The organism is Halovibrio salipaludis (assembly GCF_002286965.1).
GTDB lineage: Bacteria > Pseudomonadota > Gammaproteobacteria > Pseudomonadales > Oleiphilaceae > Halospina > Halospina salipaludis.
On record NZ_NSKD01000003.1, the window covers coordinates 287,146 to 399,494 of the forward strand.

General features: G+C 62.6%; 109 protein-coding genes, 8 tRNA genes and 1 pseudogene (2 of these 118 only partly in view). 33 read left to right on the forward strand and 85 right to left on the reverse strand.

What is annotated here, in order from left to right; translation table 11 throughout:
- The 5 genes in view from CK501_RS09015 to putP are tightly spaced (at most 30 nt apart) and all read right to left on the reverse strand, a layout consistent with a single transcriptional unit that may run on beyond the window.
- Positions 1–278, reverse strand: partial view of a 5-oxoprolinase subunit C family protein gene (locus tag CK501_RS09015; RefSeq protein ID WP_095617398.1) — the 5' portion only. Its footprint begins 697 nt before the window's first position; the window shows 278 of its 975 coding nt (coding positions 1–278); the start codon lies at positions 276–278; its stop codon lies off the left edge, out of view.
- Positions 275–985, reverse strand: a complete 711-nt coding sequence (gene pxpB / locus CK501_RS09020; protein WP_095617399.1) for a 5-oxoprolinase subunit PxpB — start codon at positions 983–985, stop codon at positions 275–277. Before pxpB ends, CK501_RS09015 begins: the two co-directional genes overlap by 4 nt.
- Entirely contained in the window at positions 982–1,743 is a 762-nt protein-coding gene (locus CK501_RS09025; protein WP_095617400.1) for a 5-oxoprolinase subunit PxpA, read from the reverse strand. The genes pxpB and CK501_RS09025 overlap by 4 nt, the downstream gene beginning before the upstream one ends.
- A gap of 16 nt (positions 1,744–1,759) precedes the next feature.
- Complete coding sequence (locus tag CK501_RS09030; protein ID WP_095617401.1) at positions 1,760–2,632, reverse strand: urea carboxylase-associated family protein; 873 nt, start codon at positions 2,630–2,632, stop codon at positions 1,760–1,762.
- 30 nt (positions 2,633–2,662) lie between these two features.
- Positions 2,663–4,129, reverse strand: a complete 1,467-nt coding sequence (gene putP, locus CK501_RS09035) for a sodium/proline symporter PutP (RefSeq protein ID WP_095617402.1) — start codon at positions 4,127–4,129, stop codon at positions 2,663–2,665.
- On the opposite strand from putP, the gene CK501_RS09040 reads away from it, so the two are divergent.
- Complete coding sequence (locus tag CK501_RS09040) at positions 4,105–5,187, forward strand: LysR substrate-binding domain-containing protein (RefSeq protein WP_095617403.1); 1,083 nt, start codon at positions 4,105–4,107, stop codon at positions 5,185–5,187. The two genes, putP and CK501_RS09040, sit on opposite strands and share 25 nt — an antisense overlap.
- Positions 5,188–5,221: 34 nt before the next feature.
- On the opposite strand, the gene CK501_RS09045 is transcribed toward CK501_RS09040, so the two are convergent.
- From CK501_RS09045 to CK501_RS09060, 4 genes and pseudogenes are all read right to left on the reverse strand, one after another.
- Positions 5,222–5,767, reverse strand: a complete 546-nt coding sequence (locus tag CK501_RS09045) for a DUF2058 domain-containing protein (protein ID WP_095617404.1) — start codon at positions 5,765–5,767, stop codon at positions 5,222–5,224.
- A gap of 71 nt (positions 5,768–5,838) precedes the next feature.
- Positions 5,839–6,930: pseudogene (locus CK501_RS16965) on the reverse strand (flavin monoamine oxidase family protein).
- A gap of 203 nt (positions 6,931–7,133) precedes the next feature.
- Positions 7,134–7,955 carry a DODA-type extradiol aromatic ring-opening family dioxygenase gene (locus tag CK501_RS09055; RefSeq protein ID WP_233128878.1) on the reverse strand — a complete coding sequence of 274 codons (822 nt, stop codon included), beginning with the start codon at positions 7,953–7,955 and terminating at the stop codon, positions 7,134–7,136.
- Positions 7,956–7,965: 10 nt separating this feature from the next.
- Positions 7,966–8,409, reverse strand: a complete 444-nt coding sequence (locus CK501_RS09060; protein WP_095617405.1) for a DoxX family protein — start codon at positions 8,407–8,409, stop codon at positions 7,966–7,968.
- Between the two features lie 162 nt (positions 8,410–8,571).
- Here CK501_RS09060 and CK501_RS09065 point away from each other — a divergent pair, with 162 nt between their 5' ends.
- Positions 8,572–9,471 carry a LysR family transcriptional regulator gene (locus CK501_RS09065; RefSeq protein ID WP_095617406.1) on the forward strand — a complete coding sequence of 300 codons (900 nt, stop codon included), beginning with the start codon at positions 8,572–8,574 and terminating at the stop codon, positions 9,469–9,471.
- A 385-nt stretch (positions 9,472–9,856) separates the two neighbouring features.
- Here the strand turns inward: CK501_RS09065 and CK501_RS09070 are convergent.
- Positions 9,857–9,933: transfer RNA gene (locus CK501_RS09070), tRNA-Val, on the reverse strand.
- 86 nt (positions 9,934–10,019) lie between these two features.
- Here CK501_RS09070 and CK501_RS09075 point away from each other — a divergent pair.
- Positions 10,020–11,555: an SLC13 family permease gene (locus CK501_RS09075; protein ID WP_233128879.1), complete on the forward strand. Its 1,536-nt coding sequence runs from the start codon at positions 10,020–10,022 to the stop codon at positions 11,553–11,555.
- Positions 11,556–11,560: 5 nt separating this feature from the next.
- On the opposite strand, the gene CK501_RS09080 is transcribed toward CK501_RS09075, so the two are convergent.
- Genes CK501_RS09080 through purC form a run of 3 tightly spaced genes read right to left on the reverse strand, consistent with a single transcriptional unit; the run spans position 11,561 to position 14,111 of the window.
- Positions 11,561–12,568: an NAD-dependent epimerase gene (locus CK501_RS09080; protein ID WP_095617407.1), complete on the reverse strand. Its 1,008-nt coding sequence runs from the start codon at positions 12,566–12,568 to the stop codon at positions 11,561–11,563.
- Positions 12,569–12,583: 15 nt separating this feature from the next.
- Positions 12,584–13,333: a TIGR04219 family outer membrane beta-barrel protein gene (locus CK501_RS09085; RefSeq protein ID WP_158223083.1), complete on the reverse strand. Its 750-nt coding sequence runs from the start codon at positions 13,331–13,333 to the stop codon at positions 12,584–12,586.
- Between the two features lie 58 nt (positions 13,334–13,391).
- Positions 13,392–14,111: a phosphoribosylaminoimidazolesuccinocarboxamide synthase gene (gene purC, locus CK501_RS09090; RefSeq protein ID WP_095617409.1), complete on the reverse strand. Its 720-nt coding sequence runs from the start codon at positions 14,109–14,111 to the stop codon at positions 13,392–13,394.
- 143 nt (positions 14,112–14,254) lie between these two features.
- Here purC and CK501_RS09095 point away from each other — a divergent pair, with 143 nt between their 5' ends.
- Positions 14,255–15,550 (forward strand): MgtC/SapB family protein, encoded by a 1,296-nt coding sequence (locus CK501_RS09095; protein WP_095617410.1) that lies wholly within the window; start codon positions 14,255–14,257, stop codon positions 15,548–15,550.
- A gap of 12 nt (positions 15,551–15,562) precedes the next feature.
- Here CK501_RS09095 and bamC read toward each other — a convergent pair whose 3' ends face one another.
- The 4 genes from bamC to CK501_RS09115 form a co-directional block, all read right to left on the reverse strand.
- Positions 15,563–16,624, reverse strand: coding sequence for an outer membrane protein assembly factor BamC (bamC, locus tag CK501_RS09100; protein WP_095617411.1), 1,062 nt, complete (start codon positions 16,622–16,624; stop codon positions 15,563–15,565).
- Entirely contained in the window at positions 16,615–17,490 is an 876-nt protein-coding gene (dapA, locus tag CK501_RS09105) for a 4-hydroxy-tetrahydrodipicolinate synthase (RefSeq protein ID WP_095617412.1), read from the reverse strand. The genes bamC and dapA overlap by 10 nt, the downstream gene beginning before the upstream one ends.
- A gap of 72 nt (positions 17,491–17,562) precedes the next feature.
- Positions 17,563–18,633: an AI-2E family transporter gene (locus tag CK501_RS09110; protein ID WP_095617413.1), complete on the reverse strand. Its 1,071-nt coding sequence runs from the start codon at positions 18,631–18,633 to the stop codon at positions 17,563–17,565.
- Positions 18,633–18,890 (reverse strand): sulfurtransferase TusA family protein, encoded by a 258-nt coding sequence (locus CK501_RS09115; RefSeq protein ID WP_095617414.1) that lies wholly within the window; start codon positions 18,888–18,890, stop codon positions 18,633–18,635. Before CK501_RS09115 ends, CK501_RS09110 begins: the two co-directional genes overlap by 1 nt.
- 109 nt (positions 18,891–18,999) lie before the next feature.
- Here CK501_RS09115 and CK501_RS09120 point away from each other — a divergent pair, with 109 nt between their 5' ends.
- Complete coding sequence (locus tag CK501_RS09120; RefSeq protein ID WP_095617415.1) at positions 19,000–20,439, forward strand: M48 family metalloprotease; 1,440 nt, start codon at positions 19,000–19,002, stop codon at positions 20,437–20,439.
- An 8-nt stretch (positions 20,440–20,447) separates the two neighbouring features.
- Here the strand turns inward: CK501_RS09120 and nadA are convergent, their stop codons facing one another.
- From nadA to aspS, 15 genes are all read right to left on the reverse strand, one after another.
- Positions 20,448–21,509, reverse strand: coding sequence for a quinolinate synthase NadA (gene nadA / locus CK501_RS09125; RefSeq protein ID WP_095617416.1), 1,062 nt, complete (start codon positions 21,507–21,509; stop codon positions 20,448–20,450).
- 128 nt (positions 21,510–21,637) lie between these two features.
- A tRNA-Lys gene (locus CK501_RS09130) sits at positions 21,638–21,713 on the reverse strand.
- A gap of 28 nt (positions 21,714–21,741) precedes the next feature.
- Positions 21,742–21,817: transfer RNA gene (locus CK501_RS09135), tRNA-Lys, on the reverse strand.
- A gap of 51 nt (positions 21,818–21,868) precedes the next feature.
- Complete coding sequence (ybgF, locus tag CK501_RS09140) at positions 21,869–22,639, reverse strand: tol-pal system protein YbgF (protein ID WP_158223084.1); 771 nt, start codon at positions 22,637–22,639, stop codon at positions 21,869–21,871.
- Positions 22,640–22,655: 16 nt separating this feature from the next.
- Positions 22,656–23,246, reverse strand: coding sequence for a peptidoglycan-associated lipoprotein Pal (gene pal, locus CK501_RS09145; RefSeq protein ID WP_233128880.1), 591 nt, complete (start codon positions 23,244–23,246; stop codon positions 22,656–22,658).
- A gap of 78 nt (positions 23,247–23,324) precedes the next feature.
- A complete protein-coding gene (gene tolB, locus CK501_RS09150) occupies positions 23,325–24,635 on the reverse strand; it encodes a Tol-Pal system beta propeller repeat protein TolB (RefSeq protein ID WP_095617418.1) in 1,311 nt (436 codons plus the stop codon).
- 6 nt (positions 24,636–24,641) lie between these two features.
- On the reverse strand, positions 24,642–25,562 hold the full coding sequence (locus tag CK501_RS16825; RefSeq protein ID WP_158223085.1) for a cell envelope integrity protein TolA: 921 nt from the start codon (positions 25,560–25,562) through the stop codon (positions 24,642–24,644).
- Positions 25,563–25,596: 34 nt separating this feature from the next.
- Positions 25,597–26,034: a protein TolR gene (gene tolR / locus CK501_RS09165; protein ID WP_225741634.1), complete on the reverse strand. Its 438-nt coding sequence runs from the start codon at positions 26,032–26,034 to the stop codon at positions 25,597–25,599.
- Positions 26,035–26,052: 18 nt separating this feature from the next.
- The gene (tolQ, locus tag CK501_RS09170; RefSeq protein WP_095617420.1) at positions 26,053–26,739 is read right to left on the reverse strand and encodes a protein TolQ; all 687 of its coding nucleotides are present in this window, start codon (positions 26,737–26,739) and stop codon (positions 26,053–26,055) included.
- 9 nt (positions 26,740–26,748) lie between these two features.
- Positions 26,749–27,174 (reverse strand): tol-pal system-associated acyl-CoA thioesterase, encoded by a 426-nt coding sequence (gene ybgC, locus CK501_RS09175; RefSeq protein ID WP_095617421.1) that lies wholly within the window; start codon positions 27,172–27,174, stop codon positions 26,749–26,751.
- Complete coding sequence (gene ruvB, locus CK501_RS09180) at positions 27,171–28,190, reverse strand: Holliday junction branch migration DNA helicase RuvB (RefSeq protein WP_095617422.1); 1,020 nt, start codon at positions 28,188–28,190, stop codon at positions 27,171–27,173. The genes ybgC and ruvB overlap by 4 nt, the downstream gene beginning before the upstream one ends.
- 110 nt (positions 28,191–28,300) lie before the next feature.
- Entirely contained in the window at positions 28,301–28,924 is a 624-nt protein-coding gene (gene ruvA / locus CK501_RS09185) for a Holliday junction branch migration protein RuvA (protein ID WP_095617423.1), read from the reverse strand.
- A 12-nt stretch (positions 28,925–28,936) separates the two neighbouring features.
- Positions 28,937–29,452, reverse strand: coding sequence for a crossover junction endodeoxyribonuclease RuvC (ruvC, locus tag CK501_RS09190; protein WP_095617424.1), 516 nt, complete (start codon positions 29,450–29,452; stop codon positions 28,937–28,939).
- Positions 29,449–30,201, reverse strand: coding sequence for a YebC/PmpR family DNA-binding transcriptional regulator (locus tag CK501_RS09195; protein WP_095617425.1), 753 nt, complete (start codon positions 30,199–30,201; stop codon positions 29,449–29,451). Before CK501_RS09195 ends, ruvC begins: the two co-directional genes overlap by 4 nt.
- Positions 30,202–30,213: 12 nt before the next feature.
- Entirely contained in the window at positions 30,214–31,998 is a 1,785-nt protein-coding gene (gene aspS, locus CK501_RS09200; protein WP_095617426.1) for an aspartate--tRNA ligase, read from the reverse strand.
- Positions 31,999–32,198: 200 nt separating this feature from the next.
- On the opposite strand from aspS, the gene fabR reads away from it, so the two are divergent.
- The gene (gene fabR / locus CK501_RS09205; RefSeq protein WP_095617427.1) at positions 32,199–32,810 is read left to right on the forward strand and encodes an HTH-type transcriptional repressor FabR; all 612 of its coding nucleotides are present in this window, start codon (positions 32,199–32,201) and stop codon (positions 32,808–32,810) included.
- Between the two features lie 21 nt (positions 32,811–32,831).
- Here fabR and CK501_RS09210 read toward each other — a convergent pair whose 3' ends face one another.
- From CK501_RS09210 to guaB, 5 genes are read right to left on the reverse strand one after another with little or no spacing between them, the layout of a single operon-like run.
- A complete protein-coding gene (locus CK501_RS09210; RefSeq protein ID WP_095617428.1) occupies positions 32,832–34,175 on the reverse strand; it encodes a UDP-glucose dehydrogenase family protein in 1,344 nt (447 codons plus the stop codon).
- A gap of 11 nt (positions 34,176–34,186) precedes the next feature.
- Complete coding sequence (galE, locus tag CK501_RS09215; RefSeq protein WP_095617429.1) at positions 34,187–35,191, reverse strand: UDP-glucose 4-epimerase GalE; 1,005 nt, start codon at positions 35,189–35,191, stop codon at positions 34,187–34,189.
- Positions 35,188–35,691, reverse strand: coding sequence for a tRNA adenosine(34) deaminase TadA (gene tadA, locus CK501_RS09220; RefSeq protein WP_095617430.1), 504 nt, complete (start codon positions 35,689–35,691; stop codon positions 35,188–35,190). Before tadA ends, galE begins: the two co-directional genes overlap by 4 nt.
- 12 nt (positions 35,692–35,703) lie before the next feature.
- Positions 35,704–37,281 carry a glutamine-hydrolyzing GMP synthase gene (guaA, locus tag CK501_RS09225; RefSeq protein WP_095617431.1) on the reverse strand — a complete coding sequence of 526 codons (1,578 nt, stop codon included), beginning with the start codon at positions 37,279–37,281 and terminating at the stop codon, positions 35,704–35,706.
- 23 nt (positions 37,282–37,304) lie between these two features.
- The gene (gene guaB, locus CK501_RS09230; protein WP_095617432.1) at positions 37,305–38,768 is read right to left on the reverse strand and encodes an IMP dehydrogenase; all 1,464 of its coding nucleotides are present in this window, start codon (positions 38,766–38,768) and stop codon (positions 37,305–37,307) included.
- A 148-nt stretch (positions 38,769–38,916) separates the two neighbouring features.
- Between guaB and xseA the strand changes: the two genes are divergently transcribed.
- The 3 genes from xseA (at position 38,917) to CK501_RS09245 (ending at position 43,062) form a co-directional block, all read left to right on the forward strand.
- Positions 38,917–40,284 carry an exodeoxyribonuclease VII large subunit gene (gene xseA, locus CK501_RS09235; protein ID WP_095617433.1) on the forward strand — a complete coding sequence of 456 codons (1,368 nt, stop codon included), beginning with the start codon at positions 38,917–38,919 and terminating at the stop codon, positions 40,282–40,284.
- Positions 40,285–40,477: 193 nt separating this feature from the next.
- Positions 40,478–40,687, forward strand: coding sequence for a cold-shock protein (locus CK501_RS09240; protein WP_077530880.1), 210 nt, complete (start codon positions 40,478–40,480; stop codon positions 40,685–40,687).
- A gap of 290 nt (positions 40,688–40,977) precedes the next feature.
- Positions 40,978–43,062 (forward strand): dehydrogenase, encoded by a 2,085-nt coding sequence (locus CK501_RS09245; protein WP_095617434.1) that lies wholly within the window; start codon positions 40,978–40,980, stop codon positions 43,060–43,062.
- 59 nt (positions 43,063–43,121) lie between these two features.
- On the opposite strand, the gene CK501_RS09250 is transcribed toward CK501_RS09245, so the two are convergent.
- Entirely contained in the window at positions 43,122–43,367 is a 246-nt protein-coding gene (locus tag CK501_RS09250) for a ClpX C4-type zinc finger protein (RefSeq protein ID WP_095617435.1), read from the reverse strand.
- A 2-nt stretch (positions 43,368–43,369) separates the two neighbouring features.
- Positions 43,370–43,762, reverse strand: coding sequence for a thiol-disulfide oxidoreductase DCC family protein (locus tag CK501_RS09255; protein WP_095617436.1), 393 nt, complete (start codon positions 43,760–43,762; stop codon positions 43,370–43,372).
- Between the two features lie 97 nt (positions 43,763–43,859).
- Here CK501_RS09255 and CK501_RS09260 point away from each other — a divergent pair, with 97 nt between their 5' ends.
- Positions 43,860–44,591 carry a DsbA family protein gene (locus CK501_RS09260; protein WP_095617618.1) on the forward strand — a complete coding sequence of 244 codons (732 nt, stop codon included), beginning with the start codon at positions 43,860–43,862 and terminating at the stop codon, positions 44,589–44,591.
- Here CK501_RS09260 and CK501_RS09265 read toward each other — a convergent pair.
- The 4 genes from CK501_RS09265 to cysQ form a co-directional block, all read right to left on the reverse strand.
- Complete coding sequence (locus CK501_RS09265) at positions 44,585–45,118, reverse strand: DUF192 domain-containing protein (protein ID WP_095617437.1); 534 nt, start codon at positions 45,116–45,118, stop codon at positions 44,585–44,587. The genes CK501_RS09260 and CK501_RS09265 overlap by 7 nt on opposite strands.
- The gene (locus CK501_RS09270) at positions 45,115–45,381 is read right to left on the reverse strand and encodes a Smr/MutS family protein (RefSeq protein ID WP_095617438.1); all 267 of its coding nucleotides are present in this window, start codon (positions 45,379–45,381) and stop codon (positions 45,115–45,117) included. The genes CK501_RS09265 and CK501_RS09270 overlap by 4 nt, the downstream gene beginning before the upstream one ends.
- Positions 45,382–45,385: 4 nt before the next feature.
- Positions 45,386–46,771 (reverse strand): sodium-dependent transporter, encoded by a 1,386-nt coding sequence (locus tag CK501_RS09275; RefSeq protein ID WP_095617439.1) that lies wholly within the window; start codon positions 46,769–46,771, stop codon positions 45,386–45,388.
- Positions 46,772–46,867: 96 nt separating this feature from the next.
- Positions 46,868–47,635: a 3'(2'),5'-bisphosphate nucleotidase CysQ gene (gene cysQ, locus CK501_RS09280; protein WP_095617440.1), complete on the reverse strand. Its 768-nt coding sequence runs from the start codon at positions 47,633–47,635 to the stop codon at positions 46,868–46,870.
- A 306-nt stretch (positions 47,636–47,941) separates the two neighbouring features.
- Here cysQ and lipA point away from each other — a divergent pair, with 306 nt between their 5' ends.
- The gene (gene lipA / locus CK501_RS09285) at positions 47,942–48,982 is read left to right on the forward strand and encodes a lipoyl synthase (protein WP_095617441.1); all 1,041 of its coding nucleotides are present in this window, start codon (positions 47,942–47,944) and stop codon (positions 48,980–48,982) included.
- A 112-nt stretch (positions 48,983–49,094) separates the two neighbouring features.
- On the opposite strand, the gene CK501_RS09290 is transcribed toward lipA, so the two are convergent.
- The gene (locus CK501_RS09290; RefSeq protein WP_095617442.1) at positions 49,095–50,771 is read right to left on the reverse strand and encodes a 2-isopropylmalate synthase; all 1,677 of its coding nucleotides are present in this window, start codon (positions 50,769–50,771) and stop codon (positions 49,095–49,097) included.
- A gap of 460 nt (positions 50,772–51,231) precedes the next feature.
- On the opposite strand from CK501_RS09290, the gene CK501_RS09295 reads away from it, so the two are divergent.
- Positions 51,232–51,726 (forward strand): Lrp/AsnC family transcriptional regulator, encoded by a 495-nt coding sequence (locus CK501_RS09295; RefSeq protein WP_095617443.1) that lies wholly within the window; start codon positions 51,232–51,234, stop codon positions 51,724–51,726.
- A gap of 8 nt (positions 51,727–51,734) precedes the next feature.
- Here the strand turns inward: CK501_RS09295 and CK501_RS09300 are convergent, their stop codons facing one another.
- Entirely contained in the window at positions 51,735–51,953 is a 219-nt protein-coding gene (locus tag CK501_RS09300; protein ID WP_095617444.1) for a DUF3565 domain-containing protein, read from the reverse strand.
- Complete coding sequence (locus CK501_RS09305) at positions 51,950–52,357, reverse strand: PaaI family thioesterase (RefSeq protein ID WP_095617445.1); 408 nt, start codon at positions 52,355–52,357, stop codon at positions 51,950–51,952. The genes CK501_RS09300 and CK501_RS09305 overlap by 4 nt, the downstream gene beginning before the upstream one ends.
- 126 nt (positions 52,358–52,483) lie before the next feature.
- On the opposite strand from CK501_RS09305, the gene CK501_RS09310 reads away from it, so the two are divergent.
- Positions 52,484–54,214 (forward strand): proline--tRNA ligase, encoded by a 1,731-nt coding sequence (locus CK501_RS09310; protein WP_095617446.1) that lies wholly within the window; start codon positions 52,484–52,486, stop codon positions 54,212–54,214.
- 10 nt (positions 54,215–54,224) lie between these two features.
- A complete protein-coding gene (locus CK501_RS09315) occupies positions 54,225–54,803 on the forward strand; it encodes a lytic transglycosylase domain-containing protein (RefSeq protein WP_095617447.1) in 579 nt (192 codons plus the stop codon).
- Positions 54,804–54,821: 18 nt separating this feature from the next.
- On the opposite strand, the gene CK501_RS09320 is transcribed toward CK501_RS09315, so the two are convergent.
- The 4 genes from CK501_RS09320 to CK501_RS09335 all read right to left on the reverse strand — a co-directional run bounded on the left by CK501_RS09320 (position 54,822) and on the right by CK501_RS09335 (position 58,002).
- Positions 54,822–55,085 (reverse strand): DUF2835 family protein, encoded by a 264-nt coding sequence (locus CK501_RS09320; RefSeq protein ID WP_095617448.1) that lies wholly within the window; start codon positions 55,083–55,085, stop codon positions 54,822–54,824.
- A gap of 12 nt (positions 55,086–55,097) precedes the next feature.
- Positions 55,098–57,005 carry a molecular chaperone HtpG gene (htpG, locus tag CK501_RS09325; protein WP_095617449.1) on the reverse strand — a complete coding sequence of 636 codons (1,908 nt, stop codon included), beginning with the start codon at positions 57,003–57,005 and terminating at the stop codon, positions 55,098–55,100.
- 92 nt (positions 57,006–57,097) lie between these two features.
- Complete coding sequence (locus tag CK501_RS09330) at positions 57,098–57,529, reverse strand: PaaI family thioesterase (RefSeq protein WP_077530863.1); 432 nt, start codon at positions 57,527–57,529, stop codon at positions 57,098–57,100.
- Entirely contained in the window at positions 57,526–58,002 is a 477-nt protein-coding gene (locus tag CK501_RS09335) for a PaaI family thioesterase (RefSeq protein WP_095617450.1), read from the reverse strand. Before CK501_RS09335 ends, CK501_RS09330 begins: the two co-directional genes overlap by 4 nt.
- Before the next feature lie 79 nt (positions 58,003–58,081).
- Between CK501_RS09335 and CK501_RS09340 the strand changes: the two genes are divergently transcribed.
- Positions 58,082–59,371 carry a M48 family metallopeptidase gene (locus tag CK501_RS09340; RefSeq protein ID WP_095617451.1) on the forward strand — a complete coding sequence of 430 codons (1,290 nt, stop codon included), beginning with the start codon at positions 58,082–58,084 and terminating at the stop codon, positions 59,369–59,371.
- Here CK501_RS09340 and CK501_RS09345 read toward each other — a convergent pair.
- Positions 59,354–60,265, reverse strand: coding sequence for an alpha/beta hydrolase (locus tag CK501_RS09345; RefSeq protein ID WP_095617452.1), 912 nt, complete (start codon positions 60,263–60,265; stop codon positions 59,354–59,356). The two genes, CK501_RS09340 and CK501_RS09345, sit on opposite strands and share 18 nt — an antisense overlap.
- A gap of 149 nt (positions 60,266–60,414) precedes the next feature.
- Here CK501_RS09345 and CK501_RS09350 point away from each other — a divergent pair, with 149 nt between their 5' ends.
- On the forward strand, positions 60,415–60,963 hold the full coding sequence (locus CK501_RS09350; protein WP_095617453.1) for a hypothetical protein: 549 nt from the start codon (positions 60,415–60,417) through the stop codon (positions 60,961–60,963).
- Positions 60,960–62,141, forward strand: coding sequence for an iron-containing alcohol dehydrogenase (locus tag CK501_RS09355; RefSeq protein WP_095617454.1), 1,182 nt, complete (start codon positions 60,960–60,962; stop codon positions 62,139–62,141). The genes CK501_RS09350 and CK501_RS09355 overlap by 4 nt, the downstream gene beginning before the upstream one ends.
- Here the strand turns inward: CK501_RS09355 and CK501_RS09360 are convergent.
- Genes CK501_RS09360 through CK501_RS09370 form a run of 3 tightly spaced genes read right to left on the reverse strand, consistent with a single transcriptional unit; the run spans position 62,138 to position 65,041 of the window.
- Positions 62,138–63,103, reverse strand: a complete 966-nt coding sequence (locus CK501_RS09360) for an ArsA family ATPase (protein WP_158223086.1) — start codon at positions 63,101–63,103, stop codon at positions 62,138–62,140. The genes CK501_RS09355 and CK501_RS09360 overlap by 4 nt on opposite strands.
- On the reverse strand, positions 63,094–63,354 hold the full coding sequence (locus CK501_RS09365; RefSeq protein WP_095617456.1) for a cory-CC-star protein: 261 nt from the start codon (positions 63,352–63,354) through the stop codon (positions 63,094–63,096). The genes CK501_RS09360 and CK501_RS09365 overlap by 10 nt, the downstream gene beginning before the upstream one ends.
- Positions 63,347–65,041, reverse strand: a complete 1,695-nt coding sequence (locus CK501_RS09370; RefSeq protein WP_332888972.1) for a carbon starvation CstA family protein — start codon at positions 65,039–65,041, stop codon at positions 63,347–63,349. Before CK501_RS09370 ends, CK501_RS09365 begins: the two co-directional genes overlap by 8 nt.
- Positions 65,042–65,206: 165 nt before the next feature.
- Here CK501_RS09370 and CK501_RS09375 point away from each other — a divergent pair, with 165 nt between their 5' ends.
- Complete coding sequence (locus tag CK501_RS09375; protein ID WP_095617457.1) at positions 65,207–65,767, forward strand: Hsp20/alpha crystallin family protein; 561 nt, start codon at positions 65,207–65,209, stop codon at positions 65,765–65,767.
- A gap of 72 nt (positions 65,768–65,839) precedes the next feature.
- On the opposite strand, the gene gabT is transcribed toward CK501_RS09375, so the two are convergent.
- The 3 genes from gabT to CK501_RS09390 form a co-directional block, all read right to left on the reverse strand.
- Positions 65,840–67,117, reverse strand: a complete 1,278-nt coding sequence (gene gabT / locus CK501_RS09380; RefSeq protein ID WP_095617458.1) for a 4-aminobutyrate--2-oxoglutarate transaminase — start codon at positions 67,115–67,117, stop codon at positions 65,840–65,842.
- Between the two features lie 75 nt (positions 67,118–67,192).
- Entirely contained in the window at positions 67,193–69,679 is a 2,487-nt protein-coding gene (locus CK501_RS09385) for an ABC transporter permease (RefSeq protein ID WP_095617459.1), read from the reverse strand.
- On the reverse strand, positions 69,676–70,377 hold the full coding sequence (locus CK501_RS09390) for an ABC transporter ATP-binding protein (protein ID WP_095617460.1): 702 nt from the start codon (positions 70,375–70,377) through the stop codon (positions 69,676–69,678). The genes CK501_RS09385 and CK501_RS09390 overlap by 4 nt, the downstream gene beginning before the upstream one ends.
- 125 nt (positions 70,378–70,502) lie before the next feature.
- Here CK501_RS09390 and CK501_RS09395 point away from each other — a divergent pair, with 125 nt between their 5' ends.
- A complete protein-coding gene (locus tag CK501_RS09395; RefSeq protein ID WP_198949457.1) occupies positions 70,503–71,090 on the forward strand; it encodes an arylesterase in 588 nt (195 codons plus the stop codon).
- Here CK501_RS09395 and CK501_RS09400 read toward each other — a convergent pair.
- Entirely contained in the window at positions 71,087–72,064 is a 978-nt protein-coding gene (locus CK501_RS09400; RefSeq protein ID WP_095617461.1) for a YheT family hydrolase, read from the reverse strand. The genes CK501_RS09395 and CK501_RS09400 overlap by 4 nt on opposite strands.
- 211 nt (positions 72,065–72,275) lie before the next feature.
- On the opposite strand from CK501_RS09400, the gene CK501_RS09405 reads away from it, so the two are divergent.
- From CK501_RS09405 to CK501_RS09415, 3 genes are all read left to right on the forward strand, one after another.
- A complete protein-coding gene (locus CK501_RS09405; protein ID WP_095617462.1) occupies positions 72,276–73,226 on the forward strand; it encodes an esterase/lipase family protein in 951 nt (316 codons plus the stop codon).
- Between the two features lie 60 nt (positions 73,227–73,286).
- Complete coding sequence (locus CK501_RS09410; RefSeq protein ID WP_095617463.1) at positions 73,287–74,321, forward strand: lipase secretion chaperone; 1,035 nt, start codon at positions 73,287–73,289, stop codon at positions 74,319–74,321.
- A 20-nt stretch (positions 74,322–74,341) separates the two neighbouring features.
- Positions 74,342–74,417 (forward strand) — tRNA-Asn (locus CK501_RS09415).
- Positions 74,418–74,428: 11 nt separating this feature from the next.
- On the opposite strand, the gene CK501_RS09420 is transcribed toward CK501_RS09415, so the two are convergent.
- Positions 74,429–75,727 carry a M18 family aminopeptidase gene (locus CK501_RS09420; protein ID WP_095617464.1) on the reverse strand — a complete coding sequence of 433 codons (1,299 nt, stop codon included), beginning with the start codon at positions 75,725–75,727 and terminating at the stop codon, positions 74,429–74,431.
- 83 nt (positions 75,728–75,810) lie between these two features.
- Between CK501_RS09420 and CK501_RS09425 the strand changes: the two genes are divergently transcribed.
- Both CK501_RS09425 and CK501_RS09430 read left to right on the forward strand, forming a co-directional pair.
- Entirely contained in the window at positions 75,811–76,305 is a 495-nt protein-coding gene (locus tag CK501_RS09425; protein ID WP_095617465.1) for a hypothetical protein, read from the forward strand.
- Positions 76,306–76,392: 87 nt separating this feature from the next.
- Complete coding sequence (locus tag CK501_RS09430; protein WP_095617466.1) at positions 76,393–77,010, forward strand: outer membrane beta-barrel protein; 618 nt, start codon at positions 76,393–76,395, stop codon at positions 77,008–77,010.
- Between the two features lie 9 nt (positions 77,011–77,019).
- Here the strand turns inward: CK501_RS09430 and CK501_RS09435 are convergent, their stop codons facing one another.
- A complete protein-coding gene (locus CK501_RS09435; protein ID WP_095617467.1) occupies positions 77,020–78,537 on the reverse strand; it encodes a THUMP domain-containing protein in 1,518 nt (505 codons plus the stop codon).
- Between the two features lie 311 nt (positions 78,538–78,848).
- Between CK501_RS09435 and rmf the strand changes: the two genes are divergently transcribed.
- Positions 78,849–79,061, forward strand: coding sequence for a ribosome modulation factor (rmf, locus tag CK501_RS09440; protein ID WP_095617468.1), 213 nt, complete (start codon positions 78,849–78,851; stop codon positions 79,059–79,061).
- 179 nt (positions 79,062–79,240) lie between these two features.
- On the opposite strand, the gene CK501_RS09445 is transcribed toward rmf, so the two are convergent.
- Positions 79,241–80,266: a quinone-dependent dihydroorotate dehydrogenase gene (locus CK501_RS09445; protein WP_095617469.1), complete on the reverse strand. Its 1,026-nt coding sequence runs from the start codon at positions 80,264–80,266 to the stop codon at positions 79,241–79,243.
- A 435-nt stretch (positions 80,267–80,701) separates the two neighbouring features.
- On the opposite strand from CK501_RS09445, the gene CK501_RS09450 reads away from it, so the two are divergent.
- A complete protein-coding gene (locus tag CK501_RS09450; RefSeq protein WP_095617470.1) occupies positions 80,702–81,907 on the forward strand; it encodes a cation diffusion facilitator family transporter in 1,206 nt (401 codons plus the stop codon).
- A 208-nt stretch (positions 81,908–82,115) separates the two neighbouring features.
- Here CK501_RS09450 and uvrB read toward each other — a convergent pair whose 3' ends face one another.
- Positions 82,116–84,143 carry an excinuclease ABC subunit UvrB gene (uvrB, locus tag CK501_RS09455; protein WP_095617471.1) on the reverse strand — a complete coding sequence of 676 codons (2,028 nt, stop codon included), beginning with the start codon at positions 84,141–84,143 and terminating at the stop codon, positions 82,116–82,118.
- Positions 84,144–84,251: 108 nt separating this feature from the next.
- On the opposite strand from uvrB, the gene CK501_RS09460 reads away from it, so the two are divergent.
- The 4 genes from CK501_RS09460 to CK501_RS09475 all read left to right on the forward strand — a co-directional run bounded on the left by CK501_RS09460 (position 84,252) and on the right by CK501_RS09475 (position 86,693).
- Entirely contained in the window at positions 84,252–85,436 is a 1,185-nt protein-coding gene (locus CK501_RS09460; protein ID WP_095617472.1) for a pyridoxal phosphate-dependent aminotransferase, read from the forward strand.
- Positions 85,437–85,473: 37 nt separating this feature from the next.
- A tRNA-Asn gene (locus tag CK501_RS09465) sits at positions 85,474–85,549 on the forward strand.
- A 52-nt stretch (positions 85,550–85,601) separates the two neighbouring features.
- Positions 85,602–86,162 (forward strand): nucleoside 2-deoxyribosyltransferase, encoded by a 561-nt coding sequence (locus CK501_RS09470; RefSeq protein ID WP_095617473.1) that lies wholly within the window; start codon positions 85,602–85,604, stop codon positions 86,160–86,162.
- Between the two features lie 168 nt (positions 86,163–86,330).
- On the forward strand, positions 86,331–86,693 hold the full coding sequence (locus CK501_RS09475) for a translation initiation factor Sui1 (protein WP_095617474.1): 363 nt from the start codon (positions 86,331–86,333) through the stop codon (positions 86,691–86,693).
- On the opposite strand, the gene pyrF is transcribed toward CK501_RS09475, so the two are convergent.
- The 12 genes from pyrF to CK501_RS09535 all read right to left on the reverse strand — a co-directional run bounded on the left by pyrF (position 86,690) and on the right by CK501_RS09535 (position 100,388).
- Complete coding sequence (pyrF, locus tag CK501_RS09480; protein ID WP_095617475.1) at positions 86,690–87,394, reverse strand: orotidine-5'-phosphate decarboxylase; 705 nt, start codon at positions 87,392–87,394, stop codon at positions 86,690–86,692. The two genes, CK501_RS09475 and pyrF, sit on opposite strands and share 4 nt — an antisense overlap.
- Before the next feature lie 15 nt (positions 87,395–87,409).
- A complete protein-coding gene (lapB, locus tag CK501_RS09485) occupies positions 87,410–88,579 on the reverse strand; it encodes a lipopolysaccharide assembly protein LapB (protein ID WP_095617476.1) in 1,170 nt (389 codons plus the stop codon).
- Positions 88,576–88,881, reverse strand: coding sequence for a lipopolysaccharide assembly protein LapA domain-containing protein (locus CK501_RS09490; protein WP_095617477.1), 306 nt, complete (start codon positions 88,879–88,881; stop codon positions 88,576–88,578). Before CK501_RS09490 ends, lapB begins: the two co-directional genes overlap by 4 nt.
- 18 nt (positions 88,882–88,899) lie before the next feature.
- Entirely contained in the window at positions 88,900–89,196 is a 297-nt protein-coding gene (locus CK501_RS09495; protein WP_077530832.1) for an integration host factor subunit beta, read from the reverse strand.
- Positions 89,197–89,313: 117 nt separating this feature from the next.
- Positions 89,314–90,999, reverse strand: a complete 1,686-nt coding sequence (gene rpsA, locus CK501_RS09500; RefSeq protein ID WP_095617478.1) for a 30S ribosomal protein S1 — start codon at positions 90,997–90,999, stop codon at positions 89,314–89,316.
- A 131-nt stretch (positions 91,000–91,130) separates the two neighbouring features.
- Positions 91,131–91,814: a (d)CMP kinase gene (cmk, locus tag CK501_RS09505; RefSeq protein ID WP_095617479.1), complete on the reverse strand. Its 684-nt coding sequence runs from the start codon at positions 91,812–91,814 to the stop codon at positions 91,131–91,133.
- Positions 91,811–94,042 (reverse strand): bifunctional prephenate dehydrogenase/3-phosphoshikimate 1-carboxyvinyltransferase, encoded by a 2,232-nt coding sequence (locus CK501_RS09510; RefSeq protein WP_095617480.1) that lies wholly within the window; start codon positions 94,040–94,042, stop codon positions 91,811–91,813. The genes cmk and CK501_RS09510 overlap by 4 nt, the downstream gene beginning before the upstream one ends.
- Positions 94,042–95,148: a histidinol-phosphate transaminase gene (gene hisC, locus CK501_RS09515; protein WP_095617481.1), complete on the reverse strand. Its 1,107-nt coding sequence runs from the start codon at positions 95,146–95,148 to the stop codon at positions 94,042–94,044. Before hisC ends, CK501_RS09510 begins: the two co-directional genes overlap by 1 nt.
- A complete protein-coding gene (gene pheA, locus CK501_RS09520; RefSeq protein WP_095617482.1) occupies positions 95,148–96,245 on the reverse strand; it encodes a prephenate dehydratase in 1,098 nt (365 codons plus the stop codon). Before pheA ends, hisC begins: the two co-directional genes overlap by 1 nt.
- 2 nt (positions 96,246–96,247) lie before the next feature.
- Positions 96,248–97,330 carry a 3-phosphoserine/phosphohydroxythreonine transaminase gene (gene serC, locus CK501_RS09525; RefSeq protein WP_095617483.1) on the reverse strand — a complete coding sequence of 361 codons (1,083 nt, stop codon included), beginning with the start codon at positions 97,328–97,330 and terminating at the stop codon, positions 96,248–96,250.
- A 3-nt stretch (positions 97,331–97,333) separates the two neighbouring features.
- Positions 97,334–99,898: a DNA gyrase subunit A gene (gene gyrA, locus CK501_RS09530; RefSeq protein ID WP_095617484.1), complete on the reverse strand. Its 2,565-nt coding sequence runs from the start codon at positions 99,896–99,898 to the stop codon at positions 97,334–97,336.
- Between the two features lie 148 nt (positions 99,899–100,046).
- The gene (locus CK501_RS09535; RefSeq protein WP_095617621.1) at positions 100,047–100,388 is read right to left on the reverse strand and encodes a 4a-hydroxytetrahydrobiopterin dehydratase; all 342 of its coding nucleotides are present in this window, start codon (positions 100,386–100,388) and stop codon (positions 100,047–100,049) included.
- Positions 100,389–100,555: 167 nt separating this feature from the next.
- On the opposite strand from CK501_RS09535, the gene CK501_RS09540 reads away from it, so the two are divergent.
- A complete protein-coding gene (locus CK501_RS09540; RefSeq protein WP_095617485.1) occupies positions 100,556–101,017 on the forward strand; it encodes a VLRF1 family aeRF1-type release factor in 462 nt (153 codons plus the stop codon).
- 13 nt (positions 101,018–101,030) lie between these two features.
- Here CK501_RS09540 and CK501_RS09545 read toward each other — a convergent pair whose 3' ends face one another.
- Together CK501_RS09545 and CK501_RS09550 are read right to left on the reverse strand one after the other, a co-directional pair.
- Entirely contained in the window at positions 101,031–102,242 is a 1,212-nt protein-coding gene (locus CK501_RS09545) for an argininosuccinate synthase (protein ID WP_095617486.1), read from the reverse strand.
- Between the two features lie 114 nt (positions 102,243–102,356).
- Positions 102,357–103,280 (reverse strand): flagellar protein MotY, encoded by a 924-nt coding sequence (locus CK501_RS09550; protein WP_158223087.1) that lies wholly within the window; start codon positions 103,278–103,280, stop codon positions 102,357–102,359.
- 93 nt (positions 103,281–103,373) lie between these two features.
- Between CK501_RS09550 and pyrC the strand changes: the two genes are divergently transcribed.
- Positions 103,374–104,423, forward strand: coding sequence for a dihydroorotase (gene pyrC, locus CK501_RS09555; RefSeq protein ID WP_095617488.1), 1,050 nt, complete (start codon positions 103,374–103,376; stop codon positions 104,421–104,423).
- A gap of 26 nt (positions 104,424–104,449) precedes the next feature.
- A complete protein-coding gene (gene rnt, locus CK501_RS09560) occupies positions 104,450–105,070 on the forward strand; it encodes a ribonuclease T (protein ID WP_095617489.1) in 621 nt (206 codons plus the stop codon).
- A gap of 48 nt (positions 105,071–105,118) precedes the next feature.
- Here rnt and CK501_RS09565 read toward each other — a convergent pair whose 3' ends face one another.
- From CK501_RS09565 to alaS, 9 genes are all read right to left on the reverse strand, one after another.
- Positions 105,119–106,444: a sodium ion-translocating decarboxylase subunit beta gene (locus tag CK501_RS09565; RefSeq protein WP_198949459.1), complete on the reverse strand. Its 1,326-nt coding sequence runs from the start codon at positions 106,442–106,444 to the stop codon at positions 105,119–105,121.
- A gap of 15 nt (positions 106,445–106,459) precedes the next feature.
- Entirely contained in the window at positions 106,460–108,253 is a 1,794-nt protein-coding gene (gene oadA / locus CK501_RS09570; protein WP_095617490.1) for a sodium-extruding oxaloacetate decarboxylase subunit alpha, read from the reverse strand.
- A gap of 57 nt (positions 108,254–108,310) precedes the next feature.
- Positions 108,311–108,556 carry an OadG family protein gene (locus CK501_RS09575; RefSeq protein ID WP_095617491.1) on the reverse strand — a complete coding sequence of 82 codons (246 nt, stop codon included), beginning with the start codon at positions 108,554–108,556 and terminating at the stop codon, positions 108,311–108,313.
- 327 nt (positions 108,557–108,883) lie between these two features.
- A tRNA-Arg gene (locus tag CK501_RS09580) sits at positions 108,884–108,960 on the reverse strand.
- A 57-nt stretch (positions 108,961–109,017) separates the two neighbouring features.
- A tRNA-Arg gene (locus tag CK501_RS09585) sits at positions 109,018–109,094 on the reverse strand.
- A 6-nt stretch (positions 109,095–109,100) separates the two neighbouring features.
- Positions 109,101–109,191, reverse strand: a tRNA-Ser gene (locus CK501_RS09590).
- Positions 109,192–109,278: 87 nt separating this feature from the next.
- Entirely contained in the window at positions 109,279–109,470 is a 192-nt protein-coding gene (gene csrA / locus CK501_RS09595) for a carbon storage regulator CsrA (RefSeq protein ID WP_077530810.1), read from the reverse strand.
- A gap of 159 nt (positions 109,471–109,629) precedes the next feature.
- The gene (locus tag CK501_RS09600; RefSeq protein WP_095617492.1) at positions 109,630–110,868 is read right to left on the reverse strand and encodes an aspartate kinase; all 1,239 of its coding nucleotides are present in this window, start codon (positions 110,866–110,868) and stop codon (positions 109,630–109,632) included.
- A 112-nt stretch (positions 110,869–110,980) separates the two neighbouring features.
- Positions 110,981–112,349 carry the 3' portion of an alanine--tRNA ligase gene (alaS, locus tag CK501_RS09605; protein WP_095617493.1) on the reverse strand. The gene runs 1,262 nt beyond the window's last position, so 1,369 of the gene's 2,631 nt are visible here — the last part of the coding sequence; its start codon lies beyond the right edge, outside the window — the gene reads right to left on this strand; it ends in the stop codon at positions 110,981–110,983.

Consider the following 112,349-nt stretch of genomic DNA (forward strand, 5'->3'; position numbering starts at 1 on the left):
GGGCGCAGCTGCTGGCCATTAACACTGGCGCTGAGGTCCGCGCCACACAGCGACAGGGTCAGCTCCGCCTCCGCGACAAGCCTCAGGCCTCCGATGGCCACTTCAAGAACCGCCGCACCGGGATCGTTACCCAACAGGGCATTGGCCCAACCAGCGGCATGCCAATCCATGGGCCCGCCCTGAGTAATGCCGAGGTGACGCACTCCGAATCGCCCCCCATCCTGCAACAGTGCCAGGGGCCCCGCCTTTTCGACGCGAAGTGTTGCAACAACGCTCATGGGGCTACCTCTTCCACTGGGCTGGCATCACCACCAAGCTTGATGAAGGTTTCACGACTGATGGAGATAAACCGGACCCGATCCCCGGGCTCCAGTGTGGTCATCGGGGTTCGGTTGGCATCAAAAAGCACGACGGGGGTGCGCCCAATCAGGTTCCAACCGCCAGGTGTCTGCTGGGGGTAGGCCGACGTCTGGCGTTCGGCGATGGCGATACTTCCTCGGGGGACTTTTTTCCGGGGAGTCGCCAGCCGTGGCATGGCCAGTTCGGGTGAGAGCATGCCCATGAACGCGAATCCCGGAACAAACCCCAGCGCGAATACCTGATACTCGCTGGCGGCATGGGCCGCAGCCACCTGCTGGGGTGTCCAGCCGTGGCGGGCAGCGATGAGCTCAAGCTCCGGCCCCACGCTGGGGTCATACCAGACGGGGATCTCCACCAGACGCCCGCCGCCCCCACTGCTATCAGGCACCATCTGGTCAAGAACCCGCTCAATCACCCGTCGGGCGCCCGTATCATCCAGTTGCCAGGGATCGTACTGCACCAGGACCGTGGTGTAGGACGGCACCAGTTCCACCAGCAGTCCGCCAAAGGCGGTTCGACAGTCCTGGCAGAAGGCGTTGATCCACGGCTGAACCGCCGGATCGATCCCGTCTGAGAACCTGACAAGCCAGGCGTCTATGCCCGCGTTCTGCAGCTCTGGGGTCATTGCACTCCCCTGTTCACTCCACCGTTGAGGATCCGGCGTATCCGCCTTACGGCAGCGATGGACTCGGGATTATCGCCATGCACGCACAGTACGTCTGCATCCAGAGTTACCGAAGACCCATCAAAAGCGCTCACTGGCTCCCCACGGGCAATCCGACTGGCCTGTTCCAGGATACGCTCTTCCCCGGAATGAACCGAACCGGGTTCACTGCGGCTGACCAGGTAACCCTTTGAGTCATAGGCACGATCGGCGAACGCCTCGAGCCAGATATCGACACCGTAGGCGCCGGCAAGCTGCTGAACCCGGCGGTTATCCCCTGTTGCCATGACCATAAGCCTGAGCTGGGGATCAAAGCTGCGGACAGCATCCAGCACCGCTTCCAGCACCTCCGGACGATGCATCATGTCATTATAGAGCGCCCCATGGGGCTTTACATACTGAAGGGCGACGCCCTCGGCCCGGCAGAAAGCGGCCAGCGCGCCTACCTGATACAGCACCAGGTTCTGGACCTCATCTGCTGAACACCTCAGGGAGCGCCGCCCGAAACCAACAAGGTCTGGATACCCTGGATGCGCTCCGACGGTAACGCCATGCTCGGCCGCAAGCCTGACGGTTTTCCGCATGTGATCCTGATCAGAAGCGTGAAAGCCACAAGCCACGTTCGCAAGATCCACCACGGCCATCAGTGCCTCGTCCCAGCCCATACGCCAGGGGCCGAAGCTTTCTCCCATATCCGCATTGAGAAGCAGTGGCGCCATGCCTGTACTGGCTTCCTTACTGCCCCATCTGTTCACGTTTACGCTGCTCCCAATCAATCCCGGGAGGACGACGCCCATGCTGTCCGCGGTATTTCGCGGTCTCCGGCTGTTGCCACCCTTTCAGGCGCTCCGGCTCAACGGCATAGACCTCAACACCCAGCGGGTTGCACGTCTCCAGAGGATCCCGGGCGTTTTCACCCCACAGATCCACCGACAGATCGCCACCGGGGCAGCAGGACAGCGCGCAAAGCAGGTCCGTTTCCGCAAAGAACTCCAGATAGTCCCCCTGGCGGGCTGGGCAGGCTTTCATGAAATATTGGTCGTCATCATTCAGCCCTGTGCACTGAAAGATGTTGAGAACATCGTGAACATCGCCTTCGTGCAGGCCCCAGGGCTCGACCGCCCGAACCAGGTTGGAGTGACAGTGGAAATCAAAGTCCTCACCGGTCAGCAGCCGATTCACGTAAGGATCGCAGCGGGTTCCAAGCAGGTCATGGACACGCCCACCTTCCGAATCCTCCCCATAGTCAGCGAGGGTATCGTCAATAATCGTCGCCATTGGACGCAGATACGGCAGAGTCGACCACAGGCGGTCGTAGTTGCTGACATGCGCCCTCTGAAGCTGTCTTGTGCGGGAAGCCCACATCCGTTCACGCGGGTTGTGCAGGTTCCACATGTTGAAGTCACCGACCTGGGGCCCTTCGGTTATCCGCACCCGGAACACATGCCCTGCCGGTACCTCCCAGGCGAGACCGCTGCGGATAGGAACCGTATGGGAGGCCACCAGAGTGCGCTCTCCGGCTGAGGCCCTGAGGCCATCGTAGAATTCCCGGTCAACCTCAAGCATTGAGCCTTTGGTTGCCTGATAAGCCGCTTTAACGTTCGACATTTCTCTCTCCTGTATTACTGGGCCCACGGCTCAGGGCCGATCCCAGACATTCATGAGCTCACCGAACCTGGAACGCTCACGCTGGCTGTCTCCCAGGCTGCTCACCAGAACAATTGCCAGCAGTGACAGGAAGAAGCCAGGGACCACCTCGAACATGTCAAAGATCCCCGCGGGCCCGCCACTCAGCGGCCGCCAGACGGCAACAGTCACAGCACCTGTAATCAGACCGGCAATGGCGCCATTGCGACTCATGTTGGCCCAGAACAGTGACAGCAGGATCACTGGTCCGAATGCGGCCCCAAAGCCACCCCAGGCGTAGGCGACCAGATCCAGAATAGTGCTGTCCTGATCCATGCCCAGAACTGCGGCTATAAGCGCTATGGCGACAACACTGCCCCGGCTCAGCCACACCAGTTCACTCTGGCTGGCATCGGGCTTTATAAAGCCTCGATAGATGTCCTCGGAGATGGCGCTGGAGCAGACCAGCAGCTGGGAGTCGATGGTGCTCATGATCGCCGCCAATACCCCCGCCAGTACGAACCCGGCAACCCAGGGATGGAACATAACGTTAACGAGTTCAATGAAAACCCGCTCGCTGTTTTCAAGCTCTCCCCCAAACCAGTAGTAACCCAGCGCCCCAACAGCCACGGCGGAGATCATCGTGATCGACGACCAGACCATGGCAATGCGGCGCGAGACCTTGACTGATTCACGATTGCGCACCGCCATGAACCGGACCACAACATGGGGCTGGCCGCAGTAACCGATCGCCCACCCGGCAACGGACAGCATGCCGACCACCGTCATCCCCTCCATGAAGCCGCCCAGTGAAGCCAGATCACTGCTGCTGGCAACAGCAGGTGCCCTGTCACCGGAGAGCAGAAACCAGGTCATCAGCGCCGCACTGGCCAGCGCAGCCGCCATCATCACCCCCTGGATAAGGTCAGACCATGAGGCCGCCAGGAATCCGCCCAGGAATGTGTAGCTCACGATGACAATGGCACTCACCCACAGCGCCAGGCTGTAGTTGACATCGAACACGCCTTCGAAAAGAACTGCGCTGCCCACAAGGCCGGCGGATACATAGAAAGTGAAGAACAGCAGCATCACTGCAGACGAGGCCGTTCGCAGAATCCGCTGGCTATCCACAAAGCGTGCCTCAAGGTAGTCCGGAACGGTCAGCGCGTTGCCGGCCGCTTCGGTGAACACCCGCAGCCGTTCGGCAATCACCTTCCAGTTGAAGTAGACGCCAACGAGCGTCCAAACCGCAATCCATGCCTCTGAGAGACCGCCGGAGAATACCGCTCCGGGCAGCCCCATCAAAGCCCACCCACTGAGGTCTGATGCCCCGGCACTGAGCGCGGCAACGCCCGAGGGAAGATTACGGCCACCAAGTATGTAGTCTGAGAGATCACTGGTGGTGCGGTAGAAATAGATGCCGATGATCAACATCAGCAGAAGATAGAGTCCAAATGAGACGAGGACAGGTGTACTCATGGTGCCTCCTCAAGCGCTTTTTGTGCTTGTTGTCCGAGGGATTCCGCCGCGAGTCGCCGACGCTATGCCTACACCTGAACTCTAGTTTGACATCAAACTCAAATAAATTGACGATTATTCCCCATTCACTTGAACTAAATTCAAATATGGCTCGCCCCTCTCTGACATCACTACAGACTTTTCTGGAGGTTGCCCGCCATGGCGGTCTCGGCGGTGCCGCCGAGACGCTTCACAAGACGCAGTCCGCCGTCAGCCACCAGCTCAGACAGCTGGAATCCAGTCTTGGCGTTACGCTGACGAACCGATCCGGAAGAAACCTGCAGTTGACAGCCGTTGGACAACAACTGGCGAAAGGACTGGAGGCGGGTTTTTCTGAAATTGATAAAGCGCTTGAGGAGACGGTGACTCACCAGAAACGGGAGGTTCTGCACATCAACTGCCTTCCTTCAGTAGCTGTGCGTTGGCTCATCCCAAGACTGGCCGGCTTCAGGGAACAGTTCCCGGATTACCGGATTGACTTCCGCTACACGGGGGTTCTGGATCCGGGGATCCCTACAGACGCTGATATCAAGATCACCTGGCACGATGGCGTTCCCACGACCGAGCAGCAGAAAGTCTGCCTGTTTTCTGGCGCCACCTGGCCAGTAGCAAGCCCGCTCTACCTGCAGCATTTCCCCGGCCCGATTGAACCCAGAACCCTGACCCGAATGGAAATCCTACATGATGAGTTTCTGGATCCCTGGTATCAGTGGTTCAGGGAACACGGGCTTAACCCACAGGGACTGGAGGACGGGGTGGTGTTTCAGGACTTCAACCTTCTCAGTGCAGCCGCGGTTTCCGGTCAGGGCGTTGCCCTTTGCCCGCCTCTGCTTATCGACCGGGAGCTTTCCATAGGAGCTCTTGTTACCCTGTTTGATAATCCGGTCAACACGGAACGTGGGTACTGGCTGTTCTATCGGGAGAACACCCGGCCTGCTGTTCGTGATTTCGTGGATTGGATAACACGTGAAGCCGCCACAACGGAGCGACAGGACGAGAGCCTGAACGAAAGCAAGTAACGCTCCGGGGCCGCCTTGCAGTCAGGCGCGGGAACTACCACATCAGGTCATCGGGGATCTCGAACCCCGCGTAGGGATCTTCCCCGTCATCGTCCTTTTCAGCACGCTGATGGAGGACAACGACCACTGACTCGTCACGCTCCTGGATCTTGCGGGCGATGTTTTCCGGAACCACATCGTAGGTGCCTTCAAGGCAGACGACCGCCAACTGCCCCCGGGCCAGGGCATCCACGGTCTGTTCGTCCACATACAGCCTCTTGATCTTGCTGTTATGCACGAACTGGTAAGGAGTCTCAGCGCCTTCCCGGCTCAAACGATTGGTTTCCACCAGCTCGCGGATCTGTGCCTGGACCGCCCGCCGTTGCGATTCCTCCTCGCGCTGGCGGTTCAGTTCCCGATCCCTGGCAGCCTGCTCTTCCCGTGCCTGCCGGGCCCGCTCACGCGTTTCGTTGACCGATTGCGTTCCCTTGGGCTGCTGCTTGCGCTGCTTCTGCTGCTGTTTCTTTTCCTTTTTAACAGCCTTGGCCTGTTTCTCATCGGCCAGTCCCTGTTTCAGCAATTGATCCTGCAGTGACGGCATTCCTGAAGATCTCCCGGTTGAGTGGATGGATTGGCGCGGCCTGACTGAACACCAGTTCCCACACTGATTTCTCAGGCGCGTTCCTGAGGCGTTCGTGAAGTCTTTCCCATTGTATCGCCGAGCAAGTCTTGAGCGACCCGCTCTGCCTGCTCCAGGGCGCCTTCCATGTAGCCGCCGAATTGGGGCGCCATCTCTGAGGCGCCGAAAAGAACCTTCCCGTGCCAGATGCTTTGAATGCTGCCTGTGATCTCGGCAGACGGGTGCTCCATGGCAAATGCCTGGTCGGCGTCGGTGGCGGTTTCAGGTTCCGTTGCCCAGTCTTTTATAACGGTTTTGACGGGCTCTTCCGCCCGATTGCCAAAAAGACGCCCCAGCTGTGCCAGCGAGGCCGAGACCAGCGCTTCCCGGTTGGCATTGCGGACCGATGCCGGCACACCTAAAAAGCCAAACAGTGCCCCTGGACGCCCGGCCGCCGGTGAGGCGTCATGGACTTCCACCAACGGGCCGCTCTGACTCATCGCATCCCCCGACAGACCATCCTGACGCCAGAAAGGCGCGTCGTAGATGGCAACGAGTTTCGCCTGTCCGGCCATCCAGGTTGGCGTCATCGTGAGCCGTCGTTGCTGGTCAGCGGTGAGTTCCGGGTCAAATCACAGCTGAGCCGCAATACGGGGCGGAATCGCCAGGACAATCCGTCGTGCCTGCCAGACGCTGCCGTTCATCAGCTGCAGGTAGCCCCGATCCGACACGGACTGCACCGCTGCGTCGAGATGCAGCCGGGCCCTCGGCAGGTCGCGGGCAAAGGCATCAATCAATGCGGAAGCGCCGCCCTCAATGCGAAGAGAACCGGCCATGCTGGCGAAACCGACACCACGATGGACCTGTCTTACACTATCCTCGAACAGCAGTTCGCCCTCGCTGAACTGCTCAAAGATGCCAGCGCCCAGTCGCTCGCAGGCGGCCATGAGCCGGGGCTGGACATGCCAGAACCAGGCAGGCCCCAGATCAAAACGGGCCCCATCATAGTCTGTGGACTCGATCCGGCCACCAAGCCGGTCGCGGGCTTCAAAGAGTTGATAATCCACGCCTTCGCGCTGAAGCTGTTCAGCAAGCGCGACGCCGGCCAGTCCGCCGCCGACGATGGCGATATCTGTCTGGTTCATCGGGCCTCGATATCAGAGGAAGGCGCTGTGTTGGTATCCACATGGCCTCCTACTCTACATTGACGGTGGCGCTATTATAGCATCCGAACAATGGTGACGGTCTTTACTAAAGACCCTTGCAGCACGCCCAATCACCAACTTGGCTACTGTATTTTACCACCAGCAGATCGTCTTTCCGGGCTCTGAACCTCTCACCTATCCCCTTACCCCCTACGTACTGGCAAGCCCCAGTAAAACATCCCCGATTTTTTCCCAAGAATCGTTGCCGAAAGGTGTGTATCACTAGCCCTGCCTGCCAGTCCATAACACACATGCAGCGGCAGAAGATGCTCCTCACGCGGATGACAGAATCGGGCATGGGGTGCTCTCTCCCAGTGAATCAAACGGTCGGCGCGCTCTGATTCCGCCATCTCGGGGTCACTGCAGGTCTGTTCCAGCCAGTCGTTGAAGGCCTCGTTGCGCGCCTGAATGTCCGGGCTGTTCGGCGCAAAGAATGCACGCATGTTGTGGAAGGAGAAGCCAGAGCCGATCACCAGCAGGTTGTCGTAGTCGAGTGCCTGTAACGCACGCCCCATCTCAAGATGCACACTGGCATCCAGGCTGTTCATCAATGACAGCTGCACACAGGGTATATCCGCGCTTGGATACATCAGCTTGAGCGGCACGAACAGGCCGTGGTCGAAGCCCCGTTGATTATCGAGCCGCGCGGCAATCCCGGCCTTATCCAGCTCCTGGAAGACCTGCTGGGCAAGCTCAGGCTCACCGGACGCGGGATACTGGATCTCGTAGGCCTCCGGCGGAAAGCCGGAATAATCGTAGATCAGCGGCGGGTTAGCACCCGACGTAACCGTCGGCACCGCTTCCTCCCAATGGGCACTGATGACCAATATGGCCGAGGGCTTACGCAGCGTCGCCGCGATTTCCGCAAGACGGTCCACCATTTCCTGGTGGTCTGGGTCGCCCAGCAATGGCATCGGGCCGCCACCATGGGAGATGAACAGAACATCTGTATGGTTGCTCATCATGAACGCTCCTTCAGAGACGCTTGAGCAGCTGGTTATCCAGTGCAAACCGCCCAGCTCCCTGAATCGCCAATGTCAGGGTGACCACAAACAGCGTCAGGGCATACTCATAACCGTTATTGGCCATGAACAGACCATTCCCAATGTGCACCGCGAAAATGGCCACCAGCATGGTAAAGGCCGCAACCACGGCTGCCGGGCGGGTCAGCAACCCAACCACCAGTGCCAAGCCACCGAAGAACTCCGCACTCCCCGCCATCAGCGCCATGAGGTAGCCCGGCTCCAGGCCAATACTGGCCAGCCACTGCGCGGTTCCGGTCAGCCCATAGCCGCCAAACCAGCCAAAGAGTTTCTGGGCGCCGTGGGCGGCCAGAATCAGCCCGACCGGGACCCGGAGAACCAGTGCGGCAACGCCGGCGCTGGAGTTGAACAATGTCTGCGCGAATCTGGAATTCATGAGTGTCACCTCGAATCGTTCTCTGTGAGTTTGCTTCCGGAGCCATCCCCAGAAGATATGAATACTGTACTATCGCCCTACCAGGAAACTAAGGTGACAAATTTTTGCTTATTATCAATAATATATTGATATTCAGAGGTGATCTCAGCGCCTGGAGGCCCCATGGACCGCATTGATGCCATGCGAGCGTTCATCACTGTTGTGAGTGAAGGCAGCTTCACTCATGCCGCCGACCGGCTGGCGATGTCCCCGCAACTGGTCAGCAAGTATGTATCCCAACTTGAACAACACCTGGGGGTGCGCCTTCTCAACCGCACCACCCGCAGGATCCATCTGACCGAGGCGGGAGCGAGCTATCACGACAAAGCCCGGCAGATACTCAACGACATTGATGATACGGAGAATCAGCTTGGTGACCTGCAAACCGAAGCCCGGGGGCTGCTGCGCATCAGTGCCCCAGTCTCCTTTGCCATCCGCCACATGGCGCCATTACTGAGTGAATTCCAAAAGGCCCATCCCGCGGTAGGCATCGATTTGCAGCTGAACGACCGCAAGGTCGACATCGTCGAGGAAGGGTTTGATATCGCGCTGCGGGTAGGTCACCTGAGAAGCTCGTCGCTGATCGCCAAACGGATCGCGCCGGCACGGCTGGTGATATGCGCCTCACCGTCTTACCTGGAACAGCATGGCACACCGCAATGCCCGGAAGATCTCAGGGACCATCGCTACCTGCGCTACAGCTATCTGGAACAGGAAGGCGGTCAGGCGATGCACCAGTGGCTGCAAAGCAGTGGTCGCGACCCCAGCAGCGACCTGATCTGTAACAACGGCGATGTGCTGGTTGAAGCGGCTATTGCCGGGGCGGGGATTGCCCTTCAGCCCACCTTTATTTCGGGTTCCGCCATCAAGGAAGGCAAGCTGCAGGTGATTCTTCCGGAGTATGAACCTGAACCAATGGCGCTTTATGCGGTGTATGCCCACCGACAGCTTCTGGCGAGCAAGGTCCGCAGCTTTATCGACTTTATCGATGGCTACTTTGGTGATCCCCCTTACTGGGATTGAGCTGCGCCCTTCCCACCTTTTTAGAAGGCGTGAAGTAATAGGACTGCGCCAGTACTTGCTCACCTGACCACCAGGCTGGCAAGGCGCCGGCAGACCGAGGAATTCCTATGTGGTAATGAAATTGAAAGGGTATAGCTGGCTGTTAAACCTGCCGACACTACTGACTACCGATCAGGTTCATGCGATGGCACCGGGTATATTCTGGGATAGGTTACCCGCCTCCAGTCCTTCGCGTCAGCGCTAGTAATCTGGCTGGCTTAGGTGTGGTGGTAGAGGTATTCCATAGGATTCGCTTCAAGGCTGGTTGAAGTCAGACTGGAAACGAGTTGCACTTTCAGAAATGAAAAAGAGGTCTCCGGAAAACCGAAACCCCTTCAGAATCAGGTGGTAGGACCGGGCGGATTCGAACCGCCGACCTCTGCCATGTCAAGGCAGCGCTCTAACCAACTGAGCTACGGTCCTGCTGTGCGCGACAGGGTGCGTAATATAGCGATCCGGGCCGGGCTGGTCAACCATGACGGCTGATTGCGCTGGCGTCCGGCGGTGTGATGCGCTTCAATGGCGCCATGAAACACTGGTTCTCACGCTCTGAAACGGCCCTCACCTCCACGGAACCCACGCTTCTGGCGCGGCTCAGTCACTGGCGATTGCAGCTGGGGTTTGTGCTCGGTCCGCTGGTGTTCGCGGGTCTGCTCATCGCGGGGCCGCCGGATTCAATGGATATGGCCAGCTGGCGCGTGCTCGCCCTGACCCTGCTCATGGCCATCTGGTGGGTGACCGAGGCGTTGCCCATTGCCGTTACCGCCCTGCTCCCTGTTGCCCTGATCCCCCTGATGAATGTGGCCCCCATTGATCAGGCGGCGGCTTCCTATGCCAACCCTCTGGTATTCCTCTTTCTCGGTGGCTTCCTGCTGGCGGAGGGCATCCAGCGCTGGAATCTCCACCGGCGTCTGGCACTGCTCGTACTCAGTCTCTCAGGAACCCGCCCGGATCGGGTTGTTGGCGGCTTCATGACGGCCACGGCCCTGCTGAGCATGTGGGTCAGCAATACCGCCACCGCCGCACTCATGTTGCCCATCGGGCTCTCTGTGCTGACCCTGGTGGAAGAAAGCGATCAGGAGCATAACCATCAGAGCCTGAACGTGGCGCTGCTGCTCGGCATCGCCATGGGGGCGAATATCGGGGGCATGGCAACGCTCATCGGTACGCCGCCCAATGCCCTGCTGGCGGGTTACCTGAGGGACAGCCATGATCTGGATATCACCTTCCTCTCCTGGATGGCCGTTGCCCTGCCTCTGGCGCTCACGCTGCTGGCGACCGCCTGGTGGCTTCTCACCCGGAAGCTCTACCAGCCGGGCCACACTCCCATTGACGGGCTTGAATCCCTGCTGGACCGGGAGCGCCACAGCCTCGGCCCAATGACGTTCCCGCAGGCCATGGTTGCGGTCGTGTTCCTTCTGGTGGCGCTGGCCTGGCTCACGCGCCCGCTTCTCGACAGTCTCTTCCAGTCGCTACAGCTCACGGATGCGGGCATCGCCATCACCGGCGCCCTGCTGCTGTTCCTGATACCGTCTGACTGGCGCCGCCCGAGCTTTCTGCTGAGCTGGGAACAGGCACGCAACCTGCCCTGGGGCGTATTGATTCTGGTGGGAGGCGGGCTTGCTCTGGGATCGGCCATTGAGTCCAGTGGGCTGGCAGCCGCGGCCGCGGAACTGCTCTCCGGGATGGCGGACTGGCCGCTTCTGCTGCTGATGCTCGCGGTGGCGGCATTAATCATGACGTTGAGCCATGTCACCAGCAACACCGCCACGGCCGCGACCATGCTGCCTCTGACCGCTTCATTTGCGCTTGCTCAGGATCTGTCGCTGATCCACCTGACAGTGCCTGTGGCTATGGCTGCCTCGTGTGCGTTCATGCTGCCGGTCGCCACGCCTCCCAACGCAATCATCTTCAGCAGCGAGCGCATCAGTGTCGGGCAGATGGCCCATGCGGGCGCCTGGCTGAGTGGCATCACACTGCTGCTGATCGCGCTCTGGGTATGGCTGGTGGCAGCGCCGGTGCTGGGATGGGTCACCGGCTACTGAGTGGCTCAGACCTGGTAGAAATCCCGGTACCAGTCCACGAAGTTGCGGATCCCGGTTTCCACCGGTGTTTCCGGGCGGTACCCCACATCATCGATCAGATCCTGCACATCGGCATAGGTGGCCGGTACATCCCCCGGCTGCATGGGCAGGTAGTTCTTTTCCGCCTTGCGACCCAGACACTCCTCCAGAACCTCGATAAACCTTGAGAGCTCCACGGGATTGTTGCTGCCGATGTTGTAGAGCCGATAGGGCGCATTGCTGGTGCCGGAGTCCGGGTCTGCTCCACTCCATTCCGGGTTCGGTGTGGCCACATGGTCCAGCGTGCGGATCACGCCCTCCACGATGTCATCAATGTAGGTGAAGTCCCGCTGGTGATGACCGTGGTTGAACACGTCGATGGGTTCGCCGTTCAGAATCCGCTTGGTGAAGATGAACAGCGCCATGTCCGGACGGCCCCAGGGGCCATAGACGGTGAAGAACCGCAGCCCGGTGGTAGGCAGCCGGTAGAGATGGCTGTAGGTGTGCGACATCAACTCGTTGGCCTTCTTGGAGGCCGCGTAGAGACTGAGCGGATGATCCACATTGTCGTGGACCGAAAAAGGCATGCTCTCGTTGGCCCCGTAGACCGAACTACTGGAGGCATAGACCAGATGCTCCACGCCATTGTGGCGGCACCCTTCCAGAATGTTCATGTGGCCCACCAGGTTGGCGTCCACGTAGGCGTTGGGGTTCTCAATGGAATAGCGGACACCGGCCTGGGCGGCAAGGTGCACCACCCGCTGTGGCTGGTACTCGCTGAACACCCGGGCCATGCCCTCACGGTCCGCGATGTCCAGCCGTATCTCCGTAAACCCTTCACGGGGCGTCAGCCGGGCCAGCCGGGCTTCCTTGAGGGACACATCGTAATAGTCGTTGACGTTGTCCACGCCAATAACCTCATCGCCGCGATCCAGCAGGCGATGGGCCACGTGTGAACCGATGAATCCAGCTGTTCCCGTTACCAGTATCCGCAATTCCGTTCTCCCTGATTAAAAGCCGACGCCGAGGCGCACGAAGGGGCCGCTCAGTTCGGTGTCCACATTGAGGTCACCGGATGCATCCACGTCGACATCAAACTGACGATAACCGCCCTGGATATAGACCGGATCGGCGTTGAAGCTGATGTAGCCTTCCACATCGGTTGCCGAGTCGCCGTCATAGGAAATGTAGTTCAGTTCCGCGCCCGCACCGAGGCCGGTCAGGGGGAGATCCACATCGGCTCGGACGTGCCCCATGGGGAGGAATTCATCAACTTCGACTGTTTCACTGTTACCGCCAGAACTCTGCTCCCTTACAGAGACTTCACCGTCAAAATGCTTGACGTTGAGACCCAGATCCAGCGTTACAACTGGGATCGGTGCCGTATAGAACGCGGTGTAGTCATAGTGCGTCAGGTCAGTCCGGCTGCTGACATCCCCAGCGTAAGTCTTACCTTCAAATTCTTTGAGGACAACAGTACCAGTACCCTTGTGCTCAATATCGTTATACCGCAGCCGCAGATTGGGAATCACCGGAATCGGATGGGCAAAGCGGATGGCAAAGTTGTTGTGCCCCTCGCTGTCGTAACCGAGGTCGTTCTCCACATCGATCGGATCACCACCGGACTGGATGGTCCCTGACGGATCGGCATTCCAGTAGCCCGCTGTCACGTCCACATCCACCAGCGGCACCACCGCATTGGCAGCACCGGCGCTGGTCATCAGAAGGGCTCCGAGAGCAGCCTTTGTTGTTGTCTTCATTGCGGAATCCTCTTGCTGTCGGCGTTTGAAGAAAGTCACACCCAGTATCGACCTGAAGTCAGACACTTTCAAAGTCGATCCCCAGGCGCCGCCCCACTTCCTCATAGGTCTCGATAACATCACCGAGGTCCTGGCGGAAGCGGTCCTTATCCATCTTGCGGCGTGTTTCGGCATCCCAGATGCGGCAACCGTCCGGGCTGAACTCGTCACCCAGCACCAGGCCCCCGCCAGCACGCCCGAACTCCAGCTTGTAATCAACCAGCAGCATGCCCGCATCCTGGAACAGCTGCTTGAGCACACGATTCACCGCGTAGGTGAGTTCCTTCATCTCCCTAAGCTCGTCCGCACCAGCCCAGCCGAAGGTCTCCGCGAGGGATTCATTGATCATGGGGTCGTGGAGGGCGTCGTCCTTGAGAAACAGCTCAAAGGTCGGCGGCAACAGTTCCTGGCCTTCCTGAACCCCAAGGCGCCGGCACAGGCTGCCCGCAGCGTAATTGCGTACCACGCACTCCACCGGCAGCATCTCAAGGTTGCGCACCAGGGATTCATTGGGTGCCAGGACACGCTCGAAATGGGTGGGGATGCCCGCGTCCTCCAGCTTCTGCATGATGAAGGCGTTGAACAGGTTATTGACCCTACCCTTGCGATCAAGCTGGGCGACCTTTCCACCGTCGAAGGCGGACGTATCATCCCGGAACGCCAGTATGAAACGCTCCGGATCGTCCGTCCGGTATACGGATTTCGCCTTGCCAGCGTAGAGTTCGCTGCCTTTTTCCATCACGCTCTCCCAGATTGCGGTTGCGGGGCCGGCACCCGGCCCTGAACGCGCGAATGATAGCCGATCAGCGCCAGTTGACGCCATGATTGCTCAATGCGCGTAACCGCTCAGGCCCCTATACTCTGCATGCAGGGAGGATCCGCATGCAGTCACTGTTCAACGAGTTTATCACGGCCAATGTTGATGCCCTCCACCTGGGGGTGGCGCTGCTGCTGGGCATGCTGGTGGGGCTTCAGCGCGGCTGGCAGGCTCGGGACCGGGACCCCGGCCAGCGTATCGCCGGCATCCGGACCCATGCGCTGACTGGCCTGCTCGGCGGCATCACCGCACTGCTTGCCCGGGAGGTTTCGCCCTGGCTTCTGCCCGCAGTTTTCCTGGGGCTGGTGGCACTGAATCTGCTGGCCTACTGGGTCCGGGCACCGCGCAGCGGCGATTACAGCATCACCGGTGCCATCGGTCTGATGCTGACCTTCAGCTTCGGGGTCATGGCCGTGAGCCTGGATATCACTCTGGCAGCCGCAGCAGCGGTGGTCACCACGCTCATTCTGGATAACAAGGCGGAAATCCACGGCCTTCTGGGCAAACTCCAGGCCGGTGAGCTGGATGCCGGGCTCAAGCTGCTGCTGATTTCCGTGGTGATGCTGCCGCTGTTGCCCAATGAGGGCTTCGGCCCGGGCGGCGTGCTCAACCCCTACGAAATCTGGTGGCTGGTGGTGATGATTGCCAGCATCTCTTTCGTGGGCTACTTCGCCATCCGGGTGGCCGGCACCGGTAAGGGGATTCTCTTTACCAGCCTTTTCGCAGGCCTGAGTTCATCCACGGCACTGACACTGCACTTCGCCCGCCAGGCGCGGGACGCACAGATGCTTGCCCCCCAGCTGGCCGCCGGCATCCTGATCGCCTGCGGGACCATGTTTCCGCGGATTCTGGTCTACTGCGCCGTGATCAACCCAGCCCTGCTGCCGAGCCTGGTCCAGCCCGTTCTGGCCATGGCCTTGCTGCTCTATGTTCCAGCTGTTGTTATCTGGCACCGCAACCGGGCCGCGCTGAACGTGGACCAGCCCATCCTCAACCGCAACCCGCTGGACCTCAAGCCGGCACTGCTGTTCGGCATCCTGCTCACACTGATCCTGCTGGTCGGGCAGTGGTTCAAGGAATGGTTCGGTGATGCGGGCGTCTATGCGCTGGCCGCCGTCTCGGGCATTGCGGATGTGGACGCCATCACCCTGTCACTGACGCGTATGTCCCAGTCGGCCATCACGGCGGAAACCGCTGTGATCGGCATCGTTCTGGCCTCGGCCGTGAACAATATCGTGAAATCCGGAATGGCGGGCGTCATCGGCCCAGCGGCCCTGGGCACCCGGGTAGCAGTCCCCATGGGCCTTTCCCTGGTGGCCGGCCTTGCGGTCGCCGGCCTCCAGGCAGGCCTCACAGGCTGAGGGGGCAGCTGCTCAGCGCAGGCTTTCGTACAGGCTGTCGAGCACCTGCGCGGGGCGATCCGCCTGTTCCAGGGTCTCACGGGGCTCGAGGGTGAGCCGGTAACCCCTTGTGCTCTGCTGTAGCCGCAGCTCCGCATTGATTTCGGCCTTCGCCTGATAACGCCAGAGCCACCAGCCACGACTGCGTTGTTCCTCGGTGCGCAGATCCAGATACCAGACGCCGTCGCTGCGGTTACGGTCCACCACGGTCAGCTCCATGCTGCCCAGAACCTGCTCCACTTCGGCCCAGCTGCGGTCAAAGGCCAGATCAAGCGCCAGCGCCTGTGTCTCCCCGCCGTCTCGCTCACGACTGACGCGTTCATCACGGGGCAGATCCAGCGCCACACGGGAATAGGTCTTGGTGTCAGCGTTGGCTTCCAGATAGTCCGCCAGGTCCTTGAGCACCCTCTGTTCACGCTCGGGGTACTCAACGTCTTCACGCCACTCGAGGCGTTCCCCGGGACCATCCTCCACGACCCGCAGCCGGGCCTGGACTTCGGTGCTGCGGCTCTGAACACCGTGCGCAACCCGCACCTGTAGGATCAGGGGGCGCTCCTGGTCCAGACGATCAATCCCGATCCACTCACGGACCCGGGCCGAGCGGTTGAGAACCCCGGTCTGCTGCACGCCCGCGCGCGGATCGCCATGGGCAACCTCAGCTCCGCGGTCGTTCAGGAAATCCGAAATGGCAGGCCAGACGCGGCCCGGTACATCATTGATGATCAACCAGCTCAGATCGCCGGAGCGGGAAACCTGGTAGTTGTTCTCCATGATCTGGCCGGTCAGATCCGGCGGGCGCGGGATCTCAAACTTCCCGTCCTGCTCCACGGTGGCATCACCACGGACCTCGGGGATCACGTACTCACTGTCGAAAGACGCCCTGGAAAGGTCTTCCGGCACCTTGAGAGGCTCGCCCAGCGGTTCCTCGCGGTAATCCAGCGACCGATCCGGAAACAGCCCGCAGCCACCCGCAAGTGGCAGAACGGCGATGGCGGCCGTCAGGCGCAGTCGGCGGTTTGTCTGATTCAGAGGCATCCTGAAGCCCTGAGTGCTTCGCGCACATCCTCGCGGTATTCCTCGCTCAGCGGCGTCAGGGGCAGGCGGATGCCCGGTCCGATCAGCCCCATCTCGCACATGGCCCACTTAACCGGAATCGGGTTGGCCTCCAGGAACAGCTTGCGGTTCAGGGGGGTCAGGATCTCGTCCAGCCGGCGGGCTTCCGCCTCATCGCCGCTGACCGCGGCGGCACAGGTCTGTGCCATCAGCTTTGGTGCGACATTGGCCGTTACCGAGACGTTGCCACTGCCACCGCGCAGCATCAGTTCCAGCGAGGTCCCGTCGTCCCCGGAGTAGACCGCGATGCGGTCACCCACCATCCGAACCAGCTCTTCGCCGCGGCTGACATTACCCGTCGCATCCTTGATGCCAACGATGTTGGGAATATCAGCCAGGCGGTTCGTGGTCTCGTTGAGCATGTCACAGGAGGTGCGGCCGGGCACGTTGTAAAGGATCTGGTTGACGTCGACTGCCTCGGCCACGGTACGGAAGTGCTGATAGAGCCCCTCCTGGGTAGGCTTGTTGTAATACGGCACCACCAGAAGGCAGGCATCCACACCGATCCGGGCCGCCTCACGGGTCAGATCCACCGCCTCATGGGTGGAGTTGCCACCCGTGCCGGCAATGACCGGAATCCGGCCATTGGCATGATTCACCACCCGGCGGATCACACAGATGTGCTCATCCGGATTCAGCGTTGAGGACTCACCGGTCGTACCCACGGCCACAATGGCACTCGTACCGGCATCGACGTGATAGTCCACCAGTTTATCCAGGCATTCCCAGTCGATACGCCCTTCGGCGTCCATTGGGGTTACCAGCGCAACCAGACTCCCAGTGATCATATCCGCTCCGAACCGGTTAAAAGGGCAATGGTAATCGCGGCATCAGGGCGAGACAAGAGCCGCGCCGCCCCATCAGGTTTCTGTTGTCCCGGGGCTTTCATGGACCGGCCAGGCTTTCATGATGGCATTGAGCACAATCGCCAGCGGGATGGCGAAGAACACGCCCCACATGCCCCAGATGCCCCCGAACACCAGAACCGCCAGCATGATGGTGACCGGGTGCAGGTCCACGACCTCGGAGAAAAGCAGCGGTACCAGCACATTGCCGTCAAGAGCCTGAATGATCAGGTAGACCAGCATGAGCCAGAAGAATTCGTCGCTCCAACCGAACTGGAACAGCCCCACCATGGCAATGGGGATGGTCACCACGGCGGCGCCCACATAGGGAATGACCACCGAAAAGCCAACCAGCAGACTCAGGAGGGCGGCGTATTCAAGCCCGATCACCTTGAGGGCGAAGTAGGTGACGCCCCCCACGATCAGTATCTCTATGGCCTTGCCCCGGACGAAATTGGCGAACTGCATGTTCACCTCCCGCCAGATGCGATCCATCATCGGCCGCTGCTGGGGCAGGAAGCTGCCGAGACGTTCCAGGATCAGCCGCCGGTCCTTGAGGAAGAAGAACACCAGTATCGGCACCAGCACCAGATACACCAGCAGCGTAATGAGCCCGGGAATGCTCTCAAGCGAGAGCGACACCAGCCATTGCGTGATCTGGCCCATTTCCGTCGTCACCTGCCGGAACAGCGTGTTGACCTCTTCCATGGAGACCAGCTGCGGGTATTCCTGCGGCAGGGTCTCAATGTACTGCTGGGCTGCCCGCATCATCCGGGGCAGTTCCGACGCCAGGCCGGACACCTGCCCCCAGACCAGGGGCAGAAGACCCAGGATGAAGGCGATGAACAGGCCGATGAAAAACACGAACACAAGGGTGACGGACAGCAGATGCGGCACCCCCAGACGACAGAGCTTGGCGACCAGTCCCTGCAGGATGTAGGCAATGATGATGCCGGCAATGAAGGGCGCCAGAACCCGCCCGAGGAATGCAACCACCAGGAAGGATGCTGCCAGGAGCAGAACAATGATGATGGCTTCTTCATTCGAGAAATAACGGGCCGTGAAATCACGCAGCATCCGGACCATCAGCCCTGCCCCCCTGTACTGGCGTGACCACACCGGATGAGGAAGACCCACTGACCGTCGCCCTCCTCCTGATGTTCAAGCTGATGGCTCGAAAGGGAAAGAAAGGCGGGGATATCCCGGGCTGACCCCGGATCCGTGGCAACAACCCGCAGGCACTGACCGGGACTCATGCCATTGAGACAGAGTTTGGTCTTGAGCAGAGGCATTGGGCACTGCAGACCGCTGGCATCAAGATGCTGGTCCACGCTGTCGCTCATGGGCTGGTTCCGTTCGGTTTGACGCTGGCCGCCATCCTAGCATGGATGGAGCGTGAAACCGGAGGGTGACCACCTGTACCCACCCCCTCCGATCTGGCATTGTTAAAGCATGCGACGCGCCATTGTCTTTTTCCTGATCCTCTGCCTGATCGCCCTGCCGGCTCTTCCGGCCGAGGACAACAGACTGCCGGCCATCGGCAGTGGCGGGCTGATTGCGGGCCAGCAGGAGCGCGCCATAGGGCAACAGGTGCTGACCCAGCTGCGTCGCAACGCCCCCCTGGTATCGGACCCCATGCTCCGGGAGTACTTCGAGGATACCCTGCACCGAATGATCCCCTATGCTCCCCTGCAGGACAGGGAAATCACGCCCTTAATCATTAACGAACCGTCACTCAACGCGTTCGCGGTCCCCGGCAACATCATCGGGATCCACACAGGATTGCTTCGCACCGCCGAGACGGAACATGAATTCGCAGGTGTGGTGGCCCACGAGATCGCCCACCTCAGCCAGCGCCATTACGCCCGTCGCCTGGAGCAGCAGGAACGCAGCACCCCCCTGACCATTGCCGGGATGCTGGCCGGGCTCATCCTCACCGCCGCGACGGGCTCGGAAGCCGGTATTGCCGCCATTGCCGGCACCCAGGCACTGGCCATCGACCAGATGCTGCGCCACAGCCGCGCCCACGAGCAGGAGGCCGACCGCCTGGGCATCGAGATCATGGCCCGGGCCGGCTACGACCCGGCGGGCATGCCGGCGATGTTCGAGCGCATGCTGCGCCAGGCCCGTCTGCAGGGAAACCGCCCACCGGAATACCTCTCCACCCACCCGCTGACCGAATCCCGGGTTGCGGATACGCGGGCACGGGTTTCCGAATTCCGGGACAGGGACCGTTACGACGAACGGCTCGCCTACCACCTGGTGCGCAACCGGGTCCGGCTGCACCACGGCGAGGATCCGGAAGCGTTCATATCCCGCTTCCGGGAAAAACAGGCGGCACAGACCGGACTTGAGGCGGATGCGGCACGCCACGGCCTGGCAGCCGCACTGATTGCCGCTGACCGGGCGGGCGAGGCCATTCCCCATCTCAGGGAACTGCTGGAGGACTACGAAGGCGACATCTTCCTGGTGGCGGAACTGGCAAGGGCCCTGCGCGGGAATGACCAGGCCGGTGACGCCGCGGAACTGCTTGAACGCCACCTCCGGCGCCACCCCGGCAACCTGACCCTGAGCCGGACGCTGGCGGATACCCGGATGGAGCTGAATGAGCCGGAAGCCGCGGCACGGCTCTACGAGAAACTCACCCGGGATTACGGTGCTGATGCAACACTCTGGAATGACCTTTCAGAGGCCGCCGGGCGGGCGGGGGACCTGATCGAGGTCCATCGTGCGCGGGGCGAACGCCTGCTGCTTCTGGGCGATGCGGAGGCGGCGGCACGCCAGTTCCGACAGGCACTGGAGCGGGCGCCGGCCAACCATAGCCGCAAGGCGCTGCTCAGGGACCGACTGGAAAAGGCCAACCGGCAGGTCAGCGCCAACCGTCAGCGCTGAAACAGTCCTCAGGCGTTGCCGGCCGCCTTAAGCTGGCGGTCAGCCGTAAAGTCCAGCATGCGCTGCAGCGGAATGAGCGCTTTCTCACGCGTGCTGGCATCCACATGGATTTCCTCATCCTGCTTACGCAGCACACGCAGCACGTTATCCAGCCCGTTCATCGCCATCCAGGGGCAGTGGGCACAGCTGCGACAGGTTGCCCCCTGCCCGGCGGTGGGGGCTTCGATGAGGTTCTTCCCCGGAGCCATTTCGTGCATCTTGTGGAAGATACCGCTGTCCGTGGCCACGATGAAGTCCTCAGCGTCCATGGTCCGTACCGCCTCAATCAGCCGGGACGTGGAGCCGACGACATCCGCCTGCTCAACCACGGCCGCCGGCGATTCCGGATGGGCCAGGACCACGGCTCCGGGCATGGTGGCCCGCAGATCCTCCACGCCCTGCCCCTTGAACTCCTCGTGCACGATGCAGGAGCCGTCCCAGAGCAGCATGTCCGCCTGGGTTGAGCGCTGGATGTAGGCCCCCAGATGTTTGTCCGGAGCCCACAGGATGGTCTCACCCTTAGAGTCCAGGTAGTCGACAATGGCCTCCGCGCAGCTGGAGGTCACAACCCAGTGGGCCCGAGCCTTGACCGCCGCTGATGTGTTGGCATAGACCACCACGGTTCTTTCCGGATGCTGGTCACAGAAGGCCGCGAATTCGTCGGCGGGGCACCCGATATCCAGTGAGCAGGTGGCTTCCAGGGTCGGCATCAGCACCCGCTTTTCCGGATTCAGGATCTTGGCGGTTTCACCCATGAAGCGGACCCCCGCGACCACCAGCGTGGAGGCGGGATGCTCGTTGCCGAAACGGGCCATTTCCAGCGAATCCGCGACACAGCCCCCGGTCTCCTCCGCCAGCGACTGGATCAGGGGATCGGTATAGTAATGGGCTACCAGGACCGCATCCTGCGCCTCGAGCTCACGCCGGATCGCGGCGCGCAGTTCCTCCGCCTCGGCACTGCCCAGCGTTGGCGCTTCCTGCTCGTGCGCCAGATGTTCCTGAACCAGAATGCGGTCCTGCCTGTACGTCATGGACTCTGACCACCCTTTGAGTAAGCCGTTTAAAGGTTGTCTCCTACCCGTTTATGCCTCTGTCACCCGCATTTTTCAATGGTCGGATACAAACGGCCGGGCTGCGGGGGTTAAAGCGGGGGTGGGAATGGTGGGTCGTGCAGGATTCGAACCTGCGACCAATTGGTTAAAAGCCAACTGCTCTACCAACTGAGCTAACGACCCCTGACAAAACCGGGAAGCGAAATAATAGTGGTGGGTCGTGCAGGATTCGAACCTGCGACCAATTGGTTAAAAGCCAACTGCTCTACCAACTGAGCTAACGACCCAAACGAGGCGCATATGGTACTTAAATTTTCGGTTTTCGCAACCCGTTCGAATCAACCCATTTCATTGCGGTATTCACGCCCGAGAGCAGCCGCTTCGGATTCCGGGTAACGTTCTCCGAGCCGATCCAGAATACTGCGTGCCTGTTCGCCGTCACCGGCACGATCATGGGCAACCGCCAGCTTGAACAGCGCGTCCGGTGCCTTACGATGGGATGCGTGTCTTGAGGTGACAATCGTGAACGCCTGCTGTGCCTGCTCATGCTTGCCTTGACTCAGGTAGACCTCCCCCAGCCAGTAATAGGCATTAACGCTCAGATCCCCTTCCGGGTATTCCTCCAGAAAACTGTAGATCTCGTCGATGGCGGCCTCATAGTCCTGCTCTTCCTGGATCAGGTACTGGATCGAGGCATAGGCTTCACGCTCAGCCTCATCAGGCTGGCGATAGGACGTGGATTCCCCACTGCTGCCACTGTTGCTGCTTTCCTCAGCGCTGTCGCTGGTGTTCTCACCGCTTCTGGTCTTCTCCGGGGATTCCTCCAGATCGGACAGGCGTGAATCGAGATCAACCAGTCGCTCATCGAGATCAATGTAGCGTTCACGGGCCTGCTGCCTGAGGCGTTTCACCTGATGGCTGGTTTCCTCGAGCTGGCCGCGCAGATGCTGCACTTCCGCTCTCAGCTCCTCGACCAGAAAAAACAGCTCGCCGGCAGAGTTCCCCCCTGAACGTTCCGGGTTATTCCCGGACACCAGTGGTGCCTCGCCCTCATTCTGGGCAATGGCCGGAGAGGCTCCGACCACTGCCAGAATCAGGCCTGCTTTCAACAGACTCCGCATGGGCTTATTCGTAGTTGATTTCAACCCGACGATTCTCAGCCCAGGCTTCTTCGCTGTTGCCTTCAACCGCGGGCTGCTCCTCGCCGTAGCTGACGGTCTCGATCTGGTCTTCGGAGACGTCGTTCACGCGCAGGAAGCGGGCCACGGATTCCGCACGGCGCTCACCCAGGGCCATGTTGTACTCACGGCTGCCACGCTGGTCGGTGTGGCCCTCGAGTACGACACTGGCATCGCCGTCTTCAGCCAGGTAAGCGGCGTGAGCTTCCAGGATGGACTGGGATTCGCGACGGATCTCGGAGCTGTCGAAATCGAAATAGATGGTGGAAGCAGCCTGCATGGCTTTTTCCTTCGCCTGCTCCAGAGACTTCCGCGCGCGCTCTTCCGAGGTCATGTCCTCTTCAGAGACACCGCTGCCGTCGCCAGCACCGTAGGCATCACTGGAGTCAGCATCGGAATCACTCTGCTGCTCCATATCCGTCTCGTCCATACCGTTGGACCCGGAGCCCTCCGGTTCGGTTGCCGTTGAACTGCAACCCGCTACGAAGAGAAGGGCAAAGCCCAGCATCAGTACACGGTTCTTGAGAAGATCGGTCATTGGCCTTCCTTTTTGGTTTTCCGGTTTTGGATTACGTTTAATGTATGATGTTCCTGATAATACTGCAAACATCAGGACCTACTCCGCCAGCGGCGACCAGGCGGGATCACGGATGCCATCGTGTCTGACAGGCAGCGTGAAACGCGCATTCCCGTCCACCGTGGTCATCTCCAATGCGCCCTGCCGTCCGCCGGCATTGGTGACGTAGAGCACCAGGCGCCCATTGGGCGCCATAGCCGGTGCCTCGTCAATTTCGGAGCCGGCAAGCACTCGCTCCTCGCCGGTCTCCAGATCCACCGAGCCGAGCAGGAAACGCCCGTCGGCCTGGTGAATGTAGAAGATTTCCTCGCCCTCCGGCCCATAGATCGGATGGGCGTTGTAGTTGCCCTCAAAGGTCAGGCGTTCGGGATCACCACCCAGGGACTGGATGTAGACCTGGGGATTGCCCGAGCGGTCGGAAGTGAAGGCAAAGCGTTCACCGTCCGGTGACCAGCTAGGCTCCGTGTTGATGGAATAGTGACGGGTGAGCCGGCGGGGCTCCAGTGTATCCAGCGGCATCTCGTAGATATCCGCGCTCCCGTCCTTCGACAGCGTCAGCAGCAGCGATTCCCCGTCCGGCGACCAGTCCGGCGCCGAATTGAGCCCCCTGAAGTGAGCGATCCGGCGCCGCTCACCACTGCTCACCACCTGCCGGTAGATGGCAGGGCGGCCACCCTCAAATGACGCGTAGACCAGCTCTTTACCATCGGGGGACCATTCCGGGGAAAGAATGGGTTCACTGGAACGCAGCAGGACCTGATCCCGGTACCCATCCACGTCACTGACCTTGAGACGGTATTCCACATCGTTGCCGCTGCCCGTACGCGTCACAAAGGCCAGTCGGGTGTTGAAGATACCGGGAATGCCCGTCACCCGCTCATAGATCCGGTTGCTCACGTGGTGGGCCAGCGTGCGCAGCTCCGAGGGCGCGGCGGACGCCCGCGAGCCCAGCAGCCGTTCCTGCTGACTGACATCGAAAAGCTCATAGCTGAGAATGTAACGGTTACGTTCCGCGTCAAAATCCACCTCCCCGACCAGTACGAACTGCTGGCCCAGGACCCGCCAGTCACGGAAATGGATGTCATCCCCGGACGTTGGCAGGCTGAGCATGCGGGACGGCTCCAGTGTCTTGAGATCACCGCTCATGGTCAGGTCATCCCGGATGATGCTGTCGAGATCCTCCGGGGCATCCCGGGAGTGATTGGTCCCGAAAGGCACCACCGCGATGGGCATGCGGCGATCGGCACCCTCGGTGACGCGCACCACCATGTCGGCCTGCGCGACGAGGGCCGCCAGCATCAGACCGATCAGCGTCAGCACCTGGCCGGCTCGGCAATGGATCCTGGTCATGCTCGCCTACTCCTCGGGGCTGAATTCAATCGTGATACCACCACGGAACAGTTCATCGAACAGCGCTGAGTCATCCGGTGTCGGGAAACTGTCCACCCGCCTGACTGCACTCATCGCTGATTCATCCAGTTGCTGACTGCCACTGCCTTCCACCAGTTCCACTGAGCGCAGCTCGCCCGTGGGCAGGATCTCAAGCCGCAGTCGGACCACCCGGTCTTCATTGCCCGGTGGTATATACCAGCTGTTCTGTACTTCCTGCTGGATCAGGGCGTTGAAGCGTTTACGTTCATCGGCAATGTTAACGCCCTCCATACTCGAGGCCTCAACGTCAGCCCCCTCTTCCGGCTTCTGATCCTTCTGGGCTTCAGCCTCCTCGGCCTGCTGCGCCAGTTGTTCCAGACGCTGTTCACGCTCAGCCCGCTGCTCGTCCGCCTGCTGTTCCTTTTCCGGCTCAGGCTCAGGCTCCGGTTCCGGCTCTGGTTCCGGCTCTGGCTCTGGTTCCGGCTCTGGCTCTGGTTCCGGCTCTGGCTCTGGTTCCGGTTCTGGCTCTGGTTCCGGTTCTGGCTCTGGTTCCGGTTCTGGCTCTGGTTCCGGTTCTGGCTTTGGTTCCGGTTCCGGCTCCGGCTCTGGTTCTGGCTCCGGCTCAGGCTCCGGTTGTGGCTCAGGCTCCGGTTCCTGCTGCTGGGCCTGCACAACCCTGGCCTGTACGGCCTGGGGCTGCTGAAATTCCGGCTCCTGGGTCCGCCAGTCCCAACCGGCCACGGCCAGGAGCACGATCAGCAGGTGCAGCCCAACGGACCCCATAAAGGGCCATTTCCACTCCCGGAGCTCGGCCTCGTTCATCCCCAGAAGCCGGCTCCACAGCGGAATCGCCCGGTCTCCCAGAGCGCCCGCGGCCTGGATGATGCGCTGCCAGTCCCGTTTCATCGCGCTGACGCACCGCCCTGACCGAATCCGACCATCACTCGTCCTCCGGTGGCTCGGTAATCAGCCCCACCTGGCTTGCCCCGGCACTCTGTAGGGACGACATCAGGCGGATCACCGTGCCATAGCGCACATGCTGGTCACCGCGCACAAAGACGTCCGCATCCGGGCGCTCAGCAAGAATGGCGGCCACCTCGTCCACAACCGTACTCAGGGACTTGGGCTTTCCCCGGTCATCCCCCACTTCCAGAAAATAACCACCGTTGGAATCCACCGAAATGATCACCGGCTCTTTTTCCGTATCCACCGGCAGTGGTTCCGCCTCAGTGCTCGGCAGATCCACGTCCACCCCCTGGGTCAGCATGGGCGCGGTGATCATGAAGATCACAAGCAGCACCAGCATGACGTCAATGTAGGGCACCACGTTCATTTCGGACATCGGCGCCTGGCGCGAACGGCGTGGACTCATATCCATGGCATCACCTCCCGGCGGTCAACCGCTGGCTCCGTGGCTGTGCACTCTCCGATGGAGGATGCTGGCGAATTCCTCGGCAAAGGTCTCATAGTTCTTGATCAGCGAATCCGTCTGGGCGGTGAAACGGTTATAGGCCACCACCGCCGGAATGGCTGCGAACAGGCCCATGGCCGTGGCGATCAGCGCCTCGGCGATACCCGGCGCCACCGTCTGCAGCGTGGGCTGCTGTACCTGCGCCAGCCCGATGAAACTGTTCATGATCCCCCAGACCGTGCCGAAAAGACCCACGTAGGGGCTGGTGGAGCCAACGGTGGCCAGGAATGGCAGATTGGCCTCCAGGCGCTCCAGCTCACGGGCCAGGGCCACCTTCATCGCCCTCTGGGTGCCATCCATCACCGCTTCGGCATCGTGGCTCTGCTGGCGCAGCCGGGTGAACTCCTTGAAACCCGCCCGGAAGACATTCTCCACGCCACCATGGGGCGCCGGACTTCCGGTCACCTCCTTGTAGAGCTGCCCCAGATCCATGCCGGACCAGAAGCGTTCCTCAAACGCCGCCTGCTCCTGCCGGGACTGGCGGTAGATCCGGATACGCTGGAAGATCAGCCCCCAGGATCCGATGGACGCCAGCAGCAACAGCAGCATGACCAGCTGCACAATGATCCCGGCATTGGCGATCAGCGACCAGACCGAAAGATCTCCCTCCACGGAATGCTCCTATTCGTTGTTGGGTTGCAGTGTCCTGTTCACCAGGGCCTGGATGTCCTCCGGCATGCGCCGCGGCCGCCCGGACGGCAGCTGGACACAGGCCACCTTGACCTCACCGTCGACCAGCAGTGCGTCATCCGCCTTCCGGTGCGCCTGCTGGCGGAATGTCATGGCCGTTCGAGTACCGGCAATGAGATCCGCTGATACCATCAGCTCATCATCCAGGAAGGCCGGCTGGTGGTACTGGACGTTCAGGCTGTGTACCACAAAGGCCACCCCTTCGCTCTCCAGTCGCCCACGCAGGGCCACACCTTCCGAGCGCACCCACTCAGTACGCGCTCGCTCAAAATACTTCAGATAATTGGCGTAGAAGACGATGCCCCCGGCATCCGTGTCCTCCACATAGATCCGCACCGGCCACCGGAAACCGCTCATCGGGCCGCCTCCCCTTCCGGGGCATCAAAGCCGAAATGGAGATAGGCGTGCTGGGTCGCCATGCGCCCCCGCGGTGTGCGCATCATGAACCCCTGCTGGATCAGGAAGGGTTCAAGCACGTCCTCGATGGTGCCCCGCTCCTCGCTGATGGCCGCCGAGAGGCTCTCCACTCCCACGGGCCCGCCGCCGAACTTCTCGATCAGTGCCAGCAGCAGGCGCCGGTCCATGTGATCAAAGCCCTGATAATCCACCTTGAGCATGTTCAGCGCCTGATCCGCAATGGCTTCCGTAACCCGGCCGTCCGCACGGACTTCCGCAAAGTCCCGCACACGGCGCAGGAGGCGGTTGGCGATGCGCGGCGTCCCCCGCGAGCGGCGCGCGATCTCGCGGGCACCGCCGTTTTCGATCTCGATGGACTGGAGCGCCGACGACCGTTCAATGATATGCGTCAGATCCTCGGTGCTGTAGAACTCCAGGCGCTGGACAATACCGAAACGGTCCCGCAGCGGTGAGGTCAGCAGCCCGGCCCTGGTGGTGGCCCCGACCAGGGTGAAGGGCGGCAGATCCAGCTTGATGGAACGCGCCGCCGGCCCCTCGCCGATGACGATGTCCAGCTGGTAGTCCTCCATGGCCGGATACAGCACCTCCTCAACGGCGGCGCTGAGCCGGTGGATCTCGTCGATGAACAGCACATCGCCTTCTTCCAGGTTGGTCAGCAGTGCTGCCAGATCCCCGGCCTTTTCGAGCACGGGCCCGGAGGACGCCTTGATGGTGCTGCCCATCTCATTGGCGATGATATTGGCCAGTGTGGTCTTGCCCAGGCCGGGCGGCCCGAAGATGAGGACATGATCCAGTGCCTCGCGCCGACCACGGGCGGCGCCGACGAAAATCTCCATCTGCTCGCTGACCGTGGGCTGACCCACGTATTCGCGCAGTGTGTTCGGACGGATCGCCCGGTCCTGGTTGTCCTCGCCCGGCCCAGACTGGCCGGAGATCAATCGATCGGATTCAATCATAACGCCTTTCAGCCCATCCAGGCCGCCCTGTTCAGCGCCTGCATTTTACAAACTTTGATCAGACGGTCACGTTACGTGAATGTCAGCTGTGGAGCCAGAATTAAAGGGGGTTAACGGTTCATCATATTCTTCAGCGCCAGACGGATCAGCTCCTGGCTGGTCATGCCCTCTTCGGCCACCGCCTGCAGCGCCCTGCCCGCCTCCTGCGGGCGATATCCCAGTGCGATCAGGGCCGCCTCCGCCTCTTCCATGGGGCTCGCGGACACCGGCTCGATACCGGGCAGCTCGCTGACCGCCTCCTCGCGCGTGGTGCCCGTCGGACTCTTCTCCAGCTGGCGTATACGGTCGCGCACCTCGATCAGCAGCCGTTCGGCGGTCTTCTTGCCCACGCCGGGCACCTTGACCAGGGCGGCCACGTCGTTGTCCTCCACCACCCGAATGAAGGCATCCGCCTCCAGCCCGGAGAGGATGGCCAGCGCCAGCTTGGGCCCGACGCCACTGGTACGGATCAGCAGACGGAACAGTTCCCGCTCGCCCTTATTGGCGAAGCCGTAGAGCTGCTGGGCGTCCTCGCGCACGGCCAGGTGGGTGTAGAGCACAGCCTCCTGGCCCGTATCCGGAAGGCGGAAAAAAGTGGTGTACGGAATGTCCACTTCGTAACCCACGCCCCCGGCTTCGATCAGGGCGTCACCGGGCTGTTTCTCGATCAGGATGCCGCGGATGCGACCGATCATGGCGAGTCTCCTTCAGCGTGCGCGCCCGCTGCGGCTGCTGGACGCGCCTGTCCGTGCCAGCCCCTGGCGCAGATGCGCATGGCACAGGGCGATGGCCAGGGCGTCAGCGGCATCCTCGCGGGGCTGGCGGGTGAGTTTGAAAATGGCCTGGACCATGTGCTGGATCTGGTGCTTATCGGCACTGCCCTTGCCCACCGCTGCCTGCTTGACCTGGCGGGCGGAGTATTCAGCCACGGGCAACCCCGCGTTGGCGCCACAGACAATGGCCACGCCCCGCGCCTGTCCAAGTTTTAAGGCGGAATCGACATTACGGGATAGAAAGACCTTTTCGATGGCCATTTCTTCCGGCCGGTAGGTCTGGATGATCTCGGCAAGTCCGGCATGGATTGTCTGCAGGCGCTCCGGCATGGCCTTCTCGCCCATGGTGATGCAGCCGCTGTCCAGGTATTCCAGATGGCGGCCGTTGCTGCGGATCACGCCGTAGCCGGTGATCCGCGAGCCGGGATCCACGCCCAGGATAATGGTCATGCGTACCCGAAGCGCTCCAGCGCCGCCTCGGGAAAGTCGGCGTTGGTGTAGACGTTCTGGACGTCATCCAGGTCCTCAAGCCAGTCGATCAGCTTGAGGTTGGTTTCGGCGCCTTCCTCTTCCAGCGCCACCGTGGTCATGGGCACCATGCTCACCTCGGCATGGTCGGGTTCCAGACCGCCCTGTTTCAGGGCGTCCTTCACGTCCATGTACTGCTCAGGCGTGGTAATGACGTCCTTGGAGCCGTCATCGTTGACCCGGACATCCTCGGCGCCGGCCTCAAGGGCCGCCTCCATGATGGTGTCCTCGTCGTACTCCGGGCTGAAGCTCAGTGTGCCCTGCCGGTTGAACAGGAAGCCCACGGAACCATCCGTTCCCAGATTGCCGCCGAATTTGCTGAAGGCATGACGGACATCCGAAACCGTGCGGTTCTTGTTGTCCGTCATGGCCTCCACATAGATGGCAACCCCGCCGGGCCCATAGCCCTCGTAGGTCAGTTCCTCGTAGTTCTCACCATCCGTGTTGCCGGCGCCCCGTTCAATGGCCCGGTCAATGCTGTCCTTCTTGACGTTGTTGCTCAGTGCCTTGTCGATGGCACTGCGCAGGCGCGGGTTGTCCTCGGGGACAGGCCCGCCTTCCTTGGCGGCCACATACAGCTCCTTGATGAGCTTGGTGAAAATCTTGCCCTTCTTCGCATCCTGCGCGGCTTTGCGGTGTCGGATGTTATGCCACTTGCTGTGTCCGGCCATGCCCTGCCTCGCTCAGTTGCTGTCGTCCTGATCACTCTTGGCGCTGCGGCGCAGGCGGATGTGCAGCTCACGCAGCTGCTTCTCGTCCACCTCGCCGGGCGCATCTGTCATCAGGCAGGTCGCATTCTGGGTTTTCGGGAACGGAATCACGTCACGGATGGATCCGGCACCGGTCATCAGCATCACCAGCCGATCCAACCCGAATGCCAGACCACCGTGGGGCGGCGCGCCGAAGCGCAGGGCGTCCAGGAGGAAGCCAAACTTCTCGCGTGCCTCTTCCTTGCCGATACCCAGGCTGTTGAAGACCACGTTCTGAGTGGCTTCGTCGTGGATACGGATGGAGCCGCCACCCAGCTCGGTGCCGTTGAGCACCATGTCATAGGCCCGCGACAATGCACCCGCCGGGTTGTTCTGCAGCTCCTCCGCGGAGACCGGTGCGGTGAACGGGTGGTGCAGCGCGTGCAGCTTGCCGTCGTCGTCTTCCTCGAACATGGGGAAGTCGACCACCCAGCACGGGGCCCACTCGCCTTCCACCATGCCCAGATCATGGCCCAGGCGGACACGCAGCGCGCCCAGGGCTTCGTCCACCACGCTGGCCTTGTCGGCGCCGAAGAAGACCAGGTCGCCGTCGGCGGCCTCGACCCGGTCCATGATGGCCATTGTCGCTTCTTCGCCCAGGAACTTGACGATGGGCGACTGCAGGCCTTCGATACCGGCGGAGCGGTCGTTGAGCTTGATGTAGGCCAGACCCTTGGCGCCGTAGATGCCGACGAACTCGGTGTAGTCGTCGATCTGCTTGCGGGTCAGCTCGCTGCCCCCCGGCACGCGCAGGGCGGCAACCCGACCTTTCCGGTCCTTCGCCGGGCCTGAGAAGACCTTGAAGTCCACGTTCTGGACCAGGTCCTCAACGTCCACCAGTTCCAGCGGAATCCGCAGGTCCGGCTTGTCGCTGCCGAAGCGGCGGATCGCCTCGGCATACGGCAGGCGCGGGAACTCGGGCAGGTTCACGCCCAGCAGGTCACTGAAGAGGTTGCGCACCATACGTTCCATGGCGTTCATGATGTCCTCTTCGGTGACAAAGGAGGCCTCGACGTCCACCTGGGTGAACTCGGGCTGGCGGTCCGCCCTCAGGTCCTCGTCGCGGAAGCACTTGGCGATCTGGTAATAGCGATCGATGCCGGAGACCATCAACAGCTGCTTGAACAGCTGGGGCGACTGCGGCAGCGCGAAGAAGCTGCCGGCGTGCGTGCGGCTCGGCACCAGGTAGTCGCGGGCGCCTTCCGGCGTGGCGCGGGTCAGAACGGGTGTCTCCACGTCCATGAAGCCCTCGCCGTCCAGGAAGTTGCGGAGGTAGCTGGTCACGCGGGAACGGAAGCGCAGCCGCTGGGCCATCTCCGGGCGCCGTAGATCCACGTAGCGGTGGCGCAGACGCACATCCTCACCCGCTTCCGTGTACTCATCAAGCGGGAACGGCGGTGTGGCGGACTCATTGAGAATCGTCAGCTCCTTGCCCAGCACCTCGATCTGGCCCGTGGCCATATGATCGTTCTCGGTGCCTTCCGGGCGCCGGCGCACACGGCCCGTGATCTGGATGACGTACTCGTTGCGCACCCGGTCGGCCTGGGCGAAGCTGTCCGGGGTATCCGGGTCAAACACCACCTGCGCGATGCCGTCCCGGTCCCGGAGGTCGAGGAAGATCACGCCACCGTGATCCCGGCGCCGGTGGACCCAGCCGCAGAGGGTCACTGTCTCGTCAATGTGGGATTCGTTGATTCCGCCGCAATAGTGACTGCGCATACCCAATGGTTCCTGTTTGCCTGGGGCTTCCGCCGATGTGGTTAAAAGGCCGGTATTATAACGGCATCAGGCCGTGAAGTCAGACCATGACAGCGTGATCCGGTGCACGCGCACAGCCAGCGCTCCTGTATCCGTGACGCAGGGCCCCGCAACGGCTACCATTACCGGCGATTCATCCCATTTGAAAGAGAGGTTCAAGGGTGTCCGTCCGCGCCGAACAGAAACTCAAGACCCGCCGTGCCCTGATGGACGCGTCGCTGCGCCAGCTCAGTGCCGACCGGGGTTTCGGCAGCCTGAGTCTGCGCGAGATCGCCCGCGAAGCCGGCATTGCGCCCACGTCGTTCTACCGCCACTTCACGGATCTGGATGAACTGGGGCTGGCACTGGTGGATGAGGCCGGCGTGGCCCTGCGCCAGCTCATGCGCCAGGCCCGCAAGCGCATCGAGCGCGAGGGCGGAGCCATCAATACGTCCGTGGAAACCTTCATGGAGTATCTCACGGACAACGCCAACCTCTTCCGCCTTCTGCTGCGCGAGCGCACCGGGGTATCACGCATCTTCCGCACGGCGGTTCAGGCCGAGATCGATCATTTCGTCACGGAGCTGGCGGAGGATCTGGAGAAGCTGGCCACGGGCAAGCAGCGCCCCCTGTCCGACCCTCACCTAGTTGCCGAATCCATGGTGGTGCTGGTCTTCCACCTGGGGGCGGAAGCGCTGGACGCGCCGGCGAAGCAGCGCGCCAACCTCAAGGAGAAGCTCAAGATCCAGCTCAGGATGGTGCTGGTTGGCGCCCAGACCATGGCTGAAACCTGAACGTCACCGCAAACGCGTTTTTCAGCGTGTCCCGAACTGGTTGAGCCCCCGCCCGATGGCGTAGTAACTCAGCCCGTGACGCCCCAGCATTTTCTCGTCGTACAGGTTGCGCCCGTCAAAGACCACCGGCGAGCGGATGGCGGCCGCGATCTGGGCGAAGTCCGGTGACCGGAACTCCTTCCACTCGGTACAGATCACCAGGCAGTCCGCGCCCTTGAGCGCCTGCTCCTTGGTCCCGCACAGCTGCAGGCCGGGCTGGTCCGGATAGATGCGCTGGGTCTCCTCCATGGCTTCCGGATCAAATGCCTGCACACTGGCACCGGCCGCCCAGAGCTTCTCCATCAGCACCCGACTGGGCGCCTCGCGCATGTCGTCAGTCTTGGGCTTGAACGACAGTCCCCAGAGCGCCACGGTTTTGCCGGCCAGATCGCCGCCGTAGTAATGGCTGACCTTGTCGAAGAGTACATGCTTCTGGGCACTGTTCACCGCCTCAACGGCATCCAGGAGGCGTGCTTCGTAGTCGTATTCCCGGGCGGTCCAGGCCAGCGCCTTCACATCCTTGGGAAAGCAGGAACCGCCGTAACCACAGCCCGGGTAGATGAAGTGGTAACCGATGCGCGGGTCCGAGCCCATGCCACGGCGAACATGCTCAATATCCGCCCCCAGGCGCTCGGCCAGGTTGGCCACCTCGTTCATGAAGCTGATCTTGGTCGCCAGCATGGCATTGGCGGCGTACTTGGTGAGCTCCGCCGAGCGCACATCCATGAAGATGACACGTTCATGGTTGCGGTTGAACGGATAATAGAGCTCACGCAGCAGCTCCTGCGGGCGGTCACTGTCGGTGCCCACGATGATGCGGTCCGGCTTCATGAAATCATCAACCGCCGCGCCCTCTTTCAGGAACTCGGGGTTGGAGACCACATCAAAGTCGATGTCGGCGCTCCGTTCCAGGAGCTTGCCACGCACGGCTTCCCGCACCTTGTCCGCGGTCCCCACCGGCACCGTGGATTTGTCGATCACAACCTTATAGTCGTTCATGTGCTCGCCGATGCTGCCCGCCACCGCCAGCACGTACTTCAGATCCGCGGAGCCATCCTCGTCCGAGGGAGTGCCCACGGCAATAAACTGCAGTTCGCCGTAATCGACAGCCTCAGCAACATCCGTGGTGAACTGCAGGCGGCCCGCGGCGGTATTGTGCGCGACTATCGGCTCCAGGCCGGGCTCGTAAATGGGGATGATGCCCTCGCGCAGGCGATCAATCTTGGCCTGGTCCACGTCCATGCACATGACGTGATGCCCCACCTCGGCCAGGCAGGCGCCGGTGACAAGGCCCACATAGCCGGTTCCGAAAATGGTGATGCGCATGCTGCTGTTCCTTACTGATCCGTTGGGTTGTTCTGGCGCGCCTGCCAGTGGCGTTCCCAGTCAAGCGCGGTCTGCACGATGGTGTCCAGGTCGTCGTAGGCCGGTACCCAGTCAAGGCGCCGGCGGATCCTCTGGTTATCCGCCATCAGCGCCTCCGGATCACCGGCACGGCGCTCCGCCTCCGTCACGGGGAAGTCGACGCCGGAGAGACGTTTTACCACATCAATGACCTCACGCACGGTGAACCCCCGCCCATAACCGCAGTTGAGGATCTCGGAGCCGTTCCCCTGCTGCATATGCTCCAGGGCCCGCACGTGGGCACTGGCCAGGTCCTCGACATGGATGTAGTCCCGGACACAGGTACCGTCCCGCGTGCCGTAATCCGTTCCGAAGATCTGCATGCCGCCCCGCGCGCCGGTGGCGCATTCACAGGCCACCTTGATCAGGTGCGTGGCTTCCGGCGTGGCCTGGCCGAGGCGGGTCTGGGGGTCCGCCCCGGCGACGTTGAAGTAGCGCAGGATCACATAGTCCAGATCACTGGCGCTCGCCAGATCCATGATCATGCGCTCGCTCATCATCTTGGAGGCGCCATAGGGGTTGATCGGCGCCAATGGCAGGTCCTCGGTCAGAACCTGCTGATCCGGCATGCCGTAGACAGCCGCGGTGGACGAGAAGACGATGCGGTTCACCCCATGGCGGCTCATCGCCCCCAGCAGGTTCAGCGTGTTACGGGTATTGTTGCGGTAGTACTTGAGCGGGTCCGCAACCGACTCGGGCACGATGATGTGAGCCGCAAAATGCAGCACGGCGTCGAACTCATTGGCCGCGAAGAGCGCCTCCAGGGCCTCCGGGTCCGCCAGGTCACCCACCACGAGTTCCCCGTGTGTAACGGCCCATTCATGACCGGTTGAGAGGTTGTCGAACACCACCACGTCGTAACCCGCTTCACCCAGCTGGCGTACCACATGGCTTCCGATGTAGCCGGCCCCGCCGGTCACCAACACCCTGTCTGTCACTCATCCTCTCCTTCTGAATCATTCCGGCGTTTTTTCTTCTCAGCCCGGCGGCGGGCAAAGAAGGCCGTAAGCTGGTCGCGACACTCCGGTTCCCGGATGCCCTCTCGCACCCCAACCTGCCAGTTCAGATGCTCCGCTTCCAGCATCCGGGCCCGGGAACGGATGACACCGGCCTTGGGTTCACGGGCGCCGAAAACCAGGGTGCCAATACGGGCGTGCACCAGAGCGCCCGCACACATGGTACAGGGTTCAAGGGTCACATAGAGGGTGGCATCGGTCAGCCGATAGTTACCGATCCGCTGCGCGGCATCCCTGAGCGCCCGAACCTCCGCGTGCGCAGTCGGGTCATGGCCGGAAATGGGCTGGTTGAACCCCTCGCCCACAACCTCCCCGTCGAGAACGATCACTGCCCCCACGGGCACCTCATCCAGCGCTTCCGCCTGTTCCGCGAGCGCCAGCGCGCGGGCCATCCAGGCTTCGTCAGCCCCTTCGGTGGTCATGGATGGACCCGGTTATTCCCACTCAATGGTCGCCGGTGGCTTGGAGGATACATCGTAGGTGACCCGGGAGATGCCCGGAATCTCGTTGATGATCCGGCTGGAGACCGTCTCGAGCAGCTCATAGGGCAGATGCGCCCAGCGGGCGGTCATGAAATCCAGCGTCTCCACGGCGCGCAGGGCGATCACGTATTCATAGCGGCGGGCATCGCCCACCACGCCCACGGACTTGACCGGCAGGAAAACAGCAAAGGCCTGGCTGGTGTGGTGATACCAGTCATAGCGGTGCAGTTCCTCAAGGAAGATCGCGTCCGCCTCGCGCAGCATATCCGCGTAATGCTTCTTCACCTCGCCCAGGATCCGGACGCCCAGCCCCGGCCCCGGGAACGGATGCCGGTAGACCATGTCATAGGGCAGCCCCAGCTCCAGCCCGATCTTCCGGACCTCGTCCTTGAACAGCTCGCGCAGGGGCTCCACCAGTTTGAGCTTCATGGTCTCGGGCAGCCCGCCCACATTGTGATGGGACTTGATGACCGTCGCCTTGCCGCTGCGGGACTGGGCGGATTCAACCACATCCGGGTAGATGGTGCCCTGGGCCAGCCAGTCCACATCCGTGATGGTCGCCGCCTCCTCGTCAAAGACCTCAATGAAGGTATTGCCGATGAGGCGCCGCTTCTCTTCCGGATCCTGAACGCCCTCGAGACGGGACAGGAACCGATCCTCGGCATTGTGGTGGATGACGTTGACGCCCATGTTGCGAGCGAACATATCCATCACCTGCTTGCCCTCGTTGAGCCGCAGCAGGCCGTTGTCCACGAACACGCAGGTCAGCTGGTCGCCGATGGCCCGGTGCAGCAGCGCCGCCGTCACGGAGGAATCCACGCCGCCCGAAAGGCCGAGCAGGACCTTGTCGCTGCCAACCTTATCGCGGATCTGCTGGATGGCGTCCTCAACAATCTCGGCCGGCGTCCAGAGCGCCTCGCAGCCGCAGATGTCCAGCACGAAATGGGAGAGAATGCGCTGCCCCTGGAGTGTATGGGTCACTTCCGGATGGAACTGCACGCCGTAGAGCCGATGCGACGGGTTCTGCATCGCGGCCACGGGGGCACTGCCGGTCGCTGCCAGGACCTCGAAGCCCTCCGGTGTCTCGACAACCTGGTCACCATGACTCATCCAGACATCCAGGAGGCGCTCACCGGCATCCGTTACGTGATCGGAGATGCCACGCAGAAGATCGCTCTCCGCTGTCACGCGGACCTGGGCATACCCGAACTCCCGCTTGTCGGAGCCGGCAACACGCCCCCCCAGTTCCTCGGCCATCGTCTGCATGCCATAGCAGATGCCCAGGACCGGCACGCCCAGTTCAAACAGCCCGGCGGGTGCCCGGGGGCTGCCCATCTCGGTGACGGACTCAGGTCCTCCGGCCAGGATGATCCCGCTCGGCGCGTACTCACGCACCTCCTCCGGGGTGGCATCAAAGGGCCGGATCTCACAGTAGACGCCGATCTCTCTGACCCGGCGGGCAATCAGCTGAGTGTACTGGGAACCAAAATCAAGGATCAGTATGCGGTGATCATGGATGTTCCGGGTCATGCGGGCCTCTGGTTGTGGCGGACTCAGCTGATGCGGTAGTTGGGTGCTTCCTTGGTGATGGTCACGTCATGGACGTGGCTTTCCCGGACACCGGCATTGGTAATGCGCGAGAACTGCGGCTTGGTGCGCATCTCCTGCATGTCGGCGCAGCCGGTATAGCCCATTGCCGCCTTCAGGCCGCCCATCAGCTGGTGCACGATCGACTTCATCGGGCCCTTGCAGTCCACGCGACCCTCGATGCCTTCCGGCACCAGCTTGTCGATGCCTTCGGCGGCATCCTGGAAGTAGCGGTCGCTGGAACCCTGACCCATGGCACCCAGTGACCCCATGCCACGGTAGGCTTTATAGGTACGGCCCTGGTAGAGCTCAACCTCGCCCGGTGCCTCATCGGTACCCGCCAGCAGGCTGCCCGCCATGACGGTATGGGCCCCCGCCGCAATGGCCTTGGCGATGTCCCCGGAAAAGCGGATGCCACCGTCGGCGATCACCGGAACATCCCGGTTACGCAGCGCCTCCGCCACATTGGATACAGCGCTGATCTGGGGCACGCCGATGCCCGCCACGATGCGGGTGGTGCAGATGGAACCCGGGCCGATACCGACCTTGACGCCGTCCACGCCGGCATCCGCCAGTGCGATCGCTGCCTCTGCGGTCGCGATGTTGCCGCCGATCACCTGCAGATCCGGGTAGCGTTCCTTGACCCAGCGGACGCGATTGATCACGCCCTGGGAATGACCGTGCGCGGTATCCACGACAACCACGTCCACGCCGGCCTCGACCAGCGCATCCAGCCGCGCCTCGGTGTCACCGCCGGTACTGACGGCCGCGCCCACGCGCAGATGCCCCTGGGCGTCCTTGCAGGCGTCCGGGTAATCCTCGGATTTCTGGATGTCCTTGACGGTGATCAGGCCACGCAGCTCAAAGTCATCGTTGACCACCAGAACCTTCTCAATGCGGTGGCGGTGCAGCAGATCCTTGATGTTCTGGACGTCCTCGCCCTCGCGCACGGTCACCAGCTTCTCGCGCGGGGTCATGATCTCCGACACCGGTGTATCCATGCCACTTTCAAACCGGATATCGCGGCCTGTGACAATGCCCACCAGGTCGCGGCCGTCCACGACCGGAAGCCCGGAGATCCGGTTGGCCGAGGTGATCTGAACCAGCTCGCGCACGGTGGTGTTCGGGGACACGGTCACCGGGTCCTTGACCACACCGCTTTCGTATTTCTTCACCTTGCGGACAGCGGCGGCCTGCTGCTCAATGGTCATGTTCTTGTGGATCATGCCGATGCCACCGACCTGCGCCATGGCAATGGCCAGATCCGCTTCGGTCACCGTATCCATGGCCGCCGAGACCAGCGGCACATTGAGCCGGATCCCCCGGGTCAGGGGCGTTCGCAGATCCACCTCATTCGGCATGACATCGGAATAGCCGGGGACGAGGAGTACATCGTCGAAGGTAAGCGCTTCTTCCGCGATTCGCAGCATTGGGTCCGCCTTATCAACTTGCCTTCCGGGATTCTCTCTGGTTCACTCCGGTGCTGCGCACACCTCGGCAGACACACTTCGGAAAACCCCTTCAGGGCGCCTGTGGCGCCGGTTTCAGTAAACGAACATTATACGTTGCGACGACTGAATGCGTAAAGACGACAGCCCCGCCGCGAGCGCCTCCGGCGCCCTCTCCGTCAGCCAGCTCACACGCCAGGTGAAAGGCCTGCTCGAAACCAGTTTCATGGAGGTTCAGGTCGAAGGTGAAATCTCCGGCCTGAGCCGCCCGGCGTCCGGTCACTGGTACTTCACGCTCAAGGATGAACGCGCCCAGATCCGCTGCGCCATGTTCCGCAACCGCAACCGGCTCCTGAAGCAGGCCCCGGCGGACGGCGAACAGGTTCTGATCCGGGCGAAAGTCAGCCTCTACGAAGCGCGGGGTGATTTCCAGCTGATTGTGGAGGCCATCGAGCCGGCCGGCAGAGGCGCCCTGCAGCGGGCCTTCGAGGAGCTCAAGGCCCGCCTGGAGCGCGAAGGCCTGTTCGCGATGGAACACAAGCAGCCGGTGCCGGTTCCGCCACAACACCTGGGCCTTGTCACGTCCGGGACCGGGGCCGCCATCAGGGACATCCTCACGGTACTGAACCGCCGCTTCCCGGGGCTTCCGATCACCCTCTACCCGACACCGGTACAGGGCGCCGATGCCACCGCCGGCATTGTCGCCGCCATCGAGCGCGCCCATCGACACGGCCGCTGTGATGCCCTGATCGTGGGCAGGGGCGGCGGCTCACTCGAGGATCTCTGGTGTTTCAACGAGGAGGCGGTGGCCCGGGCCATCTTCAGCAGCCGCATCCCCATCATCAGCGCGGTTGGCCACGAAGTGGATGTCACCATCGCTGACCTGGTGGCGGATCAGCGAGCGCCCACCCCATCCGCAGCTGCCGAAGCGATTTCGCCCAACCGCCAGGAATTCCTGGACCGGCTGAGCGGGCTCGAAGAGCGACTGATCCTTGGCGCCCGCCAGCTTCTCCAGCAGCGCGGGGACCGGCTCGGCGAACTGCACCAGCGGCTTCGCCACCCCCGCCAGCAGCTCCAGGAGCAGGCCCAGCGGCTGGATGAACTCGAGGCCCGACTGCACCAGCAGACCCGCCGCCACCTCAGCCAGCGCCAGGAGCAGCTGCGCCAGTACTGGCGGCGCCTGGCCGCTGTCCGCCCGGAACACCGCCTGCACCTGGCCCGCGAACGCGTCTCGGAAAGCCGGGAACGTCTTGAACGGGCCGTGCGCGGCCGCCTGGAACGGGACCAGGAGCGCACCCGCAGCCTGAGCGCGCAGCTTGATCTGGTCAGCCCGCTGGCCACCCTCAACCGGGGCTACGCCATTGCTGAGGACGACAGCGGCAGGATCCTGAGAAACGCCGGACAGCGCACCCCCGGAGACGCTGTCCACGTGCGGCTCGGAGAAGGGACTCTGGACTGCCGTGTCGAGAACGTGAACACAGATGATGAAAACGCTTGACGTGACTCCCCACAGCACCGATACTGCATCTGCTGCACACGTTAAGCGGCTCTTGTAAGTGAAAGCATTACGACGACCTGCATCAGGACTCCTCGTTCGTTCCTCACCGAAAGGCCTTCAAGCGTCCCAGCTCAAAGCATCCACAATACGGTGGGTGTGAAAGAAAATCGTGTTTTTTTAAGGAAAGTGCATCATGTCTGATCTCAATACTGGTCGCGTCAAGTGGTTCAACGAAGCAAAAGGCTTCGGTTTCATTGCTCGCGAAAACGGCTCTGACGTATTCGTACATTACAGTGCGATCAACGGAACCGGTTTCCGGACGCTGACCGAGGGGCAGGAAGTCCAGTTCGCTATTACGCAGGGCCCGAAAGGCCCGCAGGCGGAAAACGTAACCGCCGTGTAAAGCGACCGCAGGTCGAAAAGCCCGGCTCATCGAGCCGGGCTTTTTTTTGTTGTAAAAATCATATTCCACCCTGTACCGACCCCTTTCCTCCCCCTGTTATACTCTGCCCGACAATCGACCACATAGCCTGAGACGATTGCATTCATAATCACAATCCCGTCCGCCGGCGTATAACGCCAACCACAGAGTCCGCCGGCCATCAGAACGGAGTTCAGCAGCCTGACGGTTCCTTTGAAGGGAAACAGGTTCTGGACCATGCTGTAGAACGGGAATACCAAGGGGAGAAGTCCATGAAGACGGTTGTCAGTATCAGCCTGGGGCCCGCCAGGCTCGATTATGACCTTGAGACCGAGTTTCTTGGTCAGACCATACGCGTCATCCGGATCGGCACGGATGGCAGCATGGATCGCGCCGAAACCGCCATCCGTGAGTGGGAGCCGAAAGCCGACGTAGTCGGGCTCGGCATGGTGCAGGACCATTACCAGGTCGGCACCCATACCATTACTCACGAAGACACCAAGCGGCTGCAGGAGGCCGTTCAGTCAGTCCCTGTCACCACAGGGGCGACGCTGCGCAGCATCCTCCAGGACTGGGCGGTGCGCCATACCCAGCTGGAGCTGGAGGAATGCTTCAATAACGCCAAGGTGCTGTTCCTGAACGGTCAGGCCAACTACCGCCCGGCCCGTGTATTCAGCGAATACACCGAGAACCTGTTCTTCGCCGACCCGGTGACCCAGCTCGGCGTACCCAAGATGCTCACCTCGCTGAGCCAGCTTGAGAGTTACGCCGCCGGCACCGGTCCCATCCAATCATGGCACATCGGCGACACCGTTGGCCGGCTGCCGGTTGCCAAGAACGTGACCGACTACGTGCTGCGCAAGGGTGCCCAGAACGCGGACGTCATCGCGGCCCGCTACAACGAGCTCGAGGCCATGGGCCTGGAAGAGCTCGCTGGCAAGACCGTGCTTACCGCTTCCATCTCCGATGAACGCCTCAAGGAGCTGGGGGATCGTGGCGTCAACGTCGTCATCGACTACACCCCCCAGATCTTCAATGAGACCGTGGGCGTGAACGTGGTCGAGGCGATGATCCTGGCCGCGCTCGAGCGTTCGCCGGCCGAGATCACCCATGACGACTACCTGGAAATCATTACCAACGAGGGCATTGAGCCGCGCATCCTGTATCCCTCCGGGTACAAGCGCATCAGCCGCTTCGCCTTCGTGATCCACCCGTTGTCACAGCAGTATTTCCGCAACGCCAAACCGCTGGACACGGTGGCAAACTACGCGCCCAAGGCCTTCATGAATACGGTGGAAAAGGTGATGGCCTACTCGCCACCCTTCGTCTATTCACGGGTGACGGGGATCAAATCCCCCACCGGCGCAGAGGCCGAGGGCTGGCTGATCACCGTGGGGGGCACGCCCAAGGAGATCATGGCGCACAGTCCGGAATTCACCTACCGGCGCCTGCTGGCAGCGGCGCGGCTGGCCAAGCGCCTGGGCGCTCAGATCATGGGTCTCGGCGCCTTCACCAAGGTCGTCGGCGATGCTGGCCTGACGGTCTCCAAGCGCTCACCACTGCCGATCACCACCGGCAACAGCTACAGCGCCTCCGGTGCCCTCTGGGCCGCACACGAAGCGCTGAAAAAGCTGGGTCTGGTGGAGATTGGCGAGAACAACAAGGCCAAGGCAAAGGCCATGGTCGTTGGCGCCACCGGCTCCATCGGTGCGGTCTGCGCGCGCCTGCTGGCGAAGGCCGTGGACGAGGTCTACATCGTGGCCCGCGAGTCCGCTCGGCTTCTGGCGCTCAAGGAATCCATCATGAAGGAGACGCCGGAGGCTAAGATCCACGTCACGTCCAACCCCAACAAGTACCTGCGGGACATGGACATGATCGTGACCTCTACATCGGGGGCCGGCAAGCGCATCCTCGATATCATGGAGGTCAAACCGGGCTGCGTGATCACCGACGTGGCAAGGCCACTGGATATCCCGCCGGAGGACGTGGCCAAGCGCCCGGACGTACTGGTGATCGAATCCGGTGAGGTCGAGTTGCCTGGCGACGTGAAGATGAAGAACATTGGTCTGCCGCCCAAAGTGGCCTATGCCTGCCTGGCGGAAACCATTGTTCTGGCGCTGGAAGGGCGTTACGAGACCTTTACCGTGGGTCGTGAGATCGAGTGGGAAAAGGTCCGCGAGATCTACAAGCTGGGGCTCAAGCACGGCATGAAACTGGCGTCCATCTCCGGGGTCAACGGCGTGTACACGGACGAGGATTTCGACCGGGTACGCACCCTGGCCATGGAGAAGCGCGGTATCAAGCCGGCCGACTCCGGCAGCAAGGGCGGGAAGAAGAAGGCGGCCACCGCCTCCTGATCCCTGCCCAGCAATGAGGCAAAAACCGCGACTCCGGTCGCGGTTTTTTATGCCCCGGCTCAGGAGGAGCGGAAGCTCGCCAGGCACTCACCACAGATACGGGCCCCGGCGCCATTGCTCACCATCGCCCCCACTTCGGCCTGAGGGCGCCCGCAGAATGAGCACTGCCCATCCGCCTGCGTCCGGTGGACCTGTTCGTCATCCCGCAACCCCAGCCGGCGCGCGATGGCATCCATCTTGTCGTCATCGAGCTGACTCGCGAGCGATTCAATCTCGCGGTCCAGCTCCTGGTCATCATCACTCATGGTTACGGTTCCCGGTTGGATGTTGGAAGACGGCCCTCACGCGCCAGCCGACGCTGGACCCAGCGGTGATAGAGCGCGGACACAAGACGCTTGATCGGCCCCAGGGAAAGCAGCCAGGCCAGCGGCTTGAGCACCGGAACCCGCCCCATCAGGAGGATATAGGCTGCCATCTCGCTGTGGATACGCCCATCCGCATCCTCGACATGGAGTTCCTGCAGGGCCTGATCCGGGTCGATCCCCCGCTCACGCAGGGCGCCCTCCTGACCGGTGATGTCAAACCAGACCACATGCCGGCCCCCTTTGCCGGCCAGGCGCTCATAGAACTGCCGGTCCCGGATGCAGGCCGGGCAGGAGCCATCGTAGTAAACCACTAACCGGCTCTTCTGGCTGCCCATGATGACCTCCCGCCATGGTGTTGTCAGCCCAGAGGGACAGCGCTACTCTCTGGGAACTTTCAACCATCATAACGAACAGGGAACGGGGACGCCCATCATGGGAGAAGCAAAGAACCGCCAGAAGACCGGAAAACCCAGCCCGCTGAGCCGCAAACGCCGCCGCCAGCGCCTGATCGGCGGCAGCCTGTTCGCCGCAGCCCTGCTGGCCGTGATCGGCGGCGTTTTCTGGCTCACCAACCCATCCCTGTCCGGGCCGTCCTCACTGCCCACGGCGGAAGATCAGCCCCCCTTCCCCGAAGAGCGGGACCGCCTTGGTGTGCGCATCGGTGATCCCGACGCACCAGTGGTTGTGCGCGAATTCGCCGACTTCCAGTGCCCGGCCTGCGCTGACTTCGCCGGGAACCATGACCGGCTGATGGCGGAATACGTGGAGCCGGGCAAGGTCCGCTTTGTATTCTTCGACCTGCCCCTGCGCCAGCACCAGAATGCCGTTCCAGCGGCCAAAGCGGCGCGCTGCGCCGAGGATCAGGATGCCTGGAAGCCCATGCACGACCGCCTCTTCGAGCGCCAGGATGACTGGAGCAGCGCGGACAGCCCGCAGAGCCTGTTCAGCGACTATGCCGCCTCTCTCGGGCTGGAAAGACGGGCTTTCGAACGCTGCATGAGGCTGGACCGGATTGAGCGTGAAGTCCAGGAGAGCCGTAACCTGGCACAGGATCTGAGGGTGACCAGCACCCCCACGGTGATGGTGGACAACATCCCCCTGAGACGCGCCAACTGGGCCCAGTTGGAAGCCCTCATCGAGCGCCAGCTGGAAGCCGCTCAGTGAGCTTCCGGAAGTGTCCCGGGCGTCAGCTTCCCGGCGCTGTCACAGGTGGCCCTGTCACCAGCCCCTGAGCGCCGGATGCGGTCGCCTTCGCTGATGCCCAGCGCCGCCGGCAGCCCCTGGTTCACCTCCAGCGCCATCCAGTGATCCACCCCTGCCGGATAGCTGGCACACCCGGATCCAGACGCTTCCAGGCACGGATCCATATCCTGTACGGAACGCACTACACCCTGGTCATCCAGGAAGAGGATGGTCAGGGGAATGCGCGTCCGGTGCATCCAGAAGCTGTTATCCGGCCCCTGCTCACGGGGGTAGACAAACAGCATACCGGCACGACGCGAGAGCGTTTCCCGACCACTCAACCCCTCCTGCCGGGCAGAGGGCGTAACGGCAAGTTCCGCCTCCAACGGAATCAGGCGCTCATCAGCAGGCAGGCAGAGGGTAACGGAGCCGCCAGCGCCCTCCCCGGGAACGCTGCCGCAGCCAGCAATCACGGCCATGACAATGGGCACCAGCACGCGCACCGTCATTGTTTCCCCCTGAAACGGAAATACACGAACAGCCGCCCGTGATTATCGCGGTCCTTGTCCAGGCGATGGTAACGCTGCTTGATGTCCTTGCGATCCAGGAAGCGCAGGACGCGCTTCTTGAGCTGACCACTGCCCTTGCCGGGAATGATCTCGACGGTCGGAACGCGCTTGCGCTCCGCCTCGTCGATGATGTCCTCCAGCGCCTGCTCGATCCGATCCCCCTTGTTGAAGATGGGATGCAGATCGAGCGTCAGCTTGGCCATGGCATCACTCCCCGGTGATGAAGGAAAGCAGGCCAGTGGCGTTAAGGAAGATGAACAGCACCGCCGCCGGCGCCACAATGCGGGTCACCCACAACCACAGAAGGAAGAGGTTGTGGTGGTTGTGGGTATCGAGCTCCGCGGCCACTGTCGTGGTGCGCATCTTCCAGCCCACAAACAGCGCCACAAAGAGCCCGCCCAGCGGCAGCAGGATATTGCTGGAAATGAACTCGATGGTGTTGAAGATGGTCATGCCCGGCAGCAGGTGGAAGCCGGACCAGGCATTCATGGAAAGGCCGCAGGCGGCACCAAGCAGCCAGATCAGGGCGGAGATGATGGCCGCCGCCTTGACCCGGCCTCCGCCGAAGGATTCGGAGAGATAGGCGACAGCGGGCTCAAGCAGCGACATGCCGGAGGTGATGGCCGCCACCGACAACAGCACGAAGAAGACAACACCAAGCAGCGCACCGAAGGTGATCTCACCGAAGACAATCGGCAGGGTCTGGAACACCAGGCCCGGGCCCTCGCCCGGCTCAAGGCCCACCGTGAACACGATCGGGAAGATCGCGAAGCCGGCCAGCAGCGCCGTCAGGGTGTCCATGCCCACGATCCACCCGGTGCTGACCGGAATGGAGTTCTCCTGCGGCAGGTAAGCGCCGTAGACCATGATCGCGCCCATACCGAGGCTCAGCGTGAAGAACGCCTGCCCCAGGGCCGCGAGTACGGTGTCACCGTCCAGGGCGCCAAAATCGGGGGTGGCCAGGAAAGTCATGGCATCACTAAAGCCTTCGGTGGTCATCCCGTAGATCACCAGCCCCACCAGCAGAAGGAAAAGCAACGGCATCAGCAGCGTCACCGCCCGCTGCAGGCCCTTCTTGACACCGGAAGCCACGATGCCGAACACAATCAGCATGAAGAGCGTGTGCCACCCCAGTACGGCGGAAGGGCTGCTCACAAGGCCATTGAACATCCCTTCGGCGGAATCCGAGGTCATGCCGGCGAAACCACCGATCAGGGCCTCATAGCCGTAATAGAGGGACCAGCCGCCGACGACGCTGTAGAAGGACAGGATCAGGAAACCGGCGATCACGCCCATCCAACCGACCAGGGCCCATTTCTGGTTGAGCCCTTCCTCCCGGGCAATCAGCCGCAGGCTGTTGATGGGACTGCGCCGGCCCTTGCGACCGATGGTGACCTCACCGATGATGATCGGCAGGCCAACCAGCAGGATGCAGGCGAGATACAGTATGACAAAGGCGGAACCGCCGTTTTCGCCCACCAGATAGGGGAAACGCCACAGATTGCCCAGGCCAACGGCGGAACCGGTGGCAGCAAGGATGAAAATCAGACCACTGGACCACTCACCGTGGACCGAGCTTCGCTTCTCATTCATGGTTGAGCCCTTCCCGCTTCTTCTGTTGTTTCTGAAACCTTTGTATAACCGCGAAACCCTAGCCGCTATTAATCACCGGATCAATACTGAAGCGGCTCAGACCGGCGTAAACCAGGGCCCCGCCGCCACAAAATGCGGGTTGTACACACTTTCCTTACCATAGAGCAGCGGCTCGCCCTCAAAGGTCAGGACGCGACCACCGGCCGCCTCCAGCACCGCCTGGGCGGCACCGGTGTCCCATTCACAGGTCGGCCCCACCCGCGGGTAGATATCCGCCTCCCCCTCGGCAATCCGGCAGAACTTCAGCGACGACCCAGCCTGCACCAGACAATGCGGCCCCAGACTCTCAATGAACGCCTCCGTCTCCGCGTTCATATGGTTCTTGCTCGCCACCACCCGCTTCTCCTCCGGCGGCTCAGCCACCTGAAGGCGCACCGTCTCGCCCTCTTTCCGGCGGAAGGCACCACCACTGCACGTGCCCCAGTACTCAATGCCCAGCGCCGGCACCGTCACCACGCCCATCACGGGAACCCCGTTCTCGATCAGCGCAATGTTCACCGTGAACTCACCGCTCTGCTTGATGAAGTCCTTGGTGCCGTCGATCGGGTCCACCAGCCAGAACCGGTCCCAGTCACGGCGCTCCTCCCAGGCCACCTCTTCCTCCTCGGAAAGGATCGGCAGCTTCGGCGACAGTGACCGAAGGCCCTCGACGATACGGTGATGGGACGCCATATCCGCCTCCGTCAGCGGGCTGTCATCCTGCTTCTGCGTCACCTCATAGTCCTGGCGATAGAACGCCATGATCTTCTCACCAGCATCCGCCGCAATGGCCAGAACCTCGGGAACAAGCGCGTCGTAATCCATGCAGACAATCCATAACGGGTGGCTTTAATGGGCGGAATTGTGGCGCTGGCGAGGGGCTGAGTCCAGCGACCCACGATTTTTCGCGCCAGATCCGTTATAATCGGTGACCAATCGCTAACCGTACCGGCCTGCAACACGTTGGACCGGAAAGGGTCCGGCGGCCTCTGACGGGAAGCTCTGGAGCCATGGATGGCGGAAGAGCAGCCTACATGGACGTACTTGTGGCGATTCCCGGCAGAGGCCGCCGGACCCTTTCCAGGCTGCCATCTCACAGGCGGGTACCTGACCAGGGGACCGAACACCACAATGAGTGATCGCCAGAAACCCCGCAGCGGCGAAAAGTTCCGCAGCGAACACGGCATCGCCGCCATCAAAGACGGCCAGAAAGCCTCACGCGCCCAGGAAGCCGAGCGCACCCGCAAGCCCTCCTGGCTGCGTGCCCGCATGCCCGGCGGCGAGCGCTTCGAACAGGTCAAGCGCAACGTCCACGAGCACCGCCTCAGCACCGTCTGCGAGGAATCACACTGCCCCAACATGGGCGAATGCTGGAACAACGGCACCGCCACCATCATGGTCATGGGCTCCGTGTGCACCCGCGCCTGCCGCTTCTGCGCCGTCGACACCGGCAACCCCAAGGGCTGGCTCGACCAGGACGAACCCGAAAACACCGCGCACTCCGTGGAAATGATGGGCCTGCGCTACATCGTGCTCACCTCCGTCGACCGGGACGACCTCGACGACTTCGGCGCCGGCCACTATGCCGACTGCGTGCGCGCCATCAAGCGCCGTACGCCCCATGTGGCCGTGGAAGCGCTGACCCCGGATTTCGACAACATCAACGAACACGTTGAGACCGTCGTGGACTCCGGACTGGAAGTCTTCGCGCAGAACGTGGAAACCGTGGAGCGGCTGACCGAGCGTGTCCGTGACCCGCGCGCCGGTTATAAAAAGACGCTCGACGTGCTGGAACACGCCAAGAAGCACAACCCGAAGGTCATCACCAAGACCAGCCTGATGCTGGGCCTGGGCGAGACCGAGGAAGAGATCCTGGAAACCATGGACGACCTGCGTGCCATTGGCGTCGACATCGTCACCTTCGGCCAGTACCTGCAGCCCACACGTAACCACCTGCCGGTGGAACGCTGGGTGACGCCGGAAGAATTCGAATGGTACAGGGAGAAAGGACTGGAAAAAGGTTTCCTGGAAGTGCCCTCCGGCCCCATGGTGCGCTCAAGCTATCGCGCGGACCGGGTGTTCGAGAAAAACAACCTGGGGCTCTCGGAAGCACCGGAAGTACCGGGCGCCGAGCCGGACCCGAACATCATTCCGGTCAAGACGGTCGGCTGACCACACCATAATGGCGATCGAAAACCGCCATCTCTCCCCCTGTAGGAGCGAGCTTGCTCGCGATTGACCTTCTGACAGGTCTCGATCGCGAGCAAGCTCGCTCCTACATGTTCTACAGGACGGCTGCGGTATCCACCGCATTGGCGTTAACACACCGCGCAACAGACGACAGCAGCGCCTGGAGCGTGGCTGAGGTGGTGTCCTCGGCCAGCGCCGCCGCGCTGTAGACCTCGCCGTTCACCTGGATGCGGATGCACGCCAGTGCGTTGGCACTGGTGCCCTCTCCCAGCGCGAATTCGTCATACGCCTCGACGGCCACGCTCACATCATGGCGCCGCTGCAAGGCGTCAACCACGGCCTCAACCGCGCCCTGGCCGCCGCCCTTCAGCTCGGTACGCTCGCCATTGCCCACCACAACCGACGCCTGGACGCCGTCATCCGTGCGGTGCAGGTCGTAGGTGTGCAGCGTCCAACCCTTCGGCACCTGCAGATAGTCCCGTTCGAACAGCTTATGGATGGTGGATGAATCCACCTCGCCACCAGTGATTTCGGCTTCTTTCTGGACCACCTTGGCGAACTCAATCTGCAGCCAGCGCGGCAGGCTGATGCCATAGTCGCGCTCCAGCACCATGGCCACGCCGCCCTTGCCGGACTGGCTGTTGATGCGCACCACTTCCTCGTAGCGCCGGCCAATGTCCTGGGGATCAATGGGCAGGTAGGCCACGTTCCAGATGTCGTTCTCGCCGTGCTTGGCCATGCACTTGCGGATGGCGTCCTGGTGGCTGCCGGAGAACGCCGTGAACACCAGCTCGCCCGCCCAGGGATGGCGCGGGTGTGTGGCGATCTCGGTGCAGGCTTCCACCACGTCCACGATCTCGGCCATACCGGACAGATCCACTTCCGGGTCGATGCCCTGGGAGTAGAGGTTCATACCGAAGGTCACCAGGTCCATGTTGCCGGTACGCTCGCCGTTGCCCAGCAGCGTGCCCTCGACCCGGTCCGCGCCAGCCATCACCGCCAGTTCGGCAGCCGCAATGGCACAGCCCCGGTCGTTGTGGGTGTGCACGCTCAGGCTGAAGTGATCGCGATAGCGCACATGGTCGCAGAACCACTCGATCTGGTCCGCAAACACGTTGGGTGTGGCCATCTCCACCGTGGCCGGCAGGTTGATGATCACCTGCTGGCCCTGATCCGGGCGCCAGACGTCGTTGACCGCGTCCACCACCTCCACGGCGTAATCCACCTCGGTGGCGGAAAAGCTTTCCGGGGAATACTGGAAGATCCACTCAGTATCGGGATAGTTCTTCGCATGACGCTGGACTTCCTTGGCACCGTCCACCGCGATCTGTTTCACGCCTTCCATGTCCATCTCGAACACCTGCTCGCGCTGGGCGGTGGAGGTGGAGTTGTAGACATGCACGATCGCACTGTGGACGCCGTCCAGCGCCTCGAAGGAACGCTTGATCAGCTCCGGCCGTGCCTGGGTCAGGATCTGGATGCTCACGTCCTCAGGGATGCGGTTCTCCGTGATCAGCTTGCGGCAGAAGTCGAAATCCGGCTGGCTCGCCGCCGGGAAGCCGATCTCGATCTGCTTGTAGCCCAGCTTGACCAGCAGGTCGAAAAGCCGCTGCTTCTGGGCGATGTTCATGGGCTTGACCAGCGCCTGGTTGCCGTCACGCAGATCAACGGCGGAATAGGTCGGCGCCTTCTCGATGACCTGGTTCGGCCAGCGCCGGTCGGTCTTGTTGAGTGGCTTGAAGGGCCGGTATTTGCGATGGTCAAAGGCCATGATCTGCTCCCTGTTGCGTTGCCTGCTGTGCCTGAAATGGATCAAGGCATCGGGGAACCCGTCCGCGCGGCTTCCCGGATGCCTCTGTCTGTTATCAGAACTGGGGGCGAAGCCCCATCGGCACAAGCGTGGGGCAAGCCCCCGGGCCTGCCCTGCCGCCGCGCCTGCGCTGCGGAGGGTGGATCACACCGTCTGCTCCGCTTTCGGGTGCTTGTGACACCCGGTCCAGGGTGGCGTCGCGGACCGCCACCGACGGCCCCTGGTGCGGGGCCGTCTTTCCGGAAGCCTGGCCCGGCGCGGTAACGCCGGCTCACCTCCCGGGGACATGTCCAAGGTAACCAAAATACCGAGCAATGTGTTTGCGAATTTGTGGTTATTTCCGACTATTAGGCAATATTCTGCTACCATTAATCCATTAGTTGGCATTTAATAGCTCACCCACAAAAAACGGCGTTATTCCATGGCAAAAACAGACTCGGAACTGGTCCGGATCGACCGCATTGATCGCCAGATCCTGGAGCATCTCCAGAAGGATGGCGGCCTCACCAACCAGCAGCTGGCCGAGCGCGTCGGCCTCTCGCCCTCGCCCTGCTCTCGTCGCGTCAAGGCACTGGAGGAGGCCGGCATCATCCTGGGCCGCAAGACCCTGCTGGAACGGCGCAAGCTGGGGCTTTCCCTCACCGTCATCCTGCAGATCGGCATGGACCGCCATACCCCGGAGCGGTTCCAGGAATTCGAGGACCAGGTCGCCACCTACCCGGAAGTCCAGGAACTCTACCTGATCACCGGACAGCAGGCGGACTACATCCTCAAGGTGGTAGTGCCGGACATGGAGCACTACCAGCAGTTCCTGCTCAACAAGATCACCCGCATCACCGGCGTCAGCGGCGTGCACTCCAGCTTTGTGATGCGGCGTGTAATCGACAACACGGAGCTGCCACTGAAATACCTCTGAAGGCGGGCTCAGGTTTGCAGTGGCTGCTCGTCCGGCGGTGAGCCGTCATCGCATTTCTTGCATGCGAGCGCCGTGCCGAGCATTGAATCACGCCCCTCGGGGGTAACCACCCAGGGGCGATTGATGAATGGCGGATCATGGCGTACGTGCTGATTGTGACCACAGGCCAGCTGCGCCACCCAGTGACCCTCCTCATCCCGGTGATAACCAGTGATCGGCTGTCTCATGGCAGGGAATAGGTCCCGCTGACATGAGCCACCAGTTCATCACTGCCCTCGGAGAACAGCTGCACCTCGCAGAAGGCGTTGCGGCTGCCCAGTTTCAGAACCTCACCACGGGCGATCAGGTCGCAGCGACCCGGCTTGCGCAGGAAGTTGATGTTGAGGTTGCTGGTGACCGCCATCTGCACCTCACCGAGCGCCCCCAGGACCGCCGCATACATGGTGGCGTCCGCCAGCGCCATCTGCACCGGGCCGGAAAGCGTGCCGCCGGGCCGAACCATTCGCTCGCTGAACGGCACCCGGGCGGTGGCCGCGTGGTGCTCGATTGCCTCAACGCGGAAGTCGATATCCTCGGCCATGGGAACGCCTTCCCGGATCAGCTGCTGCACTTCCTCGGCACTCAATTTCATGCTGTCTCTGTCTCCCGATTACTGCTGGCGTGACCACCACCCTGTACCCTGGCGGACGGACTTCGTAGAATAACCCCTCTCTTACTGAACAGTCACATTCGCCACAGCCCTGACGGACCGACACCTATGCGTGCAAGCCAGTACCTGATCGCCACCCTCAAGGAAACCCCCGCGGACGCCGAGATCGTCAGCCACCAGCTGATGCTGCGCGCGGGCATGATCCGGCGCCTCGCCGGTGGCCTCTACACCTGGCTGCCACTGGGGCTGCGCGTGCTGCGCAAGGTGGAGCGGATTGTGCGCGAAGAGATGGACCGCTCCGGCGCCCAGGAAGTGCTGATGCCGGCCATTCAGCCGGCCGAGCTCTGGCAGGAGAGCGGCCGCTGGGAGGAATACGGGGACGAACTGCTGCGCCTGAAGGACCGTCACGAGCGTGACTTCTGCTACGGGCCTACCCACGAGGAAGTGATCACCGACATCGCCCGCAACGAGCTCAAGAGCTACCGCGACCTGCCGGCGAACTTCTACCAGATCCAGACCAAGTTCCGGGATGAACGCCGCCCGCGCTTCGGGGTGATGCGCTCGCGCGAGTTCCTGATGAAGGACGCCTACTCCTTCCACGCCAGCCCGGAATCGCTGAACGAGACCTACCAGCTCATGGTGGAAACCTACAGCGCCATCTTCCGGCGCCTGGGCCTGGACTTCCGGGCCGTGGAGGCGGACTCCGGCGCCATCGGCGGCAGCAAATCCCAGGAATTCCACGTGCTGGCCAGCTCCGGGGAAGACGCCATCGCCTTCAGCTCCGACAGCGACTACGCCGCCAACACCGAGCTGGCCGAAGCCCTGGCGCCGGAAGGTGAGCGCCCCACCGCCACCGAAACCATGCAGGAAGTGGCCACCCCGGACCAGAACACCATTGACCAGGTCGCCGGTTTCCTGAATACCACACCGGACCGGGTGCTCAAGACCCTGCTGGTCCATGCCCCGAAGGATGAGGACAGCAGCCACCAGCCGCTGGTAGCCCTGGTACTGCGTGGCGACCACACCCTGAACGACCTCAAGGCGGAGCGGCGTGCGGACGTCGCCGAGCCGCTTACCATGGCCAGTGACGAGGAGATCCGCAAGGCGCTGGGCGTGGACGCCGGCTCCATCGGCCCGGTCGGGCTGAAGGTGCCCATGATCGTGGATCATGCCGCCGCGCATCTCGCGGATTTTGTCTGCGGTGCCAACCGTACCGGCTATCACCTGACCGGCGTGAACTGGGAGCGTGATGTTGCCCTGGGCGAAACCGCCGACCTGCGTGAGGTTGAGGAAGGCGATCCCAGCCCGGACGGCCATGGCGTTCTTGGCATCCAGCGTGGCATCGAGGTAGGCCATGTGTTCAAACTGGGCCGCAAGTACAGCGAGGCCATGAACGCCACGGTGCTGGACGAGAACGGCAAGTCCGTACCCATGGACATGGGCTGCTACGGCATTGGCGTCTCGCGCCTGGTGGCCGCGGCCATCGAGCAGAACCATGACGACAGCGGCATCACCTGGCCCACCGCCATCGCCCCCTTCGAGATCGCCATTGTCACGCTCAATGGCCACAAATCTGAGAAGGTGGCCCAGACCGCGGAGAAACTCTACGACCAGCTGCGCCAGACCGGCTACGACGTACTGCTGGATGACCGCAAAGAGCGCCCGGGCGTGAAGTTCGCGGACCTGGAGCTGATCGGCATCCCCCACCGGGTGGTCATCAGTGACCGCGGCCTGGAAGCCGGCACCCTTGAATACAAGGGCCGCACCGATGCGGACAAACAGGATGTGGCGACCGATGACATCATCCGCTTCCTGGCGGCCAGGGTGATCGCGGACTAGACTCCGGGGTATGCGAACCGCCGTCAGCATCGCTGTACTCGGGCTTGCCCTGCTGCTGGCAGGCCCGGCCCATACCGCGACCACTACCCAACCGGATCCGGAACTGCGGTCCAAGCTCCGTGAGGCCGTCAGGGCCTCCGACAGCTTTGATGACCGTTACGATGCCGAGGTCTGGCTGGTGGACATGTCCGGGCGCACCAAACGCTGGCTCGACGACCACGACCGGCGCCTGGACATACTCCGCCTGGTGCACCGCGAGGCCACCCGCCGCGATCTTTCCCCCGAAGTCGTCCTGGCCGTCATCCAGGTGGAAAGCGGCTTTGACCGTTTCGCCATCTCCCCCGTAGGCGCCCAGGGCCTGATGCAGGTCATGCCCTTCTGGAAGAAGGAGATCGGCCGCCCGGACGACAACCTGACCAAGATCGAGACCAACCTGGTCTACGGCACCACCATTCTGGCGCACTACCTGGAAAGGGAAGACGGGGATCTCGCAAAAGCCCTTGCACGGTACAACGGAAGCGTCGGCAAAACCTGGTACGCCGAGCGGGTGTTCAATGCGCTCGAACAGTACTTCCATGTAAACCGTTAAAAAAGCCGAAAGGCTACACTACCCAATGGGAGAGGGTGGCGTATCGCGCGGCACATCGCCGATCTTTTCAACGGAATGGAATTTCCCCTCGCCATCGTAATGGATCATGAAGCTGCCAAAGACTCCCTCATGTTCCATCCACGGCTGGAGAATACGGGCGGGAAAAACAACGGACCGCCCGTCACGCGCCCTTACCCAGACGCGCCAGGCGGTCCCTTCATAGACCCGGAGCCAGTCATCCCGGTGGATCACCACATCCACGATCACTGACTCCCCGGCCATGGCACCTCCGGTTTACTCCGCCAGTTCCAGGAGGAGACGGTTCAGGCGGGAGACGTAGGTGCCCGGATCCTCGATCTCCTGACCACTGGCCAGCGTGGCCTGGTCAAAGATCACCTGGGCCAGATCCGAGAACCGCTCCTCGCCCTGCTCCTTCTCAAGCCGCTGCAGCAGCGGATGATCCACGTTGATCTCAAAGATCGGCTTGGCATCCGGAACCGGCTGGCCGGCGGCTTCCATGATCTTGCGCATCTGCTGGCCCATGTCGTAATCGCCAACCACCAGGCATGCCGGCGACTCGGTCAGGCGCTTGGTGACCTTCACCTCTTTCACCCGGTCCGACAGCACGCCCTGGATACGCTCGACCAGATCCTTGTGCTCCTCGGAGGCCTGCTCCTGTTCCTTCTTCTCTTCTTCGGACTCGACCTCGTCCAGGTCCAGGTCGCCCCGCGAGATGTCCTGCAGATGCTTGCCCTCGTACTCACTGAGGTAGCCCATCATCCATTCGTCGATGCGGTCGGACAGCAGCAGCACCTCGATGCCCTTCTTGCGGAAGATCTCCAGGTGCGGGCTGCTCTTGGCCGCCTGATGGGAGTCCGATGTCAGGAAGTAGATCTTCTCCTGGCCTTCCTTCATGCGGGCCACGTAGTCGTCCAGCGACACGTTCTGGGTGGTCTCGCCGGTGTGCGTGGAGGCGAACCGCAGCAGCGGCGCGATCTTCTCGCGGTTGCCGAAGTCCTCCGCAGGGCCTTCCTTCAGTACCTGACCGAACTGATCCCAGAACTGCTGGTACTTCTCCGGGTCGTTGTTGGCCAGCTTCTTGAGCATGTCCAGGACCCGTTTTGTAAGTGCGGTCCGGAGACTGTTAACCGTGCTGTCGTTCTGAAGAATTTCGCGCGAGACGTTCAGTGACAGGTCGCTGCTGTCGATAACGCCGCGCACGAAGCGCAGGTAAAGCGGCAGGAACTGCTCGGCGTCATCCATGATGAAGACGCGCTGCACGTAAAGCTTGAGGCCGCGCGAGGCATCCCGGTTGTAAAGATCAAAGGGCGCACGACCCGGGATGTAAAGCAGGCTGGTGTAGTTCAGCGTCCCTTCCACCTGATTATGGGACCAGGTCAGCGGGTCCTCGAAGTCATGGGCGATGTGCTTGTAGAACGCCTTGTACTCGTCCTCGGAAACCTCGTTACGCGGCCGGGTCCACAGCGCCGTTGCCTCGTTGACGGTTTCCTCGGCGGGCTGGTCCTCCTGGTTCTCCTCCTCTTCGCCGGTCGGCTCCGGGGGCATACGGACCGGGAAGGAAATATGATCGGAGTACTTCTTCACCAGATGGCGCAGACGGTGGCCATCCGCGAAATCCTTCGCATCCTCACGCAGGTGCAGGACCACGGTTGTCCCCCGCGGCGCGTTTTCAACAGGCTCAATGGTGAACTGACCGTCGCCACTGGAGACCCAGTGCACACCTTCAGAGGAGCCCGTCCCAGCCTTGCGGGTGGTCACTTCCACCTGGTCGGCAACGATGAAGGAGGAATAGAAGCCCACACCAAACTGACCAATGAGCTTGGCGTCCTTCTGCTGGTCACCGGTGAGCTGGTTGAGGAAGTCGGAGGTTCCGGACTTGGCGATGGTGCCCAGGTTCTCGATCACCTCGTCCCGGGTCATACCGATGCCGTTATCCCGGATGGTGATGGTGCCGGCCTCTGAATCGTAGCCCAGATGAATGGCCAGATCCGGATCCTCCTCCAGAAGCTGGTTATTGGACAGGGCCTCGAAACGAAGCTTGTCCTCAGCGTCGGAGGCGTTGGAGATCAGCTCCCGCAGGAAGACTTCCCGGTTGGAATACAGGGAGTTGATCACGATGTTGAGGAGCTGTTTGACCTCGGTCTGGAAGCCGAGGGTTTCTTTCTGTGCTTCGGCAGTCATGATGCGCCGCACTCCTTGATGGTTGTTGCCTGCTTGAACCTGTTGTCAGCTGGCAATCTTGGGGCAGTGCGCGGGATTTCAAGGGGGCAGTATCAGTCCATGATGAAGTGGGCGCGGGCTGTCGCTATGGGCTTGCGCCGGGACTGCTGCCACGCGGTCACGATCACGTTCGCCACCCGGTTGCCCTGGCGGGTCAGGTGGCACTCGCAGAAAGTATCCCGGTCCAGCCCGGCACGCAGGTAGTCGAGGGAAAAGTCCACAATCCGTGGCAGCCGGGGGGTCTCCTGGGACATCATGAGCGAGATCATGGCGGACATCTCAAGGAAGCCACCAATCACGCCACCATGGATGGCAGGCAGGATGGGATTGCCGAGGTTGTCGTCGCTGCGCGGCAGGCGGAACACCACCTCCTCCCCGAAGGTCTCGCATTCCATGCCCAGGGTTCGGGCGTAGGGCACGGCCCGGATCAGGGCCTGGTAATCCCCGGCCTGCAGGGCACTGCGCATTTCACCGGACAGGCTCATTCGTCATCCCCTCCCGTGATCAGGTCGCGGTAGGCCTTGGGCGTGGCTTCCGGGCCGATCCGCATGAAGGTCCCCACACAGTGGGCAATGGTCTGTTCCGGATCCTCCTGGAATGTCTCGCAGCGGGTAAAGATGATATTACTGGTTACCCGGTAGGCCCGCGCCCGTGCGTACACCGGATGCCCCGGCTCAGCCGCCCGCATGTAGTCCACCCGCAGATCGAGCGTGGGGCAGAGCTCGAACTCCGGCAGCGCGCAGATCACCACCGTGCCGGAGGCGGTATCCATCAGTGTGGTGATCGCCCCGCCGTGGATCACCCCGGTCTCCGGGTTGCCCACGATGGCATCGGAATAAGGCAGTTCAACGACCAGCTCATTCTCCGTGGCGGATACAGCCCGGATACCCAGATGCTGGCAGTGACGCAGGGTCCCGATGAAGCGCGAGACCCGTGCGAGCAGGGTTTCATCATTCATGGCGGCTTTGCAATCTGCGTGGAATCCGGCGCACTATAACGGAAACTGACTCCCTTTCACAGACGAGGTACCCTGACCCATGCGGCGCCTGAAACACCTTCACGCCCTTCCGGCCCTGATCCTCACAACCCTTCTCGTGAGCGGCTGCGGCGTCAACCCGGTCACCGGTGAGCGTGAGCTGCGCCTGATTTCCGAGTCCAACGAACTACAGATCGGCAAGGAGCAGTACCAGCCCACCATCCAGACCCAGGGCGGGCGCTATTACCGCGACGAGAAACTCAACAATTACATCTCCGAGGTGGGTCAGTCACTGGCGGACGTCAGCGACCGTACCGACCTCCCCTACGAGTTCACCGTGATCAACAGCGGCGTACCCAACGCCTGGGCCCTGCCCGGGGGCAAGATCGCGATCAACCGGGGCCTGCTCACGGAGCTTGAAAACGAAGCCCAGCTGGCAGCCGTTATGGGGCATGAGATCGTGCACGCAGCAGCCCGCCACAGTGCGCAGCGCATGCAGCGCGGCACCCTTATCAACCTGGGGGTGGCCGGTATAGGCCTGGGCCTGGCACTGAACGGCAATGAATACGCCGGACTGATCATGGGCGGCGCCGCCCTCGGCTCGCAGCTGATCATGGCGCAGTACAGCCGCAGCCATGAGCTGGAATCCGACCGCTACGGCATGCAGTACATGGCCGAGGCCGGCTACAACCCGGAAGCCGCTGTCCAGCTCCAGGAGGTTTTCGTGCGCCTGTCGGAAAACGAGCAGAGCAACTTCGTAACCGGGCTTTTCCGTTCCCACCCACCGTCCCAGGAACGTGTGGAAGCCAACCGCCGGATTGCGGATGAACTGGGGCGCAAAGGCACCTTCGGGGAAGAACGCTATCAGCGCATGATGGCCGGACTACGCAAGGATGCGGATGCCTACGAAGCCTACGACCGGGCCCGTAAGGCCGCGAGCGAAGGAGAGTCCGAAAAGGCGCTGGCACTTCTGGAACAGGCGATTGAACAGGTGCCTGACGAGGCCGCGTTCCGGGAGCTGCGTGCCGACATCCGGATGCAGGAAGGGAAGACCGAATCCGCACTGGCGGACTACAACCGGGCGGTGGAGCTCTACCCGGAGATGTTCAGTTACCGCATCGGACGGGGTCTGGCCCATGAGGAGCTGGAGAACTTTGATGCCGCGGAGCAGGACTTCAAGGCCTCGCTGGACGTCGTTCCCACCAGCATCGCCTATCTTGGGCTCGGCGATGCGGTTTCCGGGCAGGGACGTACCAGCGAAGCCCGCCAGTACTATCAGAAGGCGGCCCAGGGCGAAGGCAGGGTTGGCGACATTGCCCGCCAGCGGCTGGAGTCACTGAGCGGCGGCTAGCGCTGCCCGCACCCGTTCCACCGTGCTTACCGGGGCCTGCTGCATGAAGCAGTGCCCCCCGGGCAGCGTCTCCGCGCCCACATGCCCGTTGAAGGCAACCCATCGTGCCACGGAATCCCGTACGAAATCGTAGGTGGTGTCGCCGTGGATCACCTGGGTGGGGGTCTGCAGCCGCTTCATGGCGCGCCACAATCCACGTGGGTAGCCGGCAAAAATCGCCGCCTCCAGTTCCGGCGGGCACCGCAGCACCACCTGCCCGTCCTGCTCCTCAAGCGCGTGGTCCACATAGGCCTGGAGCGCTTCCGGGGTCCAGCCCCGGAACATGCCTCGCCCTTCCAGGCTTTCCAGAGCCGTGGCACGATCCGGCCACTCACGCCGGCGCTGCCGCGTCTTCTTCGAGAAGCCATTGTTCTGCCAGAGTCCAAGCCAGGTACCAATGCGCATCACCCACAGCATCCGCCTGGAGAAGATGATCGGGTCCAACAGAACGGCACGGTCAAACAGGTCCGGGTCCCGCTCCATCATCAACAGGCTCATGATGCCACCGAAGCTGTGGCCCATGGCGTAATGGCGCTGCCCTTCCCAGAGATGGGCGAATGCCCGCCAGGTTTCCTCGCACAGCTCGGAGGTCCGGTTCCAGCCGAGAAATTCGCCGTTCTCTTCACTGGCGCCATGGCCCTGGACATCACTCAGGAACAGGTCATAGTCCAAGGCAAGGCGCTCCAGGAGGGGCAGATAGACCAGGCTGTTGTAGCCGTTGCCATGGATGAAGTGCACCACCGGTCGGCCACTGGGTTGTGAGCGCCAGCCTGTGACGAGATGGCCCGCGGAGGTGCGACGCTCCCAGTACTGCAATCCGGGAATGGGCGCGGGTGCCGTTTGTGCCAATGCCATGTCCTCCCGTTCTGGATAACCTGCCACCCTGTCATCGGTTCCGGCGCTATGGTACAAAAGGCGTCGGACAATTCAGGTGGGTCTGCGCACGGTCGCGTAGCCTATCACGTTCAACCCGAAACCGCTCTCTACTCAGGGAATCGATCACGATGATTCGAGAACGTTTGAGACCCCTGGCTTCACAGGCCAAGCGCGCCTATGTCCAGCTGATGCTGGACGTGGTCGGTCGCTCCCTGGAAGCCATCAGCCAGGTGGACGATGAAGTCCGCGGCGAAGTGGCCGTCCTCCCGGATGGCTTCCTTTTCTCGATGCAGGTCATGCCGAAGGGCCCGGCCCTGTTCATCCGCAAGCAGCGCGACGGCAGCCTCCAGTATCTGGGCGGCGGCGTGGCCCAGAGGCCCGACCTGAGCATCCAGTTCAAGCACCTGCATCACGCTTTCCTGGTCCTGTCGTTCCAGGAGAAAACCGCCCAGTCCTTCGCCAATGACCGCATGCTGGTGGACGGCGACCTGGGCTATGCGGTGCGCATGACGCGCGTACTCAACCGCCTCGAGACCTTCATCCTGCCGCGGCTGGTTGCCTCCCGCGCGGTCAAGGAATACCCGGATAATCTGGGCCTGCCTGAGAAAGTCTTCAGCGCGGCCCGCATCTATCTGAAAGTGGCAATGAATTTTGTGGACACGGTGAGGTCATCATGAGCTATTACGAATTCTTCTGCCCGGTCAAGGTCATTGCCGGCCAGGCAGCACTGGAACACCTGCCCTACGAGTTCAGTTCCCGCGCGGTGGAACGGCCCATGGTGGTCACCGACAAGGGCGTACGTAACGCGGGCCTTCTGGACAAGGTCCTGTCGGCCTGCGAGGAAGGCGGCATGGACATCACCGTGGTCTATGACGACGTGCCCGCTGACTCCTCCAAGCAGACGGTCACGGCGATCGCGAAGGAATACCGCAAACAGAAGTGCGACGGTATTCTCGCCATCGGCGGCGGCTCGCCCATCGACACGGCCAAGGCGGTGAACATCCTGGTCTCCGAAGGCGGTGATGACATTGCCCAGTACGCCGGCTCCGGCGTGCTCAAGCGCCCGCTGAAGCCATTCTTCGTGATCCCGACCACGGCCGGCACGGGTTCCGAGGTCACCAACGTGGCCGTGATCGCGGATACCGAGAAAGAGGTCAAGCTGCCCTTCGCCTCTGGCTTCATGCTGCCGGACGCTGCTGTCATTGACCCACGCATGACGCTCACCCTGCCGCCACAGATCACCGCAGCCACGGCCATGGACGCCATGACCCATTCCGTGGAAGCCTTCACCTGCCTGGCCAAGAACCCGCTGAGTGACGCCTACGCGGCGGCAGCCATCAAGAAGATCAGCAACAACCTGCTCAAGGTGATGGAAAAGCCGGACGACGCCGAGCGCCGCCTCGAGCTGGCCCAGGCCTCCACTATGGCGGGGATCGCCTTCTCGAACTCCATGGTTGGCCTGGTACACGCCCTTGGCCACTCACTGGGCGCGGCCTGCCACCTGCCCCACGGGCTGTGCATGAGCCTGTTCCTGCCCTACGTGCTGGAATACAACCTGGAAGAGATCCGTGAGCCGCTGAGCGAGCTGCTGCTGCACCTGGCCGGCCCCGAGATCTACGCCATGACGCCCAGGAGCCAGCGTGCCGAGGAGTCCATTGCGACCATCCGCAAGCTGCGTGACGACCTCCATCGCCACTGTGGGCTGCCGCGCACCCTGCAGGAAACCGGCAAGGTCGAGAAGAGCCAGCTGGACCGGATCGCACAGATGACCATCGACGATGGCTCCATCATGTTCAATCCGAAGGAAGCCTCGCTCGAGGATGCCCGGGCGGTGCTGGAAAAGGCCTGGGCCTAAAGCGCCCCGGCCAGTTCCTCAAGCCCCTGGTCACGGCTCACGTCGGCCGCATTCAGGGGCAGCTGGATCAGGGTCATGCCGGGGAAGGCCTGACGTGTCGCCGCGATGTGATCCGCTTCGGACTCGCGGCGCTGGCGGGCAAAATCGCCGTCCGCGCTTTCAGGCAGGACGCGGTTGAGGATGAGCGTATCCACCCGGACGTTCACCTCTTCCAGGGTCGCCACCATGCGACGGGTTTCCTCCCGTGACAGGCGATCCGGATTAAGGACCGGAATGAACCGGGTCCGGTTCGGATCCCTCAGGCGATCCCGCATTGCCATGTAGCGATCCCGGCGCTCCGCCAGAATCCGCGCGGCCCGATCCTCAGGGCTTCCCTCCGACCCCTGCAGCGCACTGCTGGTATCCACCGCCTCCCGGCGTTTTTCCAGAAGCGCCTCCGTCCAGGTGCGCATGACCTCCGGCAACTGCAACAGTTGAAGCGTATGGCCCGTAGGCGCGGTATCGAACACGATCCGGTCGTACCGGTTCTCATTCCCAAGGGTCAGGCGCACCAGTTCATCCAGCAGGGCCGCCTCCTCGGCACCCGGCGCCCCGGCCGCAAGCGAAGCCTGGCGTTCCGCCGCCTCGCGCACCTCCGGGCTGGCCAGGTCGCGCAGGTTCTCACGCACCTGACTGATGTAATTCTCGAGGGCCCTGGCGGGATCCAGCTCCAGCGCTTCCACGCCTTCGGCGACCCGCTTGGGGGATGGTCCCAGGGAGACCAGCCATAGATCCCCCAGGGAGTGGGCCGGATCCGTGGAAATGACCAGCACCCTTTCCCCCTCACGCCCCCTGGCAAGGGCATAAGCGGACGCACAGGTGGTCTTGCCCACGCCTCCCTTGCCGCCGAAGAACACCAGCCGCGCGCCCCCGCCGGTATCCACCGGTGCGGCTTTACGGCCGAAGAGGCGCCCTAGCAGCAACGGAAGCCCTCCAGCGGGGAATGCTCCATGCCCATGCGCTGGTGCCATTCATGGAAGTCCTCCAGCATGAAGGGCACCAGTTCGAGGGTGTAGAAGGCCGCCGGATTGGGCACGCCCAGTGACTCGGACAGCACCATGAGCCGGAACAGATCGTCCCTGCGGCGCTGGGCACGGCGTTCAATCCGGCGATACGGCGCCTGGTACATCTCGTCGTAGAACGCGAACAGGCGCCGCAGCCCTTCCCTAATCATTGTCCGTATCCAGTAGTTCGGAGGGATCGCGCTTCTGGCGCACCGCGTTGATCCCTTCCAGAATCAGCCAGATGTTGAGCACGAAGATCAAACCACCGATCACCACCAGCAGCATGTTGCCCTCCCGCAGGTAGGTGCCGATGTTGATGATCATGCTCCAGATGGTCATCACGCCCACAAACAGGAACGGCACCAGGCTGTAGATGATGGGACGCTTCAGGTGCCAGAGGATGAGCGTCAGGACCAGCAGCGACAGTCCGGCTGTGAGCTGGTTGGTGGTGCCGAACAGCGGCCAGAGCACCATACCCCCGGCCCCTGGATTCGAGGGATCGGCGAAGAACGCCAACGCAGCACAACTCAGGAAAACCAGAACGGTCGCGAAGTTGATGTTGCCCAGGGCTGGCATCCGGTACTGGCGACCGATTTCACCCAGGATGAACCGCTGCAGGCGCATGCTGGTATCCAGGGTGGTCGCAGCGAATGCCACCACCATCATGGACATGAAGGTGGTCGCCACTTCCACGGGAATACCAAGCTGGTTCACATGGTTACCGGCCCCTTCCACGAAAGCCGCAATCCCCTGGCTGCTGGCCTCGGCCCATGAACCGTAATGCTCGTTCCAGTCCCCTACGGTGGCAAAGCCGGCAGCCGTTGCCAGGATGGCCGCAACCGCCAGCAGCCCCTCGCCTGTGGACCCCAGGTAGCCCACAAACCGGGCATCCGTCTCGTGTGCCAGCTGTTTGGAGGAAGTGCCGGAACTGACCAGCCCGTGGAACCCGGAAATCGCACCACAGGCGATGGTCACGAACAGCAGCGGCAGCAGCGGTGGCGCATCATCGGGAACGGCCGTGTTGTACATCGGCGCCACAATCTCGGGTTGCCCGATGAACACACCCAGATAGACCAGCGCGAGGCAGATGAACAGCAGATGCGAGTTGATGAAGTCCCTGGGCTGAAGCAGCAGCCAGACCGGCAGGCGTGAGGCAATGGCGCCGTAACCCAGCATGATCAGCACCCACCAGGCGGTGCTGGAATAGCCCCCCATCTGCTCGGGCAGCCCCAGCGGCGCGAGTGTGCCGGCGTAAACCAGGAACAGCAGCAGGATGAGCCCGGCCAGCGACGGCAGCAGGATGTGCCAGTTGTGACGGTAGACCAGGACACCAATGGTGATGGCGATCGGAATCTGCAGCCAGTACGGCAGCACACTCTCTGGAAAGGTGGAGAAAAGCGTGCCGATGGCCACGGCAAAGACCGCATTCACCATCAACAGCAGGAAGAAGATGATCAGCAGGAAAAGCATCAGCGCCCGCGGGCTGATGACATTGCGGGCGATCACGCCCACCGACTGGCCGCGGTTTCGGACGGATGCCCAGAGCGTGCCGAAGTCATGGATGCCGGCCATGAATACCGTGCCGATCAGCACCCACGCCAGGGCCGGTCCCCAGCCCCAGATCATCGCAATGGCGGGCCCGATGATGGGCGCGGCACCCGCCACGGACGTGAAGTGATGGCCCCAGAGGATGAACTTGTTGGTGGGGACGAAATCCACACTGTCTTCATAGCGACGCGCCGGAGTGCGGTAGTCCGGGCTCAGCTGAAACAGGCGTTCAGCAAGAAAGCGGGAGTAATAGCGGTAACCCAGGAAAAAGACGGCGAACGCCATCAATGCCATCAGCCAGCTTGTCACGGAATCCTCCTGCGGTACCCAGTGAGTGGCGTTACAAGACGGTCTGAAACCTTAACCGCTGAGGCGGCGGGTGTACAGGCCGCCTCTTGAAACCACGGTTTCCGCCCTGCATCTACAAAAATAGAAGGTCATGATGAATCCGTCAGAGTCAGAGGAGGTGACGCTATGGACCTGAAAAAAATCTCCCCGTGGAACTGGTTCCGGAAGGAACAGGAGCAGGCCCGTGAACAACAGAACATGAACGCTGTACCGGCCACCCGGGAAGGCGGATCACAACCCGTAAGCAGTGATCCGGTCACAAGCCTGCACGACCGGATGGATCGCCTCTTTGATGATTTCTACCGCCAGTTCGGCCTTTCCCAGTGGCCAGCGCTGGGTGGCGGCATCACGGAGGATTTCTTCCGGCCGTCGGTGGACATCAAGGAGAGCGACAGACACTACACCCTGCACGTGGATATGCCCGGTGTTGAAAAGGATGACGTGAAAGTCGAGTTGGAGGGGGACGTCCTCGTCATCCGGGGTGAGAAACAACAGGAACGGGACGACAGCGACGACAACTACCATTTCGTCGAGCGCCGCTACGGCGCCTTCCAGCGGATCCTGGATCTGCCCGCGGACGCCAGAGCCGATGACCTCCGGGCGAAGTTCCGCAACGGTGTACTGACCATCACCATTGGCCGTGATCCGGAACAGGCCGGAAGCTCGCGGCGGATCGAAGTGGAGTAACGCGGGTACAGGACCCGCAACGACAAAGGGGCTCCCGTGGGAGCCCCTTTTTTACGATCCTGGAGCAGGTGCTCAGCCGTGAACTTCGGCCAGCGCCTCCTCGATCATGCCCAGACCTTCCTCGAGAACCTCGTTCTCAATGGTCACCGGCATCAGGAATCGCAGCGTGTTGCCATACATGCCACAGCTCAACAGGATCAGGCCCTTCTCCTTGACCTTGCCCACGATGGCAGCCGCCATCTCGGCATCCGGCTCGTGGCTGTCGCGGCTCTTCACCAGTTCGAAGGCCGCCATGGCGCCGACACGGCGCACGTTGTCCACGTGCGGGAAACGGCGGTGCCAGTCGTTGAAGCGCTCCTCGAGGCGCGCGCCCAGGGCACGGCTCTTGCCAAGGATGTCCTCTTCCTCGAACACATCAATAGCCGCGTTGGCCGCCGCGCACGCCAGGGGGTTACCGGTGTAGGTGCCCCCCAGGGAGTTGCCGCCGGAGCTGTCCATAATGTGGTCGGTGCCCACCACGGCGGAGATCGGCATGCCGTCGGCCATGCTCTTGGCCATGGTCATCATGTCCGGCTCAACACCGCTGTGCTCGATGGCGAACATCTTGCCGGTACGGCCGAAACCGGACTGGACCTCGTCCACGATCATGCGGATACCGTGCTCATCACAGATGGAGCGGATCTTCTGCAGGAACTCCGGCGACGCGGCGTAGAAACCGCCCTCGCCCAGAACCGGCTCAATAACGATGGCAGCGGTGTGCTGGGGCGCGGAGTCCGCCTTGAAGGTGGCCTCAAGGCCGCGCAGGGCTTCCTCTTCGCTCACGCCGTGATACGGCACCGGATAGGGTGCGCGGAAGACACCGCCCGGCATGGGGCCGAAATCGGTCTGATAGGGGTGGACCTTGCCGTTCATCGCCATGGTCATGAAGGTCCGCCCATGATAGCCGCCGGTAAAGCAGATGACGTTGCTGCGCCCGGTACTGGAACGCGCGATCTTGACGGCGTTTTCCAGGGCTTCGGCTCCGGAGTTGGCCAGGAAGACCTTGCCGTGGCCGCGCACCGGCACGATGTTGCTCAGCTTCTCGGCCAGCTGCACGTAGGGCGCGTAGGGCATGACGGTCTGGCAGGTATGCATCAGCTTGTCGAGCTGGCCCTTGACCGCTTCAACCACCCGGGGATGGCGATGCCCCAGGTTGAGGACGCCGATGCCCCCGGCAAAGTCAATCATGCGCTTGCCGTCCGCGTCCCAGAGCACGGCGTTTTCCGCGTGATCGGCGAACTGCTTGTTGGGGCTGGCACCGCCAGCGGCAACGTATTTCTCCTTCAGAGCCTGAAGCTGCTCGTTGTTCATCGAATCTCTCCCTCCGGGAATTTGGGGATAGGAACCCTGATAGTATGCAGGCTCGCCCGCCGTTTTTCCACGGGCTCAGTCTTCCAGTCGCCGTAACAGTAGCATGGGCGAGACGTTCAGCACCGGTGACAGCTGCCAGCGCCCCATCAGCGCCAGAACCAGCGCGCTGACCGCCGGAAGCACCAGCCAGAGCTCCGCGTGCAGCCGGAAGCTGCCCTCGAACAGCCGGTACTGCAGCGCCCACACCGCCAGCTCCGCCGCCAGGACCCCGAGGAATCCCGCAATCAGCCCCATGAGCGCGAACTCCAGCATGCTGCTGCCCACCAGCAGTCCCCGCCGCGCACCCAGGGTCCGCAGCAGGGCGCCCTCGCGCTGGCGTGCGCCCAGGGTGGCACTGACCACGGCCGCCATCACCAGCAGCGCTGACACCAGGATCATGCTCAAAAGGGCCTCCATGGCCCGCGTCACCTGGGCGATGATGCTCCGGATGCGCTCGATGAAGTGGTCCACCTCCAGGATCGACACTGCCGGAAACTGGCGACCCAGCTCATTGAGCAGACCCTTCCGCCCCTCCTCCAAGTGGAAGCTGGTCAGCCAGGTGGCGGAGAGGTTATCCAGCTTGCCCGGCGCGAACACCATGAAGAAGTTCGGCCGCATGCTCTCCCACTGCACACTGCGCACACTGCGTACCGGCGCCGTGACCTGCTGTCCCCCGATCCGGAACGTCAGCTCATCGCCCATCGACAGCCCCATTTCCTCGAACAGCTCAGCCTCAACCGAGACGCCCTCGCCACCGGTGTCATCCCACCACTGACCCCGCTCCAGACGGTTGTCCGAAGGCAGCTCAGCCATCCAGGTCAGGTTCAGGTCCCGGTTCAGAGCGCCGATCTCGTCGTGTTTGGAGACGGCCTGGCGCACCGGCTCGCCATTGATCCGCACCAGTCGGCCGCGGACCATGGGGTACAGGGCCTCAAAGCTCATGCCATGCGCTTCGAGGAAGTCGCCCACGGCATCCACTTTTTCCGGCGCGATATTGATCAGGAAGTGGTTGGGCGCGTCTTCCGGAAGCTGGCGGTGCCAGTCCTCCAGCAACGCGGAGCGGGTGAGGAAGAGTGTCGCCGCCAGCATCAGAACCATGGCAAAGACCGACATCTGGGCCAGACCGGAGCGCCGGTGGCGGTACAGGGCCACCAGTGCCAGCCGCCAGGCGCGATTGCCACCGCGGATGCGCCCGAGAATGCTGACGATGCCCGCGGAAAGCAGTGTCAGCACCGCCAGCAACGCAGCCAGCCCCCCGAGCAGCGCCAGCACCAGCCAGACTTCACCGCTGTAGAACCACAGCAGACCGAATATGGCGACCACCGCAACCGTCAGGTCCAGTACTACCCAGCGTCCCTGTTCCCCCGGCGCCGCCCGCAGCACCTGCATGGCGGTAACGCGACGAAGGCGCCGTATGGGCGGCCAGGCAAAGGCGAACAGGGCCACGAAGGCGGTGACCAGCGCCGGCAGCAGTGCCGCCGGGCTCACCTGCCAGGCCACCGGCTCCTCGAGAAAGCGGTTGGCGATATGGGCCAGAACCGCGAACAGCGGCAACGCGAGTAACAGGCCGAGGCCAGTACCAACCAGACCCCAGAGCCCCAGGCGCAACAGGTAGAGCCGGCCGATGGTACGTCCGTCCAGCCCCAGGGTCTTGAGCAGTGCGACGGTGTCGCGCTGGCCCAGAGCATACTGGCGGCTGGCAACAGCCACCGCGACCGCCGCCAGAAGCACCGCCAGGCTGCCCCCCAGCAGCAGGAAGCGCTCCGCCCGGTCCAGGGCATCCGAGACACCGGCCTGGCCATCCTCAACACTGCGCCAGCGCTGCCCTTCGCTGAGCTGCGGTTCAAGCCATTCATGAAAGCCGCTGAGCTGCGACGCCGTACCGGCGTAAAGGTCCCGATAGGTCAGGCGGCTGCCCGGCTGCACCACCCCGGCCGCCTCAACATCCGCGTGATGCATCATCACCCTCGGTGCCAGTGCTGCCAGGTCAAAACCGGCATCCGGGGAGCGCACCAGAACACCGGTAATACGCAGGCGCACGTCACCGACACCGACGCGGTCTCCGGGCGCCACATCCAGCAGCCTCAGAAGGCGCGAGTTCACCCATATCCCGCCTTCCTGCGGGCCATGATCCACCATACGGCGCGATTCGCCGGGCGCATCCTGGATCTCAACCTCACCGCGCAGGGGGTAATCGCCATCCACGGCCCGCACGCGTACCAGTTCCATGTCCTTCCCACCCTGGAGCATGGTGGCAAACGAGATCTGGCGGGCGGTGGCCAGCCCCCGTTTCTCCGCCTCGCTCCGGAAAGCCTCCGGCAGTGGATGGGAGGACGCCAGCTGACGGTCCGCGGCCAGGAAACTGGTGGCCGAGGTCATGATGGTGCGCTGCAGGTGGTCCGCGAACAGCCCAATGGTCGCCACAATCCCCACGGCCACCATTAGCGAGGCCAGCATCACCCGCACATCCCGCTGGCGCCAGTCCCGCCGCGAGAGCCACCCGAGCCGGTGAAGACCGCTCATGAGGAAGGCTCCGCGGCTGCGTCGAGCAACCTGCCACCGTCCATGCGGATGCGCCTGTTGCAGCGCCCGGCCAGCTCCTCGTCGTGGGTCACCAGCACCAGGGTGGTGCCCTGCTCGGCGTTGAGCGCCATCAGCAGGTCTGCAACCTGCTGCCCCGTGGTCGTGTCCAGATTACCCGTGGGCTCATCGGCAAACAGCACCGCCGGGTTGGCGGCAAAGGCCCGTGCAATCGCCACGCGCTGCTGTTCACCCCCTGAAAGCTGACGGGGGGTGTGGCCCAGGCGTTCGCCCAGCCCCACACGCTCCAGCAGTTCCTTTGCCCGGCCCGAGGCATCACGTACATCACCAAGTTCCAGCGGCAGCAGAACGTTTTCCAGGGCACTCAGGGTGGGCAGCAGCTGGAAGGACTGGAACACGAAGCCCACCCGGTTGGCGCGATGCCGGGCCCGACTGTCCTCATCCATGGCACTGATGCGCTCACCGGCAAGGTCCACGGTTCCTGCAGAGGGCAGGTCCAGCCCCGCCAGGAGGCCCAGCAGCGTGGTCTTGCCCGAACCGGAGCGGCCCAGGATGGCGACCGATTCCCCTGCTGCGACGCTGAGGTTGATGTCACTCAAAAGGGTCAGCGTCTCCGCCCCCACTTCCACCTGGTGACTCAGGTCCTGTGCCCTTATGATTGCGTCAGTTGCCTCACTCACCCATGGTCTCCGGTTGGTCTATGACAGCTGTAAATCCTAATCGCCACACCTGGCGTGGTATACCCTCACTTAATACGCGCGAAAGCCTGCCCGGTTCATTCCTGCGGGCCATGATGCTGGCTCTGATGGCCACCCTCCTCCCCGTACTGGCGCAGGCCAACACCCTGGTGGTCTACGGCGACAGCCTGAGCGCGGCCTACGGCATGGCTGAAGAGGACGGCTGGGTCAGCCTGCTGGAGGAGCGCATGACGCAGGAGGCACCGGAGTGGGACGTGGTCAACGCCAGCATCAGCGGCGAAACCACTGACGGCGGGCTGCGGCGGATCGACCGGATGCTGGAGTCCCAGTCCCCGGAGCTGGTCATACTGGAGCTCGGCGGCAACGACGGGCTGCGTGGTAAGGACCCGGCTACCATCCGCGCCAATCTCACCAGCATGGTTGAACGCATCCGCGCCGACGGTGCGAGGGTCCTGCTGGTGGGCATCGAAATCCCGCCCAACTACGGGCGCGCCTATACGGACGCGTTCCGCCAGCAGTACAGAACCCTTGCGGAAGACAAGGAGCTGGCCTTCATTCCCTTCCTGCTCGAGGCGATCCATGATCGGGAGGGCATGATGCAGGACGACGGCATCCACCCCACGGCCAAAGCCCAGCCGCTCATACGGGATCGCGTATGGGAGGCACTGCAGCCGCTGCTGGCGGAAACGGACTAGTCCAGCGACTCAAGGAACCGCATCGCCCGCCACTCGGACCAGTACTGCCCGTTGCGTTCATCCCCCACAAAGCCCACATGGCCGCCGTATCGGGGCACCTCCAGCCTGATCCGATGGTTTTCCATCACCTCTGCATGGGGATAGCTGCCAGGGCTCAGGAAGGGATCATCCGCCGCGTTGACGATCAGCGCCGGCACCCGGACACCCCCCAGAAACCGGGTGCTGGAGCAGCGGTACCAGTAGTCCTCGGCATCCCGGAATCCGTGCAGGGGCGCGGTATACTGGTCGTCGTACTCCGCGAAGGTTTTCATGCGATCCAGTCCCTCCAGCGGTATCAGATCGGGATAGAGCTCATGCTTGGCGCGGACCTTGACCCGCAGCTCATCCATGAAGCGGCTCATGTAGAAGCGGTTGGCGGGCTTCGCCAGTTCCCGGGCACTGCCCGCCAGATCGCAGGGTACCGAGAAAACCGCGGCGCCCCGGATCCGGGGATCCAGTGACGCCCCACGTTCCCCCAGATAGACCAGGGTGACGTTGCCACCCATGCTGAAACCGCCCAGCGCGATGCTGTCATAGGCCGGGGACTCAGCCAGTGCCCGCTCCACCACCAGCGAAAGGTCGTCGCTGGAACCGCTGTGATAGAAGCAGGGCTGGCGATTCATCTCACCACTGCAGGAACGGAAGTTCCAGGCCAGCACGTCCCAGCCGCAGGCAAGCGCTGCCTGCACCATACCCAGCATGTAGGGGCGGCGGCTGTAGCCCTCCAGCCCGTGGCTGAGCACGAGAAGTCGTCCGTTGCCGCGCTGGTACCAGTCGAGATCCAGGAAATCATTGTCCGGCGTCTCCAGTCGTTCCGTGGCATCCGGCACAAAGTCGATCCGGCGGAAAAGCGTGGGCCAGACGGTCTGCAGATGGGGGTTACGGAGCCACACCGGGGGCTGGAACTGCTCGTTACTGCGGTTTTTCTGCGTCATGGGAAACGAGTGTATCGGCTTGCCCGCCCGCTCCGGAAGTGCTTTTGATCCGCTGAACCCTGTGATCCATGTCACCGGGTTACATAACACCTGGCCATTGTCCGGGCGAAACAACAAAGATGCCTTCGCGAACAATGTCGTGACGCGACTTTTTGTGATTGGATCAGATTTTGACAAACGGTTAATCGACCAACAACAAAAGGAAATCGATATGACCTTCCGTAAACATACCGCACCGGTCCTCACGGGCACGGCCCTGGCCCTCACCCTGGGGGCACACAGTGCCAGTGCCGGCTTACTCGACAGCCTCTTCAGCTGGGGTAACGACGACCAGGGCTACACCGAAACCCAGCACCCGATCGTGCTGGTCCACGGGCTCTCCGGCTTCGATAACCTCTTCGGGATTGTTGACTATTTCAACGGCATCCCCGGAGCGCTTGCCGAGGATGGCGCCGAGGTCTACGTGCCACAGGTTTCGGCCGCCAACTCCACAGCAGTGCGTGGTGAGCAGCTTCTGGCCCAGGTCCAGGAGATTGTCGCCACCACCGACGCCGAGAAGGTGAACCTGATCGGTCACAGTCATGGCGGACCCACCGTGCGTTACGTGGCCGGTGTGGCGCCGGACCTGGTGGCCTCGGCGACCAGCGTGAGCGGCGTCAACTGGGGTACACCCGTGGCGGACGCAACGGCCAGTGGCGAGCTCGACGGCCTTGGTGACATTGTATTCAGCATCGTGGACGGTGCCTCCGGCGGCGGTCTGCCCCAGGATACCGGCGCCGCCATCCAGTCACTGAGCACGCAGGGCAGCATTGCCTTCAACCAGGACTTCCCTGGCGGTGTTCCCTCGGAGTACTGCGGCAACGATGGTGCCGCGGAAGCAAACGGTATCCGCTACTACTCCTGGGGCGGGGACGTGGTGAAGACCAACCTCCTGGATGCCAGTGATCCGCTGCTGGCGGCTACCGGCACCCTCATTGACGAGCCCAACGACGGACTGGTTCCCGCCTGCAGTATGAAACTGGGCAAGGTCATCAGTGTCGGTTATGAGCTCAACCATCTGGACACGGTGAACCACCTGTTTGGCATCACCTCCCGCCATGCGGCGGATCCGGTGGAGCTCTACCGCCAGCAGGCCAACCGCCTGCAACAGGCCGGACTCTGATCCAGCATCCCAGAGAGCATCCCGGCCCCCTCTGGGCCGGGAGCACAGGAGTACTCTGACATGGGCATCAGACAAGGAATCCTGGCGGGTGCCATCGCCGGCACCGCCACGCTCGGATTCAGTCTTTTCCTGCTGTCACCGGAAGACCCGGGGCCCTCTTCCCCGGAAGGCTCGGTGACGCCCCTGGAACACGGCGTCCCCGACGCCAGTGACCGCAACAGTCCCGCCAAGGCCCCCCCGAAGCAGGCGCTGCCTCTGGATGACACCGTCGAGGGTATTGCCATTGACGGGGCCATAAGGGTGGACATGAACGGCAACCTGGTCTTTGACCGGGACCTGCGCCGGTTCATGGACTTTTTCATCGGTCTGACCCGCTCGCAGGACGACGAAGCCGCCATGCGTGATCGCATGCGCCAGGCCATGGTTGAGAGAGAGGTTCCCGGGGCGATCCGCGAGGACGTTATGGACGCGCTCGACCGCTACCTGGATTACCGGGAGGCCGCGGGCAATCTGGAAACCCGGATGGGCGAGGTGACCCCGGAGCAGACCCGGCACGTGCTGAACCAGCTGAAACAGCTGCGCCGCAGTCACCTGGGCGAGGCCATGGCCGAGGGTTTCTTCGGGCGCGAGCAGCAGCGGATCGAAAACCAGCTGGCCCGCCAGCGGATCGAGAACAACCCGGACCTCAGCGACGACGAGAAACGCGAGCGCCTGCGGGATCTCGAAGAGATGCTGCCGGAACACGTCCAGCAGGTGCGGGAGCGCTCGCGGACCTACAGCACCCTGCGTGAGAAGACGCGCCGGATGCGCGAGGAGGGGGCCAGTGACGCCGAGATCCACGCCCTGCGCAGCCGCGAACTCGGAGCGGAGGCGGCTGACCAGCTGGCGGAACTGGATGAGGAGCGTGCCCGGTGGCAGCAACGGCTGGAACGCTACCAGCGGGAAAAACAGCGCATCCGCAGCAATGACAGCCTGACCGAATCCGACCGGCGCCAGGCGCTGGAACGGCTGCGTTCAGAGCATTTCGATTCGGAAGCGGAACGCCGCCGTGCCCGGGCCCTGTCCCGGATTGACGCCTCACGCCAGGATGGGTAGTATTCGCCCTCTTCTGCAGCTCCCCGATAGCTCAGTTGGTAGAGCACCTGACTGTTAATCAGGTTGTCGCTGGTTCGAGCCCAGCTCGGGGAGCCAATTCCCGCCTTTCAGTCCCAGAGACTGTCCAGTTCAAAGTAGCGCCGCAATACCCGATAGAGCGAGTGCGCATCACGGCTTCCGGCCATCTCCCGGATGGAATGCATGGCAAGCTGGGGGACACCCACATCAAGAGTACTGATCCCGATACCTGCGGCGGTCAGTGGACCGATGGTGCTGCCACACCCCATGTCAGAACGCACCACAAAGGTCTGGCAGGGCACCCCGAGTTCACCACTCAAGTGCCGGAAAAGGCCACTGGTGCGGGTACTGCTGGCGTAACGCTGATTGCGGTTGATCTTGATCACCGGCCCTTCATTCATCACCGGCCCATGAGCGTCATCGTAATACTCCGGGTAATTGGGATGGATGGCATGGGCGTTATCCACGGACATCATCATCGACCGGGCCAGTGCCCGGTGCCGATCCTCGCCCCCGACCCAGCGCTGCAACACGGATTCCAGGAGCGGGCCCTGAGCACCCTCAGCGGTCATGCTGCCCACTTCCTCATGATCATTGAACACCGCCAGGGCCGGCTGGGCACCGTCCGAGGCCAACAATGCCTGCACGCCCAGCCAGCAGCTGAGCAGATTGTCCAGTCGAGCGGAGGTGATGAATTCCCCGGCCATGCCCACCCGGGCCGGGGCCTGGGTATCATAGAGACAGATCTCATGCTCCAGGATCCGGCGCAGGTTGATTCCCGGCTGATCGGCCCGTAACTGCTGCGCCAACAGCTGCTCGAAATCCGTATCCGGATGCTCGGCGGTGAGCAGGGTAACCGGGGGCAGGTGCTGCTGGTTGTTGATGCTGCGACTGCTGTTGGCGTCCCGGTCCAGGTGGATCGCCAGCGAGGGAATCACCGCCACGGGGCGGCGGAAGTCGACCAGGGTATCCCGTCTCCGCCCCTGATCGTCCTCATAGGTCACCCGTCCCGCCATGGATAGATCCCGGTCGAACCAGGGATTGAGCAGTGCGCCACCGTAGACCTCCACGCCCAGCTGAAGGCAGCCGTTCCGGCGGATCTCCGGGTTGGGTTTCACGCGCAGGCAGGGACTGTCCGTGTGCGCGCCCATCATGCGCCAGCCTGCCTCCGCAGGCGATCGCCGGCCGGTGTGAAACGCCACCAGCGCCGACCCATTGCGCACCACGTAATAGCCCTGCCCCGGCGCCAGGGACCAGGGGTCTCCTTCGTCCAGGCGCTGGAATCCAGCGGCGTCGAGCATCCCGGCCATGTTGCCCACGGCGTGCCAGGGGGTTGGAGACTGCCCCAGGAATTCGAGCAGGCCCTCATTGAAAGTATTCAGTTCCATGCGGACTCCCGTCTGCGTCTCGCCTCAGAAAGTGTGCGGGTTTACCATTGGGCTCCCACAGCATAGCGCAGGATGAGACCCCCATGCGGATTCCACAGTTTCTCAAATTCGAGTACGACGACAACGGGCCGCAGCTGTTCCCCACCGCCGTGGCCTGGTCCCTGAGTGACGGCCGGATCAAGTACGTCATCATCCGCCCGGAGGATGATTGGCTGGCAGAGGACCTGGATGAGCGCCTGCTGGACGATGAGTTCTTCCGCGACCGGGGCGTGGCACCGGTGGATGTGCTGCGGGAAATGAACGAGGACCTGGGGGAAACCACGGTGTTCTCGGACGGCCTGGATCCGGACGATCAGCTGCTGGACTTCCTCTGCGAGGCCCTGGGCATCCAGGCCGGGTTCGAACTGGCCCCAATGACCGCCCTGCTCCATCATGAGAGCTTTGAAAGCCTCAATGACCGTTATCAGGACATCATCCTGCGCGAGACGCTGGATGCCAGTGTGGCGGAGAACGCAGTCTATGCCCAGCTGCTGCTCGCACGCGAGGAGGGCCTCACCGATCCGGATTCTTCCGGCTGAACGCGGACTTTGTGACCGGTTTCGACGACAGCGCGCTGCAGGTGGGTGACAATCCGCGGCAATTCAGCGCCACGGATAAGCCAGCCTATGCGCCGCATTCCCGTTCTCCTGACCTGCACCGCGCTCCTGGTGGTCACCAGCCTGCCGGCCATGGCCCAGCAGAGACCGCAGCGCCCCCAGCAGCCGGAAGCTGAAAGCAAAGCCGGCGAGTACTATCTCGGCGTGACCGGCTCGCACTTCCGGCACAAGAACCTCAGTGACGGCAACGGCAAGGCCACCGTCACCACCTCGGGCATCGTGCTCGGCAAGTTCCTGAATGACTACATCAAGGTTGAGGCAAGGGGGGGCGCAGCGCCCTCCCCCGAGGAAGAGACCGCTGATCTGGAACTGAACATCGACTACTACGCCAGCGCCTACATCGGCGTCTACTACCACTGGACCATGTTCTCACGCGCCTATGCGCAGTTCGGCATGAGCCACGTGGAGACCACGGCCACGCGCACCAGTGAGGATGACGACGGCAATGTGACCGTGACCGAGGCCCCCTACCTCGAAACCAGCATGAGCCGCAGCTGGCTGGTGGGCACGGATGTGGATTTCATCGGCAATTCCAGCCTGTTCGTGGAATACGGCCAGCTGCATCAGGACACCACCACCAGCATCCGGATCCGCCAGTGGAACGTCGGCCTGCGGCTGGACTTCTGAACAGCTTTTTCAGCGCCTGACGTACTCGTACGAGACCGCCCCGGGATCAATTCCCAGCACATCCGGCGCCACCGCCAGCACCTCCGCCAACCTCTGGCGGGCCGCTTTCTCCGGCACCGAGGCCGGCGGCGCGTACTCCGTAACCGTCAACTGTTTCCCGGTCTGGGTGATGCGCACCGCGTATTCCGGTATATCCGCATCATAGAGGCAGTGGGACTCGTCAGGCGCCTGGTTGATCCGCCGGCGCAGGTGACGCCGGTTCTTGCGCAGCCGGTTGGCCAGCATCGCAGCCCGCTCCTCATTGTGGATTGCCGGCTCCGGAATGCCCGTACGCAGTTCCTCCAGGGACTGCTCCGGCTGGCGGAACTCGCTCTCGCGGATGTCGAACAGCAGCAGCGTGGTTTCCAGTGAGCCATTGTAGAACCGGTACTGGCGCCGTGAGCGCAGGCCCAGCTGGTGGCCGAGTTCCGATTCCGACAGCAGCAGCCCGAAACGCCAGCCCACAGCCTCGCTGCGGAGCCGTTCTCCCAGGATCCGGAACAGTTCCGCCGCCCGTTCCCGGGACTCCAGCCGGTTACCGTAGGGCGGATTGGTCAGGATCAGACCGGTTCTGGCCTTCTCCGGCATACGCCACTCCGCCACGTCGCACTTCTCCACGTGGATCCGGTCGCTGAAACCGGCCCGCTCAATGTTGCGCCAGGCGGCCGCCACCACACGGCCATCCATGTCCGTACCACGGAAGCGGGAACGACTGTCCGCCAGCCCCTGTTTCCGGCGCTCGTCCGCTTCCGCCCGCTGCGCGGGCCAGCCCTCGGTAACCGCCCCCGGCCAGCCCTCAAAGGCAAAGCCACGGAACAGCCCTGGCGCGGTATCCGTCGCCATCATGGCAGCCTCAACCAGAATGGTCCCCGAGCCGCAGAACGAGTCCGCCAGGTCCCCACCCGCTTTGGCCACCTCCGGCCAGCCGGCCCGGTACAGCAGCCCGGCGGCCAGCGTTTCACGCAACGGTGCCTCGCCGGCCTCGCTGCGGTATCCGCGCTGATGCAGGCTGGCACCGGCCATATCCAGCCCCAGTTCAAGCTGGCCGTGACGCAGCCTCGCCTGTATCGGCAGATCCGGTTGATCGGGCGTCATGACCGGCTCCGCTCCCCCCTGGCTCCGGACCCGCTCCATCAGCCCGTCCTTGACGCACTGGGCGCCGAAACGCGGGCTCAGGATGTCCCCATGGGTACCCTGGAAACGGACCCGGAACGTCATCTCCGGCCGCAGCCACGCCTCCCAGGGAATGGCTCTCGCCGCCCTGCGGACGGTGTCCGCACTGTCCGCAGGCGCCTGGTGGAGATGCAGAGTGACCCGGCTTGCCAGCCGTGACCACAGGCATATCCCACGGGCACCGGCCATGTCCGTCCGCACCCAGAGCCCGGCGGACGCACGCCCGGTCACCTCAATACCAAAGGCGGCCATTTCGTCCGCCAACAGTTCCAGAAGGCCCCATGAGGCGGTTACAAAAAAATCATCGGTCTTCAATTCCACGGATCCTTGGCGTTTGTGCCCGTCACAGAAGGGTTATTGGCATCGCCAATCAGAACCCCGGGCATGATTGGTTTTATCTGGGTATACACTGCTCAGATTTTGCGCTTTACTGACTATGACGCGTCAATGACACCGCCCGAGAAGATCGGGCGACAAGGGCCCTGACAGGATCGATCCATCCGCCAACGCCCCTGAGCGGATCACCGTCGGTTTCACGCTGCCGACCAACCGCGACGGGTGCTCAGTGAAGGGTGGCGGATTCGTGCGCACGCTCATGACCGATGTGACCACATGAGGTAGAGAGCATGAAAAAACAGAAGCGAGACATGTCAGCCCGCGCCTACAAACGCGGTTATATGGCAGGTTTGTCCGGCAGGTCCAAGGAAAACTGCCCACTGGATAAACCGGAAACCCGACAGGAATGGATGAACGGGTGGCGAGAAGGTCGAGAAGACCATTGGAGCGGACTGACACAGGGTGTCTCCTCAATACACAAGATGCCGTATCTGACAGCGTGAACTGACCGCCGCGAGGCGGCCAACCCGGAAAAACCTGAAAGCACTGCATGCCACCGTAAAGGGGCTACAGACCTGAGGGGGCCACTCGCCCCCTGACACATACAGAGGCTCCATCTCTGCATACGCGAAAGGGGGACCACTCGTCCCCCACGGGCCCGCTAGCGCGGGCCCGTTTTCGTTCAGGCCCCGGAACCACCCGCAATGGCGCGGGCGCACTCCGCCACCAGTTGCGGCCCCCGATAGATCAGCCCGGAATAGAGCTGGACCGCCGAAGCCCCCGCCCGGATCTTGGCAAGCGCCGCGGCACTGCTGGTAATACCGCCCACCCCGATGATGGGGAAATCCGCCCCCAGCTCAGCGCGGAGCTGGCGGATCACTGCCGTGGAAGGTTCCGCCAGTGGGCGACCACTCAGGCCTCCGGTTTCCTCGCCCAGTGGATCCCGCAGCACCGCTGAATGATCCACCGTGGTATTGGTGGCGATGACGCCATCCATCCCTACCCCGCGCAGCGTTTCCGCCATAAAGCGGACGGCGGCTTCATCCATGTCCGGCGCCACCTTGACCGCGATGGGCACGTAATGGCCCATGGATTCGGTCAGCGCCAGCTGCTTCTCCCGGATCCCGGCCAGCAGCGACCGCAGTGCGTCCCCATGCTGCAGGTCCCGGAGACCGGGCGTGTTGGGAGAGGACACGTTGATGGTGAGATAATCCGCCAGCGACCACATGCGCTCAATCCCGGCGAGATAGTCAGCCAGTGCCTGATCCGCCGGGGTATCCTTGTTACGGCCCACATTGATCCCCAGTATGCCGCTGTAGCGGCTGGCCCGGATATTGGCGGCCATGGCCTCCAGGCCATGGTTGTTGAAACCCATGCGGTTGATGATGGCCTCATGGGCCGGAAGCCGGAACAGCCGGGGCTTCGGGTTTCCGGGCTGCGGACGCGGGGTGACCGTGCCGATTTCCAGAAATCCGAACCCCAGCTCCCCCAGGGCATCAATGTAGCGCCCCTCCTTGTCCAGGCCCGCGGCCAGCCCTACCGGATTCGGCAGGGTCAGCCCCATCACCTCAACGGGCGCAGCAGGGGGTGCGGGCCATAGACGCCCGAGCAGCCCGCTTCCCGCAACCGCCCGGGCCGATTCCAGGGCGAGCCAGTGGGCCGTCTCGGGAGGAAGCCGGAAAAAAAGGGGGCGCAGGGCCTGGTACATGGGGAATCACCGGGGTGGTTTTCTGCTGTAAAGCCAGCAGTATACAGGAATGGAGGCGGTGGCCGCGAAAGGCTTTCCGTGTCATAACGATGACAGCGCCATGACCTTTTCCACGGAATCTGTGGAAAACTCTGTGAATTTTTTTGTGGCAAACCGCCAGACCGCCTGCCAATGGCGGAAATCTACAGATTGTTTATTCTTTGACCAATAAATTTTCTATTATTTTTCAGATACTTATAAAAGTCCGTGCGCTAAGTCCGGCTTTTGACGGCATTTTGCGAACAACAGGTCCCAGCACCACTTCTGTGCATAAAATCAACCCCATTCCTTACCATTGAAGGATGAAAAGGTTGGCCAGACCATTTACACTGCGCCCTGTCCCCGGTCGCCATATCCGGGTTATCCTGAGCGCGCCCGAGAGAAGCAGTGCGGTTTATGAATGCATCCGAAGACACAGCCCTTGATCACGCGCCGGAAAGCGAACTCCAGTCCGCGCGCCGGGTAACCCTCGTCGGGCTCGTTCTCGATGCCCTGCTGGGCGTTGTGAAGGTCATCATCGGCTTTTTCTACAACTCCTATGCCCTGATCGCGGACGGCGTCCATTCCTTCTCCGATGTCGCCTCGGACATCATGGTACTGGTGCTGTTCCGTATCTCCCGTGAGGAGCCGGACGAAGACCACCCCTACGGTCACGAACGCTTCGAGACCCTGGGCGCGGTCATTCTCGGCAGCGCCCTGATCGCACTCGCCGGCGTCCTTGCCTGGGAAGCTGTACAGCGGGTCATGCACGTTGATCTCGGCGTACCCGGCTGGCCTGTGCTGGTGGTGGCTGCTGCTGCCGTCCTCGGCAAGGAATGGATCTATCACTACACCCTCAGGGTGGGGAAAGCCATACGCTCCGACCTGCTGGTGGCCAACGCCTGGCACAGCCGCACGGACGCCTTCTCCTCCATCGTGGTAATGCTCGGCGCCTCTGGTGCCATGCTGGGCTATCCCTGGCTCGACGCCGTCGCCGCCTGTGGCATCGCCGTGATCGTTGCCCGTGTCGGCTGGCACCTCGCCTGGGACAACGTCAAGGAACTGGTGGATACCGCCATGCCGGTGGACAAACAGCGCCACCTGCGCGAAGTCGCCGAAGCCACCGAAGGCGTCCGCTCGGTGAACGCCATCAAGAGCCGCCGCATGGGCTCCGACTTCCTCCTCGACATCCACCTCCAGGTGGACCCCGAAGTCAGCGTCTCCGAAGGCCACGAAATCGGCGTACGCGCCGAACACCGCCTCCTCGAAGCCGTCCCGGACGTACGCGAGGTCACCTTCCACATCGACGCCGAAGACGAAGCCGTCCAGCAGAACGTCCACGCCGCCATCCTGCCCTCACGCAGCGCCGTGGCCAACCAGCTGGAGGAACGCTGGGGCGACCTGATCAACTTCCACAACACCTGCCCCCCGCGACTCCATTACCTCTCAGACGAAGTCTCCGTGGAGCTCTACCTGGAAAGCCGTACCGCGGTGAACGAGGCCTCCCGCAACCAGCAGTGCCTGACCTGCCAGCTCAAGTCCCGCACCAGCGACCTGCCCTGGATCGGCGATATCCGCATCTGGTACGCCGACGAATTCCGCACCGGGCCGAACCAGAACTGATCACTCCCACCAAGGGGAGTGATGGTCCCAGAGGCATGCAGTGAGCACGGTCTCGGTGTTCAGGGGAGCAGGGGATGCTCGGAGGGAAGCTCTGGAGCCATGGATGGCGGAAGAGCAGCGTACAGGGATGTATTCACAGCGTTTCCCGGAGAGCATCCCCTGCTCCCCTGAACGCCAGGCAGCCGATTAACCAGCCTGTGACGACACCTCAGCCATACCGCAAAGCCGCCTCCTTCAGCTTATTGGCCTCATCCCTGAGCCGAGCCGCCTTCTCAAACTCCAGATTCGAAGCCGCCTTATACATCTCGTCTTCCAGCCGATCGATCTCCTTCAGCATCTGATCCGCATCCTTGCCATGCACATCCACTGAATAATCCGCCGACGACTCCGCTACCTCACGACTCCCGTCACCACGCTTACGCTGGACATGGACACCCTCCATGATGTCCGCCACCTTCTTGTCCAGTCCCTTCGGCGTGATCCCATGCTCTTCGTTGTGAGCCATCTGCTTCTCGCGCCGGCGCTCCGTCTCATCCATAGCCCGGCGCATCGACCCCGTCTCACGGTCCGCGTACAGAATCGCCTTGCCATTCACATTCCGGGCGGCACGCCCCATGGTCTGGATCAGCGACCGATCCGAGCGCAGGAAACCCTCCTTGTCCGCATCCAGAATCGCCACCAGCGAGACCTCCGGCATGTCCAGGCCCTCGCGCAGCAGGTTGATACCCACCAGCACATCGAACTCACCCCGGCGCAGATCGCGCACAATCTCCACACGCTCCACGGTGTCCACATCCGAGTGCAGATAACGCACCCGCACATTGTGCTCCTCCAGGAAGTCCGTCAGATCCTCCGCCATGCGCTTGGTCATGGTGGTCACCAGCACCCGTTCCCCTGCCTCAGCACAGCGGCGCACCTCCGAAAGCAGATCATCCACCTGGGTCGTGGCCGGGCGCACCTCGATCTCCGGATCCACCAGCCCCGTGGGTCGTACCACCTGTTCGGCCACCTGGCCCGCATGCTCCGCCTCGTACTTGGCCGGCGTCGCTGAAACAAAGATCATCTGGGGCGCTATGCGCTCCCACTCATCAAACCGCATGGGCCGGTTGTCCAGGGCCGATGGCAGGCGGAAGCCATACTCCACCAGCGTCTCCTTGCGCGAGCGGTCGCCCTTGTACATGCCCCCGATCTGGGGAATGGTCACGTGGGACTCGTCGATCATCATAAGCGCGTTGTCCGGCAGATAGTCGAAGAGCGTTGGCGGTGCCGCCCCCGGTTCGCGCCCCGACAGGTAGCGGGAGTAGTTCTCGATGCCGTTGCAGTACCCCAGCTCGAGCATCATCTCCATGTCGTAGCGGGTCCGCTCCTCCAGCCGCTGGGCCTCCAGCAGCTTGTTGTTGGCACGCAGCTGCTTCAAGCGCTCATCCAGCTCCTCCTTGATGGAATCCACCGCATTCAGGATTTTCTCGCGCGGCGTCACATAGTGCGTCTTGGGGTAGATGGTGACACGCGGCACACGCTGGATGATCTCCCCGGTCAGCGGATCGAACCAGGCGATGTTCTCCACCTCGTCATCAAACAGCTCAATACGTACCGCCTGGTCCTCGGACTCCGCCGGGAAAACATCGATCACCTCGCCGCGCACCCGGTAATTACCCCGCTGCAGCTCGGTCTCATTGCGGGTGTACTGCAGTTCCGCCAGCCGCCGCACGATGTCGCGCTGGTCCACCTGCTCGCCCCGTGTCACGTGCAGGATCATGCGCAGGTAGGACTCCGGATCCCCCAGGCCGTAGATGGAGGACACGGTGGAGACGATAATGGCGTCCGGGCGCTCCAGCAGGGCCTTGGTCGCGGAAAGCCGCATCTGCTCGATGTGCTCGTTCACCGAGGCATCCTTCTCGATGAAGGTATCCGAGGCCGGCACATAGGCCTCAGGCTGGTAATAGTCATAGTACGAGACGAAGTACTCCACCGCGTTGTCCGGGAAGAAATCCCGGAATTCACCGTACAGCTGCGCCGCCAGCGTCTTGTTGTGGGCCATGATGATGGTCGGGCGCTGCACCTGCTCAATCACCTTGGCCATGGTGAAGGTTTTGCCCGAGCCGGTAACACCAAGCAGTGTCTGGTGCATCAGGCCGTCATGAATGCCCTCAACCAGCTTCTCAATCGCCTGGGGCTGGTCGCCCGCAGGCTCGAAATCCGAAGCCACTCGGAACGTCAGGTCGTCTTTCGACATAGGGTTACGTCTCTTTCGGATCCGGGGGATCGCACATGGCAGGAAAGCTCATGCTATCATGTTCACAACGTTGTTCCGGCACACCGACTTTTCAACAGGAGCCCGAGTTTGAGCGCGCAACTGTCCAACCGCGTCCAGCAGATCAAGCCCTCACCCACCCTCGCCATCACCAGCAAGGCAGCCGAGCTGCGCGCTGCCGGCCAGGACATCATCGGCCTGGGTGCCGGCGAGCCCGACTTTGATACCCCCGAGCACATCAAGCAGGCGGCAGTGGACGCTCTCAATGCCGGCAAGACCAAGTACACCCCGGTGGACGGCACGCCCGAACTCAAGGATGCCATCATCGAGAAGTTCCGCCGGGACAATAACCTGAGTTACGAGCGCAACCAGATTCTGGTCTCCTGCGGCGGCAAGCAGAGCTTCTTCAACCTGGCCCTGGCCCTGCTGAACCCGGGTGACGAGGTCATCATCCCCGCGCCGTACTGGGTCTCCTACCCGGATATGGTCAAGATCGCCGAGGGCACGCCCGTCATCCTTGAGAGCAGCGCCGACACCGGGTTCAAGGTCACTGCAGACCAGATCCGGGGGGCGCTGACCGAACGCACGAAGCTGGTCGTGATCAACAGCCCCTCCAACCCCAGCGGCAAGGCCTACAGCCGCGGGGAGCTGGCGGCCATCGGCGAAGTCCTGGAGGAATACCCGGACGTCATGATCGCCACCGACGACATGTACGAACACATCCTCTGGAACGGCGAGTTCGTCAACATCGTCAACGCCACACCCTCACTGAAGGACCGCACCTTCGTGCTCAACGGCGTCTCCAAGGCCTACTCCATGACCGGCTGGCGCATCGGCTACGCCGCCGGCCCGGCGGATGTGATCGGCGCCATGAAGAAGATCCAGTCCCAGAGCACCTCCAACCCGGCCTCCATCTCCCAGGCCGGCGCCACCGCCGCCCTGAACGGCCCCCAGGAGTGTGTCACCGAGATGCTGAAGGCCTTCCACGAGCGTCATGACTATGTGGTGAAGGCCCTGAACGAACTGCCCGGTGTGGAGTGCATCGAAAGCGACGGCACCTTCTACGCCTTCCCCGGCTTCCAGGGCGCCATCGAGGCGACCGAGGGGGTGAACGACGACGTGGAAATGGCCGAACACCTGCTCAACACCGCCGGCGTCGCCCTGGTTCCCGGCTCCGCCTTCGGCACCCCGGGCCATATGCGCCTGAGCTTCGCCACCAGCATGGACAACCTGAAAAACGCCATCGAGCGACTCGGGAAGGCTCTCAAGACTTGACGAAGGGGCCGAGCGCCCCTAATATACGCAGCGCCTATCCCCGATAGCTCAGTTGGTAGAGCACCTGACTGTTAATCAGGTTGTCGCTGGTTCGAGCCCAGCTCGGGGAGCCAAACATAAAAAAAGCCGCTCTACGGAGCGGCTTTTTCTGTTTCAGGGGCCCCAATGGCAAGCATCTACCTCGCCGGACCAGACGTCTTCTTCCCGGAAACCAACCGTAACCGCATCGAAGCCACGAAGAAGGCCATCCTCGCGGAACACAACCTCGAAGCCCTCTCCCCCTGCGACAACGATCTGGACCTGGCCAACGCCGACCACCCGGCCCGCCTCATCTATGACGCCAACCGCGCCCTCATGGACCAGGCGGACGGCCTCATTGCCAACCTGACCCCTTTCCGAGGGCCCAGCGCCGACGCCGGCACCATCTTCGAACTTGGATACATGACCGCCCAGGGCAAACCCGTCGCCGCCTACACCACCTGCGCCACACCCTATAACCAACGCGTCTCCGGCGGCGCCGAGACCGACTCCAACAACACCCTGGTTGAAGGATTCGGCCTGTGCGATAACCTGATGTTGGATTGTGGGATTGAGGCCAGTGGCGGAGCCTTTGTTTCAGGAGCACTCGAATGGCGGAGTGAGGGTTTTGCTCCGGAAGAATGCTTCGACGAAACGATTTTCAGGGAAGCCACAAGGGCAATCGCACGCGTACTTGGTACACTCTGAGCGAATACGAACTCGTTCCAGGGGACAGGGTGTGGTGGTCCTAAGCGGGAAGCTCGGTCGCCAGGGATGGCGACCGCGCAGCCTACAGGGAAGTACTTGTGGCGTTTCCCGATTAGGACCACCACACCCTGTCACCAGCAGAAGCGCACCAATCTGGAGACAATACTGATGGGCAGGAAAAACGAAGGCGGTCTCGTCTACTCCACCGAAGCCGGCGGCAAAACCTGCCCCGAATGCCGCCACCCCCTGGAGCAGTGCCAGTGCAGCAACGACACCCGCTCAACCAGCAGCGACGGCACCGTCCGCATCCAGCGTGAAACCAAGGGCCGCAAAGGCAAGGGCGTCACCCTCATCACCGGTCTCGACCTCCCGGAAAAAGACCTCAAGGCCCTCGCCAAAACCCTCAAGGCCAAATGCGGCACCGGCGGCACCATCAAGGACGGCGTCATTGAAATCCAGGGCGACCACCGCGACACCCTGCTTGCCGAACTCGAAAAGAAAGGCTGGAAAGCGAAGAAAGCCGGCGGCTAGACGCCCCCGTTTTCCGACAACTCCTGCTCGATCGCCACAAGCGCCGCCATCGGATCCTCCGCCCGCGTGATCGGTCGCCCGATCACCAGGTCATCACTGCCCGCGGCAACCGCCTTCGACGGCGTCATTACCCGCTGCTGATCGCCCTGGGCCGCAAAGGCCGGCCGGATCCCCGGCGTCACCAGCCGGAAGTCAGCCCCCATGGCGTCACGCAACGACGGCGCCTCAGCCGCGGAGCACACCACCCCGTCCAGACCGGACTCACGGGCCAGGCTGGAAAGACGATTCACCGTCGCACCGGCACCCTCTTCCCAACCTATCTCCTTCAGCTCGGAATCGGTCAGGCTCGTGAGGACCGTCACCCCGATGAGGAACGGCCGATCCTCACCAAAGTTCGCCAGCTCGCGGACACAGGCCTCCATCATCCGGCGTCCGCCGGACGCATGGACGTTCACCATCCACACTCCCAGCTCCGCCGCCGAGGCCACAGCAGCGGCCGCGGTATTCGGAATATCATGGAATTTCAGATCCAGAAAGACCTCAAACCCCCGCCCCTGCAGGGCCTGCACGAACCCTGGACCAAAGCGGGTGAACATCTCCTTGCCCACTTTCAGCCGGCAACGGGCCGGGTCCAGCTGATCCACCAGCTGGAGTGCCTCCAGCCGGTCCGCAAAATCCAGCGCCACAATAATCGATGCCATCAATGACTCCCGTAACTACTCGCCCTCGACACCCTGATAGGGCTCGACGGTCTCCCAGTTCTTGCAGCTCGGACACAGCCAGTGCAGCTGCTGGCCACCAAAGCCACAGCGGGTGCACTGATAGGCGGGCCGCTTCTCCAGCAACCGCTGCCCGACCTGACGTACCAGATGGGGCGTGGTGCCCTGGCGCGGCTCCCGCCCCTCCTCCATTTCCAGCAGATGCATCAGGGCCCGAAGGCTCGGGCGCTGCTGCAGTTCACCATGGAGCAGGTACAGTGCCTGGTCCCTGGAGTTGAAGCGCTCCTCCTCCTCTACCAGGCAGAGCAGCAGCGTGGTCGAGGGATGATGCCGATAGATCCGGTGCAGGCGCCGGCGAAGCTTTCGCTCAACCCCGAACTCCCGGGCCAGGCCGAGCAGGCGTCGTACCGCCTCCGGACCAAAGGCCGGGTTCTGGTCGAATACCTTCAGAAGCAGCTGCTGGGCCTCGCGCCAGTTGCCCCGTTCACGCGCCAGGTCCGCCAGAAGCAGACTGGCGCGGACACAGCCCGGATCGTACGACAGAGCCTGCTCAAGGAGCTCCCGTGGGTCCGGAACCCGGCTCACCGCTCCCTGATCCGAGGCCTGTTCACACAGAAGATGGGCAAGCTGCTTACGGATTTCCCGGGTATCGTTGATACCTACCAGGGTGCGCGCCACCTCCACAGCCTTCTCCCAGTCCCGCTCGCGCTGATAGATCAGCACCAGCTGCTCCGCCGCACGGGCGCCATAGGAGCGGGTGCCCAGCAGCTCGTGCAACAGCGCCTCGGCCCGATCCAGGAGCCCGGCTGCCAGATAGTCCAGTGCCAGCTCGTAGGTCACCTGCGAGGAATAGCGGCCCGGCAGCTCCGGTCGCGCCAGCAGGTTCTGATGGATCAGGGTTGCCCGCTCGACTTCGCCCCGATCACGGAAGTGGGCACCAATGGAGAGATGGAGGTTCACCGTCTCCCGGTTGACATCCAGCGAGTCCAGGAAGGATTCAATGGCTTCGTCGGAATAGTTGGTGAACAGGAACTGGAGACGTTCCCGGAGCCGATCCTCATCATCAATGGGAGCGGGTGAGGCCTGCCGACGCAGCCGCCAACGCCCCAGCGCCCAGCCGGTGCCGACAGCCACCGCCAGCAACAGCCACTGCAGGATGGTGTTCATTCAATACTCTTGACTGGATCCCGTTGCAGCCCACGAGATGACTGTTCAGACTTGCGAAGTTTCCGTTCCGCCCGCCTGCGCCCGGCCCTTGCCCGCATCAGCGGTACCAGCATGGCGGCCGCCCCCAGAAGGGCGCCCACGATCAGGGTCAGCACCAGGACCAGCGCCACGCTTATCGGTGGCGTCTGCACCAACAGAAGATCCAGCACCACCTCCTGGCGATTGCTGAAGCTGAACAGCATCGCCGCCAGTCCCAGCACCAGCGCCAGCAGAACAAGAACAATACGACGTATCCTGGCCATCCGGCCCTCCCTGCCGGATCAGTAGCCGGCCTTCATGCTGTCATTGACCTTCTCGCGCAAATCCTTGCCCGGTTTGAAATGGGGAACATACTTTTCGGGCAGATTCACGGATTCGCCGGTCTTGGGATTGCGACCCACCCGCGGCGCCCGGTAGTGCAGGGAGAAGCTCCCGAATCCGCGGATCTCGATCCGCTCCCCTTCGGCAAGGGACTGGGACATATGATCAATGATCGTCTTGACCGCCAGCTCCACATCCTTGCCGGAAAGCTGGGACTGTTTCGAGGCGATCACTTCTACCAGTTCGGATTTCGTCATGGTCCTGTCCTTCCTCACAGGTTCAGCAACGCCTTAAGTTTAGCGAACCTGATGAAAAAGACAAAAAAAACGGGCTGTTACAGCCCGTTTTTTTAATGCTTTGCGGCAGAACCGGCTTCAGCCGTTGTCGTTCTGCTGCATCTGCTCCTTGATCAGGTCACCAATGGTGGTGGCGCTGCTGCTGTTGTCAGCCTTTTCGCGCACATCCCGCATGGCTTCCTTGTCGTCCTCAACGTCCTTGGACTTGATCGACAGGTTGATCACGCGGTTCTTGCGGTCAACGCTGATGATCTTGGCTTCCACCTCATCGCCTTCCTGGAGCACATTGCGTGCGTCCTCAACCTTGTCACGGCTGATTTCAGAGGCCTTGAGCGTGGCTTCCACCTCTTCATTCAGGGTCACGGTTGCGCCCTTGGCATCAACACTGCTCACGGTGCCTGTCACGATGCTGCCGCGGTCATTGACCTGAGTGAACTCGGCGAAGGGATCGCTCTCGAGCTGCTTGATACCCAGCGAGATGCGCTCACGCTCCGGATCCACGGACAGGATGACGGTTTCAACCTCGTCGCCCTTCTTGTACTTGCGGACCGCTTCCTCCCCGGTTTCGTTCCAGCTGATGTCGGACAGATGCACCAGGCCGTCGATGCCGCCCTCAAGGCCGATGAAGATACCGAAGTCCGTAATGGACTTGATCTTGCCGGTAATCCGATCGCCCTTGTTGTAGTTCTGGGAGAACTCTTCCCAGGGGTTCGGCTGGCACTGCTTGATGCCCAGCGAGATACGACGGCGCTCCTCGTCGATGTCGAGGATCATCACCTCAATCTCATCGCCTACATCCACAACCTTGGAGGGATGGATGTTCTTGTTGGTCCAGTCCATTTCGGAGACGTGCACCAGACCTTCGACGCCCTCTTCCAGCTCGGCGAAGCAGCCGTAGTCGGTCAGGTTGGTAACCTTGGCCGGTACGCGGGTGTTTTCCGGATAGCGGCCCTTGATGTTGACCCATGGATCCTCGCCCAGCTGCTTCAGACCCAGGGATACACGGTTGCGTTCACGGTCGAACTTGAGGACCTTGACGTTGATCTCGTCGCCAACGTTCACGATCTCGCTCGGATGCTTGATGCGCTTCCAGGCCATGTCCGTGATGTGGAGCAGGCCGTCCACGCCGCCCAGGTCCACGAAGGCACCGTAGTCGGTCAGGTTCTTGACGATACCCTTGATTTCCATGCCTTCGGTCAGCGTCTCGAGCAGCTGCTCACGCTCGGCGCTGTTCTCGGCTTCCAGCACGGCGCGGCGGGAAACAACCACGTTGTTGCGCTTGGCATCGAGCTTGATGACCTTGAAGTCGAGCTCTTTGTTCTCAAGGTGCGTGGTGTCGCGCACCGGGCGGACGTCGACCAGGGAGCCCGGCAGGAAGGCCCGGATGCCCTTGAGGTCGACAGTGAAACCGCCCTTGACCTTGCCATTGATCACACCCTTGACTGCATCTTCCGCCTCGAAGGCCTTTTCCAGTTCCTTCCAGGCTTCAGCGCGCTTCGCTTTCTCGCGCGACAGGCGGGTTGCCCCGAAACCGTCTTCCACGGCGTCCAGCGCCACGTCAACCTCATCGCCTGCCGCGACTTCCAGCTCCCCGTTCTCGTTGTAGAACTGGGAAACCGGGATGATGCCCTCGGACTTGAGTCCCGCGTTGACCGTGACCCAGTCACTGTCAACGTCCACAACCGTGGCCTTGACAATGGACCCCGGCTGCATATCAATGTCTTTCAGGCTCTCTTCAAAAAGTTCCGCAAAGCTTTCGCTCATTGTGTGTCCTATGTGATCAATACCAAGCTCCCCGCGAGCCAGCCCTCCGGGGTCTGTTCACCATACACCCACGCACCGCCATGCTGGTCTCACGCGGCCCGCCGGCACTTTCCAATAACAAAAAGGCGCTGTCAGGTACGGCCCGTTACTGCCAGGACCTGGTCCAGCACCTCGTCAATGGACAATCCGGTTGTTTCCACAACCTGCGCATCGTGCGCCGGTTTGAGCGGCGCTGTGGAACGGTTCATGTCCCGCTCATCCCGCGCCTGAATCTCTTTTACAAGGTCGGGGAGTCTAACATTCTCCCCCTGGGCCAGCAACTGCTCGTGGCGGCGCCGGGCCCGCTCCTCGGCCGAGGCGGTAAGGAAGATCTTGTGGCTCGCATCCGGGAAAACCACCGTGCCCATATCGCGGCCGTCGGCCACCAGCCCCGGCGGCTGGCAGAAGTCACGCTGGCGCTGCAGGAGCGCCTCGCGGACCGACGGGATGGCCGCCACGCGGGAGGCACGGTCACCGCACTCCTCCGTGCGGATGGCGCCCGTTACATCCTCACCATCCAGAAAGACCCTAGCGGGCTCGTCGCCCGGGCTGGGCTCAAAACGCACGTCCAGCGCCGCCGCCACCCCAGCCAGCAGAGTCTCGTCGTCAAAATCCACCGCCTGCTTCATGGCGGCCAGTGCCGTGAGGCGATAGAGCGCGCCGCTGTCCAGCAGATGCCAGCCCAGACGCCGTGCCAGAAGCTGGGTGATGGTGCCCTTGCCAGCGCCACCGGGGCCGTCCACGGCAATCACCGGTGCCTGTTCAGATGCTGTCATTGCGTCTCCTCGGAAGATTCAACCGTCAGCCCGACCTGGTTGGCCAGTGCCACAAAGCCCGGAAAGGAAGTAGCGACGTTCGCGCAGTCGTCAATGATCACCGGCCCGGATGTGCGCAGGGCCGCCACCGCGAAGGCCATGGCGATACGGTGGTCACCGTGGCTGTTGATCCGCCCGCCGCCGTAGGCACCACCCTGGATCAGGATCCCGTCCTCCCGGACCTCACTGACAACACCCAGAGCATCCAGCCCATCGGCCATGACCTGGATCCGGTCGCTTTCCTTGACCCGCAGTTCGGCGGCACCGGTCAGCTCGGTGCTGCCCTCGGCGTTCGCGGCCGCGACGAAAATCGCCGGGAACTCGTCAATGGCCAGCGGGACCTGGTCCTCGGGAATGCGGATGCCCTTCAGCGGCGCATGGCGAACCCGCAGATCCGCCACCGGCTCACCGCCGGCCTCGCGTTCGTTATGCAACTCAATGGCCGCGCCCATCGCGCGCAGGATATTGATCACACCGATACGGGTCGGGTTGACGCCCACGTGGCGCAGCCACAGGTCCGAGTCCGGCGTAATAGCGGCAGCCACGATGAAGAAGGTGGCCGAGGAAATGTCCGCCGGCACATCGATAGAACAGGCGCCCAGGCGGCCACCGCCGGTCACACGCGCGGTCGGGCCGTCCTGCACCACGGGGTAGCCGAAGCCCTTGAGCATGCGCTCAGTATGGTCCCGGGTGGGCGCCGGCTCCGTCACCACGGTCTCACCCTCAGCATAGAGTCCGGCCAGCAGAAGGCAGGATTTGACTTGGGCGCTGGCCACGGGCAGTTCGTAATCAATACCTTTCAGCGGCTGGCCGCCGGCGATGCGCAGCGGCGGGCGACCACCCTCGGCCGTATCAATATGCGCTCCCATCAGCCGCAGCGGATCCGCTACCCGTGCCATGGGCCGGCGCGTGAGACTGGCATCGCCGGTCAGCTCGGTATCAAAGCGCTGCCCTGCCAGCAACCCAGCAAAAAGCCTCATGGCGGTGCCCGAATTGCCCACGTAGAGCGAACCATGGGGAGGCTGAAGCCCATTCAGGCCCACGCCGTGGATACGCACGAAGCCAGCATCCGGCCCCTCGATGGTTACCCCCATGTCACGGAAGGCCTGGAGCGTCGCGAGACTGTCCTCGCCCTCGAGGAAGCCAGAGACATCCGTTATGCCCTCAGCCAGGGCACCGAGCATGATGGCACGATGGGACATGGACTTGTCCCCGGGCACGCGGATGTCGCCCTGGACGGGACCGCCCGGCCGGGCGGTGTAGGTTACGGTCTGGTCGTTCATGGTGTTGAGATAGGCCTCACCGGAAAGGATTCGGGAAAAATGCTCGCGCGCCGCCTTGGCGCGGGTGAACACCTGCTGCAGACGTTGGCCGTCGCCGGCCTCGATGGCCGCACCGAGCTGGTCCAGATCACCACGGAAATGCCGCAGCGCTTCCAGCACCGCCTCGCGGTTCGCCAGGAAAATGTCCCGCCACATCACCGGATCACTGGCAGCGATGCGCGTGAAGTCCCGAAAGCCACCGGCGGCATAGCGGAAGATATCCTGGCTGTCGTCCTCGCCGGCCAGGGTATCCACCAGCGAGAAAGCGATCAGGTGGGGGAGATGACTGGTGGCGGCGAGGACCTCGTCATGCCGGGCGACGGACATGGTCAGAACCTCCGCCCCACAGGCCGACCAGAGGCGGCACACCTTCTCAAGCGCCCCGGCATCGGTTTCAGGTTCCGGGGTCAGGATCACCTTGTGCTCCCGAAACAGGTCCGGATCAGCAGCACCCACCCCGCTCTTCTCGGAGCCGGCGATCGGGTGACCGGGAACAACTCTCGCGGGCAGTTCGCCGAAAACGCCACGCACATCCGCGACGAACCCGCCCTTAACACTGCCCACATCCGTGAGCACCGCGCCCTCCGGCAAGGCATCACGGATCTGCGTCAGCACGGCGCGGTTGGCGCGCACGGGCACGGCCAGCACCACGAGATCCGCCCCCTGGACCGCGCGCGCCGCCTCCGTCTCGCTTTCATCGATCAGGCCCAGACGGCGCCCCTCCTCCAGAGGGCCCGGGCGCTCGTCACAGCCCACCACCGAGGCCACCAGCCCCCGGGCCTTCGCGGCCCGCGCCAGGGAACCGCCGATCAGCCCCAGGCCAATCACGACCATGCGCTGGAACAAAGGCGCGCCGCTGGCGGCCATCAGCCCAGCACCTTCTCCAGCGCCTCGAGACAGCGCCGGTTCTCGTGCTCGAGCCCGACCGACACACGCAGGTGCCGGGGCATGCCGTAAGCGCCCACAGGGCGGACAATGACACCCTCACGCAACAGTGCGTCATTCACTTCGTTGGCGTCCGTGCCGGTATCCAGGGCAATGAAGTTGGCAGCCGACGGGATGTAGTCCAGCCCCAACCGGTCGAAGCCACCTGCCAGTTGCTCCAGCCCTGCCCGGTTCACCTCGATGGCCCGGTCAATGTAGGCCTGGTCGTCGAGCACAGCCGTCGCCGCCGCCTGGGCAAGCGCATTGGCATTGAAAGGCTGGCGGACCCGATTGATAACGTCTGCAATCTCGGGGCTGGAGATGCCATACCCCATGCGCAGCCCCGCCAGGCCCCAGGCCTTGGAAAAGGTGCGCGAGACCACCAGATTCGGGAACTCGCTGAGCCACTGGACGCCGTCCGCGTACTGGGGCCCCTGCAGGTACTCGCAGTAGGCCTCGTCCAGCACCACGATCACGTTCTCCGGCACCCGCTGGAGGAAGCGATACACCGCGTCTTTTTCCACGACGGTTCCCGTGGGGTTATTCGGGTTGGCAACGAACACCACCCGGGTCCGCTCGGTGATCGCCGCCGCCATGGCGTCCAGATCATGCCCCCAGTTCACGGCGGGCACCTTCACGTGATCCGCGCCGATGGCCTGGATCACGATGGGGTAGACGGCGAAGGCATGCTCGGAATAGACAATTTCGGCGCCCGGCTCGGCAAAGGCGCGAGCCACCAGCTCAAGCACGTCGTTGGAGCCATTGCCAAAGGTCAGCATCTCCGGTGCCACGTTCAGGCGCTCCGCCAGGGTCTGGCGCAGTGTGTAGGCGGCGCCATCCGGGTAGCGGGTCACTTCAGGCAGGGCTTTTTCAACAGCCGCCGTCACGCGGTCACTGGGGCCGAGCGGGTTCTCGTTGCTGGCCAGCTTGACGATCCGCGCCGGATCCAGACCCAGCTCACGGGCCAGTTCATCCACCGGCTTGCCGGGCTGGTACGGCTGCAGGCCCTGCACCCCACGTGCGGCCAGTGCCTCGTAATCACAGCTCATCACAGCACCCCCATGGGATAGGAGCCCAGATGCTTCAGCTCCTGACTCTGGGCTTCGATCTCATCCAGCACCGCCCGGACGGCGGGCGCATCCCGGTGCCCGACGAAATCGATGTAGAACACATAGGCCCAGGTGGCGCTGGGCGAGGGCCGCGTTTCCAGTCGGGTCAGGTCGATCCCCTCGCGCTTGAACGGCTCCAGCAGTTCATAGAGCGCCCCCGGGCGGTTGCGTGTGGAGACCAGGATGGAGGTCTTGTCCTGCCCGCTGGGCGGCACCGCTTCGGTACCAATGATCAGGAAACGGGTGGTGTTGTCCGGGCGATCCTCGATGTTGCTGTGCGCGGGCTCGAGGCCATAGAGGGAGGCGGCCATGTCGCCGGCAATGGCGGCCGCGCCCTCTTCCTCACTGGCCAGGCGCGCGGCTTCACCATTACTGGAAACCTTGATGCGCTCGACCGCCGGCCAGTGACTGTCCAGCCATTTGCGGCACTGGGCGAAAGACTGCTGGTGCGAATAGATCCGCGTGATGCCGGCCTCGTCCTGGTCCGGGCGCCTGAGAAGATGGTGATGGATGCGCAGCTGCACCTCACCACAGATCTTCAGTGCCGACCCCATGAACATATCGAGGGTGTGATTGATCATGCCCTCGGTGGAGTTCTCCACCGGCACCACTCCGTAATGGGCGTTGCCGGACGCCACCTCGCGGAAGACATCATCGATGGCCGCCAGCGGTGTGCTGAGCACCGAATGACCGAAATGCTTGAGCGCCGCCGCCTGGGTGAAGGTCCCTTCAGGCCCCAGGAAGGCAATGGTCATGGGCTTTTCCAGCGCCAGGCAGGCGGACATCACCTCCCGGAACAGGCGCGCCATCTCTTCGTCCGCCAGCGGGCCCGGGTTACGCTCCCGCACGCGGCTCAGGATCCGGGCCTCACGCTCAGGGCGGTAGAACGCCACCTCTTCTCCCGGGTTGGCCTCCTGTTTCACCTCGGCCACGTCCCGGGCGCACTCGGCCCGTTCGCTGATCAGCCGCAGCAGGTCGTCATCGATCTGGTCAATGCGCTCGCGCAACCGGGCCAGGCGCGCCTCTTCGTCGCTCATGGTCAGCCTTTGTCTTTTTCGAATTCCGCCATGTAGTCAATCAGCGCCTCGATGCCGGCCTCCGGCATGGCGTTGTAGATGCTCGCGCGCATGCCGCCCACGGACCGGTGGCCCTTGAGGTTGAGCAGGCCGCGTGCCTCGGCGCCCTCAAGGAAGGCACTGTTGAGGCTGTCGTCCGCCAGCGTGAAGGGGACGTTCATCAGCGAGCGGTACTCCGGCTGCACCGGATTGGCGTAGAAGTCGCTCTCATCGATGAAACCGTAGAGGCGGTTGGCCTTGCGACGGTTGATGTCCGCCATGGCCTGGAGACCACCCTGGCGCTTGAGCCACTGGAACACCAGTCCGGCCAGGTACCACGCATAGGTGGGCGGCGTGTTGTACATGGAGTCCGCCTTGTCGTGAATGGCGTAGTCCAGCATGGCCGGCGTGCCCTCGCGGGCATTGCCGATCAGATCCCGGCGCACGATCACGATGGTCAGACCCGCGGGGCCGATGTTCTTCTGGGCGCCGGCGTAGATCATACCGAAGCGGCTCACGTCCACCGGCTCGGAGAGGATGGCCGAAGACCAGTCCGCCACCACGGGCACATCACCGGCCTCCGGAAAGCGGCTGTACGCCAGCCCGCCGATGGTCTCGTTGGGCGTGATGTGCAGATAGCGGGCGTCCGGGCGGGTGCGCCATTCAGCCGGGTCCGGCACATGGGTGTAGCCAGCGTCCTCGGAACTGGCCACTTCCTTAACGTCCGCCATCCGGCCCGCTTCGGCAATGGCCTTGCGCGACCAGACACCGGTATTGACGTAATCCACCGGGTCATTGGGCCCGGCCAGATTCAGCGGCACACCCGCGAACTGGCTGCTGGCGCCACCCTGCAGGAATAGCACCGCGTAATCATCCGGGATGCCCATCAGATCACGCAGATCCTGTTCCGCCTGCTGTGCGATGCTGACAAACGCATCACCGCGGTGACTCATCTCCATCACCGACAGGCCCTTGCCCTGCCAGTCCAGCATTTCATCGCGCGCCTGCGTCAGCACCTCCTCTGGAAGCGCTGCCGGGCCGGCGCAGAAGTTATAGGCTCGTGTCATGGGTCAGTCCTGTTCCCCGTTTTCGTCATCATCGTCACTGCTGTCCTCGATCCGCTGGATGCCCACCAGGCGCTCGTCATCACCGGTCATCCGGATCAGGCGCACGCCCTGGGTGTTGCGGCTGCTGATCGAGACATCCTCGATACCGGTGCGCACCAGGGTGCCCTGGTTGGTGATCAGCATGATCTCGTTCCCCTCAAACACCTGCAGCGCGCAGACCAGGTCGCCGTTGCGCTCGGAGCGCTGCATGGCGATCACGCCCTGGCTGCCACGGCTGTAGGCCGGGAATTCACTCACCTTCGTGCGCTTGCCATAGCCGTGCTCGCTGGCCGTGAGAATATAGCCCTCGGGATCCGGCTGGATCAGCGAGACCACCTGCTCGCCGGCCTTGAGCCGGATGCCGCGCACACCACGGGCTGCCCGCCCCATCGAACGCACCTGGTCCTCAGTGAAACGCACTGCCTTGCCGGAAGTGGCGAGCATCATGATCTCGGTGCTGCCATCGGTAATGACCGCACCGATCAGGTGGTCGCCCTCGTCCAGATTGGTGGCAATCAGACCGGAGCTGCGCGGACGTGAGAAGTTCTCCAGCGGCGTCTTCTTGACCGTGCCGTTGGCCGTGGCCATGAACACGTAATGACTCTCGGTGTACTCGCGTACCGGAAGGAAGGTGGAGATGCGCTCATCATCGTCCAAGGGCAGGATGTTGACCATGGGCCGGCCACGGGAGTTGCGGCTGCCCTGCGGGATCTCGAACACGCGCAGCCAGTAGACCTTACCCTTGTCCGTGAAGCACAGGATGGTGTCGTGGGAGTTGGCCACCAGCAGCGTCTCGATGAAGTCCTCATCCTTCATGCTGGTGGCGGACTTACCACGGCCACCCCGGCGCTGGGCCCGGTAGTCCTCCAGCGGCTGCGTCTTGGCGTAGCCGTTGTGGGAGATGGTAACTACCAGGTCCTCTTCGTCGATCAGGTCCGCCGTGGTCAGATCCTGGCGCGAGCTCACGATCTCGGTACGGCGTTCATCGCCGTACTCGTCGCGGATTTTCTCGAGTTCCTCGCGGATCACCTGCATGAGGCGGTCCGGATTGCTCAGGATATCGATGAGATCCTCGATCTTCGCGAGGATTTCCTTGTACTCAGTGAACAGCTTCTCGGTCTCAAGACCGGTCAGGCGGTGCAGGCGCAGGTCGAGGATGGCTTGGGCCTGTTCCGGGGAGAGATTGTACTTCCCATCGCGCAGGCCATAGCCCTCCGGCAGGTCATCCGGACGGCAGGCATCGGCGCCGGCACGTGCGAGCATGTCGTTGACCTGCCCTGGCTGCCAGCCCTGGGCCAGAAGCTTTTCCTTCGCCTCGGCGGCACCCGGCGAGGCCTTGATCAGCTCGATCACCTCGTCGATGTTGGCCAGCGCCACGGAGAGCCCTTCCAGCACATGGCCGCGCTCGCGCGCCTTGCGCAGTTCATAGATGGTGCGGCGTGTGACCACCTCGCGCCGATGCAGCAGGAAGCGCTCCAGCATCTGCTTGAGGTTCAGGGTCTGGGGTTCACCGTCGACCAGGGCGACGCAGTTGATGCCGAACACATTCTCGAGCTGCGTGTTCTTGAACAGGTTGTTGACGATCACCTCGGGGTTCTCGCCCTTGCGCACCTCGATCACGATGCGGATGCCTTCCTTGCTGGACTCATCCCGCAGCTCGCTGATGCCCTCGAGGCGCTTTTCCTTGACCAGTTCCGCAATCTTCTCGATCAGCCGCGCCTTGTTCACTTGGTACGGCAGCTCATTGAAGATGATGGCATCCCGACCGGTCTTCTTATCATGCTCGATCTCGTGACGGGCACGCACGTAGATCCGACCGCGGCCGGTCCGGTATGCCTGAACAATGCCCGCGCGGCCGCTGATCAGACCCTCTGTGGGGAAGTCCGGCCCCGGAATGTATTCCATCAGGTCATCAACGGTGAGCGAGTCGTCGTCCACCAGTGCCAGGCAGGCCTCGACCACTTCCCGCAGGTTGTGCGGCGGGATGTTGGTGGCCATGCCCACGGCGATGCCGGAGGAGCCGTTGACCAGCAGATTGGGAACCCGGGTGGGCAGCACTTCGGGGATCTGCTCGGTGCCGTCGTAGTTGGGCACATAGTCGACGGTTTCCTTGTCCAGATCCGCCAGCAGCTCGTGAGCGAGCTTGCGCATGCGCACCTCGGTGTAACGCATCGCCGCCGCGTTGTCGCCATCGATGGAACCGAAGTTGCCCTGGCCGTCCACCAGCGTGTAGCGCAGGGAGAAGGGCTGAGCCATGCGTACGATGGTGTCGTACACGGCCGCGTCACCGTGGGGGTGATATTTACCAATGACATCACCCACCACACGGGCGGACTTCTTGTAGGCCTTGTTCCAGTCGTTGCCGAGCTCGTCCATGGCGAAGAGCACCCGGCGGTGCACCGGCTTGAGCCCATCCCGCACATCCGGCAGCGCACGCCCCACGATCACGCTCATGGCGTAATCCAGGTAGGACTGTTTGAGTTCTTCTTCGATGTTAACCGGCAGGATTTCTCTGGCTAGCTCTCCCATCGGGACGTCATCCTTCCTGTATTCTGGCGGTGGTCTGCGGCGTGCTGCCCGGGCACGCCAAAGCCGCCAATAATACCACAGAAAGGATGACCCCGGGGAATCGGCGTCTCCGGAATGGGCCCCGAACGGGGCCCGGAAGGATCAGGCGTCAGGCTCCCGCCAGTTCGTCGGTACGCGCCGCCATAATGAAGTCATTGCGGTGCAGCCCGCCGATCTTGTGGGTCCACCAGGTGACCGTCACCTTGCCGTATTCGGTGGTGATCATCGGGTGGTGATCCACTTCCTCGGCCAGCTCACCCACCTTATTGGTAAAGGCCAGTGCCTCGGCAAAGTTCTTCAGCTTGAAGGTCCGCTCCAGCTGCTCCTCACCGTTACGGGTGACCGTGGTCCAGTCAGGCACCTCCGCCCCCAGCTCCTTTTTCTCCTGTTCCGTGGCCAGTGGCGAATCCTTGCTGCAGGCTTCACAGGTCTGCTTTGTCAGGTCGCTCATGATGCCTTCTCCCATTCTGTTTGTGTCGCGACCCTATCATCACGCGTTGCTGCAGCAGCGTAAAGGTGGAAGAGATGCTTCCAGGCCCCTTGCCCCGCCCCCAAACAGCCCCCACAGTGGTTCTGTAAAGGAGTTCTTCACCCACCGATCCGTAGAGGAGAGGCTCCATGAACAACCCCCACTTCACCATGCCGAAGGTTCGCATCGTGGTTGCCGACGCCAGCCGTGCGCGTCTGTTCACCACCGACTCCCCCAAAAGCGAGTTCACAGAGGTGGACACCCTGCTCAACCCCGAGGCCCGACTGCACGACGGCGACCTGACCACCGACCGGCCCGGGCGCCAGGCGGATGACATGCATGGTGGCCGCAGCGCTATGGAGGAACACAGCGAACCGAAAGAGGTGGAGGCTCAGCGCTTTGCCAAGGAGCTTGCAGAGACCCTTGAGCAGGCCCGCAAGCAAGGGGAAGTGGAAAAACTCTATATTGCCGCGCCACCCAGATTCCTGGGCGAACTGCGTAAGCACATGAAGCCTGAACTCAAGGCGATCATAGCGGAGGAGATCGGGAAGGATTTCTCCCAGATGAACGCCCGGGAACTGCGCAGGCACTTCCCGGAACGCATCAAGTAGGAGGAGCGGCTCCCTACAGGGAGCGGCCCTTGGAGGCGGCGATACGCAGGCGGAGGGCATTCAGCTTGATGAAGCCTTCCGCGTCCTTCTGGTCATAGGCGCCCTCGTCTTCCTCGAAGGTCGCAACCTTCTCATCGAAGAGCGAATCCTCTGAGCGACGGCCCAGAACCTCTACGTTGCCCTTGTAGAGCTTGAGGCGCACATCGCCGTTGACGGGTCCCTGGGTCTCGTCAATCAGGGCCTGCATGGCGCGGCGCTCGGGGGCCCACCAGTAGCCGTTGTACACCACTTCCGCGTAGCGCGGCATGATGCTGTCCTTCAGGTGGGCCACTTCGCGGTCCAGGGTGATGGACTCAATGGCGCGGTGCGCCTTGAGCATGACGGTGCCGCCCGGCGTCTCGTAGCAGCCACGGGACTTCATGCCCACGTAGCGGTTCTCGACGATGTCGATGCGGCCGATGCCGTTATCGCCCGCCACTCTGTTCAGGTACGACAGCACCTCGTGGGGCTTCATGCGCTCGCCGTTGATGGCCACGATGTCACCGTTCTCGTAGGAGACGTCCAGAATCGTGGGCTCATCCGGCGCCTGCTCGGGCGAGACACTCCAGCGCCACATGTCGTCCTCGGCCTGCGCCCATGGGTCCTCCAGCACTTCACCCTCATAGGAGATATGCAGAAGGTTGGCGTCCATGGAGTAAGGCGACTTGCCCTGCTGCTTTTCCACCGGAATGCCGTGGTGGTCGCAGTAGTCCAGGAGTTTCTGGCGGGAGTTGAGGTCCCACTCACGCCAGGGAGCGATCACCTTGATGCCAGGCTTGAGCGCGTAGGCGCCCAGCTCGAACCGGACCTGGTCGTTGCCCTTGCCGGTGGCGCCGTGCGCGATGGCGTCCGCGCCCGTCTCATTGGCGATCTCCACCAGGCGGCGGGCGATCAGTGGCCGGGCAATGGAAGTACCCAGCAGATACTCACCCTCGTAGACAGTGTTGGCACGGAACATCGGGAAGACGTAATCCCGCGCGAACTCCTCACGCAGGTCCTCGATGTAGATTTCTTTCACGCCCAGGCCCTTGGCCTTCTCACGCGCGGGCTCGACTTCCTCACCCTGACCAATATCGGCAGTGAAGGTCACCACCTCGCAGTCGTAGGTTTCCTGGAGCCATTTGACGATGACGGAGGTATCGAGCCCCCCGGAGTAGGCCAGAACGACCTTGTTGATGTCTGACATCGCTGTTTCGCCTTATCCGGAATTCATGAACGCCGGGCTGCCACGTGGCACCCGGGCCTGCTGATCAGTGGCGGGTATTTTACGGCAAGGGCGGGGTCCGGAGCCAATCCGGGTTCAGTCGACGATCACCAGGTCCTTGCGCTGGGCCTGGGTCACCACCGGTTCGGCTTCATCATCATCGTTTTCCCGTTCCAGCCGCACCGTGGCACGGCGATGCCTCGGGCCGGGTGTTTCCACGCCGGCAACCGGATAGCGGTCCCCGTGGAAGCGTTTCACCAGCTGGTCCTCCGGAACGCCCTGCTCCTGGAGATAGCCGGCCACTGCCTCCGCCCGCGCCTCGGAAAGCTCACGGTTGCGCAGAGGGGTGCCGATACTGTCCGTATGCCCATCCACGTAGACCTGCGTGATCCGGTCATCGGCTTTCACGTACAGGGCCACGTCATCAAGGCGCTCACGGGCTTCCTGGCTGAGGTTGGACCTGTCCAGATCGAACAGGACCACGGTGCGCTGAACCTGATCGTAGTTCACCGGCAGCAGCTCACTCTGACAGCGGCGGAAAGACTGGTGGGGACTGCCATAGTTGACATGATTGAGCCGAACCCGCACCGGCCGGTCGCTCTGACGTGCCCGGCGGGTGAAGGTGGGCCTGCGCCCCTCCCGAAGGCTCGCAAGCATCCGCTCACTGGTGCCGGAGGAAAGCTCCACGGGCCGGTCATGGTTATCCTCAACCCGGACATACCCCAGATCGTCCACTGGCTTGCCTGCTTTCCAGGAAGGCTGCTCAATCACCAGCGCTGCCTCCCCCGCGCGCATGGGATTGCGGACAGGCTGCAGAAAGAAGCGCAGTGACTCCCCGGCACGGTGATAGAACACCGCCTCGCCATAACCGGGGACCGGATGCGTCAGCGTGCACGCAAAGATTGAATCCGAAAGGATCCAGCGGCTGTTTTCGATGCCGGCGGAGAATGTCGTGCCCAGGGCGCCCGAGGGCAACCCGGCCATGACCAGCACGGCGACAATCCAGTGACGTGATTTCATGGTAATCGGAACCATTGTTCTGACGCTTCACCCCCGGGTATCGGCAGCAAGCACCGGAACTTGAGCCCCGGATCTTCTGGTATACTTCGCGCCATGACTGACACGCTGACTCTGACCCGACCCGACGACTGGCACCTGCATGTCCGAGATGGTGACCTCATGCGCCAGGTGGTTCCCGCCTCGGCACGACGCTTTGGACGCGCCATCATCATGCCCAACCTGACACCGCCGGTCACCACGGCCGCCCAGGCTCTGGATTACCGTGAACGGATCCGGAGCGCTGTGCCAGCCGGCAGCGCGTTTGAGCCGCTGATGACGCTCTACCTCACGGACAATACCACACCCGACATGATCCGCGAGGCGGCCCGTGCGGGTGTGGTGGCCTGCAAGCTCTACCCCGCCGGGGCCACGACCAATTCCGACTCCGGCGTCACCGACATCAGCCACATTGATGCCGCTCTGGAAACCATGGCGGAAGAGGGCCTTCTGCTGCTCACCCATGGGGAGGTAACCCGGCCCGAGGTTGATATCTTCGACCGTGAAAAGGTCTTCATCGACGAGGTCCTGGCCCCCCTTCTCGAGCGGCTTCCCCAGCTGCGGGTGGTCATGGAGCATATTACGACGGCGGACGCCGCTGAATTCGTCAGATCCAGAGAGCGCAACCTGGGGGCCACCATCACGCCCCAGCACCTGCTGTTCAACCGCAATCACCTGCTGGTGGGCGGCATCCGGCCGCATTTCTACTGCCTGCCGATCCTCAAGCGCCAGCGTCATCAGCAGGCGCTGCGGGAAGCCGCCACCAGTGGTGATCCCCGGTTCTTTCTGGGCACGGACTCCGCGCCCCATGACCGCCACCGCAAGGAAACGGGCTGCGGCTGTGCGGGCTGCTATTCAGCCTACGCAGCCATTGAGCTCTATGCCCATTTCTTTGAGGAAGCCGGCGCCCTGGAGCGCCTGGAAGGCTTCGCATCACTGCATGGGGCGGACTTCTACGGGCTGCCGCGCAATACCGGCCGCATCACCCTGCGCCGGGAACCGCACCCGATTCCCGATGTCCTTCATGAAGACGGTCACCCCATTGTGCCCCTGAATGCCGGCGGCGCCCTGAACTGGCGGATCGACGACGGGGAGACCCCGGAGTGAGCAGCCATGACCCAACACCGACACTGATGCAGCAGCGCTTCCGGGGATTCCTGCCGGTTGTGGTGGACGTGGAGACCGGAGGCTTCAATGCCGCCACCGACGCGCTGCTCGAAATCGCCACGGTCCTGCTGGAAATGGATGACGAGGGCTGGCTCTACCCGGGCGAACGCATCCAGTACAACGTCCAGCCCTTTAAAGGCGCGAACCTGGAAAAAGCCGCGCTCCAGTTCACGGGTATCGATCCGGGCAACCCCCTGCGCGATGAACGGCCGGAACTGGAAGCCATGCGTGGCACCTTCCAGTCCATCCGCCAGGCCGTGCGCCGCAACCAGTGCAAGCGCGCCGTGCTGGTGGGCCACAACGCCACTTTTGATCTCGGCTTTGTGAAGGCCGCCTCGGATCGCCAGAACATCAAGCGCAACCCCTTCCACCCCTTCTCGACCTTCGACACGTCAGCCCTGTCCGGTCTCGCGCTGGGTCACACGGTCCTTGCGGAAGCGTGCCGCCTGGCCGGGATTGAGTTCGACAACAAAGAGGCTCACTCCGCGCTGTACGACGCGGACAAGACGGCCGAACTGTTCTGCCTGATCGTGAACCGCTGGAAGTCTCTGGGAGGATGGCCACCGCCGTCGCCCGGCGAGGCCTGAAACAGGAAGGAAGCGGCGCCCCGGCCAGGGGCGCCGGCCACGCCGGGATCAGCCCCCGACGAACTTGATCATGACACCCGCCGCCACGGCGGAGCCGATCACACCGGCCACGTTCGGGCCCATGGCGTGCATCAGGAGGAAGTTCTGATGGTTCTCCTCCAGACCCACCTTGTTGGATACCCGGGCCGCCATCGGCACCGCGGAGACCCCGGCTGAGCCGATCAGCGGGTTGATCTTCTCCTTGGTCAGCGCATTCATGAGCTTGGCCATGAGAACACCACACATGGTACCCACCGCGAAGGCGCCAATGCCCAGCACCAGGATGCCCAGCGTCTGGGTGTTCAGGAACGCCTCGGCAGCCATCTTGGAGCCAACCGCGAGACCGAGAATGATCGTCACGGCGTTGATCAGCGAGTTCTGCACCGTGTCGCTCAGGCGCTCCACCACGCCACACTCTTTCATGAGGTTACCGAAGCAGAACATGCCCAACAGCGGCGTGGCGTCCGGCAGGAACATACCTGTCAGAATCAGGATGCAGACCGGGAACAGGATTTTCTCCAGCTTCCCGACCTCGCGCAGCTGGCTCATCTTCAGCTTGCGCTCCTCGGCCGTGGTGAACGCCCGCATGATGGGTGGCTGGATCAGTGGCACCAGCGCCATGTAGGAATAGGCGGCAACCGCGATCGCGCCCAACAGGTGCGGCGCCAGGATGCTGGATACATAGATGGAGGTGGGGCCATCCGCACCACCGATGATACCCACGGCCGCAGCCTCGGCCACGGAGAACTCCATCAGGCCACTGGAGTTGAGCAGCGCCGCGCCCAGTACCGTGGCGAAGATGCCGAACTGCGCGGCAGCCCCGAGGAGCATTGTCTTGGGGTTCGCCAGCAGCGGACCGAAGTCGGTCATGGCGCCAACGCCCATGAAGATCAGCAGGGGCGCGACGCCACTGCCGATCGCCACTGCGTAGAACGACTGGATGATCCCCGGGGAATAGCCCATATCCGTCGCCACCTGCTTGGCGCTCAGAGCCGTCTCAGCATCCATGTTCTTGTAGGCCTCAATGAAGGATTTGACGACCTCGGGGGTTACTCTCTGCCCCATGTCGAAGCTGACATCCATCACCGAAGCAAGCGCCGCGAGCACCCTGGGTGACTCACTGTAGATGGCCGCCTCAATCGCGCTCTGGGCCAGCCCCGCCTCCGGAAGGTTGGCGAGAATGGTCCCAAAGCCGATCGGCACCAGCAACAGAGGCTCAAATTTCTTGTTGATTGCCAGGTAGAGCAGCACCAGGCCCACCACGATCATCGTGAGCGCGCCCGGCGTCAGATTGTACAGACCGCTACCGGTCCATAGAGTCATGAGGTTGTCCATGCCGTACAGCCCTTCTTATCCCAGAGTCAGAAGTTCGTCGCCAACGGCCACGCTGTCGCCGACCTTGACGGTAACGGAGCCGACCGTGCCGGAACGATCCGCCTTCACCTCGGTCTCCATCTTCATGGCCTCGAGAATGATCAGCACATCGCCTTCATTGACCTGTTGGCCGGGGCTCACATGAACCTTGAAGATGTTGCCGGCCAGCGGCGCGGAAACCGGTTCACCCCCACCCGCGGGCGCTGGCGCCTGGCCTCCTCCGGCCGGAGCCTGGGGCTGGCCACCGCCCTGCGCGGGCTGGATGTTGGTGATGTCGCCACCGTCGGCAACCTCCACCACGTAGGACTGCCCCTCCACCGTGACCGTATAGGTCTCGGGCTCGCCGGGCGCAGCCGGTCTGGTGGCTTCCTCGCCAGTCGGTACCGGTTCAAAGGCGTCCGGGTTACCACGATTCTCCAGGAACTTAAGACCAATCTGCGGGAAAAGCGCATAGGTCAGGACATCATCCACCTCGTTCTCAGCGATGGTGAAGCCCTTGTCCTTCGCTTCCTGGCGGAGCTCGTCGGTGAGACGCTCCATTTCGGGCTCGATCAGGTCGGCCGGACGGCAGGTGATCGGTTCGCCACCTTCCAGCACCTTCTGCTGCAGCTCCTTGTTGCAGTCCGCCGGGGCGGCGCCGTATTCACCCTTGAGCACGGCGGAGGTTTCCTTGGAAATCGACTTGTAGCGCTCGCCGGTCAGCACGTTCAGCACCGCCTGGGTGCCTACGATCTGGGAGGTCGGCGTGACCAGCGGAATATAGCCCAGGTCCTCGCGCACACGCGGGATCTCGGCCAGCAGCTCGTCCATCTTGTCGCTGGCGTTCTGCTCCTTCAGCTGACCTTCCATGTTGGTGAGCATGCCACCCGGCACCTGGGCCACAAGGATGCGGGAATCCACACCCCGCAGCGACCCCTCAAACTTGGCGTACTTCTTGCGGACTTCGCGGAAGTACTTGGCGATTTCCTCGAGTTTCTCGATATCCAGACCGGTATCCCGCCCGGTATCCTGCATGATCGCCACAACCGATTCCGTGGGCGAATGGCCGTAGGTCATGCTCATGGAGGAAATGGCGGTGTCCACCCGGTCAACACCCGCCTCGGCCGCCTTGATGATGCTGGCGGTGGACATGCCGGTGGTGGCATGGGAATGGAACTGGATGGGGATATCGAGTTCCTTCTTGAGGCGACTCACCAGGTCGTAACAGACATAGGGCTTCATGAGCCCGGCCATATCCTTGATCGCAAGGGAATCCGCGCCCATGGACTCGATCTTCTTGGCCAGATCCACCCACATCTCAATGGTGTGGACCGGGCTTACGGTGTAGGAGATGGTGCCCTGGGCGTGCTTACCGGTCTCTTTTGTGGCCTGGATGGCGGTTTCCAGGTTGCGCGGATCGTTCATGGCATCAAAAATCCGGAACACATCCACGCCATTATCGGAAGCCCGCTCCACGAAGCGGCGCACCACATCGTCGGCGTAGTGGCGGTAGCCCAGCAGGTTCTGGCCGCGCAGCAGCATCTGCTGGCGGGTATTGGGCATGGCCTTTTTCAGCTCCCGGATCCGCTCCCAGGGGTCCTCGCCCAGATAGCGGATGCAGGAATCAAAGGTGGCCCCGCCCCAGGACTCGACCGACCAGAAACCGACCTGATCAAGCTTTTCGGCAATCGGCAGCATGTCGTCCAGTCGCATGCGGGTTGCGAACAGGGACTGGTGCGCGTCACGCAGCACCAGATCCGTGATCCCCAGGGGTTGCTTGCTGTCTGTCATCGTTCTGACCTTTTTTATCTCGTGTAGGGTTCCCGGCCGCGCCTCTGGCGCGGCGAGTCATTGCCGGCGACGAGCCCGGTGCCTGGCAACGGCTTCGGAAATAACCGCCTTGAGTTTCGGGTCCTGCATGGCACCCGCCTCACCCTGGGCCCCACCCCGGGGGCGAGGTGGCTCCGGAGGCGCGATACGCCCCGCGATACGGGACATCAGCATGGTGACGCACACCAGAATGACCAGAAAGGAAAACACGAACCCCATGCCGACCAGCATCAGGTCCAGAGCCCCCTGCATCACTTCATCCATGGAAATCACCTTTCAAGCGGGATTTGTTGGTTGCGAAACCGACTCACGGACTTCGCAAAATCTGCCACAATTTACAGTTTCTCGCTCCGGCGGGCAATGAAAAACCCCCTCGCCCAGCCACAGCGCCGCGTTTTATACCCACAAATTCAGATGATTGCAAGCTAAGGATTGATAAAAAGCAAGTCGTTCCAGCCAAGGCGGACCGGAAGGGAAGATGGCAGGCGTATGACAGTCAGGAAATACAAAAGAGCGCTCTCACCGCCCAGCAATACGTTACTGCCCAGTCTGGCTGAACAGGTGCTGATGCTGCATGGCAGAGGTTTGAATTGGTGCGGCTGGGAGGATTCGAACCCCCGACCCCGTGGTTCGTAGCCACGTGCTCTATCCAGCTGAGCTACAGCCGCTTATACAGGCGTGTTTTCTGAGAAAGGCTGATACCGCTCTGGTATCAGCCCTGAATCTGGTGCGGCCGGGAGGATTCGAACCTCCGACCCCGTGGTTCGTAGCCACGTGCTCTATCCAGCTGAGCTACGGCCGCAGATAATGGCGGAGAGGGAGGGATTCGAACCCTCGGTACGCGCAATGCGTACGGCTCCTTAGCAGGGAGCTGGTTTCAGCCACTCACCCACCTCTCCGTTGGAACGCGGCGTATACTACCACATGTGACGCGTTTTCATAGGGTTGACGCGAAAATTCATGGCAGCCGCCGCACAGGACCGGATTCACTCGCGTTCCGGCTCGTCCTCGTCCTGCTCCTGCTGGATGCGCTGATAGATCTCTTCCCGGTGCACGGCCACTTCCTTCGGCGCATTCACGCCAATACGCACCTGGTTTCCCTTGACGCCGAGAACGGTCACAGTCACCTCATCACCGACCATGAGTGTCTCGCCGACGCGACGTGTCAGAATCAGCATTTCCCAAACTCCTTGTTCCGTTTTAACCGCTTTCCGGTTATACGCCCCACAGCCCCTTCCGGCTCAGTCGCGAGACGCTCCCCCGTGTCGTTTTCAGTTCGGCTTCCTAATTATTGGAGCCTACACGCGTTTTCGCCAGTCATGTTTTGTTATGATTATTCAGCTTTCTTCCCGGATTTCAGCCTCTTCAAGACCGAATGCGCTGTGCAGCGTACGCACTGCCAGCTCCAGGTATTTCTCATTGATCACCACCGAAATCTTGATTTCGGAAGTCGAGATCATCTGGATATTGATGCCTTCGGCGGAAAGCGCATCGAACATCCGTGAGGCAACACCCGCATGGGAGCGCATACCCACGCCCACAATGGATACCTTGGCAATGTGCTCGTCGCCCTGTACAGCCTGTACGTCCAGGTCACGCCCGAGGTTCTCCAGAAGTTCCAGAGACTGCCTGTAGTCATTGCGGTGCACGGTGAAGGTGAAGTCGGTGCGGTTATCCGAGCCGACGTTCTGGACGATCATATCCACTTCAATACCCGCGTCACTGACCGGCTTGAGAATCCTCGAGGCGCAACCGGGGACGTCGGCCACGCCCACCACCGTCAGCTTGGCTTCATCGCGGTTGAATGCGATGCCCGAGACCACTGGCTTTTCCATATCGTCCTCATCGTCAAAGGTGATCAGGGTTCCGGGGCCTTCCCTGAAGCTGGAAAGCACCCTCACGGGTACGTTGTACTTGCCGGCGAATTCCACCGATCGGATCTGCAGCACCTTGGAGCCCAGGCTGGCCATCTCGAGCATCTCCTCGAAGGTGATGGTCTCGAGCCGGCGGGCGCCGTCCACGATCCGCGGATCCGTAGTGTAGACGCCGTCCACATCGGTGTAGATATGGCACTCGTCAGCCTTGAGCGCCGCCGCCAGGGCCACGGCCGTGGTGTCCGAACCGCCACGGCCAAGCGTGGTGATGTGGCCTTCCTCGTCCATACCCTGGAAACCGGCCACAACCACCACGCGCCCGGCGTCCAGATCGCCGCGCATGTTGTGCTCGTCGATGTCCTGGATACGGGCTTTGGTGTGGGAACTGTCCGTGGTGATGCGGACCTGGCCGCCGGTATAGGAGCGCGCATCCACGCCCCGCTTGAGCAGCGCCATGCTCAGGAGCGCAATGGTCACCTGCTCGCCGGTGGAAACCAGGACGTCCATCTCACGCGGATCCGGATCGTCCATCACCTGGTTGGCAAGATCGATCAGCCGATTGGTCTCACCACTCATGGCCGAGACCACGACCACCACATCGTCTCCGCTCTCACGGGCCGCCTGGAGCTGATCCGCAACCGCCTCGATCCGGTCAACCGAACCCACGGAGGTGCCGCCGAATTTCTTTACGTACAACGCCATGCGTGCGTATTCCTTGTCCGTACGGATTAAATGAATCCCGGTTCACTGCTAGCGCCGGACGAATTATAGCCCTGTTTGGCCAGCTGTACAGGTAGGGATAGCCCTTAGACCCTCAGCTCCCTGAGTTCTCACGTACCCAACTTTCCACGGCCGCGATCGCATCGGGCAGGCCCTCCGGGTCGCTGCCGCCACCCTGAGCCATGTCCGGGCGGCCACCACCCTTGCCACCGACCCTGGGTGCGATGGCCTGCATCAGGTCACCTGCCTTGAGCTGGCCAGTGAGATCCTTTGTTACACCGGCCACCAGTGTGACCTTGCCTTCGGCGGCGGCGCCCAGCAGGACCACGGCGCTGCCGAGCTTGTTCCGGAGCTGGTCGGCGGTTTCCATCAGGGCCTTGCGGTCGGCGCCCTGCATGTCCGCAGCCACCACCTTGATGCCGTTGACGTCCACGGCACTGTCCGCGAGATCGCTGCCGGCGGCGCTGGCCAGCTTGCCCTTGAGACGCTCCACTTCCTTTTCCAGCTGGCGGTTGTGCTCCACCAAGGATTCCACCCGTTCGACGGCGGACTCCGGCGCTCCCTTGACCAGCGCCGCAATACGCCCGAGACGCGCCTCCTGCTCCCGGTCATGGGCCAGGGCCGCGTCGCCGGTCAGTGCCTCAATGCGGCGCACGCCGGAGGAAATACCTGTCTCCGTGACAATGCGGAAAAGACCGATGTCGCCGGTGCGCTCCACATGGGTGCCGCCACAGAGCTCAATGGAGAAGCCCCCCGTACCCATGGACAGCACCCTGACAGTGTCTCCGTATTTTTCCCCGAACAGCGCCATGGCGCCCATGGTCTTCGCCGTATCCATATCCGTCACGCGGGTTTCCACCGCCGTGTTGGCGCGGACCTGCTCATTGACCATCCGTTCGATGCGCTCCAGCTCCTCGGCGGTGACCGCCTCGAAGTGGGAGAAGTCGAACCGCAACCGCTCGGCGTTCACCAGCGAGCCCTTCTGGGCCACATGCTCACCGAGCACGGTCCGCAGGGCGGCGTGCAGCAGGTGGGTGGCGGAGTGGTTGAGCGCGGTATGGGCCCGGCGCTCACCGTTCACTTCCGCGTGCAGGGTCATGCCCGGTTCAACCGTACCGGCAACGACCCGGCCGATGTGCAGGTGGTGGCCGTCCTCTTTCTGGGTATCCTCGACCTCGAAACGGCCGCCGGACCAGCTCAGCACGCCGGTGTCGCCCACCTGGCCGCCGGACTCGCCGTAGAAGGGCGTGCGATCCAGCACCACCACGGCCCGTTCGCCCACGCCAGCCGCACGGCGCTCACCTTCCACCAGCACGGCCCGGACCTCGCCATCGTCTTCGAAGTTGCCATAACCGGTGAATTCGGTTTCGCCCTCGAGGCTGAGGCCGGCGTTGTAGTCCATGCCGAACTTGCTGGCTGCCCGGGCCCGTTCACGCTGGGCCTCCATGGCCTTTTCGTAGCCC

Coding starts and splice junctions, on each gene's coding strand:
- CK501_RS09425 (WP_095617465.1), top strand. CDS start 75,811: ATGCGGATTCCACAGTTTCTCAAATTCGAGTACGACGACAACGGGCCG.
- CK501_RS09025 (WP_095617400.1), bottom strand. CDS start 1,743: ATGGCGCCACTGCTTCTCAATGCGGATATGGGAGAAAGCTTCGGCCCC.
- CK501_RS09095 (WP_095617410.1), top strand. CDS start 14,255: ATGCAGTCACTGTTCAACGAGTTTATCACGGCCAATGTTGATGCCCTC.
- CK501_RS09040 (WP_095617403.1), top strand. CDS start 4,105: ATGAGACGAGGACAGGTGTACTCATGGTGCCTCCTCAAGCGCTTTTTG.
- CK501_RS09065 (WP_095617406.1), top strand. CDS start 8,572: ATGGACCGCATTGATGCCATGCGAGCGTTCATCACTGTTGTGAGTGAA.
- pyrC (WP_095617488.1), top strand. CDS start 103,374: ATGACTGACACGCTGACTCTGACCCGACCCGACGACTGGCACCTGCAT.
- oadA (WP_095617490.1), bottom strand. CDS start 108,253: ATGACAGACAGCAAGCAACCCCTGGGGATCACGGATCTGGTGCTGCGT.
- CK501_RS09260 (WP_095617618.1), top strand. CDS start 43,860: ATGGGAGAAGCAAAGAACCGCCAGAAGACCGGAAAACCCAGCCCGCTG.
- CK501_RS09110 (WP_095617413.1), bottom strand. CDS start 18,633: ATGGTCCGGATGCTGCGTGATTTCACGGCCCGTTATTTCTCGAATGAA.
- CK501_RS09400 (WP_095617461.1), bottom strand. CDS start 72,064: ATGACGCAGAAAAACCGCAGTAACGAGCAGTTCCAGCCCCCGGTGTGG.
- CK501_RS09265 (WP_095617437.1), bottom strand. CDS start 45,118: ATGACGGTGCGCGTGCTGGTGCCCATTGTCATGGCCGTGATTGCTGGC.
- ruvB (WP_095617422.1), bottom strand. CDS start 28,190: ATGATTGAATCCGATCGATTGATCTCCGGCCAGTCTGGGCCGGGCGAG.
- CK501_RS09075 (WP_233128879.1), top strand. CDS start 10,020: ATGCGCTTCAATGGCGCCATGAAACACTGGTTCTCACGCTCTGAAACG.
- CK501_RS09405 (WP_095617462.1), top strand. CDS start 72,276: ATGACCTTCCGTAAACATACCGCACCGGTCCTCACGGGCACGGCCCTG.
- tadA (WP_095617430.1), bottom strand. CDS start 35,691: ATGACCACCGAAGGGGCTGACGAAGCCTGGATGGCCCGCGCGCTGGCG.
- CK501_RS16825 (WP_158223085.1), bottom strand. CDS start 25,562: ATGAAACGGGACTGGCAGCGCATCATCCAGGCCGCGGGCGCTCTGGGA.
- CK501_RS09475 (WP_095617474.1), top strand. CDS start 86,331: ATGGGCAGGAAAAACGAAGGCGGTCTCGTCTACTCCACCGAAGCCGGC.
- pxpB (WP_095617399.1), bottom strand. CDS start 985: ATGACCCCAGAGCTGCAGAACGCGGGCATAGACGCCTGGCTTGTCAGG.
- CK501_RS09115 (WP_095617414.1), bottom strand. CDS start 18,890: ATGAGCGACAGCGTGGACCAGCATCTTGATGCCAGCGGTCTGCAGTGC.
- CK501_RS09275 (WP_095617439.1), bottom strand. CDS start 46,771: ATGAATGAGAAGCGAAGCTCGGTCCACGGTGAGTGGTCCAGTGGTCTG.
- cysQ (WP_095617440.1), bottom strand. CDS start 47,635: ATGGATTACGACGCGCTTGTTCCCGAGGTTCTGGCCATTGCGGCGGAT.
- CK501_RS09545 (WP_095617486.1), bottom strand. CDS start 102,242: ATGTCAGACATCAACAAGGTCGTTCTGGCCTACTCCGGGGGGCTCGAT.
- ruvA (WP_095617423.1), bottom strand. CDS start 28,924: ATGATCGGTCGCATCCGCGGCATCCTGATCGAGAAACAGCCCGGTGAC.
- CK501_RS09310 (WP_095617446.1), top strand. CDS start 52,484: ATGCGTGCAAGCCAGTACCTGATCGCCACCCTCAAGGAAACCCCCGCG.
- CK501_RS09210 (WP_095617428.1), bottom strand. CDS start 34,175: ATGCGCATCACCATTTTCGGAACCGGCTATGTGGGCCTTGTCACCGGC.
- CK501_RS09240 (WP_077530880.1), top strand. CDS start 40,478: ATGTCTGATCTCAATACTGGTCGCGTCAAGTGGTTCAACGAAGCAAAA.
- CK501_RS09350 (WP_095617453.1), top strand. CDS start 60,415: ATGATTCGAGAACGTTTGAGACCCCTGGCTTCACAGGCCAAGCGCGCC.
- CK501_RS09510 (WP_095617480.1), bottom strand. CDS start 94,042: ATGGCCGCCAGCGGCGCGCCTTTGTTCCAGCGCATGGTCGTGATTGGC.
- CK501_RS09085 (WP_158223083.1), bottom strand. CDS start 13,333: ATGAAGACAACAACAAAGGCTGCTCTCGGAGCCCTTCTGATGACCAGC.
- tolB (WP_095617418.1), bottom strand. CDS start 24,635: ATGACCAGGATCCATTGCCGAGCCGGCCAGGTGCTGACGCTGATCGGT.
- CK501_RS09445 (WP_095617469.1), bottom strand. CDS start 80,266: ATGTACCAGGCCCTGCGCCCCCTTTTTTTCCGGCTTCCTCCCGAGACG.
- CK501_RS09450 (WP_095617470.1), top strand. CDS start 80,702: ATGAATGCATCCGAAGACACAGCCCTTGATCACGCGCCGGAAAGCGAA.
- rpsA (WP_095617478.1), bottom strand. CDS start 90,999: ATGAGCGAAAGCTTTGCGGAACTTTTTGAAGAGAGCCTGAAAGACATT.
- guaA (WP_095617431.1), bottom strand. CDS start 37,281: ATGACCCGGAACATCCATGATCACCGCATACTGATCCTTGATTTTGGT.
- CK501_RS09250 (WP_095617435.1), bottom strand. CDS start 43,367: ATGAGTGATGATGACCAGGAGCTGGACCGCGAGATTGAATCGCTCGCG.
- CK501_RS09395 (WP_198949457.1), top strand. CDS start 70,503: ATGGCCACCCTCCTCCCCGTACTGGCGCAGGCCAACACCCTGGTGGTC.
- CK501_RS09195 (WP_095617425.1), bottom strand. CDS start 30,201: ATGGCCGGACACAGCAAGTGGCATAACATCCGACACCGCAAAGCCGCG.
- CK501_RS09410 (WP_095617463.1), top strand. CDS start 73,287: ATGGGCATCAGACAAGGAATCCTGGCGGGTGCCATCGCCGGCACCGCC.
- pal (WP_233128880.1), bottom strand. CDS start 23,246: ATGACCGATCTTCTCAAGAACCGTGTACTGATGCTGGGCTTTGCCCTT.
- gabT (WP_095617458.1), bottom strand. CDS start 67,117: ATGAACAACGAGCAGCTTCAGGCTCTGAAGGAGAAATACGTTGCCGCT.
- CK501_RS09575 (WP_095617491.1), bottom strand. CDS start 108,556: ATGGATGAAGTGATGCAGGGGGCTCTGGACCTGATGCTGGTCGGCATG.
- putP (WP_095617402.1), bottom strand. CDS start 4,129: ATGAGTACACCTGTCCTCGTCTCATTTGGACTCTATCTTCTGCTGATG.
- CK501_RS09060 (WP_095617405.1), bottom strand. CDS start 8,409: ATGAATTCCAGATTCGCGCAGACATTGTTCAACTCCAGCGCCGGCGTT.
- CK501_RS09315 (WP_095617447.1), top strand. CDS start 54,225: ATGCGAACCGCCGTCAGCATCGCTGTACTCGGGCTTGCCCTGCTGCTG.
- CK501_RS09420 (WP_095617464.1), bottom strand. CDS start 75,727: ATGGAACTGAATACTTTCAATGAGGGCCTGCTCGAATTCCTGGGGCAG.
- gyrA (WP_095617484.1), bottom strand. CDS start 99,898: ATGGGAGAGCTAGCCAGAGAAATCCTGCCGGTTAACATCGAAGAAGAA.
- csrA (WP_077530810.1), bottom strand. CDS start 109,470: ATGCTGATTCTGACACGTCGCGTCGGCGAGACACTCATGGTCGGTGAT.
- CK501_RS09535 (WP_095617621.1), bottom strand. CDS start 100,388: ATGAGCGACCTGACAAAGCAGACCTGTGAAGCCTGCAGCAAGGATTCG.
- purC (WP_095617409.1), bottom strand. CDS start 14,111: ATGGAAAAAGGCAGCGAACTCTACGCTGGCAAGGCGAAATCCGTATAC.
- CK501_RS09045 (WP_095617404.1), bottom strand. CDS start 5,767: ATGCCGTCACTGCAGGATCAATTGCTGAAACAGGGACTGGCCGATGAG.
- uvrB (WP_095617471.1), bottom strand. CDS start 84,143: ATGTCGAAAGACGACCTGACGTTCCGAGTGGCTTCGGATTTCGAGCCT.
- CK501_RS09255 (WP_095617436.1), bottom strand. CDS start 43,762: ATGGGCAGCCAGAAGAGCCGGTTAGTGGTTTACTACGATGGCTCCTGC.
- CK501_RS09245 (WP_095617434.1), top strand. CDS start 40,978: ATGAAGACGGTTGTCAGTATCAGCCTGGGGCCCGCCAGGCTCGATTAT.
- rnt (WP_095617489.1), top strand. CDS start 104,450: ATGCAGCAGCGCTTCCGGGGATTCCTGCCGGTTGTGGTGGACGTGGAG.
- pyrF (WP_095617475.1), bottom strand. CDS start 87,394: ATGGCATCGATTATTGTGGCGCTGGATTTTGCGGACCGGCTGGAGGCA.
- CK501_RS09375 (WP_095617457.1), top strand. CDS start 65,207: ATGGACCTGAAAAAAATCTCCCCGTGGAACTGGTTCCGGAAGGAACAG.
- CK501_RS09490 (WP_095617477.1), bottom strand. CDS start 88,881: ATGGCCAGGATACGTCGTATTGTTCTTGTTCTGCTGGCGCTGGTGCTG.
- lapB (WP_095617476.1), bottom strand. CDS start 88,579: ATGAACACCATCCTGCAGTGGCTGTTGCTGGCGGTGGCTGTCGGCACC.
- CK501_RS09305 (WP_095617445.1), bottom strand. CDS start 52,357: ATGAAATTGAGTGCCGAGGAAGTGCAGCAGCTGATCCGGGAAGGCGTT.
- CK501_RS09430 (WP_095617466.1), top strand. CDS start 76,393: ATGCGCCGCATTCCCGTTCTCCTGACCTGCACCGCGCTCCTGGTGGTC.
- xseA (WP_095617433.1), top strand. CDS start 38,917: ATGCGTAAAGACGACAGCCCCGCCGCGAGCGCCTCCGGCGCCCTCTCC.
- CK501_RS09300 (WP_095617444.1), bottom strand. CDS start 51,953: ATGAGACAGCCGATCACTGGTTATCACCGGGATGAGGAGGGTCACTGG.
- CK501_RS09335 (WP_095617450.1), bottom strand. CDS start 58,002: ATGAATGATGAAACCCTGCTCGCACGGGTCTCGCGCTTCATCGGGACC.
- nadA (WP_095617416.1), bottom strand. CDS start 21,509: ATGACGTACAGGCAGGACCGCATTCTGGTTCAGGAACATCTGGCGCAC.
- CK501_RS09290 (WP_095617442.1), bottom strand. CDS start 50,771: ATGGCCTTTGACCATCGCAAATACCGGCCCTTCAAGCCACTCAACAAG.
- CK501_RS09030 (WP_095617401.1), bottom strand. CDS start 2,632: ATGTCGAACGTTAAAGCGGCTTATCAGGCAACCAAAGGCTCAATGCTT.
- tolR (WP_225741634.1), bottom strand. CDS start 26,034: ATGGATATGAGTCCACGCCGTTCGCGCCAGGCGCCGATGTCCGAAATG.
- CK501_RS09320 (WP_095617448.1), bottom strand. CDS start 55,085: ATGGCCGGGGAGTCAGTGATCGTGGATGTGGTGATCCACCGGGATGAC.
- rmf (WP_095617468.1), top strand. CDS start 78,849: ATGAAAAAACAGAAGCGAGACATGTCAGCCCGCGCCTACAAACGCGGT.
- CK501_RS09340 (WP_095617451.1), top strand. CDS start 58,082: ATGCGGCGCCTGAAACACCTTCACGCCCTTCCGGCCCTGATCCTCACA.
- CK501_RS09365 (WP_095617456.1), bottom strand. CDS start 63,354: ATGATTAGGGAAGGGCTGCGGCGCCTGTTCGCGTTCTACGACGAGATG.
- CK501_RS09055 (WP_233128878.1), bottom strand. CDS start 7,955: ATGATGAGCAACCATACAGATGTTCTGTTCATCTCCCATGGTGGCGGC.
- CK501_RS09295 (WP_095617443.1), top strand. CDS start 51,232: ATGGCAAAAACAGACTCGGAACTGGTCCGGATCGACCGCATTGATCGC.
- cmk (WP_095617479.1), bottom strand. CDS start 91,814: ATGACAGCATCTGAACAGGCACCGGTGATTGCCGTGGACGGCCCCGGT.
- CK501_RS09565 (WP_198949459.1), bottom strand. CDS start 106,444: ATGGACAACCTCATGACTCTATGGACCGGTAGCGGTCTGTACAATCTG.
- CK501_RS09385 (WP_095617459.1), bottom strand. CDS start 69,679: ATGAGCGGTCTTCACCGGCTCGGGTGGCTCTCGCGGCGGGACTGGCGC.
- guaB (WP_095617432.1), bottom strand. CDS start 38,768: ATGCTGCGAATCGCGGAAGAAGCGCTTACCTTCGACGATGTACTCCTC.
- aspS (WP_095617426.1), bottom strand. CDS start 31,998: ATGCGCAGTCACTATTGCGGCGGAATCAACGAATCCCACATTGACGAG.
- htpG (WP_095617449.1), bottom strand. CDS start 57,005: ATGACTGCCGAAGCACAGAAAGAAACCCTCGGCTTCCAGACCGAGGTC.
- bamC (WP_095617411.1), bottom strand. CDS start 16,624: ATGCCTCTGAATCAGACAAACCGCCGACTGCGCCTGACGGCCGCCATC.
- CK501_RS09355 (WP_095617454.1), top strand. CDS start 60,960: ATGAGCTATTACGAATTCTTCTGCCCGGTCAAGGTCATTGCCGGCCAG.
- serC (WP_095617483.1), bottom strand. CDS start 97,330: ATGACACGAGCCTATAACTTCTGCGCCGGCCCGGCAGCGCTTCCAGAG.
- CK501_RS09550 (WP_158223087.1), bottom strand. CDS start 103,280: ATGAAATCACGTCACTGGATTGTCGCCGTGCTGGTCATGGCCGGGTTG.
- CK501_RS09495 (WP_077530832.1), bottom strand. CDS start 89,196: ATGACGAAATCCGAACTGGTAGAAGTGATCGCCTCGAAACAGTCCCAG.
- CK501_RS09270 (WP_095617438.1), bottom strand. CDS start 45,381: ATGGCCAAGCTGACGCTCGATCTGCATCCCATCTTCAACAAGGGGGAT.
- ruvC (WP_095617424.1), bottom strand. CDS start 29,452: ATGACCATTATCCTGGGCGTGGATCCCGGCTCGCGGATCACCGGCTAC.
- CK501_RS09540 (WP_095617485.1), top strand. CDS start 100,556: ATGAACAACCCCCACTTCACCATGCCGAAGGTTCGCATCGTGGTTGCC.
- CK501_RS09120 (WP_095617415.1), top strand. CDS start 19,000: ATGCGACGCGCCATTGTCTTTTTCCTGATCCTCTGCCTGATCGCCCTG.
- CK501_RS09330 (WP_077530863.1), bottom strand. CDS start 57,529: ATGAGCCTGTCCGGTGAAATGCGCAGTGCCCTGCAGGCCGGGGATTAC.
- CK501_RS09470 (WP_095617473.1), top strand. CDS start 85,602: ATGGCAAGCATCTACCTCGCCGGACCAGACGTCTTCTTCCCGGAAACC.
- hisC (WP_095617481.1), bottom strand. CDS start 95,148: ATGAGCTGTGATTACGAGGCACTGGCCGCACGTGGGGTGCAGGGCCTG.
- dapA (WP_095617412.1), bottom strand. CDS start 17,490: ATGATCACTGGGAGTCTGGTTGCGCTGGTAACCCCAATGGACGCCGAA.
- lipA (WP_095617441.1), top strand. CDS start 47,942: ATGAGTGATCGCCAGAAACCCCGCAGCGGCGAAAAGTTCCGCAGCGAA.
- ybgC (WP_095617421.1), bottom strand. CDS start 27,174: ATGAGCGGTTTCCGGTGGCCGGTGCGGATCTATGTGGAGGACACGGAT.
- CK501_RS09600 (WP_095617492.1), bottom strand. CDS start 110,868: ATGGCGTTGTACGTAAAGAAATTCGGCGGCACCTCCGTGGGTTCGGTT.
- CK501_RS09345 (WP_095617452.1), bottom strand. CDS start 60,265: ATGGCATTGGCACAAACGGCACCCGCGCCCATTCCCGGATTGCAGTAC.
- pheA (WP_095617482.1), bottom strand. CDS start 96,245: ATGAGCGACGAAGAGGCGCGCCTGGCCCGGTTGCGCGAGCGCATTGAC.